Source organism: Parasphingomonas puruogangriensis (genome assembly GCF_036663635.1).
Taxonomy (GTDB): domain Bacteria; phylum Pseudomonadota; class Alphaproteobacteria; order Sphingomonadales; family Sphingomonadaceae; genus Sphingomonas.
This window is the reverse complement of sequence record NZ_JAXOJI010000010.1, coordinates 1-112,737: the sequence shown is the minus strand read 5'-3', so window position 1 is coordinate 112,737 and position 112,737 is coordinate 1. Positions and strand designations below refer to the sequence as shown.

At 64.8% G+C, this 112,737-nt stretch carries 114 protein-coding genes, 1 tRNA gene and 2 pseudogenes; 68 read left to right on the top strand and 49 right to left on the bottom strand.

All coding sequences use genetic code 11. From position 1 onward, the window contains the following. Positions 1-555: 555 nt before the first annotated feature. Positions 556-660, bottom strand: a complete 105-nt coding sequence (locus tag U1739_RS19475; protein WP_332710285.1) for a zinc-binding dehydrogenase — start codon at positions 658-660, stop codon at positions 556-558. A gap of 74 nt (positions 661-734) precedes the next feature. Here U1739_RS19475 and U1739_RS19470 point away from each other — a divergent pair, with 74 nt between their 5' ends. Beyond that, entirely contained in the window at positions 735-917 is a 183-nt protein-coding gene (locus U1739_RS19470) for a hypothetical protein (protein WP_332710260.1), read from the top strand. 25 nt (positions 918-942) lie between these two features. Here U1739_RS19470 and U1739_RS19465 read toward each other — a convergent pair whose 3' ends face one another. The 5 genes from U1739_RS19465 to U1739_RS19445 form a co-directional block, all read right to left on the bottom strand. Then, the gene (locus tag U1739_RS19465; protein WP_332710259.1) at positions 943-1,473 is read right to left on the bottom strand and encodes a TspO/MBR family protein; all 531 of its coding nucleotides are present in this window, start codon (positions 1,471-1,473) and stop codon (positions 943-945) included. Then, the gene (locus tag U1739_RS19460; protein WP_332710258.1) at positions 1,470-1,715 is read right to left on the bottom strand and encodes a glutaredoxin domain-containing protein; all 246 of its coding nucleotides are present in this window, start codon (positions 1,713-1,715) and stop codon (positions 1,470-1,472) included. The genes U1739_RS19465 and U1739_RS19460 overlap by 4 nt, the downstream gene beginning before the upstream one ends. 273 nt (positions 1,716-1,988) lie before the next feature. Next, positions 1,989-2,261 (bottom strand): hypothetical protein, encoded by a 273-nt coding sequence (locus U1739_RS19455; RefSeq protein WP_332710257.1) that lies wholly within the window; start codon positions 2,259-2,261, stop codon positions 1,989-1,991. Positions 2,262-2,360: 99 nt separating this feature from the next. Then, positions 2,361-3,521: a tyrosine-type recombinase/integrase gene (locus tag U1739_RS19450; RefSeq protein ID WP_332710256.1), complete on the bottom strand. Its 1,161-nt coding sequence runs from the start codon at positions 3,519-3,521 to the stop codon at positions 2,361-2,363. 2 nt (positions 3,522-3,523) lie between these two features. Next, positions 3,524-4,591, bottom strand: a complete 1,068-nt coding sequence (locus U1739_RS19445; RefSeq protein ID WP_332710255.1) for a hypothetical protein — start codon at positions 4,589-4,591, stop codon at positions 3,524-3,526. Between the two features lie 74 nt (positions 4,592-4,665). Between U1739_RS19445 and U1739_RS19440 the strand changes: the two genes are divergently transcribed. The 7 genes from U1739_RS19440 to U1739_RS19410 all read left to right on the top strand — a co-directional run bounded on the left by U1739_RS19440 (position 4,666) and on the right by U1739_RS19410 (position 10,437). Further along, positions 4,666-4,911: a helix-turn-helix domain-containing protein gene (locus U1739_RS19440; RefSeq protein ID WP_332710254.1), complete on the top strand. Its 246-nt coding sequence runs from the start codon at positions 4,666-4,668 to the stop codon at positions 4,909-4,911. 2 nt (positions 4,912-4,913) lie between these two features. Then, entirely contained in the window at positions 4,914-5,222 is a 309-nt protein-coding gene (locus tag U1739_RS19435; RefSeq protein WP_332710253.1) for a hypothetical protein, read from the top strand. Next, positions 5,219-5,680, top strand: coding sequence for a hypothetical protein (locus U1739_RS19430; RefSeq protein WP_332710252.1), 462 nt, complete (start codon positions 5,219-5,221; stop codon positions 5,678-5,680). The genes U1739_RS19435 and U1739_RS19430 overlap by 4 nt, the downstream gene beginning before the upstream one ends. Continuing rightward, positions 5,677-8,148, top strand: a complete 2,472-nt coding sequence (locus U1739_RS19425) for a DUF927 domain-containing protein (protein ID WP_332710251.1) — start codon at positions 5,677-5,679, stop codon at positions 8,146-8,148. Before U1739_RS19430 ends, U1739_RS19425 begins: the two co-directional genes overlap by 4 nt. Continuing rightward, the gene (locus U1739_RS19420) at positions 8,138-8,746 is read left to right on the top strand and encodes a hypothetical protein (protein ID WP_332710250.1); all 609 of its coding nucleotides are present in this window, start codon (positions 8,138-8,140) and stop codon (positions 8,744-8,746) included. Before U1739_RS19425 ends, U1739_RS19420 begins: the two co-directional genes overlap by 11 nt. Positions 8,747-8,936: 190 nt before the next feature. Then, positions 8,937-9,137 (top strand): hypothetical protein, encoded by a 201-nt coding sequence (locus U1739_RS19415; protein WP_332710249.1) that lies wholly within the window; start codon positions 8,937-8,939, stop codon positions 9,135-9,137. A 226-nt stretch (positions 9,138-9,363) separates the two neighbouring features. After that, the gene (locus U1739_RS19410) at positions 9,364-10,437 is read left to right on the top strand and encodes a hypothetical protein (protein ID WP_332710248.1); all 1,074 of its coding nucleotides are present in this window, start codon (positions 9,364-9,366) and stop codon (positions 10,435-10,437) included. 7 nt (positions 10,438-10,444) lie between these two features. Here U1739_RS19410 and U1739_RS19405 read toward each other — a convergent pair whose 3' ends face one another. Next, complete coding sequence (locus U1739_RS19405) at positions 10,445-11,116, bottom strand: hypothetical protein (protein WP_332710247.1); 672 nt, start codon at positions 11,114-11,116, stop codon at positions 10,445-10,447. A 139-nt stretch (positions 11,117-11,255) separates the two neighbouring features. After that, positions 11,256-11,459, bottom strand: a complete 204-nt coding sequence (locus U1739_RS19400) for a hypothetical protein (protein ID WP_332710246.1) — start codon at positions 11,457-11,459, stop codon at positions 11,256-11,258. A gap of 79 nt (positions 11,460-11,538) precedes the next feature. Between U1739_RS19400 and U1739_RS21300 the strand changes: the two are divergent. Then, positions 11,539-11,655 (top strand): annotated as a pseudogene (locus tag U1739_RS21300) (IS1 family transposase); the annotation flags it as partial. A gap of 370 nt (positions 11,656-12,025) precedes the next feature. Here U1739_RS21300 and U1739_RS19395 read toward each other — a convergent pair. Next, the gene (locus U1739_RS19395) at positions 12,026-12,880 is read right to left on the bottom strand and encodes a hypothetical protein (RefSeq protein WP_332710245.1); all 855 of its coding nucleotides are present in this window, start codon (positions 12,878-12,880) and stop codon (positions 12,026-12,028) included. Between the two features lie 67 nt (positions 12,881-12,947). Between U1739_RS19395 and U1739_RS19390 the strand changes: the two genes are divergently transcribed. The 16 genes from U1739_RS19390 to U1739_RS19315 all read left to right on the top strand — a co-directional run bounded on the left by U1739_RS19390 (position 12,948) and on the right by U1739_RS19315 (position 23,818). Beyond that, the gene (locus tag U1739_RS19390; RefSeq protein ID WP_332710244.1) at positions 12,948-13,229 is read left to right on the top strand and encodes an HNH endonuclease; all 282 of its coding nucleotides are present in this window, start codon (positions 12,948-12,950) and stop codon (positions 13,227-13,229) included. 253 nt (positions 13,230-13,482) lie between these two features. Further along, positions 13,483-13,989 carry a hypothetical protein gene (locus tag U1739_RS19385; protein ID WP_332710243.1) on the top strand — a complete coding sequence of 169 codons (507 nt, stop codon included), beginning with the start codon at positions 13,483-13,485 and terminating at the stop codon, positions 13,987-13,989. 119 nt (positions 13,990-14,108) lie between these two features. After that, positions 14,109-14,540, top strand: coding sequence for a P27 family phage terminase small subunit (locus U1739_RS19380; protein WP_332710242.1), 432 nt, complete (start codon positions 14,109-14,111; stop codon positions 14,538-14,540). Continuing rightward, complete coding sequence (locus tag U1739_RS19375; RefSeq protein WP_332710241.1) at positions 14,533-16,347, top strand: terminase large subunit; 1,815 nt, start codon at positions 14,533-14,535, stop codon at positions 16,345-16,347. Before U1739_RS19380 ends, U1739_RS19375 begins: the two co-directional genes overlap by 8 nt. Positions 16,348-16,552: 205 nt before the next feature. Next, entirely contained in the window at positions 16,553-17,674 is a 1,122-nt protein-coding gene (locus U1739_RS19370; RefSeq protein ID WP_332710240.1) for a phage portal protein, read from the top strand. Then, on the top strand, positions 17,664-18,536 hold the full coding sequence (locus U1739_RS19365) for a head maturation protease, ClpP-related (RefSeq protein WP_332710239.1): 873 nt from the start codon (positions 17,664-17,666) through the stop codon (positions 18,534-18,536). The genes U1739_RS19370 and U1739_RS19365 overlap by 11 nt, the downstream gene beginning before the upstream one ends. Positions 18,537-18,547: 11 nt before the next feature. Next, the gene (locus U1739_RS19360) at positions 18,548-19,807 is read left to right on the top strand and encodes a phage major capsid protein (protein WP_332710238.1); all 1,260 of its coding nucleotides are present in this window, start codon (positions 18,548-18,550) and stop codon (positions 19,805-19,807) included. A gap of 54 nt (positions 19,808-19,861) precedes the next feature. Continuing rightward, positions 19,862-20,158, top strand: a complete 297-nt coding sequence (locus U1739_RS19355; RefSeq protein ID WP_332710237.1) for a hypothetical protein — start codon at positions 19,862-19,864, stop codon at positions 20,156-20,158. A gap of 66 nt (positions 20,159-20,224) precedes the next feature. Next, complete coding sequence (locus U1739_RS19350; RefSeq protein WP_332710236.1) at positions 20,225-20,755, top strand: head-tail connector protein; 531 nt, start codon at positions 20,225-20,227, stop codon at positions 20,753-20,755. Continuing rightward, positions 20,752-21,120 carry a head-tail adaptor protein gene (locus U1739_RS19345; RefSeq protein WP_332710235.1) on the top strand — a complete coding sequence of 123 codons (369 nt, stop codon included), beginning with the start codon at positions 20,752-20,754 and terminating at the stop codon, positions 21,118-21,120. Before U1739_RS19350 ends, U1739_RS19345 begins: the two co-directional genes overlap by 4 nt. Positions 21,121-21,158: 38 nt before the next feature. Then, positions 21,159-21,650 (top strand): HK97 gp10 family phage protein, encoded by a 492-nt coding sequence (locus U1739_RS19340; protein WP_332710234.1) that lies wholly within the window; start codon positions 21,159-21,161, stop codon positions 21,648-21,650. After that, positions 21,647-22,072 (top strand): hypothetical protein, encoded by a 426-nt coding sequence (locus U1739_RS19335; RefSeq protein ID WP_332710233.1) that lies wholly within the window; start codon positions 21,647-21,649, stop codon positions 22,070-22,072. Before U1739_RS19340 ends, U1739_RS19335 begins: the two co-directional genes overlap by 4 nt. Before the next feature lie 21 nt (positions 22,073-22,093). Further along, positions 22,094-22,339: a hypothetical protein gene (locus U1739_RS19330; protein WP_332710232.1), complete on the top strand. Its 246-nt coding sequence runs from the start codon at positions 22,094-22,096 to the stop codon at positions 22,337-22,339. A gap of 66 nt (positions 22,340-22,405) precedes the next feature. Next, positions 22,406-22,855 carry a hypothetical protein gene (locus tag U1739_RS19325; RefSeq protein ID WP_332710231.1) on the top strand — a complete coding sequence of 150 codons (450 nt, stop codon included), beginning with the start codon at positions 22,406-22,408 and terminating at the stop codon, positions 22,853-22,855. A 103-nt stretch (positions 22,856-22,958) separates the two neighbouring features. Then, positions 22,959-23,387, top strand: coding sequence for a hypothetical protein (locus U1739_RS19320; protein WP_332710230.1), 429 nt, complete (start codon positions 22,959-22,961; stop codon positions 23,385-23,387). Between the two features lie 17 nt (positions 23,388-23,404). Further along, positions 23,405-23,818 (top strand): phage tail assembly chaperone, encoded by a 414-nt coding sequence (locus U1739_RS19315; RefSeq protein ID WP_332710229.1) that lies wholly within the window; start codon positions 23,405-23,407, stop codon positions 23,816-23,818. 3 nt (positions 23,819-23,821) lie between these two features. Here U1739_RS19315 and U1739_RS19310 read toward each other — a convergent pair whose 3' ends face one another. Beyond that, complete coding sequence (locus U1739_RS19310) at positions 23,822-24,364, bottom strand: hypothetical protein (protein ID WP_332710228.1); 543 nt, start codon at positions 24,362-24,364, stop codon at positions 23,822-23,824. 21 nt (positions 24,365-24,385) lie between these two features. Between U1739_RS19310 and U1739_RS19305 the strand changes: the two genes are divergently transcribed. Genes U1739_RS19305 through U1739_RS19290 form a run of 4 tightly spaced genes read left to right on the top strand, consistent with a single transcriptional unit; the run spans position 24,386 to position 34,882 of the window. Next, on the top strand, positions 24,386-29,392 hold the full coding sequence (locus U1739_RS19305) for a coiled-coil domain-containing protein (RefSeq protein ID WP_332710227.1): 5,007 nt from the start codon (positions 24,386-24,388) through the stop codon (positions 29,390-29,392). Further along, positions 29,389-31,833: a hypothetical protein gene (locus U1739_RS19300; protein WP_332710226.1), complete on the top strand. Its 2,445-nt coding sequence runs from the start codon at positions 29,389-29,391 to the stop codon at positions 31,831-31,833. Before U1739_RS19305 ends, U1739_RS19300 begins: the two co-directional genes overlap by 4 nt. 8 nt (positions 31,834-31,841) lie before the next feature. Further along, positions 31,842-33,845 carry a hypothetical protein gene (locus U1739_RS19295; protein WP_332710225.1) on the top strand — a complete coding sequence of 668 codons (2,004 nt, stop codon included), beginning with the start codon at positions 31,842-31,844 and terminating at the stop codon, positions 33,843-33,845. Continuing rightward, complete coding sequence (locus U1739_RS19290; protein WP_332710224.1) at positions 33,845-34,882, top strand: hypothetical protein; 1,038 nt, start codon at positions 33,845-33,847, stop codon at positions 34,880-34,882. The genes U1739_RS19295 and U1739_RS19290 overlap by 1 nt, the downstream gene beginning before the upstream one ends. Positions 34,883-35,192: 310 nt before the next feature. Here U1739_RS19290 and U1739_RS19285 read toward each other — a convergent pair whose 3' ends face one another. Further along, a complete protein-coding gene (locus U1739_RS19285) occupies positions 35,193-36,230 on the bottom strand; it encodes an acyltransferase family protein (RefSeq protein ID WP_332710223.1) in 1,038 nt (345 codons plus the stop codon). 111 nt (positions 36,231-36,341) lie between these two features. Between U1739_RS19285 and U1739_RS19280 the strand changes: the two genes are divergently transcribed. The 7 genes from U1739_RS19280 to U1739_RS19250 all read left to right on the top strand — a co-directional run bounded on the left by U1739_RS19280 (position 36,342) and on the right by U1739_RS19250 (position 40,265). Continuing rightward, a complete protein-coding gene (locus U1739_RS19280) occupies positions 36,342-36,527 on the top strand; it encodes a hypothetical protein (protein ID WP_332710222.1) in 186 nt (61 codons plus the stop codon). A gap of 11 nt (positions 36,528-36,538) precedes the next feature. Then, positions 36,539-36,856 carry a hypothetical protein gene (locus tag U1739_RS19275; RefSeq protein ID WP_332710221.1) on the top strand — a complete coding sequence of 106 codons (318 nt, stop codon included), beginning with the start codon at positions 36,539-36,541 and terminating at the stop codon, positions 36,854-36,856. After that, positions 36,853-37,227: a hypothetical protein gene (locus tag U1739_RS19270; RefSeq protein WP_332710220.1), complete on the top strand. Its 375-nt coding sequence runs from the start codon at positions 36,853-36,855 to the stop codon at positions 37,225-37,227. Before U1739_RS19275 ends, U1739_RS19270 begins: the two co-directional genes overlap by 4 nt. A 130-nt stretch (positions 37,228-37,357) precedes the next feature. Beyond that, complete coding sequence (locus tag U1739_RS19265) at positions 37,358-37,876, top strand: TIGR02594 family protein (protein ID WP_332710219.1); 519 nt, start codon at positions 37,358-37,360, stop codon at positions 37,874-37,876. Further along, entirely contained in the window at positions 37,873-38,304 is a 432-nt protein-coding gene (locus U1739_RS19260) for a hypothetical protein (protein ID WP_332710218.1), read from the top strand. The genes U1739_RS19265 and U1739_RS19260 overlap by 4 nt, the downstream gene beginning before the upstream one ends. Before the next feature lie 714 nt (positions 38,305-39,018). Next, positions 39,019-39,795 (top strand): antA/AntB antirepressor family protein, encoded by a 777-nt coding sequence (locus U1739_RS19255; protein WP_332710217.1) that lies wholly within the window; start codon positions 39,019-39,021, stop codon positions 39,793-39,795. Between the two features lie 212 nt (positions 39,796-40,007). Beyond that, positions 40,008-40,265 carry a DUF6894 family protein gene (locus U1739_RS19250; protein WP_332710216.1) on the top strand — a complete coding sequence of 86 codons (258 nt, stop codon included), beginning with the start codon at positions 40,008-40,010 and terminating at the stop codon, positions 40,263-40,265. A gap of 6 nt (positions 40,266-40,271) precedes the next feature. On the opposite strand, the gene U1739_RS19245 is transcribed toward U1739_RS19250, so the two are convergent. The 9 genes from U1739_RS19245 to U1739_RS19205 form a co-directional block, all read right to left on the bottom strand. Then, the gene (locus tag U1739_RS19245) at positions 40,272-40,502 is read right to left on the bottom strand and encodes a hypothetical protein (RefSeq protein ID WP_332710215.1); all 231 of its coding nucleotides are present in this window, start codon (positions 40,500-40,502) and stop codon (positions 40,272-40,274) included. Between the two features lie 169 nt (positions 40,503-40,671). Continuing rightward, positions 40,672-41,310 carry an SOS response-associated peptidase gene (locus tag U1739_RS19240; RefSeq protein WP_332710284.1) on the bottom strand — a complete coding sequence of 213 codons (639 nt, stop codon included), beginning with the start codon at positions 41,308-41,310 and terminating at the stop codon, positions 40,672-40,674. Then, the gene (locus U1739_RS19235) at positions 41,303-41,590 is read right to left on the bottom strand and encodes a hypothetical protein (RefSeq protein ID WP_332710214.1); all 288 of its coding nucleotides are present in this window, start codon (positions 41,588-41,590) and stop codon (positions 41,303-41,305) included. The genes U1739_RS19240 and U1739_RS19235 overlap by 8 nt, the downstream gene beginning before the upstream one ends. Positions 41,591-41,668: 78 nt before the next feature. Next, positions 41,669-42,487, bottom strand: coding sequence for a hypothetical protein (locus U1739_RS19230; RefSeq protein ID WP_332710213.1), 819 nt, complete (start codon positions 42,485-42,487; stop codon positions 41,669-41,671). A 342-nt stretch (positions 42,488-42,829) separates the two neighbouring features. After that, positions 42,830-43,102 carry a hypothetical protein gene (locus tag U1739_RS19225; RefSeq protein ID WP_332710212.1) on the bottom strand — a complete coding sequence of 91 codons (273 nt, stop codon included), beginning with the start codon at positions 43,100-43,102 and terminating at the stop codon, positions 42,830-42,832. 78 nt (positions 43,103-43,180) lie between these two features. After that, positions 43,181-43,531: a hypothetical protein gene (locus tag U1739_RS19220; RefSeq protein WP_332710211.1), complete on the bottom strand. Its 351-nt coding sequence runs from the start codon at positions 43,529-43,531 to the stop codon at positions 43,181-43,183. After that, positions 43,524-43,862 (bottom strand): hypothetical protein, encoded by a 339-nt coding sequence (locus tag U1739_RS19215; RefSeq protein WP_332710210.1) that lies wholly within the window; start codon positions 43,860-43,862, stop codon positions 43,524-43,526. Before U1739_RS19215 ends, U1739_RS19220 begins: the two co-directional genes overlap by 8 nt. 260 nt (positions 43,863-44,122) lie before the next feature. Beyond that, positions 44,123-44,827 carry a hypothetical protein gene (locus U1739_RS19210; protein ID WP_332710209.1) on the bottom strand — a complete coding sequence of 235 codons (705 nt, stop codon included), beginning with the start codon at positions 44,825-44,827 and terminating at the stop codon, positions 44,123-44,125. Positions 44,828-44,932: 105 nt separating this feature from the next. Further along, complete coding sequence (locus U1739_RS19205) at positions 44,933-45,607, bottom strand: hypothetical protein (protein WP_332710208.1); 675 nt, start codon at positions 45,605-45,607, stop codon at positions 44,933-44,935. A gap of 155 nt (positions 45,608-45,762) precedes the next feature. Between U1739_RS19205 and U1739_RS19200 the strand changes: the two genes are divergently transcribed. The 3 genes from U1739_RS19200 (at position 45,763) to U1739_RS19190 (ending at position 46,837) form a co-directional block, all read left to right on the top strand. Then, positions 45,763-46,017, top strand: coding sequence for a hypothetical protein (locus tag U1739_RS19200; protein ID WP_332710207.1), 255 nt, complete (start codon positions 45,763-45,765; stop codon positions 46,015-46,017). Continuing rightward, a complete protein-coding gene (locus tag U1739_RS19195) occupies positions 46,010-46,561 on the top strand; it encodes a hypothetical protein (RefSeq protein ID WP_332710206.1) in 552 nt (183 codons plus the stop codon). The genes U1739_RS19200 and U1739_RS19195 overlap by 8 nt, the downstream gene beginning before the upstream one ends. A 78-nt stretch (positions 46,562-46,639) precedes the next feature. Beyond that, complete coding sequence (locus U1739_RS19190; protein ID WP_332710205.1) at positions 46,640-46,837, top strand: helix-turn-helix transcriptional regulator; 198 nt, start codon at positions 46,640-46,642, stop codon at positions 46,835-46,837. A 209-nt stretch (positions 46,838-47,046) separates the two neighbouring features. On the opposite strand, the gene U1739_RS19185 is transcribed toward U1739_RS19190, so the two are convergent. Next, a tRNA-Tyr gene (locus tag U1739_RS19185) sits at positions 47,047-47,132 on the bottom strand. A 123-nt stretch (positions 47,133-47,255) separates the two neighbouring features. Here U1739_RS19185 and U1739_RS19180 point away from each other — a divergent pair. Both U1739_RS19180 and rlmB read left to right on the top strand, forming a co-directional pair. Then, positions 47,256-48,881 (top strand): M20/M25/M40 family metallo-hydrolase, encoded by a 1,626-nt coding sequence (locus U1739_RS19180; RefSeq protein ID WP_332710204.1) that lies wholly within the window; start codon positions 47,256-47,258, stop codon positions 48,879-48,881. 107 nt (positions 48,882-48,988) lie between these two features. Beyond that, entirely contained in the window at positions 48,989-49,738 is a 750-nt protein-coding gene (gene rlmB / locus U1739_RS19175; RefSeq protein WP_332710203.1) for a 23S rRNA (guanosine(2251)-2'-O)-methyltransferase RlmB, read from the top strand. A gap of 64 nt (positions 49,739-49,802) precedes the next feature. On the opposite strand, the gene U1739_RS19170 is transcribed toward rlmB, so the two are convergent. Together U1739_RS19170 and U1739_RS19165 are read right to left on the bottom strand one after the other, a co-directional pair. Beyond that, on the bottom strand, positions 49,803-50,162 hold the full coding sequence (locus U1739_RS19170; RefSeq protein WP_332710202.1) for an endonuclease domain-containing protein: 360 nt from the start codon (positions 50,160-50,162) through the stop codon (positions 49,803-49,805). Positions 50,163-50,254: 92 nt separating this feature from the next. After that, positions 50,255-50,572, bottom strand: a complete 318-nt coding sequence (locus tag U1739_RS19165; RefSeq protein ID WP_332710201.1) for a 2Fe-2S iron-sulfur cluster-binding protein — start codon at positions 50,570-50,572, stop codon at positions 50,255-50,257. 65 nt (positions 50,573-50,637) lie between these two features. On the opposite strand from U1739_RS19165, the gene U1739_RS19160 reads away from it, so the two are divergent. Beyond that, the gene (locus U1739_RS19160) at positions 50,638-51,261 is read left to right on the top strand and encodes a DNA-3-methyladenine glycosylase family protein (protein WP_332710200.1); all 624 of its coding nucleotides are present in this window, start codon (positions 50,638-50,640) and stop codon (positions 51,259-51,261) included. 77 nt (positions 51,262-51,338) lie between these two features. After that, positions 51,339-52,682: an Nramp family divalent metal transporter gene (locus tag U1739_RS19155; protein WP_332710199.1), complete on the top strand. Its 1,344-nt coding sequence runs from the start codon at positions 51,339-51,341 to the stop codon at positions 52,680-52,682. A 191-nt stretch (positions 52,683-52,873) separates the two neighbouring features. On the opposite strand, the gene U1739_RS19150 is transcribed toward U1739_RS19155, so the two are convergent. The 4 genes from U1739_RS19150 to U1739_RS19135 form a co-directional block, all read right to left on the bottom strand. Then, positions 52,874-53,701 (bottom strand): HpcH/HpaI aldolase/citrate lyase family protein, encoded by an 828-nt coding sequence (locus U1739_RS19150; RefSeq protein WP_332710198.1) that lies wholly within the window; start codon positions 53,699-53,701, stop codon positions 52,874-52,876. 180 nt (positions 53,702-53,881) lie between these two features. Next, entirely contained in the window at positions 53,882-55,378 is a 1,497-nt protein-coding gene (locus U1739_RS19145) for an efflux transporter outer membrane subunit (protein ID WP_332710197.1), read from the bottom strand. Continuing rightward, positions 55,375-58,590 carry an efflux RND transporter permease subunit gene (locus tag U1739_RS19140; protein ID WP_332710196.1) on the bottom strand — a complete coding sequence of 1,072 codons (3,216 nt, stop codon included), beginning with the start codon at positions 58,588-58,590 and terminating at the stop codon, positions 55,375-55,377. Before U1739_RS19140 ends, U1739_RS19145 begins: the two co-directional genes overlap by 4 nt. Positions 58,591-58,595: 5 nt before the next feature. Further along, positions 58,596-59,813, bottom strand: coding sequence for an efflux RND transporter periplasmic adaptor subunit (locus U1739_RS19135; RefSeq protein ID WP_332710195.1), 1,218 nt, complete (start codon positions 59,811-59,813; stop codon positions 58,596-58,598). Between the two features lie 252 nt (positions 59,814-60,065). Between U1739_RS19135 and U1739_RS19130 the strand changes: the two genes are divergently transcribed. Next, the gene (locus U1739_RS19130) at positions 60,066-61,772 is read left to right on the top strand and encodes an ATP-binding cassette domain-containing protein (RefSeq protein WP_332710194.1); all 1,707 of its coding nucleotides are present in this window, start codon (positions 60,066-60,068) and stop codon (positions 61,770-61,772) included. Here the strand turns inward: U1739_RS19130 and U1739_RS19125 are convergent. The 5 genes from U1739_RS19125 to U1739_RS19105 all read right to left on the bottom strand — a co-directional run bounded on the left by U1739_RS19125 (position 61,731) and on the right by U1739_RS19105 (position 67,460). Beyond that, a complete protein-coding gene (locus tag U1739_RS19125) occupies positions 61,731-62,915 on the bottom strand; it encodes a nucleotidyltransferase family protein (protein ID WP_332710193.1) in 1,185 nt (394 codons plus the stop codon). The genes U1739_RS19130 and U1739_RS19125 overlap by 42 nt on opposite strands. 202 nt (positions 62,916-63,117) lie before the next feature. Beyond that, positions 63,118-64,224, bottom strand: a complete 1,107-nt coding sequence (locus U1739_RS19120; protein WP_332710192.1) for an S-(hydroxymethyl)glutathione dehydrogenase/class III alcohol dehydrogenase — start codon at positions 64,222-64,224, stop codon at positions 63,118-63,120. Positions 64,225-64,315: 91 nt separating this feature from the next. Beyond that, positions 64,316-65,173 (bottom strand): TorF family putative porin, encoded by an 858-nt coding sequence (locus tag U1739_RS19115; RefSeq protein ID WP_332710191.1) that lies wholly within the window; start codon positions 65,171-65,173, stop codon positions 64,316-64,318. A 222-nt stretch (positions 65,174-65,395) separates the two neighbouring features. Further along, positions 65,396-66,724, bottom strand: coding sequence for an ATP-binding protein (locus tag U1739_RS19110; protein ID WP_332710190.1), 1,329 nt, complete (start codon positions 66,722-66,724; stop codon positions 65,396-65,398). A 10-nt stretch (positions 66,725-66,734) separates the two neighbouring features. After that, positions 66,735-67,460, bottom strand: a complete 726-nt coding sequence (locus U1739_RS19105) for a response regulator transcription factor (protein WP_332710189.1) — start codon at positions 67,458-67,460, stop codon at positions 66,735-66,737. A gap of 146 nt (positions 67,461-67,606) precedes the next feature. Here U1739_RS19105 and rpiA point away from each other — a divergent pair, with 146 nt between their 5' ends. The 5 genes from rpiA to U1739_RS19080 all read left to right on the top strand — a co-directional run bounded on the left by rpiA (position 67,607) and on the right by U1739_RS19080 (position 73,592). Next, complete coding sequence (gene rpiA / locus U1739_RS19100; RefSeq protein ID WP_332710188.1) at positions 67,607-68,287, top strand: ribose-5-phosphate isomerase RpiA; 681 nt, start codon at positions 67,607-67,609, stop codon at positions 68,285-68,287. A gap of 67 nt (positions 68,288-68,354) precedes the next feature. Then, entirely contained in the window at positions 68,355-70,436 is a 2,082-nt protein-coding gene (gene tkt / locus U1739_RS19095) for a transketolase (RefSeq protein ID WP_332710187.1), read from the top strand. 122 nt (positions 70,437-70,558) lie between these two features. Beyond that, positions 70,559-71,668, top strand: coding sequence for a transaldolase (gene tal / locus U1739_RS19090; protein ID WP_332710186.1), 1,110 nt, complete (start codon positions 70,559-70,561; stop codon positions 71,666-71,668). Between the two features lie 5 nt (positions 71,669-71,673). Then, positions 71,674-72,789: a phosphogluconate dehydrogenase (NAD(+)-dependent, decarboxylating) gene (gene gnd / locus U1739_RS19085; RefSeq protein ID WP_332710283.1), complete on the top strand. Its 1,116-nt coding sequence runs from the start codon at positions 71,674-71,676 to the stop codon at positions 72,787-72,789. Then, complete coding sequence (locus U1739_RS19080; RefSeq protein ID WP_332710185.1) at positions 72,786-73,592, top strand: Cof-type HAD-IIB family hydrolase; 807 nt, start codon at positions 72,786-72,788, stop codon at positions 73,590-73,592. The genes gnd and U1739_RS19080 overlap by 4 nt, the downstream gene beginning before the upstream one ends. A 219-nt stretch (positions 73,593-73,811) precedes the next feature. Here the strand turns inward: U1739_RS19080 and U1739_RS19075 are convergent, their stop codons facing one another. Genes U1739_RS19075 through U1739_RS19065 form a run of 3 tightly spaced genes read right to left on the bottom strand, consistent with a single transcriptional unit; the run spans position 73,812 to position 76,506 of the window. Further along, complete coding sequence (locus U1739_RS19075; protein ID WP_332710184.1) at positions 73,812-74,558, bottom strand: NTP transferase domain-containing protein; 747 nt, start codon at positions 74,556-74,558, stop codon at positions 73,812-73,814. Continuing rightward, positions 74,555-75,466, bottom strand: coding sequence for a hypothetical protein (locus U1739_RS19070; protein WP_332710183.1), 912 nt, complete (start codon positions 75,464-75,466; stop codon positions 74,555-74,557). The genes U1739_RS19075 and U1739_RS19070 overlap by 4 nt, the downstream gene beginning before the upstream one ends. Further along, positions 75,463-76,506 (bottom strand): diacylglycerol/lipid kinase family protein, encoded by a 1,044-nt coding sequence (locus tag U1739_RS19065; protein WP_332710182.1) that lies wholly within the window; start codon positions 76,504-76,506, stop codon positions 75,463-75,465. Before U1739_RS19065 ends, U1739_RS19070 begins: the two co-directional genes overlap by 4 nt. A 175-nt stretch (positions 76,507-76,681) precedes the next feature. Here U1739_RS19065 and U1739_RS19060 point away from each other — a divergent pair, with 175 nt between their 5' ends. Further along, positions 76,682-78,127, top strand: coding sequence for a glycosyltransferase family protein (locus tag U1739_RS19060; protein WP_332710181.1), 1,446 nt, complete (start codon positions 76,682-76,684; stop codon positions 78,125-78,127). Here the strand turns inward: U1739_RS19060 and U1739_RS19055 are convergent. From U1739_RS19055 to U1739_RS19020, 8 genes are all read right to left on the bottom strand, one after another. Then, positions 78,120-78,938, bottom strand: a complete 819-nt coding sequence (locus tag U1739_RS19055) for a hypothetical protein (protein WP_332710180.1) — start codon at positions 78,936-78,938, stop codon at positions 78,120-78,122. The two genes, U1739_RS19060 and U1739_RS19055, sit on opposite strands and share 8 nt — an antisense overlap. Beyond that, a complete protein-coding gene (locus tag U1739_RS19050) occupies positions 78,935-80,272 on the bottom strand; it encodes a lipopolysaccharide biosynthesis protein (protein ID WP_332710179.1) in 1,338 nt (445 codons plus the stop codon). Before U1739_RS19050 ends, U1739_RS19055 begins: the two co-directional genes overlap by 4 nt. Next, positions 80,269-80,934, bottom strand: coding sequence for a nucleoside/nucleotide kinase family protein (locus tag U1739_RS19045; protein ID WP_332710178.1), 666 nt, complete (start codon positions 80,932-80,934; stop codon positions 80,269-80,271). The genes U1739_RS19050 and U1739_RS19045 overlap by 4 nt, the downstream gene beginning before the upstream one ends. A gap of 34 nt (positions 80,935-80,968) precedes the next feature. After that, positions 80,969-81,643, bottom strand: a complete 675-nt coding sequence (locus U1739_RS19040) for a nucleoside/nucleotide kinase family protein (protein WP_332710177.1) — start codon at positions 81,641-81,643, stop codon at positions 80,969-80,971. Between the two features lie 32 nt (positions 81,644-81,675). Continuing rightward, positions 81,676-82,155, bottom strand: coding sequence for a DUF2141 domain-containing protein (locus tag U1739_RS19035; RefSeq protein ID WP_332710176.1), 480 nt, complete (start codon positions 82,153-82,155; stop codon positions 81,676-81,678). Between the two features lie 37 nt (positions 82,156-82,192). Further along, entirely contained in the window at positions 82,193-82,648 is a 456-nt protein-coding gene (locus tag U1739_RS19030; RefSeq protein ID WP_332710175.1) for a MaoC family dehydratase, read from the bottom strand. 120 nt (positions 82,649-82,768) lie between these two features. Further along, positions 82,769-84,625 (bottom strand): acetyl/propionyl/methylcrotonyl-CoA carboxylase subunit alpha, encoded by a 1,857-nt coding sequence (locus tag U1739_RS19025; RefSeq protein ID WP_332710174.1) that lies wholly within the window; start codon positions 84,623-84,625, stop codon positions 82,769-82,771. A gap of 2 nt (positions 84,626-84,627) precedes the next feature. Then, entirely contained in the window at positions 84,628-85,086 is a 459-nt protein-coding gene (locus tag U1739_RS19020; protein WP_332710173.1) for a nuclear transport factor 2 family protein, read from the bottom strand. A gap of 157 nt (positions 85,087-85,243) precedes the next feature. Between U1739_RS19020 and U1739_RS19015 the strand changes: the two are divergent. After that, positions 85,244-85,573 (top strand): annotated as a pseudogene (locus U1739_RS19015) (GIY-YIG nuclease family protein). A 43-nt stretch (positions 85,574-85,616) separates the two neighbouring features. Here U1739_RS19015 and U1739_RS19010 read toward each other — a convergent pair. Next, the gene (locus tag U1739_RS19010) at positions 85,617-87,233 is read right to left on the bottom strand and encodes a carboxyl transferase domain-containing protein (protein WP_332710172.1); all 1,617 of its coding nucleotides are present in this window, start codon (positions 87,231-87,233) and stop codon (positions 85,617-85,619) included. Between the two features lie 162 nt (positions 87,234-87,395). Beyond that, positions 87,396-88,562 (bottom strand): isovaleryl-CoA dehydrogenase, encoded by a 1,167-nt coding sequence (locus tag U1739_RS19005; RefSeq protein ID WP_332710171.1) that lies wholly within the window; start codon positions 88,560-88,562, stop codon positions 87,396-87,398. 156 nt (positions 88,563-88,718) lie between these two features. Between U1739_RS19005 and U1739_RS19000 the strand changes: the two genes are divergently transcribed. The 7 genes from U1739_RS19000 to U1739_RS18970 all read left to right on the top strand — a co-directional run bounded on the left by U1739_RS19000 (position 88,719) and on the right by U1739_RS18970 (position 96,179). Beyond that, positions 88,719-88,982, top strand: a complete 264-nt coding sequence (locus U1739_RS19000) for a DksA/TraR family C4-type zinc finger protein (protein WP_332710170.1) — start codon at positions 88,719-88,721, stop codon at positions 88,980-88,982. Positions 88,983-89,211: 229 nt separating this feature from the next. Further along, positions 89,212-91,470: a UDP-galactopyranose mutase gene (glf, locus tag U1739_RS18995; protein WP_332710169.1), complete on the top strand. Its 2,259-nt coding sequence runs from the start codon at positions 89,212-89,214 to the stop codon at positions 91,468-91,470. Further along, positions 91,467-93,014 (top strand): hypothetical protein, encoded by a 1,548-nt coding sequence (locus tag U1739_RS18990; protein WP_332710168.1) that lies wholly within the window; start codon positions 91,467-91,469, stop codon positions 93,012-93,014. Before glf ends, U1739_RS18990 begins: the two co-directional genes overlap by 4 nt. Before the next feature lie 93 nt (positions 93,015-93,107). Beyond that, positions 93,108-93,755: a PepSY-associated TM helix domain-containing protein gene (locus U1739_RS18985; RefSeq protein WP_443025613.1), complete on the top strand. Its 648-nt coding sequence runs from the start codon at positions 93,108-93,110 to the stop codon at positions 93,753-93,755. A gap of 11 nt (positions 93,756-93,766) precedes the next feature. Then, complete coding sequence (locus U1739_RS18980) at positions 93,767-94,255, top strand: DUF2271 domain-containing protein (RefSeq protein WP_332710167.1); 489 nt, start codon at positions 93,767-93,769, stop codon at positions 94,253-94,255. Between the two features lie 17 nt (positions 94,256-94,272). Then, positions 94,273-95,211, top strand: coding sequence for a DUF4198 domain-containing protein (locus U1739_RS18975; protein WP_332710166.1), 939 nt, complete (start codon positions 94,273-94,275; stop codon positions 95,209-95,211). A gap of 2 nt (positions 95,212-95,213) precedes the next feature. Next, complete coding sequence (locus tag U1739_RS18970; protein WP_332710165.1) at positions 95,214-96,179, top strand: FAD:protein FMN transferase; 966 nt, start codon at positions 95,214-95,216, stop codon at positions 96,177-96,179. Positions 96,180-96,310: 131 nt separating this feature from the next. Here the strand turns inward: U1739_RS18970 and U1739_RS18965 are convergent, their stop codons facing one another. From U1739_RS18965 to U1739_RS18955, 3 genes are read right to left on the bottom strand one after another with little or no spacing between them, the layout of a single operon-like run. After that, the gene (locus U1739_RS18965) at positions 96,311-97,708 is read right to left on the bottom strand and encodes an efflux transporter outer membrane subunit (protein WP_332710164.1); all 1,398 of its coding nucleotides are present in this window, start codon (positions 97,706-97,708) and stop codon (positions 96,311-96,313) included. Next, positions 97,705-98,859 carry an HlyD family secretion protein gene (locus U1739_RS18960; RefSeq protein ID WP_332710163.1) on the bottom strand — a complete coding sequence of 385 codons (1,155 nt, stop codon included), beginning with the start codon at positions 98,857-98,859 and terminating at the stop codon, positions 97,705-97,707. Before U1739_RS18960 ends, U1739_RS18965 begins: the two co-directional genes overlap by 4 nt. Positions 98,860-98,861: 2 nt before the next feature. Then, positions 98,862-100,508, bottom strand: a complete 1,647-nt coding sequence (locus U1739_RS18955) for an MFS transporter (RefSeq protein ID WP_332710162.1) — start codon at positions 100,506-100,508, stop codon at positions 98,862-98,864. 166 nt (positions 100,509-100,674) lie between these two features. On the opposite strand from U1739_RS18955, the gene U1739_RS18950 reads away from it, so the two are divergent. Together U1739_RS18950 and U1739_RS18945 are read left to right on the top strand one after the other, a co-directional pair. After that, a complete protein-coding gene (locus U1739_RS18950; RefSeq protein ID WP_332710161.1) occupies positions 100,675-101,748 on the top strand; it encodes an SDR family oxidoreductase in 1,074 nt (357 codons plus the stop codon). Beyond that, positions 101,745-102,722, top strand: a complete 978-nt coding sequence (locus tag U1739_RS18945; protein ID WP_332710160.1) for an SDR family oxidoreductase — start codon at positions 101,745-101,747, stop codon at positions 102,720-102,722. The genes U1739_RS18950 and U1739_RS18945 overlap by 4 nt, the downstream gene beginning before the upstream one ends. Before the next feature lie 118 nt (positions 102,723-102,840). Here the strand turns inward: U1739_RS18945 and U1739_RS18940 are convergent, their stop codons facing one another. Further along, the gene (locus U1739_RS18940; protein ID WP_332710159.1) at positions 102,841-104,163 is read right to left on the bottom strand and encodes an MFS transporter; all 1,323 of its coding nucleotides are present in this window, start codon (positions 104,161-104,163) and stop codon (positions 102,841-102,843) included. Between the two features lie 276 nt (positions 104,164-104,439). Between U1739_RS18940 and cyoA the strand changes: the two genes are divergently transcribed. From cyoA to U1739_RS18900, 8 genes are all read left to right on the top strand, one after another. Beyond that, positions 104,440-105,477 (top strand): ubiquinol oxidase subunit II, encoded by a 1,038-nt coding sequence (gene cyoA, locus U1739_RS18935; RefSeq protein WP_332710158.1) that lies wholly within the window; start codon positions 104,440-104,442, stop codon positions 105,475-105,477. A gap of 11 nt (positions 105,478-105,488) precedes the next feature. Then, on the top strand, positions 105,489-107,495 hold the full coding sequence (gene cyoB, locus U1739_RS18930) for a cytochrome o ubiquinol oxidase subunit I (RefSeq protein ID WP_332710157.1): 2,007 nt from the start codon (positions 105,489-105,491) through the stop codon (positions 107,493-107,495). Then, positions 107,492-108,115: a cytochrome o ubiquinol oxidase subunit III gene (gene cyoC / locus U1739_RS18925; protein ID WP_332710156.1), complete on the top strand. Its 624-nt coding sequence runs from the start codon at positions 107,492-107,494 to the stop codon at positions 108,113-108,115. Before cyoB ends, cyoC begins: the two co-directional genes overlap by 4 nt. Then, positions 108,112-108,513 carry a cytochrome o ubiquinol oxidase subunit IV gene (gene cyoD, locus U1739_RS18920; RefSeq protein ID WP_332710155.1) on the top strand — a complete coding sequence of 134 codons (402 nt, stop codon included), beginning with the start codon at positions 108,112-108,114 and terminating at the stop codon, positions 108,511-108,513. The genes cyoC and cyoD overlap by 4 nt, the downstream gene beginning before the upstream one ends. Further along, complete coding sequence (locus U1739_RS18915) at positions 108,513-109,340, top strand: SURF1 family protein (protein WP_332710154.1); 828 nt, start codon at positions 108,513-108,515, stop codon at positions 109,338-109,340. The genes cyoD and U1739_RS18915 overlap by 1 nt, the downstream gene beginning before the upstream one ends. Further along, on the top strand, positions 109,337-110,641 hold the full coding sequence (locus U1739_RS18910; RefSeq protein ID WP_332710153.1) for an ATP-binding protein: 1,305 nt from the start codon (positions 109,337-109,339) through the stop codon (positions 110,639-110,641). Before U1739_RS18915 ends, U1739_RS18910 begins: the two co-directional genes overlap by 4 nt. Further along, positions 110,634-111,164, top strand: a complete 531-nt coding sequence (locus U1739_RS18905) for a response regulator transcription factor (protein WP_332710152.1) — start codon at positions 110,634-110,636, stop codon at positions 111,162-111,164. The genes U1739_RS18910 and U1739_RS18905 overlap by 8 nt, the downstream gene beginning before the upstream one ends. 131 nt (positions 111,165-111,295) lie before the next feature. Next, entirely contained in the window at positions 111,296-112,075 is a 780-nt protein-coding gene (locus tag U1739_RS18900; protein WP_332710151.1) for an SDR family NAD(P)-dependent oxidoreductase, read from the top strand. Positions 112,076-112,737: the final 662 nt, after the last annotated feature.

Here is a 112,737-nt window from a genome sequence, read left to right as displayed (position 1 = left end):
CGCCTGTTGCGGCCCCCGCGCGGATCCTACTTGGACGCCGGATCGAGAGACGCATGCGCGCTAAGCTGCGCCCGTAGCGCAGCCCGAGGTTTGCCTAGCAGCGGACGGCATGGCCATTGCGCCCCACGGCTGTCTATTCCGACCAAAACGCATCCTTGCTGATCCATTTTAGCTGGGCTGGAGAAGCCGATCCGTTATAGCGCGCAAAGCCGTTTGGGGACGGCGTTGGGGGCTCTGAAACATGAACGTCTTATTGTGGCCGATGTGCTTGATCGGCCGGCATCGTCGCGACGTATCGGGCGCATATACGACAAGGTCCGGTGGCTATCGATCGGTCTGCGTTGGGTGCAGCCGACCGATGTGGCGCGACTTGAATGGATGGAGTACGAAGGAGCCCAAAGCGGACGACATCTGGCGAAGCTAGATCGGCCCGTTGCGGCCGCTGCGACCTTTGCCTTCCGCTGCCCGTTCACGCGATGCAACAGCGCCCCTCGCAGGGCACGGTGAACGTGGAGCCTCCCTCCGTTGGCTATGCGGCCCGGCAGTTAGCAACGATCACCATTCGATGCCGATCTTGCCGAAATGGCCGCCGCTTGCCTGCAAACGGAAAGCGTCGGCAAGTTGTTCGAGCCGGAAGCGCCGATCGACCATCGGTTTGATACCGTTGGCATTATCTCTGCGCCATGCATCGCTCTTCCGGCTGATTCGTTGACGCCTGCAAGGAGACGATGATCATGACGATGCACCCCGAGACGGAAGAGCCCGGCTTCGAAGCCGATGTAAACGAAGTGCCCGATGCGACGAATGCGGGCCAGGAGGATACGCTGGAAGACGCGCCCAAGGACCAGCAGGGCGACGCGCTGGAGAAAGCACAGGAAGACGCCGCCGAAGAGCGCAAGGAAGGCGGCTATCAGTGACGCGCCGCTGAACGACGTGGCGCAATCACGCGGCCGACGAGCCCGCGTGATTGCGCACCCAGATTTGCTCCGCCAGCAGCGTGGCAAAGCTCAGCCAGGCAACGAATGGCACCCCCGTGACGGCGGCGGTGCGATCGACCTTGGCGGCGGCCGCGACATAGCCGGCGCCGCTGACGATCATCGCGCCCGACATCGCGGCGCTCGGCCCCAATTGCTTGCGCTGGAAGAACATCTCGGTCCAGCCGCCGATCAGGATCATGTTGAGCAGCCATAGATTGACCGCCAGATCGCGCTCGGCGCTAGCAGGATGGCGCAGCAGTCGATAGCCGCCGACCGCCAGCCCGGTCTCCAGCAGCGGCCAAGCCGCGCCGAACAGGGCATCGGGCGGCGTGTAGGCGGGCTTGTCGAGGCGCTTATACCAGCGGCGAATGCGCGGGTGCGTGGGATCAGGCGCATTGCGACGACCCAGGACCGCGGCGACGCCCAGCGCCGCCGCGACGATCGCGACCGCCGCCGGGCGCGATAACCCGCGCTGTTCAGAGCGCCCCGCGCTCATGCCGCGAGATACCGCTCGAGATCGTCGCTGCCGCCGATCCGCTCGCCATCGATAAAGACCTGCGGTGTAGTGGCGACGCCGTGCTCCGCCTTGAACGCATCCACCTCGCCCCGCGACGAAAGAATCTTGTCGTCCACCTGGAAGCCGTGATCTTCGAGCAGCTGCTTGGCGCGCACGCCGAACGGGCAGGTGTGCTCGGGCAGGATCATACGGTACAAGGTGGCGCTGCGCGTGTCGGTCATCTGCTATCCTAGGCCGGCGAAGCGCCGGGGCGCTGCTATAGCGAACCAGCCGTCGCGCCGTTCCGTGAGAATGCTGCCGAACATCCTCGGCCCGGAGGCCTTGGATATTTCAACGCATTGGATCGGAAAGTTGGTGGACAGGGCTGGATTCGAACCAGCGTACGCTTGCACGGGCAGATTTACAGTCTGCCTTAAGCCCGCACAAATCAGCCGTTTCTTGCCGCCGTGTACCGTTTGTGTACCGTCAACCGGGTAGTCAAAGCGCGCATCTTCCTACTCGGTATCGCGAGCCCGCTCTTCTTCTGCGCCTTTTGCCAACATTTCCATCAGCTTAGAAAGGCGTTCCACACTCTCTTCAAAGGACGCAAATGTCAGGTCAGTGTCGCTACCAAGAGTGCCACCGATCCCCCGCCAGAAGGCCGCCGCTTGCCGGCCTACAACGGCGGGATCTTTGCCCTGGTTTAGGGCCTGCGCGAGCTTTTCGGCGACGACTATCATCTCAAGGGCTGCGATGCGGCCCTTCAGCTTTTCTAGTTCAACGTCCATCTACCGTCTCCGTCTTTAGGGTCTTGCCCAAGGCAATGCATCTGCGCCGCATCGACTGCCACGCAGCGACTAGGTTACGAGCGATGCCGGTTCCCGACGCTATGCCAAGAGTGCGGTTTCAGCGCCACCAGCAAGCGCGGCGTCGGCCTGCGCGTCGGTGATCAGGTGACCATATGTATCGATCGTCAGCTGGATGGTCGCGTGTCCGATCCACACTTGCAGTCGTTTCAGATCGATCCCCTGCTTAATCCAGGCCGATGCCGCTGCATGGCGCAAGGTGTGAAGCCCGTAGCGAGGCTTCCAAATCGTCTCACCCTTCGCATCGACCTGTCCGCTATCAAGCGCTAGCCCGGCCGCGACCTGGACCGCCGTGAACAGCGAGGTGATGCTGTGCTGCGACATCGGCTTGCCCCGGCCATTCGGGAATAGCAGCTTGGTGGGCGATGCCGGGCAACGCAGCTTCCACCGCTTGAGTTCGAGCGCGAGCGTCGGGCCGATCGGGATCGTTCGGTGGCCGGCATCCGACTTCGGGGCGCCGATGTCGTTCCAGCGGTCGGCCCGCTGGGTGACCGACAAGTTCGGTGCGCTCAAATCTACATCCGGCCAGATGAAGCCGCGCAGCTCGCTCGATCGTAGGCCGGCAAACATCGCGACGCGCACGATGACACCGGCGCGAGGGTCGACATTGTCCATTGCATCTGCGGCCTCGATCAGCGCGAGGAGATGCGCGCGAGGCGGGATGACGATCCGCTTCTTGTCGCGGCGTGATCGGCTTACCGTCACGCCGCGCGCAACGTTCTGCGATACGAAGCCGCGGCGCTGCGCCTCGCCAAGGATCATTGAGAGGGCTCGCACTGCCTTGCTCGCCATGGCGATCGAGCGCGTCCCGGTCATCGCATCAGCGAATGTCACGACCTTCGGTGCAGTGAGCCGGGAGAGCTTCTCCTTGCCGAGTAATGGCTTGATATGCAGGTCGGCCATCTCACGGTAGGACTTTAGCGTCCCGCGCTCTCGCCCGTTGTTCTCGGCTGCTGCGATCCATGTGTCGCACGCATCCCCAACCGTAACGCTGGCGCGGTCGGCAGTGTGTATTCCGGCGACGACCTCACCTTCCGCCTTCACTCGGAAAGCATCGGCATCGCGCTTCAGGTCAAATTGACGGGTGCGGGTGTCCCCATGCTGGTCGACGTAGCGGACGCGCCATGCCTCGCGGTGTTCGCCAGTTGCCGTTTGCCAGGCACGCTTCTTTACGGTTGCCATCTTTACTGCTCCTTATTCCAGGCCGCTTCCATCATTCGCGTTCGGAGCAAGGCGTGTAGAGCGGCCTGTCCAAAGCGAGTGAACATTACAGACGATTCTCCATCAAGAAACCGATGGCCGACCATCTCAATGTAAGTGTGCAAATATAGCCGTACGCGGCGATTTTCATTTGGCTCTATTACATGCAATAGCAATCCAGATAGATAAGCTTTTGTAAATATCGATAAATCTTGTAATTCGCCTACGACTTCGTCGGATGCCGTCGGCGTCAAACGATCCTTATCCCAAACTCTGAGGATCCACTGCCGCGTAAATTCTACAAGCGCATTATCAATTTGCTTGAGATATGGATCAAAATCCTCTTTTGATTCCCCTTCAACAGGTCCATCGATTAATAAATAACCGCCCTCGATATCCTGTTTTACAGACTCCGCGATATCGGCCTCAAGAGCTTCCACATTCTTTTCGTACTTAAAGTGCACAAGTATAGTCTTTGCTATTTCTCTTGTAACGTGAAGGCTATCAACAACGATCATCCGAGATGTCGGCATCGTGGGAGACGTCGGAGTAAATTCGAATCCTCCTTGAGGGTCAAACAACGATCCTAGTTCAGAACGGTGAGTTAAGTAAATCAGATTGGGCATACCATATTTTTCAGGGACCATAAGGTCGCTTATTGCCGTGGGGTTGATTGCCCAAAAGTCCGCTTGATAGCCATCACTATACCTTTTTGATGAATACGTTTCGGAAGAGCCTGAGCTAGCAGGCCCGTCGTTAAGATACTTTAGATTATTTTGAATACTCGTCCGGAGATTTCCCCAGTTTCCTTTGACAAGTGCTGCCGCGAGTTGAGGCGGAATGCCCGATTGAATAATTTCCATAGCTGCAGCGATCTGCATCACGTGAGCGAACGTGTAGGTTGCAGCCTTACCGCGCCCACCCCGGTCCATGATCGGCACGCCGTTTTTCTGCAGGTGCTTGAGCCGTGAAGCGAACGCGATCCGCTTATCATCGGCAATACGATGAACGGACCCCAGTACCGCTTCGACCTGTCCAAATGTGAACGCCATTCCCTAGCCTTTTCGCCGTTTGCGGATCGTTCCGCTTTTGTGCCTTGCAATCCACCACCCCAATCAGTAGACCAATGTTAGTCACTAGATTCGGTCGCCATCTTTGGTATAGACCGGTATTAGGCGGGAATGGAACGAACATGCAACCCCTTTCGGAAGACCTTCTCGAGGGCGCGGCTGCTGCCGCTGCTCACATCGGACTGAAGCCCAGAGCCGTTTATCGCATGACTGAGGGCGGCCACCTCCCGGTGATCAGGAAGGGCCGAAAGCTCTTTTACCGAAAGAGCGATCTCGAAGCCGCATTCCAGTCAGCAATCTAACCGTGACTGCCGCCCCGCCCTCCCTGGTTGACCTGGTCTCCGGCATGCCGGACATCGTGAAGCTCACGGTCTCCGGCCTGGCTCTCGATCCGCCGACCTTAGACGTCCGCACCGCGTCCCGGACCATGATCGAGATGCTCGATCATCTTGTGCTTCTTGGAATCGCCGTCGTTGTGATCGCGGGGCTGAAGCGGGCCTATCGTCTGACGCTCTTCGGCGTCGAGGTTTACGAGGAAATCCGAAAGCGATCTCCGTCGGACGCCACGATCGCCGCAAACGATCGCGGCTGCGATCCGGACGACGCTGCATGAGCGCCACCGTCGAGATCCAACCCGATGTCGCAGCGCTCGTCGCGCGGTGCCGCGCTAAGTGCCATATCTATACCCCGCGGGAGGTCGAGTTCCTCGGCTCCCTGCGCGAAAAAACGGCTCTGACGAACGCACAACGCGAGTGGGTTGTGGCGTTGGCGGAACGCGAGCCGATCGATTTCGACGGCATCAACAAGGCCGCTCTGGCGGTGCTCGATGCGATATGCCGGCGTTGGCTTTCCGAAGGTGTCTTATACGGCAAAGAATGGGTCGCGCGGAACCCGACACGCGCCGACGGCAAGCCGGGCTCGTTCCGAATCAACGTACAAACCGGCCGCTGGGCCGACTTCGCCGTCCAAGGCGCGAAGGGCGGCGATGTCATCGGCCTCGCCGCTTACCTGTTCCATGGAGGCGATCGTATCGCCGCGGCGATCGACGTGAAACGGATGGTGGGCCTGTGACACTAGCCACCGACACCGACGCGTTCGAACCGATCACAGCAGAGGAGGCTGTCGCGTCCACGGTTCCGCCGAAGAAGGCGGACCGGGTACCAATCGTCCCGGTGCCCGATGACGCGCCGCCGTGCACCTTCAAGATCCCGAACCTGGGCGGTGCGCCGAAGCGAATGTGGGCATACCGCGATGCCGCGGGCCGTTTGCTTGGGTACGACGCGCGCTTCGAACATCTGGTTGACGGCGATATCCAGAAGGACGTTCTGCCGGTGACCTTTTGCCAAGAAGGCGATAAGCAGCACTGGCGATCGAAGGCGCTGCCATCCCCGCGCCCCCTCTACGGACTTGATCGGCTCGCGCAGCGCGCTGACGCGCCGGTTCTAATAGCCGAGGGCGCGAAGAGCGCTGACGCGGCCGGCGAGTTGCTGCCGGCCTATGTCGCAATGTCATGGTCTGGCGGATCGAACGCCATCAGCCATACCTCCTGGCTGTCGCTCAAGGGACGCGACGTGTTGATCTGGCCGGATCGCGATCGACACACGGAACTAAGCGGACCGGAGAAGCCTTACGATGAGCAGCCGGGGACGATCGCTGCCGAGAATATCATCGGGCGCCTTAAGGGCGTCGCGCGCACGATCCGCGTCTTGGACCTGGCGGACTGGGACTGCGCGGACGGTTGGGATGCTGACGACGCGTTAAAAGAAGGCTGGGATGCCGAGCGTGCTTCCGATTTCATTGAGGCGCGCTCGGTCCTGATCGATACCGACGCTCCCGGCACCATCATGCCGTTCAATTTCGAAAACCGCGAAGACGGCTTGTATCACGTCGAGTCCGACACCCGCAGCCAACGCATCTGCGGTCGGCTGAAGGTGCTGGCGAAAACGCGCGATGGCGCTGGCGGATCCTGGGGACTGCTGCTGGAATGGCGCGACGACGACGGCAAGCTGCACCGTTGGGCCATGCCAAAGGCAACGCTCGCCGGCGACGGAAGCATGGTGCGCGAGGAACTGCTGAGCCGGGGCTTGTTCGTGTCGGCAGACTCCAAGGCGAAGGCGCGGCTGCTCGAATTTTTGACGACAGTCGATACTCCTTCCCGCGCCCAGGCAGTGACGAAAGTGGGTTGGGCAGGGTCCGCATTCGCCCTGCCCCACATGACGATCGGCGACACGGCGACTGACCGCGTGATCTTCCAGAACCCCGACGCAGGCCTGCACCAATACGGGCAGCGTGGCACGCTAGAAGAGTGGCAGCAGAACGTTGCAAGGCTCGCCGTCGGGAATAGCCGCTTAGTGTTGATGCTCTCGGCAGCGTTTGTTGGTCCGTGCCTTGCGCCAACAAACGAGGAAGGAGGCGGGATCAACATCGTCGGCCCGTCGAGCTGCGGAAAGACCACCGGCCTGCGCGGCGCGACCAGTGCGTGGGGTCCGCCATCGTTCATGCGGACATGGAGGGCGACCGGCAACGGGCTCGAGGGCGTCGCGGTCCAGCATTCTGAGACGCTGCTCTGTCTGGATGAGCTGGGCCAGCTTGAGCCTAAGGAAGCGGGCGTCGTCGCTTACATGCTTGGCAATGGGCAGGGAAAGACCCGCTCGACCCGGAGCGGCAGCAGCAAGCCGGCGGCTGCATGGAACATCATGTATCTTTCAACCGGTGAGGTCGGCCTGGCCGATCTGGCGCGCGAGGGGAAAACCGCCCGGAACCCGCAAGCAGGACAAGAAGTCCGCATTCTCGATATGCCCGCTGACGCCGGTAAAGGCATGGGCATCTTCGAAAACATCGGGACCGCCCCCAGCGCTGAGAACTTCTCCCGGCAGATCAAAGATGCCGCCGCGACGTATTACGGCACGGCGGCGCCAGCGTTCGTCGAGGAACTGGCTCCGATCCGCGACACCGTTGGCGACATCATTGCGGCGAGCATCTTGCACTTCGTCGACGAGTTCGTCGCGCCTGGATCGGATGGACAAGTAAGGCGTGCCGCGCGTCGCCTTGGCCTCATCGCTGCCGCAGGCGAGCTCGCGACCGCCTTGGGTATTCTGCCATGGCCCAAGGGCGAGGCGTACGGCGCAGCCGGGGTAATGTTTAAGGCTTGGGTCGCCCGCCGCGGGGGTACGGGCGCAGCGGAGGATCGAAACATCCTCGAGCGGCTCAATTCGTTCGTCGAGGTCCACGGCGATGCGCGGTTCTCGCCAATCATGACTGATGACAGCACGCACCACCGGCCTGCCATCAACCGGGCCGGCTTCTACCGCTCGAAGACGGTCGCCGGAGAGACGGTGCGCGAATACCTGATCCTGCCAGAGCCCTTCAAAGAGATCTTTGCGGGGTTCGACATGACGCGTGTGACGACGATCCTGAAGCAACGAGGCTTCCTGGAGCCGGACAGCAAGGGCAAGTCGGCACAATCGGTCACGTTGCCCGAACTGGGCAAGCGGCGCTGCTACGTCGTCACTGCAGCGGGGCTCGGCGATGCAGAGTGATCCTTTCGCGGCGCTCCGGAAACGCGACACTGGCATTTCCCGGTCGTATTTTGATCATATGGAACACCAGGAACACGTGTGTTCCGCCGGCGTGTTCCCTGAAAACCCGCAGAAATCCGCCGTTGCACACCGAGAACACCCGGAACACCTTAAATTGGTAGTGACGGAGGATCAGGCAGCCAGAGCGACGGCGCCCCCGGTAAATTTTTATCGGGTTCCCGAAGCATGGCGGCCGGGACTGCAGCGCTTAAACGTCATGCCGCGGCCGGATTGGGTGGAGGCTGGGCGATGGCGGCAGATCGTCACAGATGCCTTCAATCTCGCCGGCCAATGGTACGACGACGGACCGGCGATCGCGCGTTGGTCGTGCGGCAGCGTGTTTGGCTTCGATCCAGCTCGTCCGACGCTGCACAGCCTTGTGCTGGATATCCGCGGCGGGGCCGTGGTCGACCTATACAATGATGGTTGCGGCCATGAGGTCGCAACGCTCGCACCGTCGCTGGCGAACCGCCGCAGCGGGCTTCGATATCACCACCAGCAGATGCCTGACGATGCCAGCCCGATTTGGCTGCTCGGCCAGGCTGGAGACGACCGATGAGCAATATGTTTTTGGCCGGGCCATTAAAAAGAGGTGTTCCGGGTGTTCCGGGTGTTCTGTGGCGGAAATGCGTGGGTTTTTGGGAACACCTATATAGGTGTGTGGTGTTCTCATGTGTTCCACACATAAAGAGCGCCCCCTTCCCTTCCGCATGCCCGACAGATCGCCGGGCCGCTTGGAGGGCCGCTCGATGAGCGCACGATCCTCGCTTGCGCCCTACGCCGCCTTCGGTCGCGACCCAGACCCGGCTGCCGCCCGCAAAGCGGCTCGGGCCGCGTGGCACGATCACGGCATCGTCCTGATCAATCCGCAGTGGCTGAACGCCTGGGCTGATCGGAAGCAGGCCGAGATCCTTGCCGAAAAGCTGCATGGACGGAGGAAACAACCATGACCGGAGACCCGAGCCGTCGACCATCGAATGACCGCATCGTGCTTCCGGCGGCGGACATCGTCATCTGGATCGAGTGCAGGACCTGCTTCGGCGACGGCTGGAGTTGGCCCTACCGCGGCAGGCAGACCCGCAAGATCACCTGTTTGACCTGCACAGGGCGCGGGAAACTCCAGGTACTCGCGCTCGAGCGGAGTTCAGACGACCGCATCGTCGCGCCCCCGGCCGGATGGACGGCAAAACTAACGAGCGCCGGGCAACATGCAGCAAGCAAGCCATCGGAGCCACCGCGCACGGGCGGGACGGACGGAGCAACGCAGTGAGTGACAATAACGACACCCGCGCGCAGCGTATCGCCCGCGCTCGCCAGGCGCTGGCCGATCGCGCCGCCACTAACCCGGGTGAGGTGGACCGGGTCAACCTTCGCCTGAGCCGCATCGACGCCGCACGCAAGCGCGAGCGCCAGCGTTTCGAGACGCTGGTGCTTGGCCACCTGCCGACCCCGCCGGTGTTCAAGAAGCCGAAGGGCATGAAGGCGAGCGTATGGCGGAAGGAGGAGGCCCGGCTGATCGCCGAAGCGCAGGCGGCGGAATCGATCGCCGCGCGGTGGTCGCACAAGCAGGGCACGCCCGAGACGCTGGAGCACGCCGCCCGGACGCACGAGGGGGCGCTCGCTCAGCTTCACGCTAACGGCACGATCGACGCCGAGCAGCTCGAATGGGCGGCGCAGATCGCGAACGTGCATCGGAGCATCGAGGCGGACGTCGCCGTCAAGGTGGCCAGCTTCGAGGCGCGTGTTGATCAATCGACGCGCGGCGGCGCAGTCGGCGAGCGGATCCACCGCGTCCGCATGCACCACGCTTACGGGATCTGGCGCGAGATGTTGCTGGCACCCAAAGCGCTGGTGCTCGACATGGTCGTTGGGGATGCGATCGGCTACACGGTCGCCGCCGTCCGGCACCGAGTCCATAACCGCAAGGCTAAGCGGTTACTGCTCGAGGCAATCCGTCGCTGGCCGATGTGCGTTGCAGCCGCGTTCTCTGCGATCGACCAGGGTATGGTGGACGCGATGAATGAGGCCGTTGCGCCGGACATAGTGATGCGTCACCCCGCCGACGTTGCACCTCCGCAGACCTACCAGCAGGCGCGCCGGCGAGAGCCTCATGCCGAAGCGACCAACGAGCCCTATCTGCTGCCGGCGATTGACCCCGAGTTTCTCGACGATCGAGGATATCTCCGCCCTTGGGGGGATATCGCGCGGATCGTGCGGGAGAAGGTGGCGGCGGCTGATATGGTCAGCTAGAATATACTCAGCTCATGCTAACTATTGCCCGAGGGTTAAGCATAAGGGCTGGGTCGACCTTCATTGTCTCCACCTCTAATCCCGGCCGGACAAACAGCATCTCGCCGGGAAATCCTATCGCATGTGGGTTTGAGCAACGTTCCTCCTCGATCAATTCTCTTGCCCAATCCCATGCATTTAGCAGTAACCGATCGGACTCTTTCCGGATTAGCGTTTCAGCAAGTTCGTGGGCGCGCGCGCTAGTTGTCTGCCGCATCCCGAAAGCTATAACCTTTCCATGACCTTCGACGTCACATCTTTGTTGATCTGCTAATTGGATGCCGTGTAGCGAAGGTCGGTCATCGGTAAGTCCGCTGACGATGAAGCTCAAACCTGGATCGGGATGTCCTGCCTCCTTGCTCGCGGCAGAGCAAATCGCCAACGTTTTAGCCCCCTCAGATACGACAATATCCGCAACGTCTCCGGCGTCTAAATCCTCTCCATTTATCCGCCTTCGGATGGCATCCCATACAGGGTCTGCGGATGGACCATAGCCAGATTTGGCAACCACCGCCCGCTTTCCAAAAGAGCGCACTTTTGAGGCGCTCCCTACACTCTTATTATTGAGGGCGTTATGGCGAAGCGTATCCGCGCCGACTAGGGCTCCGGTAAGAAAGGTTAGCCCGAAAATTACGGTCATCGTCTCATCTACCTAATTACCAATCGCACAGCCTGTGGGGCTATTGTGCGCTTACGATGCGTTATGCTGGTTATCGCTTCCAAGATATTATCCGACTCGATTTTTTTGCGTCGAGACGCTTCTCTCTTCGTCGTAGCATCTAAGCATATGGGGTTTCTGCTTCTTTATAGGCGCGCCGGCTTAGCTCAAAGCCATCAATTTCCGCCCCCTCTGGTGATTGCACTACCACTTGGCGGAACAAATTTTGCGCTGCGCGATAATGCGTCATCGCCTCAAGAGCCGTGGCCGGCGTCGCTACTATTACGCGCTTCTCGTTACGCTCAATGCCTATGATCTGGTACATGTGCCCTCCGGGTTTTCGCAAACATATAGGACGGCGGCGAATGCCACCAGCCGATCGCCAGATTTTGGCTGAGACACTACCGATGGCGGCTGGCGTAACGGATCGGCTGTGGTCGCTAGAGGACGTGCTGGCACGGATTGACGCGGATGCACCCGCACCTAAGGTTCGCGGACCTTACAAGAAGCGGGCAGTGTGACGTGGGATTCCTATTTGACCTCGTTTATGACTGGATCATCCACGTTGTGCCGAATTGGCTTTGGTGGGTTTTGATGGCCCCGCTGTTTGCGTTCCTCGCCCTTATCGCTTTGGCGTATTTCTCGCCGGGCCTATTTTCAAACTGAGACACTACCATTGGCTTGCAAGTGGCCACGAAAAGTGCCAAGAACGCCTTGGAACAATTGCGTCCAACGCAGATCGAAGCCCGCCCTCACCCGGCGGGCTTTCGCGTTTCTGGGGGTGCGGCGATGCCAGATGCTACAATTGCTGATTGCCTGGACTTGCGCGAGGAACAACCGCTCGGTTCTGGATCGTTACTCGATGCAGGTTGGCCGACCGCGCCAACCTTGTCAGGTGCCGTAACGCGCTAGCAGTCTCGCTCGAGCGGCATGGAGTTGATTGTATGTCGCACTTACCTCAGGGTTAAAATCCCGACTGAACGCAAAACCTGCCGGCGCCCGCCAGCCGGTTTCGGGGGACCAACTTGATCCTGGGAAGCGCTGAATTTCAGCGTCGCTTTCGTTGAGCAATCTATTGTTCGCGCGGTACGCCGCGTGCGCTTCATCCACGTCAGCATCCTCGACCAGAGGAAGGTAAAGGTTCTCTTTTTTCACGGGCCATCTCAGATCAACTGGATACCGGTCGTCAGGAACAAACGTGGTTGACCCACTCGCGGTGCGGCCATTCATCGGGGGGGTTACGTCAACCCGAAAATTGCCGCGTTTGAGAACACCGTGATGTGTCGCCAGAACGTATACGCCCGGATACCACTCGAGCATCCACCCTAGCTCGAGCCGCCCCCCGTTGCGCGCAGCTGACCTTTCGGCATTCCAATAACACATACCCGATCGCCCTTGCGGCATACGCGGGACGCTGAAGACCTTTGTTCTACCAATGACCGCGAGCATCCGGGCCATCGCCGGGTGACCCATAGGAAAATCGACGATTGGCAGCGCTACGGCCTGCATTGATGTCTTCCCCGTCATCAGCCGACAATTGCCGAAAAGCTCTTGAGAGTCGAGAATACGGATGGTCACGGAGCAAGTCCGATGCCGGAGCCCCCGCACATCGCCAAGGCTCGACGCATCGAGCAGCTTGCCATCGCCCTGCATAGGTTGGCCTTCGAAGTTGCCGAGCCATCGCGCCGTATCGCCCGATCTGATCAACTGACCGCCGAGGGCGAGCGAATCGCCACTGCGGTGCATGCCGAGTTCCGTGGCAGCCGTTGAGCGCCTGCGCGGGCGCGCTGGCCAAGCCCAGCGCAAACGGCGCATGGCCCGCACGCATGGCCTGTGTGAACGATGCGCCGGGCTGGGCCGATGGGAAGGCCAAGGATTGGGGCGCTCCACCCTTGCCGACCGAGTGAACCACATCATCCCGCTCGACCACGATGGCAGCGATGAGGACGAGAACACCGAGAACCTATGCCGGCCTTGTGACCTGATCGTCACGGCCGAGCAGTTCAACTTCGCCAAGCCCATCGAGGGCAAGGGCATAGGGCGAGATGGTCGGCCGACTAGCGCGGACCATCCTTGGAATAGGACGAACGCCTGACTCGACTTCGCGAACCTACTGTGATCCTCTCCCGCGGCTAACAGGAGAGCATGCATGGCCGACGATACGAGCAGCCCACCACCACCGCCACCGCCACCGCCACCGCCACCACCGCCGCCGCCGCCACCGCCGCCGCCGCCGCCGCCACCGCCGTCGCGTGACCAAGGCTTCTCGCAATTCGACAATAGAAGTCGTCCAAACACTGTCTCGTTCGACCGGCCTGTTCCGCCGTCCAAACCCAAGGACTGACTCTATGACAACGCGCGCCGACATGCTGTTCATCGCAGAGATGTCGGTGCGCTATCATCGTCGCCGTGCCACCTTCTTAGATCGAACGAGCGCGGGCATGTCGGTTATTATTCTGGCCGGAGGGGCCAGCGCATTCGGTAGCTTGTTTGGAACGTCGACTGTCTTCGCCCAAGTCGTCACGCTTATCCTGGCCGTAGTCGGTTTGATCCAAGTGATATTTCAAGTTGATCGAGCCGCCGCGGATCATCGTCGGTGGCTCAAGGAATGGCTCAGCCTGGTCCAGCAGATTAAGAGCAACGACGATCCAGCAGAGGGACGCATCCGCGAGTGGCAGAAGCGCCAATATGAGATCGAGGCCGAATGTGTCGGCGAACTGCGCGCCCTGCAAGTTGATTGCTTCAATCGCACGGTAGCCGCACTGGACCTTGATGCGGACCAGACGGCAATGAGGTGGTGGCACCGAGCCTTCATTCAGGTGATCTCTTTCGAGAGTTCGTTCGCGAAGGTCTGAGCCCCCCCGCCCCAAAGTCCGAGGGGTCGGCGACCCGGACACCGACCACGCCATGCGTGCGCGCCGAGATCAGTTTTTGAGGGGGGAGGGTTTCGGCCCGGTCGCCCGGGAGGCCCTTCATGGCCGACGTCATTGCAATCGACGGCGGCGACGGCGTCCCGCCTGAGCCGAACTGGCGCACGATCTTCGGTCGCGCCGCCGATCGCACGGCCGCCGCCGAATACTGGCGGGCGACAATCAGCGAGATGCGCGCGGCGGAAAAGCTGGCTGTCGCGAACGCCCATTCGATCAAGCGCCTGGTCGTCGCCTATGTCACCTTCGACATATCGGCGCGCGAGGTTCTGAAGAGCGGCCCGGTCATGCTGGCGAAGCGGACCAAGGTGCCGACCTACAATCCTTGGTGGACCACGATGTCGAACGCGGCATCGCAGGCCGCGGCGCTGGAAAAGGAGCTATGCATCTCGCCGCGCGAACGCGGCGCCGGGGCCAAGGTCCAGAAGAAGCAAGCGCGGGTCACCGGCTCCGCTCGGTACATCAAGCCGCGTGGCTAACCGGTTCCTCGCCGACCTCGATCCGACAACGGCATGGGCCAAGGCGGCCATCGAGGGGAAACTGTTCACCGCCGGCGAGCTGGTGAAGCACGCAGCCGAGCGACATCTGCGCGATATCCGCGACGGCGAAAAGCGCGGGATCTTCTGGCGGCCAGACGCCGCGGCGCACGCGCTCGAGTTCTTGCCGTCCGTTTTTCAGGTGACCGACGGGCCGTCGGCCGGCCAGCCATTCTATCCGCTGGAGTGGCACACCTTCGTCGTAGGATCGCTGTTCGGCTGGCGGACCGACACTGACCGTTGGCGGTTTCGATCTGGCTGGCTGGAAACCGGCAAGGGACAGGCCAAATCGCCGTTGATGGGCGCGATCGGCGTCTACATTATGGGCTGGTGCGATATCCAGCGCGCCCAATGCTACGCGATCGGCGAGGACAAGAAGACCGCGAACGTCCTGTTTCGTGATGCTGCAGCCATGTGCCGCGCCACGATCCCCGGGCACGACGAAGGCGAAAGCCTCGAATCGCTCGAAGAGGTCGTGATCCGCGGCGAGTTGGAGAACGCTTGGAAGATCGAACATCCCGACAGCGGATCGTTCTTCCAGCCGATCGCCAGCGGAGAGAGCCTTTCCGGCCCGCGACCGAACTATGTCGCCGGCGACGAGATCCACGAGCTGACCGACGAGAACGTGCTGCAGACGTGGAAGCGCGGCATCGACAAGGTCGCCGGCAACGCCCTGATGCTGATGGGCACGAACACGCCAGCCACGACGCAACATGTCGGCACCTCCTACTCGGACATGTATCAGCAGATCGCGAAGGGCGAGGCTCGCGACGACACCGCGTTCGCCTTCGTGGCCCGGGTCGACAAGGCGGACCGTGAGACCGTGTTCGAGAACGAGAAATGCTGGCAGAAGTCGCTGCCGGCGCTCGGCGAAACCTTCCCGATCACGAACATTCGGGAGACCGTGGCGTCCGCGCTGCTTCGGCCGTCGACCAAATCGAGCGTTAAGCGTCTGTATTTCGGGATCGACACCGCCTCCGCTGACTTCTGGATCAGCGAAGAGAAGTGGTCGGCAGTCCAAGGCCCGGTCGATTCCCGCCAGATGCGCAAGCGGCGGTGCTGGCTCAGCATGGATCTGTCGAAGAAAAACGATCTGACCGCGGTCAGCGCCGCGTGGGAAGCAACCGAGACAGAACCGCTGGCGGTGAAGTCCTGGTACTGGACGACAAAGGACGGGTTGAAGGATCGTGCCGAGGCCGACCATGCCCCCTATGTCGAGTGGGTGGAGGACGGCTACCTGGTCGCCACGCCCGGCGCGACGATCGATTACACCTTCGTCGCGATGCAGGTGAAGGAGCTCGACGCCGAGCAGATGGTCGAAGAGCTGGTCGTCGACCCGGCGTTCATCTCCGATTTCATCGCAGCATGTGAGCAGGTCGGGCTTCCCGTCTGGCGATATGAGGGGCCGGGCAAGCCGGAAGGCCGCGGGCTCAAGATCGTATCGCACGCCCAGGGCAAGCGCGTCATGTTCGAAGACCGGCAGCTTTGCATGCCACATTCGATCACCCGAACCGAAGACCGTATCCTTGAAGAACGGGTCATCATCGACGCATCACCGGTCACGTACAGCTGCGCCGCCAATGCGGCGATCGACTTCGACGGCCAAGGCAACCGCGCCTTCGACAAGACCCGCTCCCGTGGTCGCATCGACGGCATGGTGACGACTGCGATGGCGATCGGCGCAGCGACCGCGAACGAAAAGCCGAAAAAGAAGTCGGTGTACGAGAGCCGCGGCATTCGCCGCGTCTGATGGAGGGCGATGAATGGTAATGTCGCCCACTGATTACCAGCGCGCGGCCGGCTTCCGCCGGTCATCGGCCTCGGGTCCGGTCGTAGAGCAGCGAAAGGTTTACGCCTACGCCGTGCACGACCTGCAGAATGGCGACGATCCGGTGCTGGGGGCTTTCCTGCGCGGCGGGCGTGAGAATCTGACCGGTGTCGCCGTGAGCGACAAGATGGCGATGCGCAATTCGGTGTTCTACCGCGGCACCTCGCTGATCGCCGGCTCGATCGGCATGCTGCCGCTGTCGCTTATTCGGAGAAAGGCTGACGGCACCACCGAAAAAGCGCTCGATCACCCGCTCTATTCGGTGCTGAAGCTCGATCCGCTCGGCAATGGCGCGATGACCCCGAGCGAGTTCAAGAGCTACATGCAGCTCGCCGCCCTGTTGGACGGCAATGTCTATGCCCGGGTGATCCGCCTCAATGGTGCGATTCAGGCCATCGTCCCTTTCCCCCGCAAGACCGTCACCAAGGAATGGAGCGGCGGCGCCCTTCGCTTCAAGTTTCAGCCGAAAAGCGGCCGGGCGGAGTATTTTACGTCGGCAGACGTCTTCCACTTCCGCGCGCCGGTGTCGCTCGATGGTCTGAATGGTCTGGGTTTGCTCGACGTCGCGGCCGACACGATCGGCCTGGCGCACCTTGCCGAAAAGGCCATGGCCAACCTGCTGACTAAGGGCGTGATGGCCGGCGGCGCGCTGACCGTGAAGGAGACGCTCAGCCAGGAGGCGTACGACCGCCTGAAGCAGAGCCTCCGCGACGATTATGCCGGCGCCGAGGCGACGGGCGAATACATGCTTCTCGAAGAGGGCATGGAGATGAAGCCCTTCTCCGGGTCGGCCAAGGACGAACAGCTCGTCGAGTTGCGCAAGCAGGAAGCGGAACAGGGATCGCGCTTTACCGGCGTGCCGCGCCCGCTGCTGATGTTCGACGAGACAGCCTGGGGCAGCGGCATCGAGCAGCTCGGGCTCTACTTCGTCGTCTATTGCCTGCTGCCGTGGTTCGTCATCTGGGAAGAGGCGATCTGGCGCTTGCTCAGTCGGCAGGAAAAACAGGCCCGTGACGGGACCATCCTTTACGCCAAGTTCAACGAACGCGCTCTCCTGCGCGGCTCCATGAAAGATCAGTCCGAGTTCCTGGCGCGCGCGCTCGGCTCCGGCGGCGGCAAGCCGTTCATGGAACCGAATGAAGCCCGCGAGGCGCTCGACATGAACCCGCATCCCCAAGGCTTCGGCCTTGAACCCCGCGCCGGCACCGGTGCCGCCGCACTCGCCGAGGATCAGCAAGATGCGAAATAGCCTTCGCGCCGTCGCCGCGGCGCAGCGCCCACCTGAAATCACCGGCATCGGTTCCGGCGCGAACTGGAAGTTCGAGACGACGGCGCTTGCCGCCGACTTCCGCCACTTCGAGGTCCGCGCGGCTGCCAATGGCGGCAATCCCACTATCTCGATCTTCGATTACATCGGCGATGATGGAGAGGGCGGCGGCGTCAGCGACAAGCGTATCGCCGGCGCGCTGCGCTCGATCGGCAACCAGGATGTCGACGTCGAGATCAACTCGCCGGGCGGCAACTACTTCATGGGCGTCGCCATCTACAATCTGCTTCGCCGCCACCCCAAGGCGGTCAACGTGCAGATCCTCGGCATCGCGGCATCTGCGGCGTCCGTCATTGCCATGGCCGGCGACACGATCGCGATCGCGCACAATGCCGAGATCATGATCCACGAGGCGTCCGGCGTATTCATCGGCACCAAGTCGGAGATGGCCGAGGCGGTGACCACGCTGCAGCACATCGACGATAGTATGGTGTCGACCTACGCCGCGCGCTCCGGCCGCCCAGCGGAAGAGTTCTCGGCGATGATCGCCGGCAAGGACGTCTATTTCCGCGGCCAGGAGGCGATCGACGCCGGCCTGGCCGACACGCTGATGGAGCGCGACGCCGAGATGCCGGTATACGCCTCCACCGAGTTTCCGAGCGACAAAGCGTCGCTCGATCGCTTTCTCGCGAAACAGAACATGCCGCGCAGCGCGCGCCGTGACCTGTTCCGCGCGATTGGGGACAGCACGCGCACCGCTGCCGATCCCGACCCTGCCACGCTGCGCGCTGGCGATGAACCGGAGGCGGATTTCGCCCGCCTCTTCGAAGCCCTCCGCGTCTGAAAGGACCGACAATGAACATGATGACCACCCTGCGCGGCTCCGCCGCGACGGGCCGGGGCCTCATCGCCGTGCGCGCAGAAGCCCAGCCCAAGAAGCCCGACAGCATCGAAGCGCTCGCTACGCTCTTCGAAGCGTTCAAGAAGACCCACACGGACTCGCTCGACGAGATCAAGGCGGGTAAGACCGACGTCGTGACGGCCGACAAGCTCGGCAAGATCGAGGCCGAACTGGACAAGGTCCAGGCGGCGGTCGAGAGCATCAATCTCGCCGCGGCGCTCGGCGGCGGCCACGACAGCGAGAAGCCGCGCGACCCGGAATACACCAACGAGTTCCAGGCGTATTTCAAGGGCGGCGCACCGACCGCCAAGCTCGAGGAATTGCGCGCCGCGGCGACCAAGACCGACGGTGAAGGCGGCTATCTGGCCCCGATCGAGTGGGATCGTTCGATCAGCAAGCGGCAGAAGGTCATTTCGCCGATGCGCCAGAACAGCTCGGTCATCACGATCAGCGGCGCGGGCTTCAAGAAGGTCTATTCCGACGGCATCGTCGGCAGCGGCTGGGTCGGTGAAACCGCCGCCCGCCCGCAGACCACCACGCCCGGCCTGACCTCGCTTGGCTTCACGATCGGTGAGCTTTATGCGAACCCGGCCGCGTCGCAGGGCCTGCTCGACGATGCCGAGATCGACGTCGAGGCATGGCTCGCCGACGAAGTGTCGCTCGAGTTCGACAAGCAGGAGGGTGTGGCCTTCCTGTCGGGCGACGGTGTCAACAAGCCGGACGGCGTGCTCACCTACGTCACCGGCGGCACGAACGCGGCGAAGCACCCGTACGGCGCCATCATCGCGCTCAACTCGGGCGCCGCGGCCACCGTGACGGGCGATGCGCTGTTCGACCTGCAGGCGGACCTGCCGGCGGAGTTCCTGCCGAACGCCAAGTTCTACATGAACCGGGCATCGCAGGCGTCGTTCCGCAAGCTGAAGTCGGCCGAGGGCGCGTACCTGTGGCAGCCCAGCCTTGCGCTTGGTGTGCCGCCGACGCTGGCCGGCGAGCCGGTCGTTGACATGCCCGGCATGCAGAACGTCGCGGCGGGCAACATCGCGGCGCTCTACGGCGACATGGTGGAAACCTACCAGGTCGTGGATCGCACCGGCGTCCGCGTGCTGCGCGACCCGTACACCGCCAAGCCCTTCGTCCTATTCTACACGACGAAGCGGGTCGGCGGGGGCGTCAAGAACCCGACCGCCATGCGCGCGCTGAAAATCGCGGCGTGATGATCCGCGGGGCTGGCATCTGCCGGCCCCGCATCCCTCCTGTGGAGCAGAGACATGAGCAGCACGAAAAGCACGGTCGACACGACCGATATCAAGCCCTCCGACGTCCTCGGCGTGTCCGACACCGCCGGGATGACCGAGGACACCCTGACCCCAGCGACCGATGTCGCCGCGAGCGGCGCGTTCATCGAGCCTGAGATCGTCGCGCGCATCGACGTCGATCACCCGGCCGTCGACAACAACCCGCGCAAGGGCCAGCCGGCGATCGCTAATCAGATCGACTTCAACGACCCGCATCTCGATACCGAGACGGCCGTCGAACAGAACCTGAAGGATCGGGCGAAAGCCTGAACGCCGTTCGGGGCTGGCGTGCCCCCTTCGCCAGTCCCGACACCCTTCCAGCGAGCGAGGTGACCGATGGCCATTCCCTTCTCGCTGGAAGATGCTCGCCGCCAGATCCATCTGGCCGAGGATGACGAATCCCAAGATAGCGACCTGCGCGACTTCATCGTCGACGCAGCAGCCTGGGTGGAGCGGTATACCGGCCACATCCTGGTCGCGCGCGACGTCACCCAGTCGTTTCGCGGCTTCGGTCCGGTTGAGCTGCGCGCGTGGCCCATCGCGCCCACCGCTGCCGTCGGCGTCGCGTACAATGATGCCGCAGGTCAGCCTATCGCGCTGACCGGCGCCCGCCTCGATGTGAGCAGTCGTCCCGCGCGCGTGCTGCCGGCGGGGTGTTTCTGGCCGTTCCACACGACCGACCAGCTTTTCACCGTCACGATCCGCGCCGGCTACGAGCCGGACGACGTCGTGCCGGGCAATATCCGCCGCGCCATGCTGATCCTGATCAGTGCCTATGATTCCGACCGGGAAGGTGGCGCGATCTTTCAGCAGGCCGAGGTATCGGCGCGCAGCCTGTGCCGCGATTACCGATTGCTCCGCGTGTGACCGTCGGGCGCGGCAAGGCCAGCCGCTACAATCGCATGATCCAGATCGAGCGGCCGACCGCCGACAATAGCCTCGAAGGGGCAGGTTCTGGCTCTTGGCTGCCTGTCGGTAAGCCGATCTGGGCCAGCGTGGTCGACGCATTGCCCAGCCGCGGCGAGCGCCTGGCGGACGGCATCAACGTCGCGACCCGCCCGGCTCGCGTTCGCATGCGGTTCCGGACCGATGTCACGCCCAACATGCGCTTCGTGATGGAAAAGCCGTTCCGGCGCATCATGCAGATCGTCGCCGGCCCCGCGGAGCTAGGTGTCCGCGACGAGCTCGAGTTCATGGTCGAGGATTACAGCTCGGCCGGAAACGCGGCCTGATGCCGACCGTAAAGGGCAAGTCGGACGTCAATCGCTTCATGGCCGGCATCCCCAGCCAGATGAAGAAGGTGCTTCGTGGGGCCGGCCGCGCCGGCGCGAAGGTTGTCGAGGACGAGATGAAGGTCCGATCGATATCGCAGGATGTCGACGAGGCGATCGTCACCAAGACGAAAGGCGATGACACCCGCATTGTGGTGAAGATCACGATCAAGCCCGGTTGGGCGCGATCAGTCGCGACCTGGCTGGAATACGGTACGGACCCGCACTTCATCAGCGTCGATGACAGCCAGCGCGACGGCATGACCGTCAAGCGCGTCAACGAGCAGACCAAGACCGGCTCGCTGGTGATCGGGGGCAAGTTCGTCGGCGCCACGGTCTTCCACCCGGGCGCGCGGGCGCATCCGTTCATGCGCGTCTCGCTGGATGTGAAGGAGGCCGAGGCGGTCGCCGCGGCGCGGAGCTACATCAATGCGCGGGTGACCCGGTCGGGCATCGTCCCGACGGCAGAGCCGGAAGGTGATGAGGCATGAGCGGTGTGACCATCATCGGCGAGCTGCTGCGCGCCAACGCCCCGATCGCTGCATTCTTGGCCGATCGCGATCCGCCAGTGCTGGCGGCGGACCAGATCAAGGCGGGGCGCCTGCCCGATGGCGTGGCGCTGCCGGCGTTTCTCATCCGCACGGTCAGCGTGGTCGAGCGCCAGTTCCTGAAGCGGACCGGGATGGTTCACACGGTCGAGCGCGTGTCCGTCGCCGTGCGAGCCGCCAGCTACCGCGATCAGCGCAAGGCTATCCGGCTCAGCCGCCCGGCGTGCGCAGGCAAGGTCGGCGCGATCGCCGGCTTTACCAACGTCTCGATCCTGACCGCCGGCACCGGCCCCGACGTCACCGGCCCCGGCGACAGTTACGAGCAGACGCAGGATTTTCGCGTGTCGTTCGACGCGCCCGCCTGATTTTTCACGAAGGAGACGACCATGACCGCCAAGAAAGACGACAGCGCCACGGCGCAGACGAACGACGCCGCCACGGCGAACGACACCCCGCAGGTCGAGCCGAGCAAGACCTATTACGCGACCCGCGATTTTGGCGATGCCGGCACCGAACGGCAGTTCACCAAGGGCGAGAAGCTGACCGACGTCGAGCACGGCTCGCTGGTCAATTACGCCGCCGCCGGCCTGGCGTCGACCGAGAAGCCGAAGGCTGCCGAGCAGCCCGCATAACCTTCGTCCGCATCCGCGAGCGATCCCCCCGCCGGCTAGCCCGGCACGCCCACCAGGAGAATGATTATGGGTTCCCAGACTGCGGCGGGCTCGACGCTCGCCATCTCGGCCGCAACGCCGGCCACCCTCGACGCCGCCGGCTATGCCGCCCTTACCTTCACCGATGTCGGCCAGGTCGAAAAGCTTGGTTCGATCGGCGCGAGCTTCGCGAAGGTGGAGTTCCAGCCCCTCAAGGGCGCGAAGCAGAAGTATAAGGGCTCGGCCGATTACGGCGCGCTGCAGCCGTCGATCGCATTCGACGCCGCGGACGCCGGCCAAACCCTGATGCAGACCGCCGCGGACGACGAGAGCCAGAAGCTCTATTCGTTCAAGGTCACCTATCAGGACGGCGCCAAGCGCTATTTCCAGGGCCGCAACTTCGGCGCTCCGGAAACGGCGGATGGTGCCGACAGCATGCTGATGCAGACGCCGACGATCGAGATCTGCACCAAGATCGTGAAGGTCGCAGCGGCCTAACCAACCTCTTCCGGCCCGATCGGGTCGGATCACGCGCATCGCCCGCCCCGCTCTTCGCGGGTGTCTGGGCGGGCGGTGCACCACACCCGCGAAAGGTATTCCCATGAAGATCAAAGCTCTCGCCGTCGCCGCCACGGCATTCCTCCACCTCAAGGGGCCGGACGGCACCTATCTCTACGACGAGGCGACCAAGGAGCCCGTCGGCATCGACCTGTTCGGCCCCGGCTCGCGTGAATCGGGCGAAGTTGAAAGTCGCCAGTCCGCGCGCGCCATCAAGCGCATGCAGGACAACGACAACAAGATCAGCTTCCCGCCGATCGAGCTGCAGCGCAGCGAGGCGGCCGAGGATCTCGCGTCGCTGACCGCCGGCTTCCGCCATATCGAACACGATGGCCCCGACGGGGAACCGCTTTCCGGCCGCGCGTTGTTCCATGGCGTTTATTCCGAGCCCACGCTGGGCTGGATCAAGGCGCAGGTCGTCAAGTTCCAGGCTGACTGGGGAAAGTTCACGCCCGGGTCGAATCCGGGCTGACCATCTATGTGCGGCAAATGGCGTGGCTGAATGCCACGCCGAAGCCGCCGCCGGGGTCGAAGCGCGCCGAGACCGCGGATAAAACGCCCTCGATCAGCCGGATCGATAAAATGAAGCGGGACAAGATCGTTCCGCCGATGCCGCCGAACCCGATGCCGCACATGATCACCCGGCTTGTCGAGATCGGCCTGTCGGAATCGAACGGCATGGGCGCGTCGCCGCTAAGCTGGCGCGAGATCAACGAGTGGCAGCAGGCCGCCGGTGTTGATCTGGCGCCCTGGGAAGCGCGACTGATGCGGACCCTTTCGCTTGCCTATCTAGCCGAAAGCCGGAAAGCCGAAAGCGAGACGTGCCCACCGCCTTGGCATGCGCCAGTTACCCAGCGCGAAATCGAAACGGAGCAGGCTCGGCTTCAGATGGTGCTGGGGTAGAGGTTACGGGGCGTCGCGAGTGGCCGCTTCCAACGCGACGCCCCGCTCGCCCAGCTCTTTCAGGCACAGGGCCGCGTTAGGGCGCACCTCGGCTCGAAACGTCATGCCGTGCCGAAAGCTGTTGCGGCTACCGTCGACCAGGGAGCGCCCAAGCTCTGTCTCCAAAAGCTCGGCCTCGTTAGGAAATGTCCGCATCCGCTCGGCAGCATCTGCCGGGACATACTGCGAGCAATACCCAAGCGAAAACTGTGCCTGCGCCCACTCGTAATACCGCCAGGCGAGTTCCTTCGGAGGCATTGGTTCGGCAGGGCTTTTGATCTGCTCTGACCAAAATTCCTCAAACTCTTTGCGGTCCTGATCGACGACGGTTTGCGAAGCTAGCAGCAGCAGCACGGCGAACATCTTGACCTCCAGAATCGCTGTCTCGCCGCCGTCATAGCACGGCAGCGCCATCCGCCATCGCCGACGTTCGGACAATTGATCAAGGGAGGCTCGCAAATGGACGAAGGCTCCCCAGCACTCGAGGTTGGTTTTGTAATCGACCACGGCGGTTCGTTCGAATCGCTCGTGCAACTCCAGAACATGATGGACACGACCGAGGGCCGGATCGTCGCGGACGCTGCGCGCATCGAGCGCGCGACCGGTGGGATGGTCAAAACCACCGCCGCGATCGCCAGCATTCAGTCCTATGCAAACGCTGCCACCCGCGCCGAGCGGGACGTGCAGCGGGAGAAGGCGACGACCGAGAAGTCGATCGAGGGGCTGATCAGGCAGATTGATCGCGAGACTGCTGCCGTCGGTCGCACTCGCGACGAGCAGCGCGCCGCGCGGATCGAAGAACTAGCCGTTACGGCGGCGCGTCAGGGCAACACCGACGCCGCCGATCGACTCCTGGCAAGCACGCGGCAACTGCGCGCGGCGCAGGAGAGCTTGGCGCAGGACCGGTTCGCCGCCGAGGCGCGAGCCGCGGCTGAAGCCGTGCGTGAACGCGAACGGGCGGAAATTGCGGTGATTGAGCAGATGCGGGAGCGTTCGCGCCTCGAGGAAGCTCTTGCGCGCACCAATGGGACCGACCGGCCCCGCGCGACCAGCGCTGGCGCCACCTATAGCGCACTGGCCGCTCGGGCGGCCGAAGACGAGGCCCGCGCGAATAACGCGGCGGCGGCAAGCGCCGATCGTCTCGCGCGCGAGCATGCCGAACTGGTCGCCATGGTTCGCGGCTCCCAGGCGGCAATGGAAGCTGACGCGGCTGCAGCCGAGCGGCTGCGCATGGCCACCGACCCGCTATATGCCGCGACGAGCCGCCTCAATGCCGAGATCGCCGAGAGTACCCGGCTGTATCTGAATGGCGCGACCGCGCCGGCGGAATATGCTCGCCAGCAGGACGTTCTGACTGGGCGCTTGCGCGCCGTGGTGCAGCAGCAGGATACGGTGAACCGCTCCACCGGTTCACTCGCTCCCCCGGCGCGGCTGGCCGGGCATCACATGCAGAACCTGGCGTTCCAGTTTCAGGATCTTACTGTTCAGATGGTCGCCGCGGCTGGCAGTTCCGCCCCGTTCAAAATGGCGATGATGGCCATGATGCAGCAGGGCATGCAGATCCAGGGCATCATGTCTCAGGCAGGTATCGGTATCCGCGGCGTCGGCGCTGCGTTCGGCACCATGTCCAAGGCGATTTTGCTGGCGACCGTCACCAATCCTATCCTGATGGGCATCGCCGCGGCGATCACCGTCGTCGCAGGCGCGATCAAACTCCTTCAGGTCGCCGCCAACGATGGCGATCCGATGAAGAAGTACGTCGCGTCGCTTGGTCTCACGAAGGCGGAAATCCGCAATCTCGACAATGTCACCGTGACCTATGGCGACACCGCGAAGGCAGTGTTCCAAGTCGCCGGCGCCGCCATCTGGAGCGTGATCGGCAAATCCGTGACCGACGTCTGGAAGGTGATGAAGGACTGGGCTGCGTGGATCGGTAGCGGCGCGAAGGACGCCATCAACCTGCTGATCGCGGCGCACGTCGCGGGATACAACGTGATCCGCCTGTCGTGGGCGCAGTTTCCCGCCATCATGGGTGACGCATTCTATAGCGCGGTGAATGCCAGCATCGGCGCGATCAACGCTCTGGTAAAAAAGTCCGTTGAGGGGCTTAACTACTTTGCCGCGCAGGCGAACAAGATCCTTCCTGCCGGCTTGCAGATCCCGACCCTGAGCGCGCCGCAGATCGCGGCCGTAAACAACAAGTATGCAGGGGAAGCTGCCAAGCTGGGCAAGACGTTCAAAGGGGAGTTCGAGAAAGCCGCCAAGGTCGATTACGTGGCCAAGGGTGGATCGGCGATCGCGGATCAGGCGGAGAAGAATGCCCGCGAGCGGCTGAGGAAGCAGGCCGAGGAAAAGGGCTATCTCGACCCCGAAAAGGCCAAGACGGACAAGCACGCCGAGTCACTGGCGCGCGAGGCGGCGGCGATCGAGGCGCAAATCCGTAACCTCTATGCCCTTGCCGACGCCTATGGTGTGTCCGGCGCTGCCGCACTGATCGCAGAGGCGCGTGTCAAAGCCGAGAGCGCCGCGATCAAAAAGCGCGCCGATATCGAAGAGATGGTCGCGCGTCAGGTGCGCCTGTCGATCGCGGAGCGGGTCAAAGCCGCCGCGCAGGGCTCTGCCGCCATGCGCGACCAGGCGGCTATGCAGGAGCGGGTAAACGCCGAAGTTGCAGCCGGCACCGTGCCGGCCGAGCGCGCGGCCGAGCTTATCCGTGATCGTATGGCCGACCTGCCGCTGCTCGCCGCGATCGAGGCCGCCCGCATCGTCAAGGACGTGAAAGGCGGCGAGGCGGCAGAAGCCGCGCTCGATGGGCAGCGCGCCGCGCGTGACCGGCTAACCGACGCCGAGCGCGCCGGGCAACTGCAAGCGGCCCAGCAGCAGGGCACGAACCGCCTTGCAGAGCTCCAGGAAGAGCTTCGGCTGGTTGGGGCCACCAATGTTGAGCGCGCCCGTGCGCTGGCCATCCTGCAGGCAACGCAGCAAGCGGAAGGCAGCAACTGGTCCGGTCCGGACGCCAGCGCATGGATTGCACAGCAGGGAGAGATCGCAGCGACGGCTGAGATCCTCTCGACCGCTCAGCGCAATTACAATGACGCGCTGAGCTTCACGGCCGACAAGTGGGACCTGATCGCGCGCAACGTACAGAACGCTGCCGGCGGGATGGCAGATGCGTTCGGCGTGACCGGGCGCGCGATCGGCGACATGGCGGCGATCTACGCCAATTATCAGGCCGACCGTGCGAAGCTCGATCTCGAGCATAAGCAGCAGGTCAAGGCGGCCGGCAAAGACCAAGCGGCGATCGATCGCGCCAACGTCAAGTTTGCACTGGCATCCGCAAATTCGCAGGTCGGGGCATTCGGCGACATGGCCAGCGCCGCGAAGGGCTTCTTTAACGAGAAGAGCAAGGGCTACCAGGCGATGCTGGCGGCTGAGCAGGTATTCCGCGCGTTCGAGTTTGCCATGTCCGTCCGCTCGATGGCGCAGGATATCATCGAGACCGTCTCGTCGGTCGCGAACAGCGGCGCGCGTGCGACGGCGGCCGGCGCCGAGGGCGTGGCCACGCAGTCGAAGCTTCCGTTCCCGTACAATATAGCGGCGATGGCGGCGACGGCGGCGGCGCTGATCGCGGCCGGCATCGCCGTGATGGGCGGCGGCGGTGGGGGCAAGAACACCTTGCCGCAGTCCAACCAGGGCACCGGCACGGTGCTGGGCGACAGCTCGGCGAAGAGCGACAGCATCAAGAATGCAATCGACGCGCTGGCGGACGTCGACACGCTGACCAACACCTATGCCCGCAACATGGCGGCATCGCTGCGCTCGATCGACAATCAGATCGGCGGCCTCGCCTCGCTCGTCGTTCGCGCCGGCAACATCAACGCCTCGTCTGGCGTGACCGAGGGGTTCAAGATGAACGGGATCGGGTCCGTGCTCAGCAAGATCCCGCTTATCGGCGGCATCCTCGGCGGTCTTTTCGGTTCCAAAACGACGGTGATCGGCAGCGGGCTCTATGGCGGCCCGCAGAGCGTCGGCAGCATCGTCAACGGGGGCTTCGACGCGTCCTATTACTCGGACATCGAGAAGAAGAAGAAGTTCCTCGGCATCACGACAGGCACGAAATACTCGACGCAATATACCAACGCCGACGCCGGGCTGGAAAACCAGTTCACGCTGATCCTGCGCCAGTTCAACGATGCTATCTTGGCCGCCGCCGGCCCGCTCGGCTTGGCGACCGGCGAGGTGCAGACGCGACTGAACAACTTCATCGTCGATATTGGCAAGATTGATCTGCAGGGCCTGTCGGGCACTGAGATCCAGGAGAAGCTAACGGCGATATTCGGCGCCGCAGCCGACGGCATGGCCAGCGCCGCATTCCCCGGCATTGAGCGCTTCCAGAAGGTCGGCGAGGGGCTATTCGAGACGCTGGTACGCGTCGCTTCCACGGTCGAAGCCGTCGGCGCGTCGCTCGACCTGCTCGGCAACAGCGCGCAGGGCATGAGCATCGACGTGAAGATGGGGCTTGCCGACCAGTTCGACAGCGTCGCCGACCTGACCAGCGCCGCCGAGGCCTATTTCCAGGCCTATTATTCGGCCGGCGAGCAGGCGGCGGCCAAGACTGCCCAGATGGCCAAGGTGTTTGATAGCCTCGGCTTTGCCATGCCGACGACGCTCGAAGCGTTCCGCCATCTGGTCGAAGCGCAGGATCTGACGACCGCGTCCGGCCAGGCAGCCTATGCTACGCTGCTGCAACTCGCCCCGGCCTTCGCCGATCTCACGGAATCGATGCTCGGCGCCAAGAGCGCAGCGGATATTCTCAGCGAGCGCGAGGATTTGAACCGCCAGCTGCTCGAGCTTCAGGGCAACACCGCCGCGATCCGCGCGCTCGACCTCGCCCAGCTAGACGAAAGCAACCGCGCGCTGCAAGAGCAGATCTGGGCATTGCAGGACGCGCAGGCCGCGGCGAATGCGGCGAAGGAACTGGCAGCCGCCTGGGGCTCGGTCGGCGATTCGATCACCGCCGAGATCAATCGCATTCGCGGCTTGAGCGGCACCGACACCGGCGACAATTTCGCGTCGTTGATGGGGCAGTTCAACGCGGCGACTGCGGCGGCGCAGGCGGGCGATATGGATGCGGCTAAGAGCCTGCCCGGCCTGTCGCAGGCATTGCTCGCTGCGGCGGCACTGGCGGCCACCAGCCAGCAGGAACTCGACCGCATCAAGGCGCTGACGCTGGCCAGTTTGGAAGCGACCAACGCGGCTGTCGCCGAACTGGCGGGGGCAGGCGTCGCCAGCACGGCGGCGATGCTTGATGCAGCCGCCGCAGCTTCTGCGGCTGCCAACCCCCCGCCGGCCGCGAACGACGATACCACGGCAAGCGAGCTCAAGACTTTGCGGGAAGAACTCGCGGCGATGCGCGCCGAGAACTATGCCGGCCACGCCGCAACCGCCAGCGCCGCCGGCCGCACGGCACGCGTGCTTGAAGACGTCACCTTCGAGAGCGGTGGGCAGGCAATCACGGTGTCGAGCGCCGCATGAGGGTCGAGACCGACGCCGGCGAAGTGATCGAGCTGGGTGACACCGACGCGTCGCCGACGATCGGGATCATCGACTATAGCCGACGCGTCACCGATGATTTCGGCGTCACGACCGTTGTCGAGCGCGGCTTTGCACGGCGCGTGTCGGTCCGGCTTGGCGTGCCGTTCGACGATGGGGATATCCTCCAGCGCCGCCTGGCAGCCTTGCGCGCAACGCCGGCCTTGTGGGTCGCGGATGATCGATATGCCAGCCTGAAGGTCCGGGGGCTCTACAAGGATTTCACGCTCGATCTGGCGGCGCCGCCGCTCAGCTATTGCACGCTGACCGTGGAGGGGTTCCCCGAAACCGCACCTTTCGTCGATCCCGGTGGCGACCCCGCGCCGGAAGGCCAGATATCGACGCTCCGGCTATTGCAGCCGGTGGCGATCCCGGATGCCGCCCTAGTGTCCACCAACGTCGCAGAGGATGACGCGCCGGAATGGGCGCCGGCGACGAGCTACGCGATCGGCGCGCGGGTCATCCGGTCGCCGACGCATCGGATTTACGAAAGTGTCGTCGCGGACAATGTCGGGACCGACCCGGCGGGCCTCACGAGCAAATGGCTTGATGTCGGCCCGAAGAACCGCTGGGCGATGTTCGACCAAGCGCTTGGCAGCTCGACCAATCACCTGGGGTCGATCACGGTCACGCTGAACCCCGGAGCCGTCAACGCGGTCGCTTTACTCGACGTCGTTGGGACAACGGTACGGGTTCAGGCCGATGGCTACGACTACACAGCGACCGTGAGCGGCGGCGCCGTCACGTTCCTTGATCTGCCAGCTGGGTCGGGACAGATCACGGTGGCCATCGCTGGACCGGGCACGGTGTCTGTCGGCACGATCCTCGTCGGCAACCTGCGCGCTCTGGGGCTGACCGAGGCGGCGCCTACGGCCGGGATCACCGATTATAGCCGCAAGGTGATCGACGATTTTGGACAGGTCACGATCGTGCAGCGCGGCTGGTCGAAACGCATGACCGCCCGGGCGCTGATCCGGACGGATGCTCTCGACACCGTCGTTGGTCGAATCGCTGCGGTGCGGGCGCTGCCTTCGCTATGGATCGGCCAAACCGGCATCGACAGCCTGACAGTCTATGGCTTCTTCAAGGATTTCTCGATCGAGGTCGGCCCGGACGTTAGCAAGCTATCACTGGCGATCGAGGGTTTCAGCGCGGCGGCGAAGGTCCAGCCGCTCCGGGTCGATTGGCCGAACGTCGGCGATCCAGACGGCACGAAGCCGGACGATAATGCTACCAATTCGGGCGATCCGTCTTCCCCGCTCGGCCCGGACGGCACGGTTGGCGGAAATCTAGCCGAGCAGAAGGCCAAGGCGCTCGCTCTGCTGCGCTCGCTGGCGGATCGGGAGATTGCACGGATCCGCGATCGGGCGATGAACTTTCCCGGCGCGGACGGGGCGAGCGTGGCGACGCTGCTGGCGCGCGAGGTGACCGGTCGGATCACGGCCGACAGCGCGTTCGCGGAGATATTCGAGCTGCTCGGCGCGGTGACGCCGGATGGGCAGGCGTTCGTGATCGGCGACAAAGCCGTGTTCGCCACACCGAATGGCGCGGGCGGCACGGACTATGAGGGTGTGGCGGTTGCCTTCGCCGAGCAGCGCGGCTCGATCGAGGAAGTGCGCGAGGTTCTAGCGACCGACGTGGCCACGTTCGCCCGCGCTATCCTGCAGCTCGACGTCAACGGCCGCGTGGTCGGCATGACGACGACGAACACCGGCGATACCAGCTCGATGGTGTTCGTGATCGACCAGTTCACGCTGGAGACGCCGGACGGGGTGAAGCTGCTCTACGCAGATGCGACGGACGGCGGCCGGGTGAAGATGCCTAACGTCGTCGTCGATACGCTCAAGATCGACACGGTGACCGGGCGGGAGATGGCGCAGGGCGCGGTGATGAAGACGGCCTGGGGAAGCCTCTCCACCAACGTCGCTGTTGCGCAGGGCGCTACGGTCGAAGTGTTCCACGCCACGTTCGTCAAGGAAGACAACGATAGCGTCTTAAAGGTGCAGACGTTTCTCAACCTGCAGAGTGGCGACGATTTGCAGTGCGACGTCTCGATCCAGTGCGACGGGATGGTGATGTCTCAAGCGCAGCGGATCAACCTGATCCTCGATAACACCAACTCGCAGGCGCAGGCGCCGCTGACCCCGTTCGTCCACATCAGCGGTATCTTGGCGGGTACGCGGACGATCACGGTCAAGGTCTACAATCGTGAGGTCGACAACATCCCTGTCTCGGTCGTGGCCGGCTCGGCGATCGAGATCACCGAAATGCGCAAGGCCGGGATCGGATCGATCACCGGCAGCGGCGGGCCGTTGCCGCCTCAGGGATCGGGCGGGTCCGGCACGGCCGGCGGCGGCGGGTACAACGGCGCGGCTCACAACTAGGAGCATTTATGACTGAACTCGCCGAAGCGACTGATGCAATCACTGCACTGGTCGCCGCTTATGGGCTAACGCGTGACGAGATCGCTGATCTCCTGGGCGGCACTGTCGATGGCGGTCCTACCGGAAACGGCGACTATCCGATCACGTTGCCAAACGGGGCGGTGATGCTAGCGCCTTGCCCTCGCAAGATTGCGCTGCTGAGCGGTGATGTGACGGAAGCAACGGCCGCCCTTGCCCCGATTGTGGCGGCTGCAGGGGCGGCCCGTGACGCTGCGGCCGGCAGCGCAGCGCTGGCGCAGCTGGAGAAAGCAGCCGCAGAAGCCGCGCGCGACGCGGTCCTGCCGATCATCGACAACCTGGCCGACCCCAATAGCTCGCTGGAGGCAGTTGGCGATAGCCTCGACGAGATCGGGGCGGTTGTGGACGCACTGCCAGCGCTGGCCGCAATTCCGGGGCAGGTTACGGCGGCGCAGACGGCCCAAGTCGGTGCAGAAGCCGCGCGAGACATTGCGGTAGGCGCGACGCAGTACAATTATCGGCCCATTATCGCGACGCCCGGCAGCTACGATGTGGATGCCAATTATTATGTGGGCCAGTATCAGGACTCGGAAGGCCTACACGGCCTGGGGCTGGGCGACTTTAACAGCATTCGGGTTAAAGATTATCCGAAGTCAAACCTCGCCACGCCGCTGATCACGCACTGGCCGTTCGCTATCGTGGACAGCAACTTTAATGCAATTGCTGGCAATCGCGCGGGCACATGGGTCGGCCTCGGATTTGAGGGGTTGGGCGGCGTTCCGATCTCCGGCGGCACAAGCCTGCATGCTATTGCCATCGCCGATTTTAATATGTTCCTTCATCAAAGTCAGTCAAACGGCACCGGACAGCCGGATGTGACTGCGCCCGGCCTGACGACCATCGCGCTCGATTGCCTGTCAGTCAACGACAACACAGGCTACACGGGGAACGCTGATTCGGCGCACCCGGCGCCGACCTCGCTGGTTCCTATGTCATCGAACGAGTTCGGCTACGAATGGCCGGGGCTCATGGCGACCAAGTTCTGCCGTCAGCTGATGCTCGACGAAGCCAACCTGACGGTGGCCCAAGATGCTCATGTGCTGATCGGCACGCGACCAGGCGCGACGGGCATTTCGCTCGAAACGATCATGGCCACTGCAGGCGCGCCGTACATCCGGACGAGGGACGCCATCCGGCTTGGGTATGCCACTGCAACTCTCGCGGGCAAGCGGTTCCAGGTGCCGGGCGTTACGCTCATTCAAGGCGAGAACAACCAGTCGTCGGGCAGCACTTTCGACCAGTATCTGGCGTTGCTGCTGGCCTACTACGACCAAGTCAACGGCCTCGCCAAAACTGACGGCCATCAGACCCGCAACATTAAGTTGTTCACCTGGCAGCTCGACTGGAACGCCACCGGCAAGGGCGTGGGCTATGCGCAAACCTACGCCGCGCATATCCACCCCGATATCGTCTGCGTGATGCCAAAATACGCTGGCGTCTATCAGGGCAACGACTTCAGTCTGCACTGGAACAACGTCGGCGCGGTCTTGGGCGGCGCGTATTTCGGGCGCGCGATGAAGCGGCATTGCTTCGACGGCATCGACTACAAGCCGATGGAGGTGACGGGCTTCGCGCGCGGGGCAGACGGTCAGTCGGCGCGGCTGACCTGCACCCGCTATGCGATCATCGACACGTCTGGTCGGATGGGCACGCAGACGCATTGCGGCTTCTATGCCTCGGACGGCAGCGGGGCGCTGACCGTCATCAGCGTCACGACGACCAACAATGGCCGCATTGTTGTCAACTTCAACCGCGCGATCTCGGGGGCGCTCACGCTCAGCTACGGCGCCGACATGATCGGCCGCGTCGATGGCTATTCGTCAGGCAAGGGCGGCCGCATCCGCGACAACGAGGGGCAGGACATGCGGATCACAATCGCTGGCACCGAATACCGGCTCGATAACTGGTTACTCAATTTCGAGGAGACTTTCTGATGACCGTCCAGCAGGGCAACGTCCGCATCACGCCCGGTGCAAATTACGCACCGTACGGTTACAACGTCGCGTTCTATAAGTACGAGCGCCTGGTTAAGGCGGTACTCGCGCCTGGCACTGATATCCCGGCGCTGAGCATCCCGAAAAAGGCGCGCATGTCCGGCGTAGTTCTTGGCGGAACGCCCGTCGATGGCTCGCTTTCGCGGCGGTATGTCGCCGGCGGCAACTATCAGGCGACTGGCCTCATCCCGCAGGCAGGCGCCGGCACGATCATGGCGATCATGGCGACGACTGCTGCAAACACCGCAGCGACCACTGCCACGTGGCTCGGTAATTCATCGGGCGCCACGCCGATGGCGGGGCTCAACGCTGCCGGCGAAATCCAACTCACGATGTCGCGCGCCGTCTCGCCAGGCCTCACCACCTCGATCAGCGCCAGCATGCTTGTCGGCGGCTCTGTGCGCACGATCGCCGCAACGCTGACGGGCAATCAGGATCTGCCTATCGCGGTGGCGGTGGCGACGGATACCAGCGTCTCCGTATTTACCGGCACGCTCGCGACCGATGGCACGCTGAACGTCACCACGGCACCCGTGACGGTGACTGGTGCAGCCTCGGCGATCGTTGCTGGGCAGCAGGTCAGCGGATCGCTCAGCACCGCATACGTTCCCGACAATCGTACGATCATGCCCTTCAACACTAACGGCACGACGGGCACCGGCGGCACCGGCACATACATGCTGAGCGGGACCGCCCCGTTGGCGATTGGTTCGACGACCTTCAACGCTGGCGCTGGTCCGGGGCGGCGTCTGACGCTCTTCGGTGCTGGCGGCAAAACCGCGACCCAGATCGGCGCGATCAGCACCGCGCCCACGGCTCGTGAGCTTTATGTCGGGGTGCAGCCGGGCGTCACCGGGATCAACGAAGTCGTCACCTACAGCACCGCGGCTTGGGACTACGCCATGACGGCGGCGGAAGTGCAGGCCGCTTACCAGTGGCAGCAGCAGTTCTATGCTGCTGACGGCCTGACGATCTGATGGGTTACGCAGTCATTTAGTCGCCCACCAAGAGGCGCAATTGTCGCACATATGCTCGTGCGTGCAACCTGGGCCGCCGCACGTCTGAAAGCCTCGTGCTGGGTCGAAAAGCCACCCGATCAGCGATCGTAATTTCTGAGGCATCATGCCGGTCCCAACTGTTACTTGGCCACCGGCTATCGCACGTCATTGAATTGGCTTATTAATCTACATTAATTTCGCTCAATCTCTGACACTATGGAGGGGAGGCTGATGGGCCTAGCCGCAGCAGCGGCAAACGTGGCGGTCAAGACTGCCTCGGGCGGATCGGTCAACGCGGGGAAAGTTCGAACAGCCGCGAAGCTGGAACAGCGTTAGCTTTGGCAGCACGCCGCTTCTTCAAATGATCTTGGAGCTTGTCGTCGAACGTTCCTAGTATCCACGAGCCGAGCAGGAAGGCCGCGCCGAGTACGAGGCCGCTCCACACTGCGTACTCGCTAAGGTTGATGCCGACATGTTCCGCAGCGTTATCGATCAACGAAGTCAGCGGCTTGTGCACCGCGTACAGGGCGTAGGATGCAAGCCCAAGCCCGCTGGCGAGCCAAACGCCAGACCGGATCTGGTTCTTTGCCGCCAGCAAAAGAAGGATCGGAAAGGCGATCATCACGAGCGCCAAGTCGTACAACGGTCCAAAGCTGCGGAGCATTAACGGATACGGAAGCAGGACGAGTATCCAGGCGGGGAACGGTATGTGGCGCAGCCGCGGGAGAAGTCGGTACAGCAGCACCCCCAGCGAGAAGGAGAAGGTGACCCGCGCCAACCCGGTGTCGAGCGTGGCAAGGGCGAAGCCGCCTTCGAGATTACCGTCCCTCAATGCCACGAGGACCAGGACCACCGCAGAGAGGCCGATCACGATCAATAGATTGCGGACCGTCGCCGAGCGCCACACCAGCACGAACACCAGATTAGCCAGCAATTCGAGCCCGAGTGACCAGGCAACTTTGTTCAGCGGGTAGAGATGCGTGGCGCCGGATGGCAAGAACAGCGTGGCGCCGGCCGCTTGGGGTGCAAGCCACCAGGAAGGGGTCGCGATTACTGCGACGAACAAGCCGATCAGCGTACCCAACATGTAGAGCGGCCAAAACCGCACGGCGCGCTGCCAGATGAAGGCGCGGGCAGTGAGCCCGGCGGCGAAACGCGGCTCGTAGACGTCAGCGATGATGAAGCCGGAAAGCGCGAAAAACAGGTCGACGGCCAGATAACCGCCGCTCGCCTTGAGCGGCCCGAACCAACCAGACCCGTGGAGCATGACGACACAGAACGCCGCGACGCCGCGAATTGCGTCGAGCGTGTGGTATCTCTGTTTCAATTCTAAGCCCCCCCGGGTTTTTCGAGCACGCGCCGTCGCTTGATAGAGCAAGATTTTAATCAGGCAACTGGCTGCTTCTCCTCTCGATATGCGACCAGGAAGGATCAGCCCATGACAGTGCCAGCGGCGCCGCGGGCCAGATGGCTCGATTTCATTCCCGCGATCTCACTCGCCGTGGTGCTGGCTGGAATCGTCTGGGCAGGCGGCGGCTACATCGGCCAGCTCAAAGAGAACCTGTGCTGTATCGACCATCTGGGGGTGGTCGTGCTGGCACCGCCAGCCAAGAACTGCAGTTAGGATTACATCACATGGGTGACGCGCTCCTCTACCTCTTCGGCGCGGCCGGTGCGCTGATCTACGGATTTCCGGTGTACCTCGCCGCAATCCAGACCGATCCGCCTACGCGTTTCGCGTCAGCCGTGCTGACCTTCTCGGTGTTCACCGGCGCCATCATCGCGCCGATGATCGTGCCGATGCTCGGCCATCGTTGGCCCTTCCTGGTCAACCCGGAACCCTACCCGTTGGCCGTCGCCATGGGGCTGGCGGCGAACCCGCTGGTCCCGATCTTTGTCCGCAAGATGACCGGGTGGGCGGACGCCTTTCAACTCGGAGGCAAAAAGCCATGAATCCGCTGACCAACTCGTTCTGGGCAGGAAGCCTTTACCTGCTCGCCGGCCTTTGCGGGCTGGTGAGGCACTTCCTACTCGAGCCGAATGTGCCGAACTATCCGCAGGCGCCGCGCTGGCTGCTGAACGTGTATTTCATGTTCGCCGCGGTGCTAATCTTCGCTGGCCTGCGCTTTCTGACGGTATGGCTGAGCGGCGAGGCTGCGACGATCCCGCCCGGCGCGACCGGGATGGGCGTGCTGCTGGCGCTGGCGACGTTCACGTACAAGGGTTCGATGCTCTTCAACGTCGCGCGTCAGCGATACCCGGTCGAGACATGGGCGCGGCTCAATCGGATCTCGGAACTGGCACGCTGCTCGCGGCGAAAATAGTTCGAAAGCGGCCCGCCTGACGGGGGGAGTGTCAGGCGGGCCGTGGCACGCGGCAAACGCTAGGGTCGGGAAAGCGTCTGCCAGTGCTCGTACGCACGGGCTCTTCCCTTTGTTCACACGGAGAAATAATATGACGGCGTCACCAGAGCCGGCGTGGCTTCGACATGCCCGGACGCTTCTCGGCACCCGCGAGGCGGCGGGGGCGGCGAGCAATGTGACGATCCTTGGTTGGGCGAAGCTGCTCGGCATCAAGGTGCTGGGCATCGCCTACAATGCCGACAGCGTACCGTGGTGTGGCCTGTTCGTTGCCAACTCCCTGCGCGCGGCTGGGATCAACCTCGGCGCGATGAAGGTGGGCGTCCGCGCCAAGGCGTGGGCCGACTGGGGCAGTAAACTGCGGGCATCGACACTGGCACCCGGCGCCATCATGGTTTTCGATCGCGAGGGCGGCGGGCACGTTGCCTTCTATGTCGGCGAGGACCGCACGCACTATCATGTGCTGGGCGGCAACCAGGGCGATCGCGTCAGCATCATGCGGCTGGAAAAATCGCGGTGCATCGCCCGGCGCTGGCCTAAGGGCGTGCCGGTGATTGGCAAGCCGGTGCAACTCAACGCCGCTGGCGCCCCGGTGTCGAAGAACGAAGCGTGACTTGGGCGGCAGGCCTGGCGCTACTGAAGCGCTACTGGTGGGTCGGGCTAGTCGTGGTGTTGCTGTTCATGCGGGAACAGTTGGCGGACGCCCGGGCTGATCTGCGCATCGAGCGCGCCGCGCGCGCGACCGACAAAGCAATCGGCGAGCGAGACGTTGCCAAAGCCGAGGCCGGGTTCAAGGGCCAGCTGGCGATAGCGGCCGATAACTATGCAGGCCGGCTTGCCGATCGCGAGCCGATCATCCTTCGCTCAACCGATACCGTGAGGACCTATGCTGAAACACCTGCTGGCCGCGTGCTGTGCCTTGCTCCTGACCGCGTGTCTGGGATCGACGCCTTCGATCGTGAGCTCTTTGCCGCAAATCCCGCCCCCGCCGGCGGCAGCGCTGGAACCGTGCCTGCCGACGCCGGCGCGCCGCCAGGCTGACGGATCGGCCAACAGCGCCGATAGCGAGGGCACGATCCGCGATGGGCGGGCGGATCTGAAAGCCTGTGACGATAAGCGTCAGCTGGCGATCGAGGCATGGCCGATCGCATAGCTTCATGCGGCTTGGGCGTGTTTTGAGCCACTTGCCATACCCTAAGAATTCTGTACTCTTCCCATGTTGAGTTCGGGACCGCACCCTGGGGCAGCATTGCTGTCGGGGGGTGTATTAATCATCACTGCTGATCTTCGCCCCACAGGGCGGCTCCGCCATCGAGCGTTGGGCCGTGATCATGATCGATTCCGCAGCATCAACAAATCCCAAATTGCTGGCACGCCATTTGACGGCGGTAACCGGCTCATTCGGACATGTTGTACTCGGTTCACCGCAAGCGGATGTAGTGCGACTCAACTCGGCACTATACCCTTGCAGGAGCGACTTATTGTACCCGGTTCGCGCGGCTTGACAGCTGAGGTGCCGGCGGCATGAGTCGATCAGCTTTCCGCCGCGCTCACTGGGCGATGGTAATCGGTGCGGGGATCTCCAGCGCCGTGGACGGCCGGAAGGGAATAGCTTGTCTAGGGCACCCTTCCGGCCGCTCGTCCCCAGCGTAGGGCGGCGGCTGGTTCGAACTGCCGCCCACAATACCGTGGAAAGGCATCTTACTCATGCCCGAGCTATCCCATACCCCCAACAGCGGGGCACTTCAAATACAGATGGTGACCGATCTCGTGCTGGAGAAGCGCAAGATCGGCGCAACGCCGGTTGAGACGATAGACGCGCGTCGGCTCCACACCTTCCTTGGTGTCGGAACGGATTTCAAAGATTGGATCGCTCGGCGCATCGCCGATTATGCGTTTCAGGACGGCGCGGACTTTTGCTCATATTTGAGCGAAAGCACAGGAGGCCGCCGCGCGAAGGAATACGCACTCACCCTGGACATGGCCAAAGAACTGTCGATGGTTGAGCGCAACGCGAAGGGGAAGGAAGCGCGCCGCTATTTCATCGAGTGCGAGCGGCGCGCTAAGATGCCGGGCATTTCAACCGGACCGAGGATCGACGTTGCGCGCGAGAGCAGATTGCAGATGGCGCATTATCTCCGGCTTGCTCGGCTGATGGGCCTGAACGGCAACCAGGCAACACTGTCGGCGAACCGGGCGACAGCGATGCTTACAGGCGTCGACATGCTTGGCCTTATGGGGCAGACGCACCTCACCGCGCCCCAGAACGAGGCGCTGCTATCGCCAACTGACATCGCGCGGCGATTTGGCTTGGGCACGCCGCAGGCTGTTAACCTCAAGCTCTGCCTACTTGGGCTTCAGGCGTCGTTCCGAGATGGCAAGGGCCACGTCTATTACGAGCCTACCGAGGCCGGCAAAGCTGCCGGCGGCGTCATGCAGGATACGGGAAAGAAGCACGGTAGCGGGACGCCTGTGCGTCAATTGCGTTGGGCGAGTTCGGTGATCAGTCATCTCGAAGAAGCCGACGGATAACTCGAAGGGCGGCCTTCGGGCCGCCCGTACGATCTCCACTGCCTTCGCGATCGTCGCCAGTTCGGACACGGCGCCATTCACCCTGCAAGCCTGACTGATCGAAATCTAGTACGACCTCGCGGATGAAGGCTAAGCAGCTCCATCGTTACCATCGTGTTGGGCTTTGACGACTGAGAGTGTGCTTGCTCCCGCCCGCCGACGGAAGTCTCTCTATGCCCCGCTATTTTTTCCACGTTCAAACTGACTCGCGCGACACAGACGACATCGGTGTTGAGCTAGACGGTCCGCAAGAAGCGCGTGCGCAGGCGATCAAAACCTGCGGTCAATTGCTGAATGACGACCCGAAGAACTTTTGGGGTAGCAAGCCCTGGAGCGTGGTCGTCACAGATGCCGCCGGGCTTATCCTCTGGGATCTGTCGACGCACGGCTTTGCATCCCCCGCAGGGGACGCCCTGGACCGAAAGGGTTAGCGCGGACTATCCTGATACATAGGGGTGGGCCGTCCGGACTACCTCGGCCGCCTTGGCGATCGTCGCCATCTCGCTTGGAGTGCCGGCGGGATGGATCGCCCAGTTCGACTTGATGTTGAACGCGAACGATAGCTTCTCCACCTCGCCAACGGCCTCGCGCCACCGATCGTCGTCGCCACCTGCGGCGCCGACAAGGAACTGTACCAGCGTGTCGCGCAGATCAGCAAACGTGGGCACGCTCAACGCGGAGCGACCTTGATCTGCCTGGCAAGCGCGCGAGAGCGGATAGCGGCTTGAGAGCGCTCCAGCGTTCGTGCGATCTTGGGCACGCCCACGCCGTCTTGCGCCATGCTAAGCAGCAGGGCGTTGTCTTCGTCGTTCCAGGCCTCGCCACGCCGTGCTGCCATCAGATCAGTTTCGGCTGCCGCGTCGGGAACACTGGCCCCCGCACTGTCATCTGGGCGGCCGGGTAGGGACGCTGTAGCGCGACCACGTCATCATAACTGCCGGTCAACCAGCGTTCGTGATCGTCGGGATGCAGGACGGTGATCATCGCCTTGGGATGGATCGGGGCGACAAGTTCGTTCGGATCGCACGTCACCATCGTAAAGCCGCTGCCGTCCTTGGTGTGCTGCCAGAAACCGGCAACGGCGAAGATTGGCTGGTCGGTAACCTGAAACCACATCTCACCCCTGAGCGGCTTCTTACCATCGCCAAGATCGTGCACGTCCGGCGTCCATTCGCAGAACTCAGTCAGCGGCACGAGGCATCGCTGCTCTGGCTTCGATGCCAGCGCCTTCCATTGCGACAGCGCCAGATTACGCACGTTCGTCATGGGCCATGGCGCAGCGCCGCCAAGCACGTCCCAGGCCATGGCATCAAGCCCCCGCCTGCCTTCGTGCTGGCGAATGACATAGGCCCGCGCCTTAGGTCGCAGCTCTACGGGGTTGAACCGGTTGTCCATCGGCTTACCGGTAATCCAGCCGGCCTTGAAATGCTCGATGATCGTTTCGGGCTCACCGAGCATCCGCGCCCGGTTACACATCGAGCCCGCGCCGATGGATTTCGGTGCTAAGTGCATCTGCGACCGGCTCGCCTGGCTTGCCCTCAGTTGCAGCATAATGCGCTAGCAGCTCTCGATCGGGCAGCAGGATCGCGCGCATGCGATCGCACTGTTTCATTGCGTCGTCAGCGTCCGCGTCGCGGCCCTCCGCACGCATTCCCGCCGCAAAGCTGCAAATCGTCTCGATGTAGGAGGGGCCGTGCTCGTCGAGCAGCGCGCGATCGAGCTCGTATAGCTGATCTTCTGTAGGTCGGTCGGTCATGCGCGCATCGTGCGCGCGGTCGGGGCGATTCGCAACGTCGCCGCCGACTTCGTCCTAACACGTAGGGCGGTCAGGGCTTTATTCTTCGCCATCGTCAGAAAACAGCTCGGATATCTCGCGGCGGATCGCCTCAGCAGCGAAAGCAGCCCGCGCTATCGCTAGATGGGCGGTTGTCCATTCCACGAACCGGGCGACGGTCACGTCCGACGCGCCGCCAAGCCCCGCGATAGTTGCTAGCATCCGTTCGATCCGAACGCTTTCGTCGTGCTGTAGGAGCTTCTGATCGAGATATGCCTTACGCTTCATTTCAAGCTTGGCTCGCTCGGCCGCGGCAACGCGGTCGATCGCCGCCAAGCGCGCGTCCTCGGAAGCGACCTTCTGTTGCTCTCGACGAGTTTTAAGCGAGCCGGCGTGAGCCTCAAACACGTTCGCGATATCGTCGATCCGTTCCTCCAGTCGTCGCTGTCGGGTATCTCGAATCCGATGTGCCGGACCCAATCGGCGGTCACCCCCGATTTCGACAACCATCTCGGGGCCAGGCTCGTAATCCCATTGCGGAATCCCTGACCCGCCTAGCAACATTACCACCCGCCAACCGAGTTCGGCCTGTCGCTTTTGCTCATTAGCCCGTTCTTCCGGTGTCGAGACATGCGGCCGTCGTCGCATTGGGTGGACGATGCAGAATGCGATCGCTTCGCTATCGACAATGAACACCAAGCCCTGTTCGCCAGAGCGAGCCTCGTGGCCTCTCTTGATCATCGCCTCGGCGATGAAATTGAGCAGCTGTTCTACTCTGTCAAAGCTGGCTGGCGGCGTCCGCAGTGCAAACGCGTTGGGGTCCTCGATCCGAACGCAGCCCCACTCGTTCACGGCTGAAAAGGACCGTGCGATGGCCATCGTTCGTCCCACGGCGCGGCGCATTTTCTCCAGCACTGCTGATGAAACTGGCTGCCGTGGCCCGGGCGCACGTAGCACCCCGGGCTTCCCGACGATCACATCCCCGCCCCTATCGGCGGACGGCTCGCCGAGAGGGGGCCTATCTGGATGTTGACCGTGTCGCCGCCGGCCCCAATAGGAGAGGCCCGGCAACGGTATCTCGGCGGTGGCGCACGCTTTTCGCAACCAATAGTCGGATACCCCTAGATCCAGCGCCAGCTTCGAAATCGGGACATCCCAAACCATTTCGTACAGACGCTCACGGGAGAGAGTTCGCATTGGTTGGGCTCGCGGCTGGCCAAGTTATTCGGGGTCGGAGGAGTCGGAGGTCTTTCGCCGCGAAGGGTAATCGTGAAGCTCGGCCAAAAACCCGATGTCCCCGCCCCGCTCCTCAATACGCTTTTTGGATTCCTCAAAGGCCTGTTTCGCGACAGCCTCCAGCAGGCGAGCGTAGGCGCCTGAGACGATTAGCCAATCGAGTTCATCGCGGGTCATCTGGATCGAACGCTGTTTTTCGATCGCGCGGGTCACGCGGTCGTAAAGTGACACGAGCGGCGAGCTGCCGAGTTTAATCATCAGGTATTACAGTGCAGAAGATCGCTACACCCTTAACGAGGCCTTCAACGGTTTCGCCGGTTTCGATCATTCGGTCGCTCACTGCTCGAATTCCGCAAACTCGTCTTGCCACTCTTCCACCCAGCGCGACATAGATCGCCGGTATTCTGGAATAACTGCTAACCCCTCGTGCACGGCCCGGGGCGACAAACCGTCTCTCACGGTCATCATCTGGACGTATCGCATCAGCTCAAGCATCCGCTCGTCTGCGGTAAATCTTTTCCACATCAAGCAGGCACCCACCTTGACCCGATGCTTGCTGTATAACGTCGTCTCGGCGGACTCGCTGCGATGTTCAACAGCGAGGGTACCGCGCAAGGCGGGGAATCGCCCTGTCGCATTGGCCGGCGTCCAAAGAATATTGGCGTCGATAAGCGGAATATCAGTCACGATCTTCTCCCTGCCGCTTCGCCGTGCGGCGAGCATATTCCTGCTTCATAAACTCGAGCGCATCAAAGCACCCGGTCTTGGCCGCCTCGATGGTGTCGAATCGACGTTGACCCCACAAATGTCTTTGGTCGATTGGCGACTTAGCCCCGACCTGATATCTACCGTCTGCCTTTTTTGCGATGATGAGGTGGTAGCCCTCAGTGTTTAAATAGGGGGTTCCGAGCGCTTGGCTGACGCGCCATCCTTTCCGGGTCGCGAATTTCGCCCTCCTCTGCGCGCGCGAACGCATCCGCTTATCGCGAGTATCGGCCGCAACGCGATCGTTGGCCATGTGCGCTGAGCACACGCAGCCGCAGTGCAGCCGATCTGGCCAGCTCTCGTGCTCCATGACGTGCACGAATCGGCATTCTGTAGTCTCGCACATTTGGCAGGTGATCATGTCGTCACCGCTATCCTCGCACGCGTCGTACTCTTCTACGCAAACCCAGCCTGAATGTGGAACGCCAGGCTGCGACCATTTGCCCCACCGTCGAGTAACTGCCGTCCTCTCGTCATCCATCGCGCTGTTGCCTAGACTGGTTGATCCCGGGGTCAGTTCAACGGCTCGCTTGCTGAACGCGTCTCCACGCCCATGCGCTTCGCCAATGCAGCAGCCTGTGCCGGCGTCAGCCAACTAGGTGGGATGAACACTCCCGGCGTGTCCCGACATGCGCGCACCATGCGTTTGAGGTCAGGAAGGTAGTCTGGCTGGCGGACCATCTTGGGGTTCATGATTGAGCGCGCTGCCCAAAATTCGGAAGCCGCTAGCAAATCGACAGGCACATCGGAGACATACCAATCATCGGGGCTGTCACCCGCGTCCCGCGCGCTCTCGTTCAGATCAACGCCTTCAGTCGTCGCGTAGCCCGGATGATCCTTCCAAGGCAGAACAGGGATATCGGCGATCGGAAAGCCGATAGCCACGCGCTGGAGCGCGACAGCATTAGGCAGTCTGGGATCGACGGGTAGATCGCGCGGCTCGCCGGTAGTCTTGTCGTAAAACTGGATCCCCGCCTTCAAGATGCAGTTCGGTACGCTAACTTGAGTCGTGAACCACGCCAGCGGAGGGAAATCGTTCATCCTTCGGCGCAGGTTGGCGTTGAGCTCAATCTTGCCGAAATTTGGGTGTAGCGCGGCGCCGCCTTTGCCCTCCACCTCGATAACACCAGACATCCACAGCAGGTTAGTGCGCAAAGTGCTGGTGTGGTGGTAGACCGTCGGCACCGCATCGAGCCTACGCTGCTTTGCTTCCCCCATCGGTGTCCTCCTTGAGATTCTGGCACCGCACCGGGACCGCAAATTGCTGCATGTTCGGACGAAAATAGCCGGCGGGGCTGCGGGGGACGCTGATCGACGCAGGGATCACTTAGCGACCTTGCGCGCCGCCGCGGGGCTAATTCGGCCGGCTGCGACCAGCTCAGCATAAGACGGCTCGCGATAAACGCTGCCCTCTCCTTGAGGGCGGCAGCCAAGCGCTTGGAACAGGTCAGGCCCGTCGTCCCGCAACGGTTTCGCGGAGAGCATGTCGCGTTGAATTGCTATGCAGCGCCGGTCATTCGCGCCGGACGACGCCGTCCAGTCACTCGCCCACCAAACGGCAATGCCAACAGCCGCGTACCCAACGATTTGGATCGACAGCACCAAGCCCAATTGGCCGCGTGCCTTTTCCTGCGCCAGATTCATCGTCAATACGATGGCGATCACGATGGCCGCGATCCAGATCTGTACCGGGTCGGCGAAACGGAGAAGAGGTGACAGGCCGAAGACAAGAACAGACCCACCTACCGCCAAAATTGGGACTGCAGTTCGAAATGGCAAAGTTTTTTCGGGGCCCATTTGCACACCGTACACGCCACACGCGCGAAAGCGATCCCCTTGGCGGAGGATGGCTTGCGCTTGATTCTGGATGAGGGCATGTTGCCCGTTGGGTGTCAGAGCCCGGATCAGTGATAGGTGGTGAGGCCCTTTGGCGAGGGTCCAACCGCCGAACCGGATAGCCTTGGCGGGCAATCCGATCGAGCGTGGATTGGCGTCCACAGCTCACCGACCTTCTATGTCGGGAGCGGGGCGCCATGCAAGAGCCTTCGGGTAAAATCGCTCCACCTGTCTCACTGGCAGGCTCTGACTCTCCCGGCTCCAGGTCCGTCACCTGAAATTAGGCTGTCAGAGGCCGAAACCAGTGAGTACGAAACATGCAAACATACAGGAGCAATCCGCCCTCCAGGCAGATTTCGCCACGCGCCATCATGCTGCCATCGGGCGGCACGCGGCTTGATCGGATCGAGCGGTTAATTCGCGCGTCCGGCGTTTCACCAAGCGCGATAGGCCGTCTGATCGCCAACGATTCCCGCCTGATATTCGACCTGCGCAACGGGCGGCAACCGCAACCCAAGACGGTGCGCAAGATTGATCTGTGGATCGTGCGGCGGGAGGCAGGCAATGCTTGAACTTCGCATAATCACAGCGGGCACGCAGATGCCCATATTCGATCTGCCGGCGGCGCTGGGCCACCGCAGCGCTTATCGTGAGATCGGTGACACGATCGAGGGCCTGATCGCTTTCATGGACGCTCTGCAGGGCGATATCGACCTTGAGGACGGCGGCGATGACGAGCCCGACGCCGACGCTATGGGTGACGTGTCCTATACGGAGTGGCACACCCGGGGGCGTCACAAGACCACGCGCGGCGCCGAGCAGTCGCTGATGCGTCCTGACGGCCTACAGGCGCTGGAGGATGATGAGGACGACGACCCCGACACCAGCGTGGAGGACAACCCCGCCGGCTTCGATCCCGAGGAAGACTTCGGGGCTGAAGAACGGGGCGAAGCTGAGGAGGGCCATGAAGACGATGTGCCGGAAGCTCGCCTCCCGCACCGTGATCGCATCCGGCGCACGCGCTGCGTTCATCGGCGCGTCGGCATCCTCCCTAACGGCTGGTACGAGTATACGCTGCGCGAAGGCTCCCGCCTTGGCGGCGTAGTGATCGGCTAACGCTGCACCCGGCTCGTCGAAAGGCGGGCCGGTTTCAGGCATGGAAGGGCAAAAAGAATTATGATCGGAGAGCGGGCAATGAAAGACCGGCGGACGGACACCCTGTTGCGCATTGCCGACGTGCGCCAGCGTACCGGCATGTCAACGGCAACGGTCTATCGTCGCGAAGCAGCGGGCACGTTTCCGCCGCGCCGACAGATCGGTCCCAAGATGGTCGCTTGGTATGAAAGCGATATCGGCGATTTCGTCGCTGACCCGATGGGCTACCGCGCTTGAGAGTACGGCTCCCTACCCTTGGGGCTTAATAGCTTGCGATCGCTTCGAGCATGTACCGGCGTGTACGCGGCATGTACCGCGGACGTGCCGGTACTAGCCGGTAAAGCCCAGAAAACCGTGCGATTCGTGAGTAGGGAACCGAATTTGCGCCAACGGCGGTTCCGAGAACCGAGGGTAACAAAAAACGGCGGAAAACCGCCGTTTAGAGTTGGTGGACAGGGCTGGATTCGAACCAGCGTACGCTTGCACGGGCAGATTTACAGTCTGCTGCCTTTAACCACTCGGCCACCTGTCCAGATGGGCGCTGAAAAGCGAGGCGGTCCCCTGCCAAGCGCAGCCCCCCCTGTCAACGCTTGCGCGCCCCTTGGGTGACGAATAGCGTGGGTAATATTGTTGCAGACGAAAAATAAGGGGTCTCATGCGCTTATCCTTGCTCGCCGCCAGTGTCGCCGTTTCAATGATCATGCCGGCCGCGGCGCAGACGGTGGATCGCAATCAAGTGTCGCGGATCATCGACGAGGGCACGACGCGCAGCGAGGTGATGCTGACTGCCGAACATCTCGCTGACGTGATCGGCCCGCGACTGACCAATTCGCCGTCGATGCGCGTGGCAGAGGAGTGGACGCAGCGTAAATTCGGCGAATGGGGACTGAAGAACGTCCACAAGGAAGGGTTCGAGTTCGGCCGCGGCTGGTCGATCGTGTCGTCGCGCGTGCGCATGGTGACGCCGCGTGCGATCGAGCTGACCGCAATCCCGATCGCCTGGACGCCCTCGACGATGAACGGGGGCACCGAGGGCACGATCAGCGCCCCCGTGGTCGTCGCGCCGATGAAGCGCGAGCGCGATTTCGACAAATATCGTGGGCAGTTGAAGGGCAAGATCGTGCTGATCACTTTGCCCGGCACCGGCAGTGAGCCGAAGGAAGTGCCATTCCAACGCTATTCCGCCGAGGACCTGGCCAAGCTCGATCGCTACGAGCAGCCCAGCTATGACCCGGTGGCGATCGAGCGGCAGCTCAAGCGCGTCGATTATACCAAGAAGCTCGGCGCGTTTCTCAAGAGCGAAGGCGCGTTGGCCTATGCCACGATGTCGTATCGCGACGGCAAGCTGGTGCACGGCGAGGGCTATCTGTTCGGCGTGGGCGAGACGATGCCGCTGCCTGGCGTACAGATCGCCGCGGAGGATTATCGCCGGCTCACCCGGCTGGCCAAGATCGGCCCCGCGCCGGTGCTGGAGATCGACAGCCAGGTCGCCTTCGACGACCGCGACACCAAGGCCTACAACATCATCGCCGACATTCCCGGCAGCGATCCCAAGGCAGGCTATGTCATGGCTGGCGCGCACCTCGATTCCTGGGTCGCGGGCGACGGCGCGGCCGACAATGGCGCCGGCACCGCGATGATCATGGAAGCGGCGCGCATCCTGAAAGCGAGCGGCATCCGCCCGAAGCGCACGATCCGCTTCGCTTTATGGGCCGGCGAGGAGCAGGGCATCCTCGGCAGCCTCGCCTATATCGAGCAGCATCTCGTCTCGCGCGGCTCCCCCGGCGATCCGGTGCAGACCGGCATGGCGCGCTATTATGGCTGGGGTAATCGCTGGCCGATTACGCCCAAGCCCGGTTACGGCGATCTCGCGGCCTATTTCAATCTCGACAATGGCTCAGGCAAGGTGCGCGGCATCTATGTCGAGAACAACCAGGCGCTCATCCCGACCTTCCGCGAGTGGCTCGCGCCGTTCGCGTCGATGGGCGCCACCGACGTGGTGGTGCAGAAGACCGACGGCACCGACCATGTGTTCATGCAGGCGGTCGGCGTACAGGGGTTCCAGTTCATCCAGGATCCGCTCGATTACGACAGCCGCGTGCATCATTCGAATGTCGACACGTTCGATCATTTGAAGGGCGACGATATGCGCCAGGGATCGATCATCCTCGCCTCGTTCCTGGCCAATGCCGCCAATATGGACAAGCCGCTCGCGCGGCCCCCGCTGCCGACCAAGCCGGTAGTGACCGACCCGTTCGCCTATAGCGTCGACGACGATTGAGCCTGTGACCGTCATGCCAGCGAAAGCTGGCATCTCGGCGAGGCGCGCGCTAGGCCCGCGGCACAGAGACCCCAGCCTGCGCTGGGGTGACGAGAATGAGAACACCCATGGCCCGTCGCGGACAACGCCCCTCCCAGGCCCCTGCCGGCCGCCCACGCTTCTGGGGCCGCCATGCGGTCAGCGCCGCGCTGGAGAATCCCGAGCGTGTCGTGCGCAAAGTGTGGGCGACGCGCGAGGCGCTGGCCGGGTTCGTCATCCCCTCGACCATCCCGGTCGTGTTTGCCGAGGTTACCGATCTGGCGCGACTGGTGCCGGGCGATGCGCCGCACCAGGGGCTGGTGATCGAAGTCGATCCGCTCGAGGATATCTGGCTCGGCGATCTGCTGCAGCAGGGCGAGGGCGACCAGCGCCCGTTGGTGATCCTCGACCAGGTCACCGATCCGCATAATGTCGGCGCGATCCTGCGCTCCGCAGCAGCATTCAACGCGCTCGGCATCATCACGCCGGATCGCCATGCACCGCCCGAATCGGGCACGATCGCACGCGCCGCCTCGGGCGCGCTGGAAGTCGTGCCATGGGTCCGCGTGGTCAATCTCGCCCGCGCGCTGGAGGAGATCGCCGAGGCGGGGTTTTGGCGCGTGGGCATGACCGGCGAGGCGACGCAGACGCTGAGCGAAGCGATGGGGCAGCAGCGTGTCGCGCTGGTGCTGGGCGCAGAGGGCGAAGGCATGCGGCAGAATACGGCGGCGCATTGCGACGAACTGGCCAAGCTGCCGATCTCGGAGAAGGTCGAGAGTTTGAACGTATCGAACGCGGCGGCGATCGCGCTGTATGCGATTGCCACCCGGACCGGCTGAACGGCTTTCACGCTTCTTCTAAGCCCTCTCCCGCTTGCGGGAGAGGGTGGGGGAGGGTCTTCTTCTACTTATCCTTAGCCAAGCGCCGTAATAGCGCTGCGTGTACGACCTGAGCCACCCCTTCCAAATTCTCGATCACGTCGCTGTTCCAGAAGCGCAGCACCTCGAATCCGGCGCGTTCGAGATAGGCCGTTCGTCTTGCATCCGCCTCTGCGGAATGCTGACCACCGTCCAATTCGACGATCAGCATCGCCTCCAGGCACGCAAAGTCGGCCACGAACGGACCGATCGAATGCTGGAACCTGAACTTGAACCCATCGAGCTGTCGGTTCCGCACCGCTTGCCAGAAGCGATCCTCCACCTCGGTCCGCTCGCGGCGAAGCCGGGCAGCGTGGCGGCTGATCTGGCGGCGCACTGGCGGCATGGCGCGCGCAAGATAGAAGAAAGAAGACCCTCACCCAACCCTCTCCCGCGAAGAGCGGGAGAGGGCTTAGAAGAAGCAGGTGCGAGCGAAGCTCAATCCTCTGCGGCGATCGTGACGCGCAGGCCGTCGAGCGCGTCGGTCATGTCGATCTGGCACGACAGACGGGAATTTTCGTCGCGCTCGCTCGACGATTCGAGCAGATCATTCTCGTCCTCGCTCATTGCCGGCAGTTTGGCGGCAAATTCCGGGTCGACATGGATGTGGCAGGTGGCGCAACTGCAGCAACCGCCGCACAGCGCCAGGATCTCGTCGATCCCGGCATCCCGAATCACTTCCATCACCGACAGGCCCGCCTCGCCAGCGATCTCGCGTTCTTCCCCTGCGCGCGTCACGACGATAAGCTTGGGCATCATATTCTCCTTCGGTGCTCGCGCCGCCATGCCGCGCCGCGCCGCCCGTATCAAGAGTAACCCGCATGGGCCTGAGCGCCGACCAACTTCGCACATCGATCGAAGCGCTGAGCGCGATCGAACCCGCCTTCGCCGCGGCGGTCACGCGCGTCGGCTATCCCGCGCCGCGGATCAATCCACGCGGCCATGCCACCTTGCTGCGCACGATCATCGGCCAGCAGGTCAGCACGCAGAGCGCGCAGGCGGTGTGGCTCAAGCTGGAAGCCATGGTCGGCGATCTCGGCGATCCCGGCACCATCGCCCGCGCCAGCGACGCGCAATTGCGCGCCGCGGGCCTGTCGCGGCAGAAATCGAGCTATGCGCGCAGCCTGGCCGAGCAGGTCACGAGCGGGCAGTTGGATCTCGCCAACCTGCCGGACGACGACGAAGCGGCGATCGCCGCCCTGGTCGCGGTCAAAGGCATCGGGCGCTGGTCGGCGGAAGTCTATCTGCTGTTTGCGGAAGGACGCGGCGATATCTGGCCGGCCGGCGACCTGGCGGTGCAGATCGAGATCGGCCGCATCCTTGGCCATGAGACGCGCCCGTCGGAGAAACTGACGCGTGAACTGGCCGAGGCGTGGCGCCCGCATCGCGGCGCCGCGGCGATCTTCACCTGGCACCATTATGGCAGCGACATGAAAGTGATATGATCCGCCGCTAGGCCGGAACACCTCGTACAAGCACTAGTTTGGTTGACCTCACCGTGATCCTGCGGAAAGGACGATGCATGCCGCCGCCGCCCTCCTCCGCCGTCACCGGTGCGATGCCAGAAGAGCGCCGCCCCTCGCTGGTGGAAAGCTACCGCACGGTGAAGGTGCCGATCGGCAAGGGGCGATTCTGGGGCAAGATCGGCGCGTTTGCCGGCCCCGGCTACATGGTCGCGGTCGGCTATATGGATCCGGGCAATTGGGCGACCGACCTCGCCGGCGGATCGGCCTTCGGTTACACCCTGCTATCGGTCATCCTGATTTCGAACATCATGGCGATGGTGCTGCAATCCTTGTCGGCCAAGCTTGGCATCGTCACCGGGCTCGATCTCGCCCAGGCATGCCGCGCCAATTACGGGCGCCGGGTGAACTTCGCGCTGTGGGTATTGTGCGAACTGGCGATCATCGCCTGCGACTTGGCCGAAGTGCTGGGCACGGCGATCGCGCTGCAATTGCTCTTCGGCATGCCGCTGGTGGCCGGCGTGTGCCTCACCGCGTTCGACGTGATGCTGATTCTCGCGCTGCAACGTTTCGGCTTCCGTAAGCTGGAGGCATTCATCGTCGCGCTGCTGGTGGTGATCGCCGGCTGTTTCGCGTTCGAGCTCGCGATCGCGCAGCCGAGCATCGCGGCGATCGCCGGGGGCCTCATCCCCCGCGCGGAAGTGATCACCAATCCGGCGATGCTGTATATCGCGATCGGCATCCTCGGCGCGACGGTGATGCCGCATAACCTGTATCTGCACAGCTCGATCGTGCAGACCCGCGCGTTCGACCAGGACGAGGCGGGCAAGCGCGACGCGGTGCGCCATGCGACGATCGACAGCACCATCGCCTTGTTCCTCGCGTTGTTCATCAACGCCTCGATCCTGATCCTCGCCGCTGCCGCCTTCCATGTGAACGGGCGCACCGATGTGGCGGATATCGACCAAGCCTATCAGCTGTTGACGCCGACCCTGGGGGCAGGCGCGGCGAGCGTGGTGTTTGCCGTGGCGCTGCTGGCCTCAGGGCAGAATTCCACCATTACGGGGACGCTGGCAGGGCAGATCGTGGCCGAGGGCTTTCTCAACCTGCGCCTGCCCTTGTGGTTGCGACGCATGGTGACCCGGCTGCTGGCGATCATCCCGGCGGTGATCGTGGTGGGCATCAACGGCGGCGAAGGCGCAACGCAATTGCTCGTGCTGAGCCAGGTCGTGCTGAGCCTGCAATTGCCGTTCGCCATCGTGCCGCTGGTACGCTTCACCGGCGATACCGCACAGATGGGCGTGTTCGCCAATCCGTTATGGCTGAAGCTTGCGGCGTGGGGCATCGCGGCGGTGGTGATCGTGCTCAACGTGAAATTGCTGGTGGGCTTCTTTTTCGGCTGAGTGGTTTGGCGCTCGAACGCGCCAAGCTTTGTCCCGTCACCGCTGCGTAAGCGGGACCTTAAGATAACCATTCGTCACCCCGGACTCGTTCCGGGGTCCACCGTGCAGCATCCTCATAAGCCGTTGATTTCACGGCGCCGTGGACCCCGGAACAAGTCCGGGGTGATGGGTCAGGGGAATCTCATCATGCTCTAGCCGAGCAATCGCTCGGCCTCGGCAAGGTGCAGCCGCTCGATCATCTCGCCATCGACCCGGATTGCGCCCTTGTCGGCATTTTCCGGCAGCGCGAAAGCGGCAACGACCGCACGGGCCCAGTCGCGCTGCTGCTCGCTTGCGCCGAACGCGCGGTTGGCCGCGGCGATCTGGGCGGGGTGGATCAAGCTCTTGCCATCGAAGCCGAACATCGCGCCCTGCGCGCACTCGGCGGCGAGCAGCGGGCCATCCTCTAGCACGTTGCACACGGCATCGAGCGCGGTGATGCCGGCGGCGCGGGCGGCGGTGACGATCAGCGCCAGCGCCGGGAGCAGCGGCGTGCGCGCGGCGTCGGGGCGGCAGCGCATTTCCTTGGCGAGATCGTTGGTGCCGGCGATCAGGCAAGTCAGGCCGTGCGCGCCCGCAGCGGCGGACAGCGCGCCGAGGTTGAGGATTGCAGCGCAAGTTTCGATCATCGCCCACAGCGGCACATCGCTGCCGACCGCAGCGCGAGCGGCGGCGAGATCGGCGGGGGTGGAAATTTTGGGCAGCAGGATGGCGTCGGGGCGGGCCGTAGCGAGCGCGGCGCGGTCCGCCGCGCCCCAGGGGGTGTCGAGGCCGTTGACGCGGACGACCAGTTCGCGGGCGCCGAAGCCGCCCTGTCCTATTGCCGCTACGGCAGCATCGCGGGCGGCCGATTTGAGGTCCGGCGCGACGGCGTCTTCGAGATCGAGGATGACGACGTCGCAGTCGAGCGACCGCGCTTTTTCAATCGCGCGGGCGTTGGAGGCGGGCATGTAGAGCGCGCTGCGGCGGGGTCTGGTCATCGTCGGCTCCTGCGGCCGTCGCCCATCCCTGCCTGTTACCGGGCTTGGTTCGGCAGCCGTCTCAGTCGCCCTGTAGCCGCTCGTGTTCCCCTGCGAAAGCAGGGGCCCAGGATCACGAGCGCCGCGTTCGGAACCCTGGGATCCTGCTTTCGCAGGAGTACGGTGACGGCAGCGCGGCCCTCAGAGCGCCGTCGCCACCCCGGCCGGGTCGCGCCGCGTCGGCACAGGCGCGTCTTCCCAGCCGCCGCCCAATGCCTTGAACAGGCTGATTTGCGCATCCGCCACCGCCGCATCCGATTGCGCCAGCGCGGCGCGCGCACTGGCGCGGTCGCGTTCGGCGTCGATCAGCAGCAGGAAACTGTCCGCGCCGTAATCGAAGCGCAGCTTAGACAATTTCGCCGCCGAGCTGCTCGATCGTTCGGCGCGCACCAGCGCTGCGTTACGATCCAGCGCACCGGCATAGCGCGCCAGCGCCTGCTCCACTTCGCGCAGCGCGGTCAGCACGACGCCATCGAACCGCGCCAAGCTTGCGTCCGACCCCGCCTCGGCCTGGCGCACACGGGCGCGCGCGGCGGTCATGTTGGGGAAGTTCCACGAGATCAGCGGGCCGAGCGAATAGGAGAAGCCCTTCGACGACAGCGCGTCGCCCGGCGAGGTGCCCCCGAAGCTGACGCCGCCGAGCAAGCGGATCGAGGGATACAGATCGGCCGTGGCCACGCCGACGCGCGCCGTATCCGCCGCCAACGTGCGCTCCGCCGCGCGCACGTCCGGGCGACGGGCGAGCAAGGCCGCGCCATCGCCGGTCGGGATGATCGTGCGGACGCGCGGCGGCGCCTTGCACAGATCGGCCTGGGCATCGATCTCCGCCGGCGCACGGCCGGTCATCGTCGCCAGCGCATAGAGCGAGGCGCGGCGTTCGGCTTCGAAGCCGGGGATCGTCGCCTGGGTCTGCGCGAGCAGCACGTCCGCCCGCTCGACATCGCGACGCGTGCCGCGGCCGGCGTCAAACAGGGTGGTGGTCAGTTGCAGCGTGCGCTGCTGCAGGCCGACCGTCTCGATCGCCACCGCGCGTTGCGCGGCATTGCTGCACGCAGTCGCATAGGCCCGCGCGGTTTCCGCGGCGACCGAGACGCGCGCGGCATCGAGCTGCGCAGCAGCGGCGGCGGTATCGCCGCGCGCGGCCTGGATCGCGCGGGTGATACCACCGAACAAATCGACCTCGTACCCGGCGTCGAAACCGAGCGAATAGAAGTCACTGGTCACTGCATCCACGCCCGACGCCCCAGCCGCGCCCGAATTCGCCGCGCCAAGCGAGCCCAAGCCGGTACGGCCATAGGTGCCCTGCGCGCTGAGATCCGTGGTCGGCAGCCGCGCGCTGCGCTGTTCGGACAACACAGCCCGCGCCCGGGCGAGATTGGCGGCAGCGACACGAATGTCCGTATTATGGGCCAGCGCCTCAGTCACCAGCCGGTCGAGCACCGGATCCTGGTACAGCCGCCACCAATTGGCCGGCAGCGCCGAGGCGCTGACCGCATTGGTCCTGGCCGCCTCGGCGAACGCCGCCGTGTCCGGCGTGCTCGCCGGGGTGGACGGCTTCACATAATTCGGCCCGACGACGCAGGCCGACAGCGCGAGCGCCGAGGCGAGGGTCGGGATCAGGGAGGGGAGCTTGTTCATACCGGTACTACCTGATGATCGGACGCGATCGGGGGCGGCGCATTGGGATCGACGGGGGCATCATTAGACCTCTTCCGGCGCAGCTTGCTGGCCGTCCAGTCGCCGAAGCGGCGGCTGATGATGTAGAAGCTCGGCGTGAACAGCAGGCCGAAGGTGGTGACGCCGATCATGCCGAAGAACACGGCGACGCCAAGCGCCTTGCGCATTTCCGAGCCCGGCCCGGCGCCGATCACCAGCGGCAACACGCCGAGGATGAAGGCGATCGAGGTCATCACGATCGGGCGCAGGCGCTGTTCGGCGGCATGTTCCGCCGCCTTGTACATGTCCATGCCGTTGAGTTCGTTCTGGCGGGCGAACTCGACGATCAGGATCGCGTTCTTGGCCGCCAAGGCGATCAGCACGATCAACCCGATCTGCGTCAGGATGTTGTTGTCCATGCCCATCAGGTTCACGCCAAGGATGGCCGCGAGCAGACACATCGGCACGATCAGGATCACCGCCAGCGGCAGCACCAGGCTTTCATAGTTGGCCGCCAGCAGCAGGAAGACGAACAGCACCGCCAGCGCAAAGGCCACTGCCGCGGTATTGCCCGCCTGCTCCTGCTGGAACGCCAGCTCGGTCCATTCGAAACTCATGCCCTTGGGCAACACCTTGGTGGCCAAAGCCGCCATGGTCTGCAGGCTCTGCCCGGTCGAGAAGCCGGGCAGCGTATCGCCCTGCAATTCGGCCGAGGGATAGAGGTTGTAGCGCACCACGCGGTACGGCCCGCTATCGTCCTTCAAGGTCATCACGGCATCGAGCGGCACCATCGCGCCCGAGGCCGAGCGCGTGCGCAGATGGCCGATATCGCTTGGCTGATCGCGATACGGCGCATCGGCCTGCGCCGTCACGCGGTAGGTCCGTCCGAGGAAGTTGAAGTCGTTGATATAGGACGAGCCGAGATAGGTGCCGAGCGTGGCGAACACATTCGAGACGGGCACGCCGAGCTGTTCGGCGCGTTCGCGATCGATATCGGCATAGAGCCGCGGCGTGCGCGTGTTGAAGGTGGTGAACACGCTGGTCAGGCCCGGCGCTTGATTGGCCTGCATCATCATGGCGAACGCCGCGCCTTCGAGCGCCTTGTAGCCGAGATTCTGCCGATCCTCGATCATCATCTTGAACCCGCCGCCGGTGCCGATGCCGGCCACCGGGGGTGGCGGGATGACGAGCAGGTTACCGCCCGGCAGCGAAGCGAACTTCTCGCGCAATTGCTGGGCGATTTCGACGTCGGTGCCACGCGTGCCATGCGGTTTCAGCGTCACGAACATCGCCGCGGCGTTGGGCGCGGTGGAGAAGGTCGCGCCGTCGAGCCCGGCGAAGGCAACCGTATTGAGCACGCCGTCCATCGGCAGCACCTTCTTGGTCGCTTCCTGCATCAACTCGGTCGTGCGCTGCAGCGACGAGCCGGGCGGCAATTGCGCGACGACGATCAGATAGCCCTGATCCTGCGCCGGGATGAAGCCTCTGGGGGTCTCGTTGAAGCGCCAGCCGGCCAGCGCGATCAAGGCGACATAAGCGATGCCGACGATCGCCAGCATGCGCATCGCCCGGGCGGTGAACTTGCCGTAGCGATTGCCAACCCGTTCGAACCCGCGGTTGAAGCCACGTGCGAAGCGCGTCGGCCAGCCGCGCACGCCGCGCCGTGGTTCGACATCGCCATGCTTGGGCTTGAGGATCATCGCCGACAGCGCCGGCGACAGGGTGAGCGACACGAAGGCCGAGATCGCCGAGGCGGCGACGATGGTCAGCGCGAACTGCTTGTAGAACTGGCCGGAAATGCCCGGGATGAACGCGGTCGGGATGAACACGCCGCACAGCACCAGGGCGATCGCGATCAGCGCGCCGGACACTTCGTCCATCGTCTCATGCGCCGCATCGCGGGGACTGAGGCCCTTTTCCTCCATCAAGCGCTCGATATTCTCGACCACGACGATCGCGTCATCAACGACGATACCCACCGCCAGCACTAGGCCAAACAACGACAAATTGTTGAGCGAGAAGCCGAACGCGGCGAGGAACGCCATGCTGCCGATCAGCGCCACCGGGATGGCGACGATCGGGATCAACGCCGCACGCCAGCTCTGGATGAACAGCAGCACGACGAGCGCGACGAGGATGATCGCCTCAACCAAGGTATGCTCGACCGCCGAGATCGAGGCATCGATATATTCCGTTGGGTTGTACGGAATCTCGTACTTCATGCCCGCGGGGAAGCTCTTCGAGGCCTGGGCGATTTCCTTGCTGATCGCTTCCGCCGTGCTGAGCGCGTTGGAGCCGGGCAACTGGGTGATGCCGAGCATGGTCGCCGGCCTGCCGTGCAGCCGCGCATTGATGCTGTAATCCTGCGCGCCAAGCTCGATCCGCGCGACATCGCGCAGGCGCGTGAGGCGCCCTTGATCGTCCCGCTTGATGATGATCTCACCAAACTCGTCGGGATTGGTCAGGCGGCCCTGCGTCTGCACGCCAAGCTGGAACGCACTGCCGCCGGTGTTGAACGGCGGTTGCCCGACCGAACCGGCAGCGACCTGCGCGTTTTGCGCACGGATCGCGGCGGTGATCTCGTCGACCGTCAGGTTGCGCGACGCGGCGAGATCGGGATCGATCCACACGCGCATATTATAGTCACGCCCGCCAAACGAGCGCACGCCACCGACGCCGGGGATACGCGCGAGCCGATCGATGACCTGCGTCGTCGCATAGTTGGAGACATATTGCTCGCTGAGCGAGCCATCCGGCGAGGTCAAGGCGATGACCAGCAGGATGTCGGGCGAGTTCTTGAGCACGGTGACGCCGATCTGGCGCGTCTGATCGGGCAGGCGCGGCTCGGCCTGGGCGACACGGTTTTGCACCAGCACCTGCGCTTGATCGACATCGACGCCCTGGCGGAACGTGACGGTGATCGACAGCGAACCGTCACCGGTGGCCGAGGAGGACATGTAGATCATGTCCTCGACGCCGTTGATGGCGGATTCGAGCGGCGCAGCGACAGTTTCCGACAGCGTCTCGGCGGTCGCGCCGGGATAGCTGGCGGTAACCACCACGGTGGGCGGCGCGATCTCGGGATATTGCGCCACCGGCAGGGTTGGATAGGCGACGATCCCGAACACCACGATCAGGATCGACAGGACCGCCGCGAATATCGGGCGCTCGATGAAGAAATGGGGGAATTTCATCGCTGTTAACGCACCGTTGCTTCGGAGGAGGGCGGCGCACTATCCGGCTGCGCGCTGGGCGCGACGGCATCGGGGCGGGCGGCGATACGGGTCAGCTTCGGCGTGACGGGCGCACCTGGCTGCAAATTGGTGATGCCGGCAATGATCACGCGCTCGTTGGGCTTCACCCCCGATTTGATCACGCGCAGGCCATCCACGAGCGGGCCGGTCTCGACCGGGCGCGGGGTGGCCTTGTTGTCCTTGCCGACGACATAAACGAGCTTGCGGGTCTGATCCGTCGTGATCGCTTCGTCGGGCACCAGCATCGCGCGGTACGTGCCCGAACCGAGCAGACGCGCGCGGCCGAACATGCCGGGGGTGAGGAAGCCGTTGGGGTTGGGGATCAGGGCATGGGCGCGGATCGTGCCCGAATTCTGGTCGATCGCGTTATCGAGGAAGTCCATCTTGCCGCGCCAGCGATAGGTCGGCTCGTCGGCCAGCTTGACCTCGACCGGATTGGCCGTGCCGCGCGAGGAACCGCGCTCGCCGGTGCTGTCCTGCCGCAGATACTTGAGATAGAAGCTTTCCGCGCCTTCGAAGGTGAACCAGATCGGATCGGTCGAGACGACGCGGGTCAGCACCGTCGTGCCCTCGGTGGCGAAATTGCCCTTCGAGACGCGACGGTTGGAGACGCGACCGGCGACCGGCGCGCGCACCGTGGTGAAGCTGAGGTTGAGCTGCGCGGTGTTCACCGCGGCGCGACCGGCCGCGACATCGGCCAAGGCGGTGCCGACGGCGGCGGTCTTCTGCTCCGATTCCTCCCGCGAGATTGCCTGCGCCTCAAGCAATTTGCCGGCGCGGGCGCTTTCGCTGCGGGCATTGACCAACGTCGCCTGGGCCTTGGCCTGCGTCGCCTGCGCCTGCATCAAGGCAGCGCGATACGGCCGCGGATCGATCACGAACAAGGGCTGGCCGCTGCGCACATACTGCCCGTCGGTAAACAATACCTGATCGATCGTGCCCGACACACGCGGGCGGATCTCGGCATCCTGCAACGCCTCGAACCGGCCGACATATTCGTCCCAGTCATTCACCTCGCGCTGCAACGGCAGCGCCACGGACACGCCGGGCGGCGGCGGTGGCGGCGGCGCTTCCTTGGCGCAGGCGGCAAGCGCCAAAAGTGCGGCGCTCGTACCCATGGTACGCAACCAACCAGCCTGTTCGATCATCAGAAAAGTCCCCACGGCGATATTCCGGCTTGTCCCGGCCACCCTCCACACGCTATCCGGACCGTCCGGCAGGTGCTGAGCGCCACCAAGTGTTGATCACCAACCGCTACTTCAAGTGGCGGCGATCAATTAATGTACCGCCCGGTAGCATATTATATTGCTGCATTGCAACAGGGCTCGTCATTTTGCCGTTGGCGCATGTCGCGATATGCTGCTCCGGTGGGGCCGATCGATCCTATCAGCAATGCCGCGCGACAGCGAGGCAGCATGCGACGCGCGGCGGCGGATTTCGTCCGCGCCTTTGCCGATCATGCCGGCTGGCGCGGGCTGCGCGCGGTGGCGTTGGTCGCTGCCGGTGCGCTGCTCGAGGGCGTCAGCGTCATCCTTTTAATCCCGATTTTGGGTGTCGTCGTGCCCGGCGGGGCCGAGGGCTGGCGCGGCTGGCTGAACGAACCGCTGCGCGCGATCGGGGCGGTCACAGCGCTGCAGCAATTGGCGGTGCTGCTCGGCGCGTTCCTGCTGGTCGCGATACTGCGCGCGGCGTTGCTTTACGCGCGTGATGTCAGGTTGGCAGAGCTGCAGAGCGGATTCGTCGAGGCGTTGCGCAATCGCGCGCTCGGTACGCTGGCCGCAGCGCCGTGGAGCCGCATCGTCGCACTGCGCCATGCCCGCCTGACCAATCTGCTCGGCAGCGAGATGCAACGCGTCGCCGGCAGCGCGCAGTTCCTCATCCAAGGCAGCGTCGCGGCGGTGTTACTGGCGGTGCAGGGCGCGCTGGCGCTGAGCCTGGCGCCGGGCTTCGCCTTGCCGGTGCTGCTGGTGCTCGCGCTGGGCGCGTTCCTGGTGTTCCGCGGCCACCGGCGATCGCATGATCTGGGCAAGGATGTGCTGCGCGAAGCCCAAGAGATGATGGCCAGCGCGAGCGGCCTGCTCGGTGGGCTGAAGGCGGCGGCGGCGCAGAACGGCCAGGGCCATTTCCTGCGCGAATTCGCCATGATCCAGACGCAGTTGCGCCGCCACGGCCTGGCCTTTCAGCGCAGGCAGGCGCGGGCGCGCGGTGCCTTCGGGCTGGGATCGGCGATGGCCGGGGCGGCGCTGGTGTTCGGTGGGGTGGCGTACGGCATTGCCGCGCCGGTGCTGATCGCGCTGATCCTGATCTTCGCGCGGATGAGCGGCCCCGCGCAGCAGATCCAGACCGCGACCCAGCAATTCTTCTTCGGCCTGCCGAGCTTCGAGGGCATCCGGCAACTCGAGGCCGATCTGGCTGACGGCACACCCGCCGTTACGCCGATCGCCCCCCTGCCCGGCCCGATCGAGCTGCGCGACGCACGGTATCTGCATCCCGGCGGCGGCGGCGTCGCGCAGGCTAGTCTGGCCATCGCGCCTGGCAGCTTTGTCGGGATCAGCGGCCCGTCCGGGGCGGGCAAGACGACTTTGGTCGACTTGCTGATCGGGCTGATCGCGCCGCAAGCCGGCGAGATGCGCGTTGGCGGCGTGGCGCTTGACGCGCAACGGCGCGCCGGCTGGCGCGACGGCGTGGCCTATGTGCCGCAGGACGGTTTCCTGTTTCACGATAGCGTGCGGCGCAATCTGTGCTGGGACGGTGCAGCGGATGACGCCGCTTTGGCCCGCGCCGTCGCGCTCGCCGGCGCCGGGCCGCTGATCGAGCGGCTCGACCATGGGTTGGAGACGGTGGTCGGCGAGCGTGGCGCCTTGCTGTCCGGCGGCGAGCGCCAGCGCATCGCGCTGGCCCGCGCGCTGGTTCGCCCGTGCCGGCTGCTGGTGCTCGACGAGGCCGCCAATGCGATCGACGCCGCGGGCGAAGCGGCACTGCTGGCGCGGCTAGCGGCGCTTGATCCGCGACCGACGATCCTGATGGTCTCCCACCGCGCCGACAGCATGGCATTGTGCGACCACGTCATCCGGGTCGAGTCAGGTGTGGTGACGTGCGCGCAGTCGCCGCGCCAGCCATAGCGGCCCGCGCAGCAGGACGAAGAGCAGTTCGAGCTGTCGCGGCAGCGGCAGCGCCAACACGTCTTCCAGAGCGATCGCGTGAGCGCGGAAATAAGCCCAGAGATCGGCGCGGTCGCGCGACAGCATGAGCCGCGCGCGGATCAGCTTGGCCTGCCCCGCCCGCCGCTCAGCGATCTCCGCCTCTGCCCCCGGCCCGGCCAGCAGGTCCAGCGCGGCCGCGACCAGCCGGCCGACCTTGGCGTTGCGCTCCAGCGTGTCGCGCAGGGTCTGCGGCAGGGGCATGGCGAGCAGGCGATGCGCCAGCAACAACGCCTGCCCGGCAATGTCGCCGACCTCGCGTTGCTGCGCAGCGTGATAGAGCCGTTCGATCTCGGCGGGTGGGTGATGCGACAACCAGGCGGCGATGTCGGCGAGCCATTTGAGCCGGATCCAGCCGTGCGCCGCGCCGTGCACGCAGAGATAGGCGAACAGATCGTCGTGCGGCAGCGTGCGCAATGCGCGATCGCCGTCCGCCCAGCGGACGGTCTCGGTCGCGCCCCCGGGATCGAGATCGGGCAGGACGCGGGGATTGTGCGTCAGCCGCCAATGCAATTCGAGCTGCACGCCGGTGGCGGCATGGACCATGGTCAGCTCGCGGCCATAGCGCAGCACCTTGGCCATGTCGTGCGGCGACAGGCGCGCGCGGGGGAGCTGCAAGCGATACCCGGCGTGTTCGGCGACGCCGCGCGCCGCCGCGAGATCGGTGTGCCGGACGAGGAGGTCGATGTCCTTGGCATGCTTGATCGCCTGCGTGCCATAGGCCTGTTCGGCCAGCGCGGCGCCCTTGACCAGCACGGAGGCGATGCCCTGCGCATCGAACAATGCCTGCAGCCGCACGCTTTCCGCCCCTAGGAGGCGATTGCGCAGCACCAGCCGGGCGGCGTCGCGCGCGAGGTGATCGGCCAGTGCCGGCGGCAGCATTACCCCGGCGGCGGCGAGCGCGGCGCGGGCCTGGGCCTGTACGCGGTGCCGCCGCATCAGCGTGGCGACCAGGGGCCAGGCCACATCCTCCGCCGCCGCGCGAACCGCTTCATCGCGCGCCGGGGATGGCGGCCAACGGCAGCATGACGCGACCAGCGCCATCTCGCGGCTGAGCGTGGTCATGGCAGCGGTGGCCTCGGCATGCGGCGAGGCTATCGCGCGGCGGGGCGGAAGGCCAGTGGGGGTTGTTAAACCCTTCCTTGCTTCCCCGGCGGAGGCCGGGGCCCAGTGGCGGAGCAGTAGATAACTGCCGCTGCGCTACTTTACATCCGCCATCGCGACTGGGCCCCGGCCTTCGCCGGGGAAGCGCTAGAAGATTACTTTCTCAGTACAGCACCACCGTGCGGATGCTTTCGCCGGCATGCATCAGCTCGAAACCCTTGTTGATATCCTCCAGCGGCAGCACGTGGGTGATCATCGGGTCGATCTCGATCTTGCCGTTCATGTACCAGTCGACGATCTTGGGCACATCGGTACGGCCCTTGGCGCCGCCGAACGCGGTGCCGCGCCAGTTGCGGCCGGTAACCAGCTGGAACGGCCGCGTGGCGATTTCCTTGCCCGCTTCGGCCACGCCGATGATGATGCTGGTACCCCAGCCGCGATGGCAGGCCTCGAGCGCGGTGCGCATGACATCGGTGTTGCCGGTGCAATCGAAGGTGTAATCCGCGCCGCCGTCGGTCAGCGCCACGAGATGCGCGACGAGATCGCCGACCTGCTTCGGGTTGACGAAATGAGTCATGCCGAACTTGCGGCCCCATTCCTCGCGATCGGGATTGAGATCGACGCCGACGATCATGCCAGCGCCGGCCATGCGCGCGCCCTGCAGCACGTTGAGCCCGATGCCGCCCAGACCAAACACGATCACCGTATCGCCGACCTGCACCTTGGCGGTGTTGACCACGGCGCCGACCCCGGTGGTGACGCCGCAACCGATATAGCAGCTCGTCTTGAACGGCGCGTCGTCGCGGATCTTGGCGACGGCGATCTCGGGCAGCACGGTGAAGTTGGAGAAGGTCGAGCAGCCCATATAATGGAAGATCGGCTGGCCATTATACGAGAAGCGCGTGGTGCCGTCCGGCATCAGCCCCTTGCCCTGCGTGGCGCGGATCGCGGTGCACAGGTTGGTCTTGCCGCTGAGGCACGATTTACACTGGCGGCATTCGGGCGTGTAAAGCGGGATGACGTGATCCCCGGGCGCCACACTGGTCACCCCGGCGCCGACCTCGCGCACGATCCCGGCACCCTCATGGCCGAGCACGCTGGGGAAGATGCCCTCCGAATCGAGCCCGTCGAGCGTATAGGCATCGGTGTGGCAGATGCCGGTGGCCATGATCTCGACCAGCACTTCGCCGGCCTTGGGCCCTTCCAGATCGAGTTCGACGATCTCGAGCGGCTGCTTGGCTTCGAACGCGACGGCGGCGCGGGTCTTCATGGCGGCGATCTCCTTGTGCGCGGCCCGCTTACTGCGGTTGCCCTGCCCGCGACAAGGTCGCGCGCGCCCGGAGACGCGCGCGACGCGAGGATCAGAAAGCGGCGCTGACCGAGAACACGACTTGCGCGTCGGCGATCGACTTGCCTTCCGCCGACGAGAAGTTCGGCAGCAGATAGGCGGACTGGCGCTTGCTGATGTCGGTGTCGACATAAGCGGCGCCAACCGTCAGCGGCGTGCCCTTGATGGCGAAATCGGCGCCGAGCATCCAATCCCAATATTTGCCGGTCGGCGCGACGCTGGTGCCGTTGGGCCCAAGGCCGGGATTGCCATCCGAATAGCCGATATGACCCTTCACGGTCAGCGGCGTATTGGGCACGCCGGCGCTGGCGTCACCCCATAGATACAGATTGTCTTCTTTGTCACCGGCATCGTCATAGGCGCCGCCGGCCAGCACGTCCTGCGCGTTGGTACCGGTGAACGACCAATTGCCCAGCGCCTGCTGCTTGGGCGCATAGGCCACGCCGGCGAGCAACGTGACCGGGCCGACCGTGCCGCTCAATTTGACATAAGGCTCGGCGAAATCGGTTTTGTCCGACCCGCCCGGATACATGTACCAGGTGAGGCCGATATCGACCGCGCCACCGCCGACCGGCACCTTATAGCCGGCAATGAGATCGAGTTCGGTGTTCGAGCCACCGAACGTGCCCCAGCCGGCCAGGTTCGATGCCCAGGTGCCGACATACACGCCGCTGCTGTGCGTAATCGTCAGGCCGCCCTGAACGGCAAGTTCCTCGTCCGACTGCGAAACGCCGCGAAAGCGATAATCGGATACCAAGGCGACCGAACCAGTAACGGTGATCTCTTTGGGCGGGGCGGTCTCGTCCTGCGCGAAGGCAGGTTGAGCGGCGAGAAGCATGGCCGCGCCAGCGAGCTTAAGCGACAATTTCATGGAAACCTCCAAAAGAATAACTGTGAGGTTCCAGCCCGCGTGCCCAATCCGTCGCGCCTCTTCCCCCAAACGAGGGAGGGTGACGATCGCTCTGGGCGTTACCGAGGTATCGTGGATTACTTGCCGCCTTGTCAATTATGCGGCGGCGCCGGGTCGCCGGATTCCGGCAAGGTGCGACATGTAGGATACACTCAGCGAAATGCGTTGCCCTGTGCCTTGGCGTCAGGCGGGGACCGGGGGCGCCGCCAGAGTGATCGTCGCGCAAAGCCCACCGCCATCGCGCGTCGATAGCGCCAGCGTGCCGCCCTGCGCCTCCACCGTGCGCGCGACGATCGCCAGACCCAGGCCGAAACCGACCACGTCGCGCTGCCGCGCATCGTCGAGCCGCACGAACGGCTCAAGCACGCGGGCGAAATCCGCCTCGGGGATGCCCGGGCCGTCATCCTCGACCACGATCTTCACCCGATCCTCGACGCGCGACAGCCGCAGCCAGACGTGATCGCCATAGCGCGCGGCATTGTCCGCCAAATTGTTGATCGCGCGCCGGAGCGCCATCGGGCGCAGTACCAGATCGAGATGATCGGGGCCGACATATTCCGCATCATGGCCGGCATCGGCGAGATTATCGACGATTGTCGCGCACAGGATAGCGAGATCGCTGCGCACCGGCTTTTCCGGTTCATCGTCGCCGCCAAGAAAGGCGAGCAACGAGGCGATCATCGCTTCCATCTCGGCGACGTCCTGCTCGACCGAGCGGCGCAATTCGGCATCGGGAATCGCGTCGGAGCGCAATTTCAGCCGCGCCAGCGGCGTGCGCATGTCATGCCCGACCGCGGCCAGCGCCTGCGCTTGTTCGGCAATCAGCCGAGTGATGCGATCCTGCATGCGATTGAAGGCGCCGGTCATGCGGCGCACCTCGCGCGGCCCGGATTCGGGCACGGCTCCGCCGACGCCGCTATGGCCGAAATCGTCCGCCGCGGCGGCGAGCCGGCGCAGCGGGAACAGCATGCGCCGCACCAGCAAGATGCCCAATGCGAGCAGCGCGATGGCCGGGATCAGCGTCAACGCGATGCGTTCGATCGTCAGGTTGACGGTCACCAGCGGCTCGATCGTGCGGAAATACAGCCAGCTGCCATCCGGCAGCCGAAGCCCGCCGGTGACGAAGGGATTGCGCCCTGGCGAGGTCAATTGCAGCCGCAGATCGGCTGCGGCAAGCGACGGTTCCCAGGCGACCACCTGCTCGCGCATCTCATCCAAAGTCGGCGCGATCGGCGGCGGCGGGGGCAATGCCTGTTGCCAGCGCAACGCGTAGCGATCGGTGGTCAGCTCCGCGGCCATTTCGGCGCGCTCGGCCGGCGGCTGTTCGGCGACGAGCTTGCGGCTGATGACGAGATGCTCGGCGAGCCGGTGGGCCTCGTCCTCGCGCACGGCGAACTGGCTGGCGCGTTCGTACAGCAAGGTGCTGACGCCAAATTCCAGCGCCAGGGTGAGCAGCAGGATGGCAATGACGCGGCCGACGATGCCGATCGAGGGCGCGACCAGGCGTTTCATGCGTGGGCGATCAACTGCGCGTCACGCTCGCCGTCATCATATAGCCAACGCCGCGTACCGTGACGATCGGGGCGGGCTTGTCGTCATGGCTGAGCTTGCGGCGCAGCCGGCTGACCAGCACGTCGACGCTGCGATCGGAACTGTCGCCAAGGCGGCTGCGCGACAATTCGATCAGCCGATCGCGCGCGATGACCCGGCCGGCATGGTCAATCAGGCTGACCAACAGATCGAATTCGGCGCCGGTGAGATCGACCAAGGAGCCCGATGGCGACAGCAATTCGCGCCGCGACAGATTGGCTTGCCAGCCGTCGAAGGTCAGCAAGCCCTGTTCGGGCCGACCGTGGCGGCGATCGAGCGCACCGCGGCGCAGCACCGCGCGCACCCGCGCGACGAGCTCGGACGTGCCGAACGGCTTGGCGATATAATCGTCGGCGCCGAGCTCCAGCCCGACGACGCGATCGGTCTCGCTGCCCTTGGCGCTGATGAAGATGATCGGCACGTCGCTTTTCTGGCGCAGCGCACGACACAGATCGATGCCGCTGGTGCCCGGCAACATCACGTCGAGCAGCACCAGATCGACCGGCCCCGCCTCCAGCGCGCGCCACATTTCCGGTGCGGAGCCGGCCGGGCGGACGATATAGCCGTTCTGCTGCAGCGCGCGCGTGGTGAGCGTGCGGATCGCGGGATCATCCTCGACCAGCACGATCGCCTGGGCGGGGGATAGCGTTTCTGTCATGCTCATTGTTGCTAAGAAATAGGCGTCGTGGGGGTCGCGGTCAACGCGGAGGCCAATTCAGTGCCGTTTCGGAAACGTTTTGACACATGCTTGGCATGGCAGCGTAGGCGGCTACGTGCAGCCCGGTTACCCTGAAGGACGAAACGATGGCGCAAGACGACGACAAGCGTGCAGCGGCCGACGCGGCGGCGGCAGAGATAGCTGATGGCATGGTCGTCGGGCTGGGCACCGGATCGACCGCCGCGTTTCTCATCGCACGCTTGGCCGCGCGGGTGCGGGGCGGCCTGCGCATCACCGCGGTGGCGACATCGCTGGCGACCGAACGGGCGGCCACCGAGGCTGGCATCACCATCATTCCGTTCGACAATCTCGCCGCGATCGATCTGGCGATCGACGGGGTAGACGAGATCGATGGCGCGTTGCGCGCGATCAAGGGTGCGGGCGGCGCGATGCTGCGCGAAAAGATCGTCGCCAGCGCGGCGCGGCGGATGATCGCGATCGGCGATGGCTCGAAAAGGGTCGATATACTCGGGGCCGCTCCGGTGCCGATCGAGGTGCTGCCGCTGGCCCTCGCATTCGTGGCGGCACAGGTGGAAGCGCTGGGCGGCGACACGACTCAGCGGATGCGCGACGGGCGATCCTATCGCACTGATCAGAACAATGCCGTGCTCGACGGCGTTTTTCCGATCGGCTTCGATTCCACGACGCTGGCGACGCAACTCTCTGCAATTCCCGGCGTTCTTGGCCACGGACTGTTTCTCACCGAGATCGATTCTGCGTATATCTCGGCTGCCGGGGTTGTAACCCGGCTTGACCGGGCCAGTTAAGCACGCAGAAGCAACCGCGCCGCGCCCCTCGCGTTGAGGGAGCCTAAAGCCTCAAGGAAGTTTGATCATGAGCGACGCCCCAGCGACCGACACCCCAGCCGGCCTGCATGAGGATGGGTCGCTCGATCGGCTGACCATCGACACGATCCGCACGCTCTCGATGGACGCGGTGGCCAAGGCCAAATCGGGCCATATCGGCACGCCGATGGCGCTGGCCCCGGTCGGGCATACGCTCTGGTCGCAATTCCTGCGCACCGATCCCGATCGCCCGGATTGGGCCAATCGCGATCGTTTCGTGCTGTCGGTGGGCCATGCCTCGATGCTGCTCTATTCGCTGATCCACCTCGCCGGGATCAAGGAGATCGACAAGGACGGCAAGCCGAGCGGCTCGCCCGCAGTGAGCCTGGAGGATATCCGCCAGTTCCGGCAGCTGTCGTCGCGCACCCCAGGCCATCCCGAATATCGCCATACCACCGGCGTAGAGACGACCACCGGGCCGCTGGGGGCGGGTTGCGGCAATTCGGTCGGCATGGCGATCGCCGAGCGCTGGCTGGCGGCGCGCTACAACAAGCCGGGCTACACGCTGTTCGACCACAATATCTACACGCTGGCCGGCGACGGCGACATGATGGAAGGCGTGGCCAGCGAGGCGGCCAGCCTGGCCGGGCATCTCAAGCTCTCCAACCTGTGCTGGATCTACGATTCGAACAAGGTATCGATCGAGGGCAGCACCGACCTGGCGTTCGACGAGGATTGCGGCAAGCGCTTCGAGGCGTATGGCTGGAACGTGATCCATGTCGACGATGCCAACGACACCAAGGCGGTGGCCGCGGCGCTGGAAACGTTCCTTGCCACCGACGACAAGCCGACCTTCATCGTGGTGAAAAGCATCATCGGTTACGGCAGCTCGATCCAGGGCACGGCCAAGGCGCATGGCGAGGCGATGACCGCCGACGACATTCGCGGCACCAAAAAGGCCTATGGCTGGCCCGAAGACGCGCAGTTCCTGGTGCCCGAGGGCGTCGCCGACGCGTTTAACAAGGCGATCGCCGATCGCGGGACCAAGCTGCGCGTGGAATGGGAAGCGACGCTGGAACGCTACCGTGCCGCCGAGCCGGACCTTGCCAAGGAACTCGACGCCATCCTGTCCGATCAGCTTCCTGAAGGCTGGGATGCCGACATTCCGGTATTCGACGCGGATGAGAAGGGCATGGCCTCGCGCGATGCCGGCGGCAAAGTGCTCAACGCGATCGCACCCAAGCTGCCATGGCTGCTCGGCGGTTCGGCGGATCTGGGGCCATCGACCAAGACCACGATCGACCATGGCGGCTCGTTCCAGGCGGCGAGCTATGACGGACGCAACCTGCATTTCGGCGTGCGCGAACATGGCATGGGCGCGGTGGTCAACGGCATGGCGCTGTCACACTTGCGGGCGTACGGCGCGACCTTCCTGGTGTTCTCGGACTACATGCGTCCGCCGGTGCGACTGGCGGCGATCATGGAACTCGGCGCGATCTTCGTGTTCACGCACGATTCGATCGGCGTGGGCGAGGACGGCCCGACCCACCAGCCGATCGAGCATCTCGCCACGCTGCGTGCGATCCCGGGGCTCGATACGATCCGGCCGTGCGATGCCAATGAGACGGCCTGGGCATGGAAGGCCGCGCTGACCGAGAATAACCGCCCGGCGGCGCTAATCTTCTCGCGCCAGGCGCTGCCGACGCTGGATCGCACCAAATACGCTTCGGCCGAAGGGCTGATGAAGGGTGGCTATGTGCTGGCCGACAGCGAAAGCCCGGAAGTGATCCTGATCGCGACGGGCAGCGAAGTGTCGCTGGCGGTGAAGGCGTACGAGCAGCTCAAGGCCGAGGGTATTCAGGCCCGTGTCGTCTCGCTGCCGAGCTGGGCACGCTACGAGCTGCAGGATGCGGCGTACAAGGAATCGGTGCTACCCAAGGCGGTGACCGCGCGGCTCGCGATCGAGCAGGGCGGCGAGATCGGCTGGGATCGCTATGTCGGGCTGGACGGCCGGACGATCACCATGTCGACTTTCGGGGCCTCGGCACCGATCGCCAAGCTGCAGGACAAGTTCGGCTTCACCGTGGAGAATGCGGTGAAAGTGGCCAAGGAATTGCTGGGTAAGGCGTAACGGTCACCCTCACCCTTCCGGCGCTGCGCGCCTCCCTCCCTCTCCGATCGGGAGAGGGAAAGGAGCCGGCGAAGCCGGCGGGAAGGGTGAGGGCGACGTCACATTAGTAGAAGGAAAAGATCATGGGCCGTCTCAACGATCTCGCCGGCGCGGGCCAAGCTGTCTGGCTCGACTTTGTCGATCGCAAGTTCCTCGCCGCGGGCGGCCTGCAGAAGATGGTCGATGAAGACGGGCTGACCGGGGTCACCTCCAATCCGTCGATCTTCGAAAAGGCGATGGGGCATGGCGACGCCTATGACGCAGAGCTTGCCGCCTATGACAAGAACCATCCCGGCGCGGCGACGATCGATCGCTACGAGCATCTCGCCATCCTCGACATCCAGGCGGCGGCGGACACGCTGCGCCCGGTGTACGACCGGCTCGATGCGAAGGACGGCTATGTCAGCCTGGAAGTCTCGCCCTATCTCGCCAACGATACCGATGCGACCATCGCCGAGGCGAAGAAATTATGGGGCGCGGTAAACCGGCCCAATCTAATGATCAAGATTCCGGGGACGCCGGCCGGCGTCCCCGCGATCGCCGCGACGATCGCCGAAGGCATCAACGTCAACGTGACGTTGTTATTCTCGATCGAGGCCTACAAGTCGGTCGCCGAAGCCTATGTCACCGGGCTCGAGGAGCGCGTGCGGCAGGGCCAGCCGATCGACCGCATTGCCAGCGTGGCGAGCTTCTTCGTCAGCCGAATCGATGCCAAGATCGATGACAAGATCGATGCCGGTATCGGCGGCGACGAGGCCAAGGCGCTGAAGGGCAAGGTAGCGATCGCCAATGCCAAAATGGCCTATGCCTGGTATGAAGAGTTCATCGCTACGGAACGGTGGCAGAAACTGGCCGCCAAGGGCGCGCAGGTGCAGCGGCTGCTCTGGGCCTCGACCGGCACGAAGAACCCGGACTATTCCGACACGCTGTATCTCGACACGCTGATCGGCAAGGACACGGTCAATACCGTGCCGCCCAAGACGATGGATGCGTTCCGCGAGCGCGGCACGGTGGGGCAGACGCTGGCGGCGGATGTCGATGCGGCGCGCGACGTGATTGCGGCGCAGCAGCGGCTGGGGCTGGATCTGGACGGGGTGACGGATACCTTGGTCGAGGAGGCCGTGGCGAGCTTCTCCAAGGCGTTCGACGATCTGCTCGGCGCGATCGCGGCGAAGCATCCGGCGGAAGCCTGAGATAAATCGCCCTCACCTTTCCGCGCTGCGCGCTCCCTCCCTCTCCCGTCGGGAGAGGGAAAAGACGGCGAAGCCGGCGAAGGGTGAGGGCGACGCCTTTTCAATCCGACGAAATTCCTAAAGGACACAGCCACATGAAGATCGGGATCATCGGCCTCGGCCGGATGGGCGGAAACATTGCGCGGCGGCTGATGCTGGCGGGCCACGAGGCGGTGGTGTTCGATCGCAATCAGCCGGCGATCGATGCGCTGACCGCGGATGGCGGGATTGCCGCATCCTCGCTCGAGGACATGAAGAGCAAGCTCGATCACCCCGCCATCTTCTGGGTGATGCTGCCGGCAGGCGCGCCGACCGAGCAGACCGTGACCAGCATCGCCGCTTTGTGCGGCGAGGGCGACATCATCATCGATGGCGGCAACAGCTTCTACAAGGACGACGTGCGCCGCGCGCAGACGCTGGCCGAGAAGGGCATCCGCTACGTCGATGTCGGTACGTCGGGCGGCGTCTGGGGTTTGGAACGCGGCTATTGCATGATGATCGGTGGCGCCAAGGAGGCGGTCGATCATATCGATCCGATGCTCGCCGCGCTGGCGCCGGGCCTGGGCACGATCCCGCGCACGCCGGGGCGCATGGCCAATGACGGCGAGGACGAACGCGCCGAGCAGGGCTATATCCATGCCGGCCCGCCGGGCGCCGGCCACTTCGTCAAGATGGTGCATAACGGCATCGAATATGGCCTGATGCAGGCCTATGCCGAGGGTTTCGACATCCTCAAGGGCAAGTCGTCCGAGCATCTGGCCGAGGATCAGCGCTTCGATCTCAACCTGACCGATATCGCCGAAGTGTGGCGGCGCGGCAGCGTGATCTCGTCCTGGCTGCTCGATCTCTCGGCGATCGCGCTGGCCAAGGACATGGACCTCAAGGACTTTACCGGCAGCGTCGCGGATTCGGGCGAAGGCCAGTGGACGATCGATGCGGCGATGGAGGAGAAGGTGCCCGCCAACGTGCTCACCGCCGCCTTGTTCGCGCGCTATCGCAGCCGTGTGGATCACACGTTCGGCGACAAATTGCTCTCGGCGATGCGCTACGGCTTTGGCGGACATGTCGAGATGCCACAGTGAACGACGCGATCCGCCTGGTGGTGTCGGATGTCGACGGGACGCTGGTCGACAAGCAGAAGCAGGTGACGGACAGCACGGCCGCAGCGGTTGGACGGCTGACCGACGCGGGCCTGGGCTTCACGATCATCAGCGCGCGGCCCCGTTCGGGCATGATGCCGATCGCCGACAAGCTGAGCATCGACGCGCCGATGGGCGCGTTCAACGGCGGCACCGTGTTCAAGCGCGATGGCACGATCCTGTGCCAGCACCGCGTCGATCCGGAGGTTGTGCGGACGATGCTCGAGCTGGCCGAGGGGGTCGCGGCGGACATCTGGGTGTTCGCCGATGACCTCTGGTATGCCAGCACCGATCGGGGCGGACATATCGGCAGCGAGCGCAAGGCATCGAACCAAGAGCCGGTGATCACGCAGGATTTTGCTCGGTTCGTCGAGCGGACCGACAAGATGACGTTCGTCAGCGACGATCCGGCAGTGTTGCAGGGCCTGCACGCGCGCGCGGCGCACCTCAGCGACCGCGCGACGATCATGCAAAGCCAGACCTATTATCTCGACGTTACCGCCCTGCCCGCCAATAAGGGTGACGGCATCGCGCTGCTGGCGGAAGCGATGGGCACCCCATTGTCGGCGGTGGCCGCGATCGGCGATCAGGCCAACGATCTGCCCATGTTCGCGCGCGCCGGCCTGTCGATCGCAATGGGCCAGGGGCCGGCAGAGGTGCGGGCCAAGGCCGATCTGGTGACCGGCGGGAATGATGACGATGGTGTGGCGCAGGCGATCGACGGGATGATTTTAGGGCAGATCTAAAGCGTCCTTAGCACCCCAGCGAAGGCGGGAGCTTTGCATTGTCTCAAGAGAAGCCGTCATGCTGAACTTGTTTCAGCATCCATGCGCGGTCATCCGCCTCACGGACGTCGCCGGTTGGGCGACTGGCCGCGCATGGATGCTGAAACGAGTTCAGGATGACGGATAACATAGAGTCCCAAGTCTAACGCGTGAGATCCCAGCTTTCGCTGGGATGACGGATCAGCCTTCGATCAGCCCGCGGACCAGATCCAGGTCGCTTGGTTTGTCGACGTCTACCGCGGCCAGGCCGAACGGGCTTGCCACCATGCGCGCGGTCACACCGGCGAGCTTGCCGACATGGCCGAGCCCATCCGCCAATGTCAGCCGCCCGGCCAGATAGCGCAGCAGCAAGCGTGGCCCCAATCGACCGACGATGCGCCATGGCCGCTTGCGATCGGCCTCGACGCGCTGCCACAGATCAATCGCCGCCGCGGCCTTAGGCGTGGCGAGATAGAACAGGTTGCAGCCCGACCACGCGCCGTCGGCGAAGCGCAGGTACGTGCGCTTCGTCTCAGGCACCGCGCGTTCGATCACGTCGCGCCGCGCAAGCAGCACGGCAACATCGGCGTCGGCGGGAACATCGGCCAAAAACCGCGTGATCCATGCCGGCTCCAGCAGTGCATGATCCGCGGTCGTCACCAGCAACGGCGCGCCGAGTTCGGCGAAACCGCGCGCGGCGCTGGCGCTCGGGCCGGCCGCGGCGGCAATGACCTCGGCGCCGAGCTGTTCCGCAGCCGCGCGGACCGTGTCCGACGAGACCACCACCGCGATCCGCCCTGCCCCCGCCTCACGCAGCGCGGCGATGACACGCGCCAGCATGGTTCGCCCGCCAATCTCGATCATCGCTTTGTCGGTGACGCCGGCGTAATCGGCCAAGGGATCCACGCCGCCGCGCGAGCCCGCCAGCACCAAGGCGTTGAAGCTCACGAGGCGCGCGCGCGCATCACTCGCCACAGCACCGCCGGCGCGGCGAGCACCGGATGCGCCTCGCGCCACGGCGTCAGCTCGACGTCGATACCGGTATGGCGCTGCACTTTCCACAGCCCGTAGCGCGCCGCGCCGTCGAACGTGAAGGCGGCCTTGATCAGCCGCGCGATGTTGAGCGCCTTGCCGGCACGGACGCGGACCAGCCATGCCTGGGTCAGTGTGCGACAGGTTTCGAACGGCAGGCGCGGGGCGAGACGGCCGTCCTGCTCGGCATAGGCGACGTCGCCGGCCGCCCATGCGATCGGCAGCAACCTTTCATAGCGCGCCGGATCGTAGACCAGGATCTGCTGCTCGCGGCCGGGCGCTTCGACGCGCATCTCCGCACGGTAGGTTTCGCGGAACAGCGCCAGCCAATAGTCCCGCGGCGTGGCCTGCTCGGGTCCGAGCACCGCGGCGAAGCGCGCGGCGGTAATCGCCGCATCGCCGATCGCCCGCACCACGCGGCGCGCCACGACATCGTCGGCCCGCCACACCAAGGCCGAGGGCTGCACGAACCGCGTCCAGATCGTCGTGTCGATGAAGGAGCCGCGCGTCGCTTGCTCGAACGTGGCGAGCGGCATCGTCGCGACTTTGGCGCGCAGCGTGAGGCCATCGACGACGATCTCGTGAAAACTGACGTCCGGCCACAACCAGCGCATCCCGGCGCGACGCAACAGCGACCCGCGCGCACGGTCCGTCAACACATAGAAATCGAGCACGCCGTCCATGTCGCCGGTGCGCAGCGCCGAGCCATAGAACAACACCGCGCGACCGTTCAATTGTGCGGCCAATTGCGCCGCCATGCCGGCAATGCGGGCCGCGACCGGCGTTGCCAGTTCGTGTTCGACGAACTGGACCAGCGTATTCATGGCACGACGAACCGCATGGGCTTGCCCTGGCGCAGCGTCATCGTCCCGCCAGGGAAGGTCTCGCCGTCCAGGATGAATTCGCCGGCGAGCGTCAGCTCGACCTGCTTGGCATCGACGCGGTGATAGCCGCGCTCCGGCAGGAAAGCGGCTTCGTCGCCGGCGAGCAAGGCCGGCAGCGCCGACAGGATCCGCCGCGGCTGTGCTTCGATGCGCAGCAGCTTGAGCCCGCCACGCGTGCGGCCGAACGGCTTGATGCGCAGCGGCATCCGCGTCAGCGTCGAGCCGAGCAGCATATATTGCGGCGCATCGATCACCGTATTCCCGGTCGCGACGCGCATCCACTCGCCCTGCCGCCATGAATTGTCCCGCCCGCCGAACACGGTCTGCGCTACCGCGCCAAAGATCGACAGGCCGACCGCCAAGCCGTTGAACGCGCCGAAGCGATGCGTGGTCTGGGCCAGTTCGGTCGCGCGGACGAAGGCGCCGGCACCGAAGATGAAGCCGCGCAGGCTCGTTTCGACATCGCCCTCGCGCCACACTTCGAGCGGCGCGCGCTCCTTGATCCCGCCAAGCCGAATCGCCTCGACCGCATCGGCCACCGTCCAGTTGAGCGGCAGGCCAAGATCGACCGCCAGCGCATTGGTCTTGCCCGAGGGGATGATCGCGACCCGCGGAAACACGCGGGCAAAGTGCCGCAAGGCAGCCGACATCACGTCGCGAATCGTCCCGTCGCCACCATCGATGACCAGCGCGTTGACGCCGTTGGCGGCAAACGTCTCGAGCGCCTGATCGAGCTCGCGGTGCGAGCCGGGCATTGCATGGTCGCAGCCGGCGATTACCGCCGGGGGCTGACGCGATGCGTTATGCCGCGCACGCATATTGTGGATGATGCCGATGCGCACCTCGGCATCGGCCGGCGTCGCGATTCGCAGCGGCAGCGGGCGCTGCCGCGACACCTTGGCTGGCGCGGCCGGCGCGTCGGCCGGACGAGAGAAAGTGCCGGCCAGGCCTAATGCCTCGAACGGCAAACTGCTCTTCATCAATATTGCCCTTCCCGGCGATCACGACGCGTAACGAACGCACTCGCTGTTCGTTGCAAAAAGCAACGTTTCTGTCCTGCGTCTACTCGATGAACCTTATGCGACACCTTCGTGTCAGTATTTGGGCAGTCGATCAGGCTTCCGCAAGCGGTGAAAATGTCGCTAAGGCCAATCAATGTCTTCGAGATTTCCCGACCACGCCGGCATGATCGGAGCGACCGATCGCCGCGACACGCGCCTCCTGCTGCTGGGCGTCTTGCTGATCGTGGCGCTGATCCTCGGCCGTTTATGGTGGCTGCCGGCCCCGGCGCCGCTGAGCGTCAACGAAGGCTGGAATGCCGGACATGTGGTCCGCACGTTCGGCGCCGCGGCGCTCTATCCCGATCCCGAATCGCTCATCGCGAACAATTATCCGCCACTGTCTTTCCTGCTGGTCGGCTGGCTCGCGGCCCTCACCGGCGACGCCATCATCGCCGGACGGCTGCTAGCGGTGCTCGCGCAACTCGCCAGCGGCCTGGCGGTGTTGGCGATCGTCGGACGGCTGGCGCCGGGGCGGCGCTGGCAGATCGCCGGGCTGCTGTTGTTCGGGGCCTATTCGGTCACGCTGTTGCGCACCTATGTGGCGATCAACGATCCGCAATGGCTGGGCGATGCGGCGATGGTGTGGGGCGTGTTCTTCCTCGTGCCACGCCGCAGCGGACAGCCGCCGAGCCTGCGGAGCATCGCGATCGCCGCCGCGCTGATGGTCGCCGGCGAGCTGATCAAGCACAATCTGGTGGCCTTTCCGATCGCGGTGACCTTGTGGCTGGCGCTGTTCGAGCGCCGCGCCTTGCTAGCCTGGATCGCGTTCGGCGCGGTGTTCGCGGCGATCGCCTGCGCCGGCGTGTACACTATCTGGGGGGCAATGGCGTTCATCGACGTACTCGCCCCCGCGCGCAGCTACTCGCTGGTGCGCATGCTGGCCAAGGGCGGGCCGCTGTTACTGGCGATGCTGCCGGTGGTGATCGCCTGCCGCCCGTTGCTGGCACACTGGCGGGCCGACCGCCGGCTGGCGCTGCCGATCGTGCTGCTGGCAGTGGCGATCCCGCTCGGCATCGTGCAGCGCGCGGGCAGCGGGGTGGACGTCAACGCCTTCTTCGAAACGGTGATCGCGCTGGCCATTGCGGTGCCGGTAGCAACTGCGTTGCGGCCGCGCCCGTCCCTTGCCTGGATCGGAATCAGCGTGGTCCCGGCCTTGTGCCTGGTGCCGCTTGCCGCCACCGCCAATTTGCGCGAGCTCCGCGACCGCGACATGGCGGTGCGCAACGCGGCCCCGATGATCGCCGCGATCCGTAGCGCCGCCGGGCCGGTGGCGTGCGACGATCAGGCCTATTGCTATTGGGCCGGGCGCGAGAGCGGAATCGACTTTTTCTCGGTTAAACAGCGATTGCTGCACGGCAAAGCCGCCGCGCTGGCGCCCGCCCTGGCCGAAGGGCGGTTTGCGATGATCCAGATGCGCGGGCACAATCCGGGCTGGCAGGAGAACCTGCTGATCCCGGCCATCCGGTCGCATTATCGGACCGTCTACGCCAAGGATGGGATCGAGCTGTTGGTGCCCAAGCGGCAAGAGCAATTTAGGTAGGGTAGCGATCGACCAATGCAGTCAATCGCGCCCGGATATCTGGCGGGAAGGCGAAGGTCTCGCGCGCATAATCGAGCTCGCCGCTGACTTTGCGCAGCACCAGACCGTCATGATATTGCCCCATCAGCCCGTTGATCGCGCTGAGATAGCGCGACATGGCCAAATGTTCGTCGGCGGCATGGATCGAGCGCATATCGTCGTGAAACGACACCTGGCGGCTGACGATCTTCCGCGCGACATGGAATTTGTGGCCGGTGATCGTGTCCGTCGCCAGCATGCCGCGCAATTCCGCGATCTGGGCCAGCGTAAAGCGCCGGAAGTCGGCACTGTCGCTCGGCTTCATCCGAGCGATCTCTCGCTTGAGCACGACCAACGGCACGCGCGCTAGCAACAGCCGCAGCACTGCCGCTTGCCGGGCCACCGCGCCGCGCCGACCACCCCGGAACGCATCCTGCAAATGCCCCATCGACGTGGTGACCGCCTTGAACGTCGCCGGGCAGCGATGCTCGGCGCCGTACAAGACGAAGGCGAAGCGCAGATGCTTGAACTTGGCGCGGATGTGCTTGAACCACAGCTGCTCGATGGCGTCGATCGCGCCGTCGCGACCGAGCCGAGTCGCCAGGGCGATCAGCGCCTCGCGGTCGAAGCCCGTCTCCCATAATTGCCGGGAAAGCGCGAAACCATCGGCCAGATGGCCGGTGGGATAATCGACGCGGATCGTCGCCGGCAGCTCGACCGCCGCATCAACCACGTCGTTGACCAGGATCGCCGCGAATAGCGCGTCGAGCTGTGCTGGCGAGAAGCCGCTCATGCCGGCTCGACCTTGACCGGGGGCCAGGGCAATTTTGCGCGCTGGCGATAGGCCATCAGCGTCGGCACCAGCATGCACAAGGCGACCGCGACGCTGCCGAGCAGATAGGCCAACCCTGCCCCGTTTAGCCCGAACCGCTGCGTGAGGATCGCGAGCAAGGTGAGATAGGCGGCGACCGCGGCGACCTGCGCGACCAGCGCCGCGCCCTGCCGGCCGGCCATGTACAGCAGCGATTCGAGCGGGAAGGTTGCCATCTGGATCGCCAACGAGAAGACCATCAGCTTGAGCAAATCATAGGCCGGCAGATATTTCTGCCCGAAGGCGAAGGCGATCAGCGGCTTCCCGCCGAGCAGGACCACCGCGACCACGACCAGCCCCAAGCCGCCAGCGAGCAGGCCCGTGCGCACGCCCAACAGCCATGGGCGCGACTCGCGCGGATCGAGCCGCATGATCTCGGGATAATAGCCTTTGCGCAGCAGATCGGCAGGCTTGGTCGCCGAATCGAGCAAGGTGCTGGCGATCTTGTACAGGCCGGCGGCGACCGGCCCGAGGATCGTGGCGACGACGAGATTGCTGAGTGGGCCCCAGGCGGCATAGACCGAATGCGCGGCATTGGTGGTCCACACGAACTTCCACGCCTCGGGCAGGCGCCGGACGACGCCGAACATGCCGGGGCGAAGCGCGCCGAGCATCCCGCGCCGCTTCAATTCGCGGACCGCAAAGCCCCAAAGTGCTAGATCACCGAGCAGATCGGCGACGTACCAAGCGAGGACGAACCCCGGCAGGCCGAAGCCGCCGAAATAGGCGATCGCCGCGCCACCGCCGCGCAGGAACGGGGTCACCACCTGTTGCTGCGCGATGAGATCAAACCGGTCGAGCACGCGGAGCGATCCGGTGGCAGTGGCCTCGGTCATCGTCGGGATTAGGGTGCAATAAGCGATGGCGATCCACAGATAGTCGCCGCCGATGCCGAAATAGCCGGCCAGGAGCGGCAGCAGCGCCATCGCCCCGATCATGCCGACAAGGCCACTGGCGAGATCGAGCCCGAAGGCGAAGCGGATCACGTCGCGCGCTTGCTTGTCGTCGCCATGGTGCAAAGCGGGCGTGGCGTAGCGCACGATATATTGCCAGGTCTGGAACTTGACCAAGCCGCCCGCGCCGCTGGCATAGGTGTGGATGATCATCAGTACGCCGAATTGCGTCAGCGACAGGCCGCGCCCGGCACAGGCCAGCGCTACCAGCCCGAGCAAGGCGCCGACCAATTTGCCCGACGCGAGATAGCCGGCGTTGCGCAGCACCGTGCGGAAAACGCCGTCGGCAAACCAATGCTTCACCAGCCGAGCGTTTCGCTGATCGCCGCCTTGGCCTGTTCGATGACCAGTTCCAGCGGTTGCGTGGAATCAAGATCGACGATTTTGGCGCCGTTGAAGGTCAGGCGCGGGACGTCGGCGATCTTGGTGGCGAGCGACGAGGGGCGGTGGTCCGGTTTGCGAGCGAGCGCCGTGGGCAGGTCGACATTGAGACGGATGACCAGATCGGGGCGATACTGCTCCATCCACTCGTAATGCGCGCGTTCGCGCCTGGCCAGGCGGCCGGGCAGGCCGGCGCCCGCCTTGGCCAGGCCGAGCCCGTCCATCGGGCCGGGGACGGCGGTCTGCGGGAAGCGATCGGCAAGGATCGCGACGCCGCGCGCCCGTGCCGCGAGCATCTTCTTGAAGCGGCGCACGCGGCGCATCGAGAAGGCGTAGATGATCGTGGCGGTGAACGCGGTCGGGCCGCCACCCTTCTTCGCCCCGCCGGATTGCTTGACGATGGTCTTGTCCAGCTTTCCGCCGATCAGCGGCCAGCGGGCGATCGTGCGACCGATATTGCCGGTCTGCTTGCCGAGATGGTGCAATTCGGTCGGCTGGCGCTGGTTCATCCAGGCGAGCAAGGCTTCGCCGACGGTCGACTTGCCCGATCCGTCCGAGCCCACGATCGCGATGAGCGGCGCCATGCTTGTTCTTCCGTAGCGCGGGCGGGTCCGCGGGTCAGCCAATGACGGCGCGAATTTCATCCAGCGCGCGCTGCCGGACCTGCGCATAGGGCGCGCGCGAGTCGAGATCAACGATCGGTGCGTCGTTGAAGCGCAGCAATGGCGTGACGGCAACCTTCTGGCGCAGCAGGTCGATATCATGCTCGGGTTTGCGCGCGTGCGCGGTTTCGGCATCGATGTTGAGCCGCAGGACGAGCGTGGGCCGGTGGCTGGCCATCCACTCGTAGAGCCGGCGTTCGCGGGCGGCGAGCCAGGCGACGGGCGCGCTGTTGGCGGCGGCGGCGGAGAGGCCGGGGCCGTCGTAGAAACCAGGCACGTCGATCTGCGGATAGCGATCGGTGATCACCGTGACGCCCTGCCGGCGCAGCGCCAGGACCTGTAGGAACCGGCGACGGCGCAGCAGCGAGAAATTGTAGATTACCAAAGCGGTGGCGAGACCGGGGATGCGCTCGCCCTTGGTGCGCGTCTGCTTGCCCTTGCGCGCGAGGCGAGTTTCGAGCGCCGGGCCGATCAGCGGCCAGCGTTTGATACGCTCGCCGATCGCGCCGGAGCCGAGACCGAGATAGCGCGTGGCGACGGGGCGTTCGGCGGCCAGCGTCGCGACTATATCGGCGGCCAGCGTGGATTTGCCCGAGCCGTCACAGCCGATGATCGCGATCAGTGGCGCCATGCCCCCTGCCCTGTCGCCGCCGCGCACGATCGTCAATCGGCAGCGACCGGCTTGAACGATCCGCCCTGCAGGTATTTGAGCTGGATCGCGACGGCCGTGGGGCCGTTGCCGACGCGGATCTGGGTGATCGCCGGGCTCGGCTTGCGTTTAAAGATCACGTCCATCAGCCCGATATCGGGATTGCCAGACGTGCCGCCGCCATCGGCACGGTCGGTCTTGCCGTTGCCGTTGACGTCGTGGCGGACATCCACCGCATAGACGCCGGGCCGCGGCGCCGCGACGCAGATCGTTACCGCGCCGCCGCGCGGCGTGGCGATTTCGGTGCGGACCAAGACCTGCTTCTTGTCGAAATAGGTCGCCGTGGACCCGCCGAACAAGCGTACCCGCACCTGCCCGGTGCGATTCTTGAAGCCGGTGATCTTGACCAGCACGGGGTGTTGCGTGCCCGGGGCACATTGCGCCGCGGCGGGGCCGGATTGGACGGCAAGCAGCGCCAGCATTGGTAAAATCATCATGCGGCTCCTTGCCCGATCGCAGCTTGCGCCAGCCTTAACCGACGGGCGCGCGCAACAACAGCGCGCTGCGCAGGCACTGGCAGACGATCTGATCGCGCTGGTTGATCAGCCGGTGGGTGAAAGTGACGATGCCGGCATTGGGGCGCGATTTGCTGTCCTTCAGATCGGTTACCTCGGTTTCGGCGCGCATCGTATCCCCGATGAACACCGGGCTCGGGTGGACCAGCTTGTCATAGCCGAGATTGGCGACGAGCGTGCCGAGCGTGGTGTCCCCGACAGACAGGCCGACCATCAGCGCGAAGGTGAAGGTGCCGTTGACGAGGATCTGGCCGAACTCGCTTTTCGCTGCCGCTTCGGCGTCGAGATGCAGCGGTTGCGGGTTGTGCGTCATGGTGGAGAACAGGAGATTGTCGGTTTCGGTGACGGTGCGGCGGATTTCGTGCGTGATTTGGTCGCCGATGGTCCATTCGTCGTAATATCTACCAGCCATCGGCCATTCCTTTCATCCTGTCCTCACCCTTCCCACGGCCAAGTGGCGGCGGGCCCCTTCCCTCTCCCGTCGGGAGAGGGAAAAGACGCCGAAGGCGGCGAAGGGTGAGGACATGGGTCGTTACTCCGCGGTCGCGATCTTCACCAGAACCGCGCCTTCGGACACCTGCCCGCCGATCACCGCCGCCAGCGTCTCGACCGTGCCGTCGAACGGGGCGACGAGGCTATGCTCCATCTTCATCGCCTCCAAAGTAACGAGCTTCTGGCCCTTGGTGACGGCATCGCCGGCGGCGACATCGACCGCAATGATGCGCCCGGGCATGGGCGAGAGGATCGCGCCGTCCCCGGCGGTGCCGGCAGCCGTGCCGCGCGGTTGAGCGAGGCGATACCCGCGGCCTTCGCCAAGGAAGAAGCTGATCACCTCATCCTGCGGCGGGCCGTCGTCGATCATCAGATCGGTGACGACATGCACTTGGCCGGCATCGTCGACGATGCGCGCCTCGGCGCGCGGCGCGGCATTGAGGCGCAAGCCGATCGCGCCCTCCCACACGCCGCGCACCGGGCGGGCGGCAAGCGCTGCCGCCGCCTCGCGCAGATGGCTCTCCTCTGGCGGCGGCGGGATGGTCAGCGCCTCGCCGCGACGCTCGATCAGCCCGGTATCGAGCGCGCCGCTGCGGAAGTCCTGGTCGAGGCAAAGACGCGCGAGGAAGCCGGCATTGGTGCGTACGGGCCATACTTCGACATCGCTGATCGCCTCCCACAATTCATCGATCGCGGCGGACCGACTGGGCTCGTGGACGATGATCTTGGCAATCATCGGATCGTAGAACGGGGAGACCTCCCCGCCCTCCTCGACGGCGCTTTCGAGCCGCGCGAAGCTTGGCAGCAGAAGATGCTCGAGCACGCCGGTCGAGGGCAGAAAGCCAGTGGCAGGGTTTTCGGCGTACAACCGCGCTTCCATCGCCCAGCCATCGATCGCCAGCTCGTCCTGCCGCTTTGGTAGCACCTCCCCACTGGCCACGCGCAGCTGCCATTCGACCAGATCCTGCCCGGTAATCTCCTCGGTCACCGGATGCTCGACCTGCAGCCGTGTGTTCATTTCCATGAACCAGATGCGATCGGCGCGCAGGCCGTCGCTCGCGTCGGCAATGAATTCGATCGTGCCCGCGCCGACATAGTCTACCGCCTTGGCCGCCTTGACCGCGGCGTCGCAGATCGCCGCGCGCGTAGCCTTGTCCATGCCGGGCGCGGGGGCTTCCTCGATCACTTTCTGGTGGCGGCGCTGCAGGCTGCAGTCGCGCTCGAACAGGTGGACGACGTTGCCGTGGGTGTCGCCGAACACCTGGACTTCGATGTGACGCGGCGAGAGAATGTATTTCTCGATCAGCACGTCCGTATTGCCGAAGCTGGAGGCGGCCTCGCGCTGGCACGAAACGAGCGCGTCGGCGAAATCGGCTGCATCATCGACGCGGCGCATGCCCTTGCCGCCGCCGCCAGCGACCGCCTTGATCAGCACGGGGTAGCCGATCTTGGCCGCTTCCGCTTCCAGCCGTTCGGGCGACTGGTCGGCGCCGAGATAGCCGGGGGTGACGGGAACGCCGGCGGCGATCATACGCTCCTTCGCCGCGTCCTTGAGCCCCATGGCGCGGATGCTGTCGGGGTTGGGGCCGACCCAGATTAGGCCGGCGTCGAGCACCGCCTGTGCGAAATCGGCATTCTCGCTGAGAAAACCGTAGCCGGGATGGATCGCTTCCGCGCCGGTCGCGCGCGCGGCGGCGATGATCTTGTCGCCGACCAGATAGCTCTCGCGCGCCGGGCTGGGGCCGATATGCACCGCTTCGTCGGCTTGCCGCACATGCAATGCCTTGGCATCGGCATCGGAATAGACCGCGATCGTGCGGATGCCCATCGCCTGCGCGGTGCGGATGATGCGGCAGGCGATCTCGCCGCGATTGGCGATGAGCAGCGACGCGATCATGCTTAGCCCTCGCAGCCGGTGCGCGCGGAATAGGTGATGTTGGCGATCTTCCAGCGACCGCCGTCGCGGACCAGATCGACATGATCATAGCCGCAATGCACGATCTTGCCGTCGACGCGGAAATCGTAGCGCCCCCAGACCATGGCGACATCGCCATCGATCTCGATCGCGGGATCGTACAGCCGTTCCTCGTATCGTTGGGGGCCGGGCGTGATCGACGCGGCCCAGGCGGGCCAGGCGCGGCGGGTGATCTTGGTGCCGTCGGCGGCGATGACGCCACCATCGGGCAGGACGTGGGGCAGCACGGCCTGCCCGTCACGCGCGGCGATCGCGGCGAAGAGCGCGTTGACCGGGGCCATGACGGCGGCCTCCTCCGCGCCGGGGGGCGGCAGGCCAGTGCCTTTGGGCATCGGCTGGATCGGCGTGGTCTGGGCGAGGAGGAGCGCGAGGATCAGGGGCATGGGTTACTTCCTAATGCCTCCCCCAAGGGGGAGGGGGGACCGTTTGCCTGTTCCGGCAAAGGGTGGAGGGGCAGCGATTGGATCATGCCATCTTACCGTCATGCTGAACTTGTTTCAGCATCCACCGCGCGGCATGTTCAGACTGGGAGAGTGCGCGATGCCCAAGCAGCCCTGCGTCTACATGCTCGCCAACGGCCGAAACGGTGCGATCTATATCGGGGTGACGTCGCACCTGCTGGCGCGACTGTATCAACATCGTTCGGGTCAGATTGCCGGCTTTACCGCACGCTACGGCATATGCCGGCTGGTCTGGTTCGAAATGTTTGCCGACATGCCCACGGCGATCGCACGAGAGAAGCAGCTGAAGCGGTGGCATCGCGACTGAAAGATGAACCTTATCGAGCGCGACAATCCCGATTGGGACGATCTCGCGGTGGGTCTGGGACTGGAACCGATGCGTTCGCCCTCGCTGCGCGGTGGATCCTGAAACGAGTTCAGGATGACGAGCATGGTGGGGCATCCTCATCGCATCACATCCGGAACACGCCGAACGCGGGGCGTTCGGGGATCGGGGCGTTTAACGTGGCGGCGAAGGCCAGGCCGAGCACATCTCTCGTTTGCGCGGGGTCGATGATGCCGTCGTCCCATAGCCGCGCGGTGGCGTACCAGGGATTGCCTTCGTCTTCGTATTTCTGGCGCACCGGGGCCTTGAACGCTTCGGCGTCCGCCGCGCTCCAGTTTTCCGCATCGCGGTGGACGGTGGCGAGGACGGACGCGGCCTGTTCGCCGCCCATCACGCTGATGCGCGAGTTGGGCCAGCTGAACAGGAAGCGCGGCGAATAGGCCCGCCCGCACATGCCGTAATTGCCCGCGCCGAAGCTGCCGCCGATCAGCACGGTGATCTTGGGCACGGTGGCGGTGGCGACCGCGGTGACGAGTTTGGCGCCGTGCTTGGCGATGCCCTCCGCCTCGTATTTGCCGCCGACCATGAAGCCGGAAATATTCTGCAGGAACAGCAAAGGGATACGCCGCTGGCAGGCAAGCTCGATGAAGTGCGCGCCCTTTTGCGCACTCTCGCTGAACAAGACGCCGTTATTGGCCAGGATCGCGACGGGGATGCCCCAGATATGCGCGAAGCCGCACACCAGGCTGGTGCCGTACAGCGCTTTGAATTCGTGGAATTCGCTGCCGTCGACCAGCCGCGCGATGATCTCGTGCACGTCGTACGGCGCGCGGACGTCGTTCGGCACGATGCCGTACAGCTCCTCGGCATCGAATTTCGGCGGGCGCGGCGCCTGCAGGTTGACGTTGCCACCCACTTGCGGTTGCAGCGTCGAGACGATGTCGCGGACGATGGTCAGCGCGTGTTCGTCATTTTCGGCGACGTGATCGACCACGCCCGAGCGCCGCCCGTGCGTGTCGGCGCCGCCCAGTTCCTCGGCCGAGATCACTTCGCCGGTCGCGGCCTTCACCAGCGGCGGGCCGGCGAGGAAAATCGTGCCCTGGCCGCGCACGATGATCGTCTCGTCGGACATGGCGGGGACATACGCGCCGCCGGCGGTGCAGCTGCCCATCACGCAGGCGATCTGCGGGATGCCCTTCGCGCTCATATTGGCCTGGTTGAAGAAGATGCGGCCGAAATGATCGCGGTCGGGGAACACTTCGGCCTGGTGCGGCAGGTTCGCGCCGCCCGAATCGACCAGGTAGATGCAGGGCAGCATGTTCTGCTCGGCGATCTCCTGTGCGCGGAGGTGTTTTTTGACGGTCAGCGGATAATAGGTGCCACCCTTCACCGTCGCGTCGTTGCACAGGATCATGACCTGGCGACCGGATACGCGGCCGATCCCGGCGATCACGCCAGCGCCGGGGACCCCCTCTCCAGTATTTGGGTCGTCGTACAGGCCGTTCGCCGCGAGTTGGCCGATTTCGAGGAAGGGCGAGCCGGGATCGAGCAGGCGTTCGACGCGGTCACGCGGAAGCAATTTGCCGCGCGCCGTGTGGCGCTCGCGGGATTTTTCGGTGCCGCCGAGCGCCGCCTGGGCGACGTCGGCGTGGAGGCGCGCGGCGAGCGCGCGGTTGTGCTGGGCGTTGGCCTGGAACTGCTCGCTGTCGGGGGAGAGGGTGGTGGTGAGGACGGGGGCGGTCATCTTAATTCCTCCCCCCAAAGGGGGAGGGGGACCGCCCGGCTTCTTCAGCCGGGTGGTGGAGGGGTAGCCACGGAAGGTACCGCTGCTGGGCTACCCCTCCACCATTTGCTGAAGAAGCAAATGGTCCCCCTCCCCCGGTGGGGGAGGAATGAAGAATCGGCATCACTGCGCCACCTTCTCGCTCGCGCCGATCAGCTCGCGGCCGATCAGCATGCGGCGGATTTCGTTGGTGCCGGCGCCGATATCGAGCAGCTTGGCATCGCGGAAATAGCGCTCCACCGGCCAATCCTTGGTATAGCCAGCCCCGCCCAGCGCCTGGATCGCTTCGCCCGCCACCTTTACCGCATTCTCGCTCGCCAGCAGGATCGCGCCGGCCGCATCGAAGCGCGTCGTCCGCCCGGCATCACAGCTCTTGGCCACGGCATAGACATAGGCGCGAGCGGAGTTCAGCGCGACATACATGTCGGCGATCTTGCCCTGCATCAGCTGGAAACCGCCGATCGGTTGCCCGAACTGCTTGCGCTCGCGCACATAGGGCACGACCACGTCGAGGCACGCCTGCATGATGCCGAGCTGGATGCCCGCCAGCACGGTGCGCTCGTAATCGAGACCGCTCATCAGCACGCCGACGCCGCCGTTGATCGGGCCCATGACGTTCTCGTCCGGCACGTCGCAATCATTGAACACCAGTTCGGCGGTGGGCGAGCCGCGCATGCCCATCTTGTCGATCTTCTGGCCGATCGAGAAACCGGGCATGTCCTTGTCGATCAGGAAGGTGGTGATGCCGCGGCTGCCCTCCCCAGTCTTGGCATAGACGACCAGCGTGTCGGCATAGGCCGCATTGGTGATCCAGAATTTGGTGCCGTTGAGCACATATCCCGTATCGGTCTTGTCCGCGCGCAGCCGCATCGAGACGACGTCGGAACCGGCGCCCGCCTCGGACATGGCGAGGCTGCCGACATGTTCGCCCGAGATCAGCTTGGGGAGATATTTGGCCTTCTGCTCGGGATTGGCCCAGCGCGCGATCTGATTGACGCACAGGTTGCTGTGCGCACCGTAGCTGAGGCCGATCGAAGCCGAGGCGCGGCTTACTTCCTCGCAGGCGATGACATGTTCGAGATAGCCGAGGCCGAGGCCGCCATCTTCCTCCGCTACAGTGATGCCATGCAGGCCGAGCGCGCCCATCGCCGGCCACAGCTCGCGCGGGAACCAGTCCTCGGCGTCGATGCGGGCGGCGAGCGGCATGATCTGCTCGGCGGCGAAGCGCTGCGTGGTCTCGCGAATCATGTCCGCATGCTCGCCCAGCGCGAAATCGAAATCGGGGGTCATTACCTCTCCAGCCGCCTCTTGGATCGTGCGGTGGCGTAGCACTAATGCGGCCGGCGGGGAAAATGAAGTGGTTGCGGACGTTACCGTTCCACCGCGCGGAACCGATCGGTTCGCGGCATGGTTATGTCAGTCTCCTTACAATGACGGAAACAAGCCATGGCCGGCGGTTGGGCCCCCGACGGGGCGGTGCAGGATCAGATCGACGATACGATCGCTGACGCCGTGATGAGCGCGCGCGCGCGATTGCCCGCTGGCGAGAGCGAGACGCATTGCGAGGAATGCGGCGACCCGATCCCCGAGCGGCGGCGCGAAGCGGTGCCCGGGGTGCGCACCTGCGTCGCCTGCCAGTCGGCGCGTGACGCCAAGCCGGTCAATGCGGCGATCAACCGACGCGGCAGCAAAGACAGTCAGTTGCGGTGACCTTTTATCCTCCCCGGCGCGGGGAGGGGACCACGAACGGGCGGGGGGTACCGCCCGCCGTTTAATTTTTGGCGGTGATCGAGATCAATGGACGATCCGTAACAGCCCGGTATCGCGGGTCCGGGGCGGGAGAACATAACGGGAGCATCGCGTGCACCATACGACCCTATCGACCCTGTCTTCCGATGCTGCACCCTTGATCTGCTTTTCCCATTTACGCTGGGATTTCGTGATCCAGCGCCCGCAGCATCTGATGCGGCGCTTCGCGCGGGATCGCCGCGTCTATGTGTGGGAGGAACCGATCGGCTGCGATCATCCGCTGCCGTATCTCGAATATCATCCCTTCCCGCAGGACGACGTGATCGCGTTGCGCCCGCGCCTGCCGCATTGGTGGAGTGCGGCGGAACGCGAGACGGGTCTTGCCGCGTTGCTCGACATGTTCGTCGCGAGCAGCCTCACCACGCCGCCGATCCTGTGGTTCTACACGCCGATGATGTTCGGCTTCGCGCAGCACGTGACGGCGGCGGCGGTGGTCTATGATTGCATGGACGAACTGTCGGCATTCAAGTTCGCCGATCCCGCGCTGATCGCGCAGGAAAGCGCGCTGATTGCCCGCGCCGACGTGATGTTCACCGGCGGGCAGAGCTTGTTCGAGGCGAAGAAAGCGCGCCACAACAATATCCGCGCGTTTCCGTCGGCGGTGGATGTAGCGCATTTCGCGACGGCGCGGGGCGCGATTGCCGTGCCGGCCGATCAGGCGACGATCACCGGCCCGATTCTCGGTTTCTACGGCGTGATCGACGAGCGGATCGATCTGGCGCTGATCGACGCGGTGGCCAAGGCGCGGCCGGATTGGTCGCTGGTGCTGATCGGCCCCGTGGCCAAGATCGCGGCGGAAGATCTGCCGCGGCGCGCGAACATCCATTGGCTCGGCGGGCGCGAGTATGACGAGTTGCCGGCGTATCTGGCGGGCTGGGACGCGGCGCTGATGCCGTTTGCCATCAACGCCGCGACGCGCTTCATCAGCCCGACCAAGACACCGGAATATCTGGGGGCCGGTGTGCCGGTCGTGTCGACGCCGATCGTCGATGTCGTGGCGCAATATGGCGATTTGGACGGTGTCGGCATCGCGGCCAACGCGGATGCCTTCGTCGCCGAGTGCGCCCGCGTGCTGGCGCTGCCGGTGCAAGGAGCATGGCGCGACGCCGCCGATGCGGTGATCGCGGACATGTCGTGGGACAAGACCTTTGCCGAAATGAGCGAGATGGTTTCGAGCGCGATCGACAGAAAGCGCCAGCGCGTGGTGCCGGCCAACGACGTGGTGACGGCGCCGGCGATCCGCGCGTCTGACGCACGGCGGGATTACGACGTGCTCGTGGTCGGCGCGGGCTTTGCCGGCGCGACTCTGGCGGAGCGCCTGGCCTCGCAATCGGGCAAGCGCGTGCTGCTGATCGACCGGCGCAAACATGTCGGCGGCAATGCCTATGACGAGCACGACGCGGCGGGGATCCTGATCCATCGCTACGGGCCGCACATCTTCCACACCAATAGCGACGAGATCGTCCAATATCTGTCGAAGTTCACCAAATGGCGCCCGTACGAGCACCGCGTGCTCGCCGCAGTGCGTGACAAATTGCTGCCCATCCCGATCAACCGAACGACGATCAACGGGCTGTATGGGCTGGATCTGCAGGATGACGCGCAGGCCGCCGCGTTCCTGGCGGCGCGCGCCGAACCGCGCGACATCCGCACCTCCGAGGACGTGGTGATCGCCGCGGTCGGGCAGGAACTCTACGAAACCTTCTTCCGCGGCTATACGCGCAAGCAATGGGGGCTGGATCCGAGCGAACTCGACAAATCGGTCACCGCGCGCGTGCCGACGCGGACCTCGATCGACGATCGCTATTTCCTCGATAGCTTCCAGGCGATGCCGCTGGATGGCTATACGCGGATGTTCGGGAATATGGTCGATCACGATCTGATCGATGTCGAACTGGGTGTCGATTTCCGCGATGTGGCGGACCGGGTGACCGTGGGGCATACGATCTTCACCGGGCCGGTCGACGAATATTTCGATCACCGCTTCGGCGCGCTGCCCTATCGTTGCCTCGATTTCCATCACGAGACGCACGACATGGAACAGTTCCAGCCGGTTGCAGTGGTCAATTATCCATCGGAGGATACGCCGTACACGCGCATTACAGAATATAAGCAACTGACCGGGCAAGTGCACAAGCAGACCAGCATCAGCTACGAATATTCCAGCGCCACCGGCAATCCCTATTACCCGATCCCGCGGGCGGACAACCAGGCGGTGTACAAACAGTATGAGGCGCTGGCCGATGCCTTGCCGAACGTAAGCTTCGTTGGGCGGCTGGCGACGTACAAATATTACAATATGGACCAAGTGGTGGGACAGGCGCTGGCGACCTATCGCCGGCTGGCGCCGCGGCTCGGCGTCAATACCGCCGCCGCCGTATCGGTGTGATCGATCCATCGGGGCAGGACGCAGTGCGCGTCCTGTTCGTGCTCGGCCAGTTAGGCGGGACGGCAGAGGTGGAGGTGCGGCGGCTGGCGGCGGCGCTCGATCGATCGCGCTACCGCATCGACGTGCTAGTCTGTTTCCTGCCACCGGGCATGGCGGCGCGGTCGGCCGCGCTGCTCACCGCGACGGGCGTGGCGGTGGACACCACGCCCTATCACCTGTCGTTCGAGGATACCGTGGCCTATCTGGCCAGCACCCTGCCCGGCTATCATGCCGTGGTGGCCCAGCCGGATGTGCCCGATGTCGCGCCCGCGCTGGCGCGGCTGCACCTGCGCCCGACGCTGATCGAGCCTGTCATCGGCCGTACCGTACCGCAATGGACCGCGCTGTTCGACGCTGCCCGGCGCCCGCCCGCCCCTGCCCCCGCGCCCCTTTTCCGGAGCTTCTTCCAGGGCGGGTTCGAATGTTCGACGCATCGCCGCGGGCGCGATCGGGAGCGGGTCGATGTGATCGCCGCAACGGCGCATGACCGACGGGCGCAATCCGATTACGCCCGCTTGCAGGACCATGGCCTGCTGACGGTGCGCGACGGGTTGCGCTGGCATCTGATCGAAACGGCGCCCGGGCGTTACGATTGGTCGAGCCTCGAGCGACAATTGGCCGGTGCGGCGGCGACGGGCACGCAGGTGATCTGGGACCTGCTCCATTATGGCTGGCCGGACGATCTCGACATCTGGACGCCCGATTTCGTCACGCGCTTCGCCGCTTTTGCTGCCGCGGCAGCGCAGCTGATGGGCGCGCGGACGGAGGGCATTTGCTTTTATGCGCCGGTCAACGAAATCTCCTTCCTGTCCTGGGGCGGCGGCGATGTCGGCTATATGAACCCGTTCGGCACCGGCCGCGGGTTCGAACTGAAGGTGCAACTCGCGCGCGCGGCGGTCGCGGCGATGGAGGCGATCCGCCGCAGCGATCCGGCCGCGCGGTTCGTACATGCCGATCCGGTGATCAACATCGCGATCGATCCCGCGCGCCCGCGGGATGCGGCAGCGGCGGAGGGCAATCGGCTGGCACAGTTCCAAGGCTGGGACCTGATCGCCGGCGCGATGTGGCCGCAGATCGGCGGGCGGGCCGATCTGCTGGATATTGTCGGGGTGAATTTCTATCACAACAATCAGTGGATCCATGGCGGCCCGCCGATCGCGCGCGGACATGCGCAGTACAAGCCGTTCCACATGATGTTGGCCGAGACCTATGCCCGCTATGGCCGCCCGATCTTCGTCGCCGAGACGGGGATCGAGGGCGAGGCGCGGCCCGAATGGCTGGCTTATGTCGCCGACGAGGTGGCCAAGGCGATCGCCCTGGGCGTGCCGATGGCCGGGATCTGCCTGTATCCGGTGCTGGATCATCCCGGCTGGGATGATGATCGCTATTGCCCCAACGGCCTGCTGCACCATCACCCGGAAGACGATTCGCGCGACGTCTATGCGCCGCTGGCTGCCGAATTGGCCCGCCAACGGGCGCGTTTTGCCGATCTGGAGGAACAATAAGGGCGGCGGCAGCGGGATGATGCCATTGTTAGTTGACAATGCCTCGCAATAGCGGCTCAAGCGCAGGATCGATCACTCGTCCGGTGAACCGTCATTTCCCAGCCTGCCGCCCCTGCCCTGAAGCCCAAGCCGAAACGCAAATGGCGTAGTTGGTATCTTAAGCAACTGCACACTTGGCATTGGGTGAGTGCGGCGGTGTCGTTGACCGCGATGCTGCTGTTCTCGGTCACCGGCATCACGCTCAACCATGCCGCATCGATCGGCGCGACGCCGGTGGTGGCCAATAAGGAAGCCGTGCTGCCGGCGCCGCTGCTGGCCAGCCTGCCCAAGACACCTGCGGCCAATGCGCCAATGCCCGCGCCGGTCGCCGCGGCGATCAATAAGGCGGTGGGCGTCGATCCGGCCGCCCATGCCGGCGAATGGTCGGACGGCGAAGTCTATGTCGCGTTGCCGCGTCCCGGTGGCGATGCCTGGGTGAGCATCGACCGGACCAGCGGCAAGATCACTGCCGAGACAACCGATCGCGGCTGGATTTCCTATCTCAACGACCTGCACAAGGGCCGCAATGCCGGCACCGCCTGGTTCTGGTTCATCGACCTGTTCGCCGCCGCCTGCATCCTCTTCACGCTGACCGGGCTGCTGCTGCTGCATTTGCATGCGCGGCACCGGCCATCGACCTGGCCGGTTGTCGCGCTGGGCCTGGCCTTGCCCGTGCTGATCGCCATTATCTTCATTCACTAAGGAGCCTGCTGATGCGCCCGATACTGCTGACGTCTTCGATGCTGCTGGCCGGCACGATCGCCGCGCCTGCCCTGGCCGGCACCGTCACCGTGACCATTCCGCGGCTCAGCGTGGCCGAATATCACCGCCCCTATGTCGCGGTGTGGATCGAGCCGGCCGGCGGCGGCGCGGCGCGCACGCTGGCCGTGTGGTACGAGGTCAAGAAAGGCGGCAACGAGCCGGGCACGAAATGGCTGTCCGATCTGCGCGCCTGGTGGCGCAAGGGCGGCCGCAGCCTGACCTTGCCGGCCGATGGCGTGAGCGGCGCGACGCGCGCGCCCGGCCAGTACAGCATCCCCTTGCCCGCCGATCTCAAGCCCGGCGCCTATGTGCTCAACGTCGAGGCGGCGCGCGAGACGGGCGGGCGCGAGCTCGTCTCCGTGCCGCTCAACGTGCCCCGGATCGGCGGCAGCGCCGCCGGCAAGGGCGAGCTCGGTACCGTCACGCTTTCCGCCCGCTGATACAGGAGATCCAGATCATGACTCCCTTCACTCGCCATCTGCTCACCGCCGCCGCTCTGCTGTCGATCCCCGCCGGTCTCTCGGCGCACCGCATGTGGCTATTGCCCTCGGGCACGACCTTTTCCGGGACGACCAGCTGGGTAACGGTGGACGCCGCCATCTCCAACGATCTGTTCTTCCTCGATCACCAGCCCGGTCGGCTGGAAGGGATCAAGGTGTGGCAGCCCGACGGCAGCCCGGGCGAGCTGAAGAACGGCGCCACCGGCCGCTATCGCTCGACGTTCGATGTGCAGCTCGACAAGCCCGGCACGTGGAAGATCGGATCGGAAATGTCCGGCGTGTCGGGCAGCTTCAAGATCGGCGGCGTCGAGAAGCGCGTCGGCGGCCGGCGCGGTCCGCCCCCCGGCGCGGGCGGCCCCGGCGCGGGTGGCGGTGCGGGTCAGTTTGTGGGCGGCCCCGGCGGTGGGCGTCCAGCGCCCGGCGCGGCGGGTGGCCAGCCCGGCGCGATGCGCGAGCCGCCGCTGACCGTCGCCGATATCCCGGCAGGAGCGACCGACGTGAAGCTGACCGAGTTGCTCAGCCGTAACGAGATTTATGTCACCGCCGGTGAACCGACGACGATGGTGTTCAAGCCGACCAACAAGGGGCTGGAGTTCGCACCCGTCACCCACCCGAGCGAACTGGTCTCAGGCGAAGCGGCGAAATTTCGCTTCCTGATCGACGGCAAGCCCGCCGCCGGCCTGAAGGTCAGCGTGATTCCCGGCGGCAAGCGCTACCGCGACGCGGAAGGCGGCATGGAGCTGACTACCGGTGCCGACGGGCTGCTCACCGTCACTTGGCCGACCGCCGGCATGTACTGGCTCAACGCCAACGCCACCGACAGCAAGACCAGCACGCCGCGCGCGACCGAACGGCGCATGGCCTATTCGACCACGCTCGAAGTGATGGCGCCCTGACCATGCGGATTGCGCTGCCGCCGGCGATCGACGGCAGCGCCTTTGCGGAGCACGACCCGACTGCGCCGATCGTCACGCTGGAGGGGCTGACGATGGGGACGACGTGGCGCGTGCTGCTGGTCGGGGGGCGACGGTTCGACGCGGCGGCGGTGCGCGCGGCGATCGTCGCGCGGCTGGGCGCGATCGTCGCCGAGATGAGCCATTGGGAAACGAGCTCGCTGCTGTCGCGATTCAACCGCGCGGCGGCGGGCAGCTGGACGGTGCTACCGCCCGATTTCGCGCAGGTCATGGCCGCGGGGCTGCGCATCGCGGCAGTGACCGGTGGGGCGTTCGATCCGGCGGTGGGGCGGCTGGTCGATCTGTGGGGTTTTGGGCCGCCGGGACCGATGCCGCCGCCCGACGCGGCGGCGATCGAGGCTGCGCGTGCGGCATCCGGCTGGCAGAAGCTCGCGTTCGATCCTGCGGCGCGCCGGTTGCGTCAGCCGGGTGGGGTAGCGCTCGATCTGTCGGGCATCGCCAAGGGCTTTGCCGTCGATGCGGTGGCGCAGCTGTTGCGCGACGGCGGCATGCGCCATGGCTTGGTCGAGATTGGCGGGGAGCTGGCCGGGTTCGGCATTCGCCCGGATGGCGAGCCGTGGTGGGTCGATCTCGAGACGCCACCGGGGATGGATGTGGCGCCGTTGCGGGTCGCGCTGCATGGCTTGGCGGTGGCGACGTCGGGAGATTATCGGCGCGGGGCGCATAACCTCGATCCGCGGTCCGGACGGCCGGCGGATCTGGGGGTGGTGTCGGTCAGTGTGGTACATAACAATGCCATGGAGGCGGATGCCTGGGCAACGGCGCTGACCGTGCTGGGCCCGGATGCTGGAATTGCGGCGGCGGAGGCGGCGGGGATTGCCGCGCGGATCGTGGGTGGTGGCGGGGAAGAGCGGCTTTCCGTAGCGCTGAGGGCGATGATCGAGGAGTGAGCAACGGTAAACCCACCGTTCTCCTGCGAAAGCAGGAGCCCAGGGTACCGCACGCAGCGCTCGTGGCCCTGGGCCCCTGCTTTCGCAGGGGAACGTGAAGTTACCGGTGCCAAGCTAGTCCAGGGTGGCGGTTAGGGAATTGCCCGCACCGCCCCAACCACATCCTCCGCCGACCAACCACCCCCCATCGACTGGTACAGCGCCACATAATTGGTCAGCCGATCGGTCCGCGTCTGGACCAGCGACAGTTCCGCGGTGAGCAAGCTACGCTGCGCATCGAGCTGCTCGAGATAGCCCGAATAGCCCGCACGATAGCGGTTCGACGCATTCTGCAGCGCGCCGCGCGCCGCTTCGGTCTGCTGCGCGAGATCGACGGCCTGTTCGCCGGTGCGGCGCACCCCGGCCAGCGCATCGTCGACTTCGCGGAAGGCGGTGAGCGCGGTGCGGCGATAGGCGAAGGCGGCCTGATCGCGCCGCGCCGTCGCGCCCTGCTCTTGCGCGCGCAGGCGACCACCATCGAAGACCGGCGCGAGGATGCTGGCACCAAGCGAGAACAGGCCGACCGGGTTGGCCAAGGCCGTGGACAAGACCACGCCGACCGATCCGGTCAGCGACAGGTTGGGCAGCATCGCCGCGCGCTGGCTGTCGAGCGACCGATCGGCGGCGACCAAAGTCTGCTCGGCCTGGAAGATGTCGGGGCGGCGGCGCAGCAGGTCGCTGGGCAGGCCATCAGGGATCGGCGGCGGGGTCAGCCGGTCGAGCGGCAGGCCGCGCGCGATCGCGCCGGGCACGGTGCCGGTGAGCAGCGACAGCGCATTCTCCTGCCGGCTGATCGCCAATTCGGCGGCGGGGACGAGCTGGGCGGTGGCGCTATATTCGGCCTGCGCCTGGCGATATTCGAGCCGCGACGAATAGCCGGTTTCGTAGCGCCGCCGCGCGATGCGCTGCGCATCGGCGCGCGACGCAAGCGTCGCCCGGGCGATCGACAGGCGCTGATCCAGCGCACGCAGCGTGATGTAGCCGCTGGCCGCGCTGGCCGCAGTGGCGAGCCGCACCGTGTCGCGCGCGCCCTCACCGGCGAGCAATTGCGCGCGCGCCGCGCGGGAGGCGAGGCGCAGGCGGCCGAACAGATCGAGATCGTAGCTCGCGCTGAGCGACGGCTGTGTGCCGATCGCGCGGCTTGGCAGGCCGAAGGGGCTGAGCGTCTGGCCCTGCGTCTCAGGCAAGGTGCCGCCGACCTGCGGCGATAGCTGCGCCCGTGCGAGTGCCTCCGCCGCGCGCGCTTCCTCGACCCGGCCGGCGGCGATCTGGATGTCGATATTGTTGGCCAGCGCGCGCTCGACCAGGGCGGTGAGCGCAGGGTCGCCGAAGCCCTGCCACCAATCCGCCCGCACCGGTCGACCGCCAGGCAATTGCGTGCGCCATCCGGCCGGCGGCGCGACCGCCGCCGCCACGGGCGCATCGGCGCGCTTGCCTGGCAAGGTGCAGCCGGGCAGCGCCACGGCAAGCAGGAAGGCGGCGCGCTTCACCGGATTGCCGGCGACGAGGAAGCATCGACTCGCGCCTGGACCGACATGCCCGGGCGCAACCGGGCGGCCAATTTCTGGCCCGGCGTGATGCGGATGCGCACCGCGATGCGCTGCGGCACTTTGGTGAAATTGCCCGTCGCATTGTCCGATTTGAGCACCGCGAACTCGCTGCCGGTGGCGGGCGAGATGCGCTCGATCCGCCCCTGGATCCGCGCATTGCCGAGCGCATCGACGGTAAAGCTGGCCGGCTGGCCGACCTCGATGCGCGCGGTCTGCGCTTCCTTGAAATTGGCGATCACCCACACGTCGGCGGGGACGAGGAACATCAGTTGCGAACCGGCCGTGACATATTGCCCGGCGCGCACGCCGATCTCGCTCAGCCGCCCGGCTTCGGGCGCACGCACTACCGTGTTGGCGAGATCGATCTGGGCGAGCTTGAGCGCCGCGTCCGCGCCGGACACGCCAGCCTGCTGTCCGCCGCGCCCGACCTGGACGGTGCGGATATCCTGCCGCGCAATCTCGCGCGCGGCCCTGGCCTGGGCCACGCCGGCCTGCGCCTGGCGCAGCGCCGCCAGCGTCTGATCACGCTCCCGCAAGCTGACCGAGCCATCGGTGACGAGATCGTTGACGCGGTTGATATCGGCCTGCGCGCGCATCAGCTGCGCTTGGGCGTTCTGCACCGCGGCGTCCTGCGCCTGCAGGCTGGCGGCGCGGCTGGCGGCCAGCTGACGGCTGTTGGCGAGCGTCGCCGCCTGCGCCGACAGCGCCGCCTGCGCCTGTTCGACGCGCTGCGCATAGATGCGCTGGTCGATGACGATCAGCGGCTGGCCCGGCCGTACCGTCTCGAAATCACGCACCAAGACGCGCGTGACATAGCCCGACACCTGCGGCGCGATCACCGTCACGCGGCCGCGGACATAGGCATTGTCGGTCGATTCACTGGCCGAAGTGAACGGCCATAGCCGCCACGACGCCAGCACGGCGAGGATCCCGGCCAGGGCGAGCAGCACGATGACCACCGCCCCCGCCGTCGACAAGGCGGGGGGTGCCCAACCGGATCCGGCCGGTGCGGCTGGGGCGCCCGCCTGCTGCTCGGCCAGCTTCTCGTCGCTCATCGGGGTGGCGGAAACGGGGGTACGCGCATCGGTCATGATCAAGCCTCTCGCCGCGCACGGAGCGTGCGGCGTATCAGAAGGAAGGCGAGATAGGCGAAGGTGAGCGCTGCCAGCAAGGCGACAAGGCGAAACACATCGTTATACGCCAGCACATTGGCCTCGCGCGCCACCGTCTGCGACAGCAACGCGCCGCCCTCCGCCGTGCGCAGCGCGGGATCGCCAATTACGCGCGCCACGCCCCCGGCCCCGGCCTGCAAGCGCGCCTGGACCTGCGGGTCGGTCGGGTTGATCGCCTGGACCAGCGCCGCGCTATTGGCCTTCTCGCGCACCACTTGATAGGTGCCGAGCAAGGCCGATCCGGCCAGCCCGCCGATCGAATTGACGATGCCGAACAAGGCCAGGAAGCTGATGATATGCCCGCTGCCCTGCTGCAGCGCGCGGGTCAGCCCGAACAGCAAGGCCGGCCCGAGAAAGAAGGCGGCGGAAAAGGCGATCACCGCCTGCGTGGCATAAAGTTCGGGCGCACGGGTGAGACTGGTGGCATGTGAATCGGCGTAAGCCGCGATGGCCACCAGGCCGATCGCCAGCATCACCGAATGCGTCAGCTTCTCGACATTGATCGTCGCCGCACTGGCGGCGATGCCGGCCACGGTGGCGGCGAAGATGATCAGGAAGAAGGTGATCAGCTGATCGTTATTCTGCCCCAGCACGGTAAGCAGTCCGACCGCGCCGAACGTTTGCTCCGACAGCACGATCCGCGCCATCACCGTCACCACCGCGAAGCGCAGGATGTCGGCGCTGGCCAGCCAGCGCGTGTTGAGCAACGGATTGGCGCGGCCATGTTCGATCAGCAGCGCGCCGGCGAGCATCGGGATCGCGGCGAGCAACGCCCAGCCGATCCACGCGCTTTCCGTCCACCACACGATCCGCCCCAACCCGAGCACCGCGGCGAACAAGGCCATCGATGCGGCGAACAACAGGAAGGTGACGAAATCGAGCGCCTCAAAGGCCTTTTTCCGTATCGTCGGCGGCAGGCGGAAGGCAAGCACCGCGGCGAGGCTCAGCGTCGCCAGCCCGAGCTCAAATAGATACAATGTGCGCCATTGGCTCATGGCGAGCAATTCGGGCGAGAAGAGCCGCGCCAGCGGCGTCGCCGAAGCGGGGATGCCGATCCCCACCACCACCGCGCGCAGCCGCCATTCCGGCTTGAACGACTGCATCAGGTAATACAGCGCCAGGCTGCTGAGCGGCGCGCCGGCCATGCCGCTGGCCGCGCGCACCAGCACCGCCGACCAGAAATCCTGCACGAACAGATGCGCGAAGGTGAACAGCACGTAGAGCGTCAGGAAGATGATCGCGAACGGGCGCAGCCCGAATTGCTGGCGGAACTTGATCAGCAGCAGATTGATGCTGACATTGGTCATCACATAAACGGTCGGCAACCACGCGATCTGCGCCGGATCGAGCCCCAGCGCACCGCCGAGCGAGGTCGTGTTGGCGGCGATCAGCGCGTTGCCGAACCCGCCGGTCAGCCCGACCAGCACGCCGATCAGCGCATAAGCGATTCTCCGTCGCCCGGGATGCGCCGGGGCGCCCGGCGACCCCGGCATGGCGGGCGCTTCATGCGGCGCGAACGCCCATTCTTCTTCCGCCAGGAATTTGCGCAGCCGCGCGACGATCGCCATGCGCGATCCTTAGGCCGATATCGGCGCGCCGTCATGCCCGGTAATCGGCTTCCTCCGCAATCGGCCACGGCACTGTGCGGCACAGCGAAATCAACACCTTACTACCCCCGTAATGACTATATTCGGCGCGCTGCGGCGACATTTCGGGCGGCGGCGCGTTTGGCCCGTGAACATCCCGACAGGACCAGCCGATGCCGATACCGATAGCATTTCCGCGCCGCGCCGCCTGATGGCCGTGACACTGAAGCCATTGGCCGATCAGGTCATGCTGATCACCGGCGCTAGTTCCGGCATCGGCCTGGTCACGGCGCGCGCCGCGGCGCGCCAGGGCGCCAGCGTGATGCTCGTTGCGCGGGGCGAGACCGCGCTGCGCGCGGCAGCCGAGCAACTGACCAGCGAAGGGCTGAAGGCCGGCTTCGCGGTTGCCGACGTGCGCTCGACCGAGGATCTGCGTGCCGCCGCCGCGGCGACGGTGACGCAGTTCGGGCGGATCGACAGCTGGGTCAATTGTGCCGGCGTCGCGCTGTACGCCAAGTTGGTCGACACGCCCGAGGACGAGCACCAGCAACTGTTCCAGACCAATTATTTCGGCGTGGTCCACGGTTCGCTCGTCGCGCTCGAGCATCTGCGGGAGCAGGGCGGCGCGCTGATCACGGTCGGCTCGATCGTCGGCGACATCCCTGCGCCGATCATGGGCGCTTATGCGGCATCGAAGCACGCGGTGAAGGGCTTTATCGAGTCGCTCCGTATCGAGATCAACGCCGATCGGCTACCGATTGCCGTCACGTTGATCAAGCCGGCGGGAATCGACACGCCGATCGCCGCCCACGCCGCCAACCATCAGGAAGGCGCGGCGTTGCTGCCACCGCCGCTCTACGCCCCCGATCTGGTCGCCGACGCGATCCTCGAGGCGGCGGTCACGCCGCGACTGTCGATCACGGTCGGCGGGATCGGCCGCGCGCAGGTGCTGTTCGGCACGCATTTTCCCGGTCTGCTGGCCAAGTTCGGCGGGCTGATGATGCCGCTCCTGTCCGATCCCAAGCAGGCCAAGACGCCGGGGCACAATCTCGATCACCCGATTGCCGGCGGCCGCGAACGGTCGGCCGATCAGCACGGCCGCACCGTCAGCCTCTACGCCCTCGCCCGCCAGCCGGCCGCACAGATCGCCTTGGCCGCCGCGCTCGGCCTCGGCGCCGCCGCCGTGGTGCGCCGCCACCAGACCAAAGGAGACCCCAGATGACCGACCATAGCAGCCGCCGCGATGTCCTGAAGGGCAGCGCGCTGGCCGGCGCCGCGCTCGCCGCAGCCCCCGTTCTTGCTCAGGGAGCCCGTCCGACGATGACCGATCCGCAATCCAAATATCCCACCGAACCATTCAAGGAGCAGCCGCAGAAATGGCCGGCGCTGCAGCGCGAGATGAAACCGGTGCCCGATTCGGGCGAGGCGAGCTATCGCGGATCGGGCAAGTTGCAGGGCATGAAGGCGCTGGTCACCGGCGGTGATTCAGGCATTGGCCGCGCCGCGGTGATCGCCTTTTCGCGCGAGGGCGCGGATGTGGCGATCAACTATTATCCCACCGAAGAGCCCGATGCGCAGGACGTCGCCAAGTTGCTGCGCGGCGAGGGCCGCAAGGTCGTGCTCATCCCCGGCGATCTCACGGACGAAAAGTTCTGCGAAAAGCTCATCGCGCGCGCCAACAAGGAATTGGGCAGGCTCGATATCCTCGTCAACAACGCCGCCTACCAGCAATCCAAGGCGTCGATCGCCGAGATCACCTCCGAACAGTTCGATCGCACGATGAAGACCAACGTCTATGCCACCTTCTGGCTGAGCAAGGCGGCCGCACCGCTGATGAAACCGGGATCGTCGATCATCAACACCGCCTCGGTCAACTCGTTCAACCCGGGCGAGGAACTGCTCGATTACGCCACCACCAAGGGCGCCATCGAGATCTTCACCAAGGGGCTGGCCAAGCAGCTCGCCAAACAGGGTATCCGCGTCAACGCGGTGGCACCCGGCCCGGTATGGACGCCATTGCAGGTCGCCGGCGGGCAGCTGCCGGGCAAGCTCGGGGAATTCGGACAGGATACCCCGCTGGGCCGCGCCGGGCAGCCGGCGGAGTTGGCCTCGCTCTACGTGACGCTGGCCGATCCGGGCACGAGCTTCACCACCGGCAGCGTGTTTGGCGCGAATGGCGGGACCGGCTCCGTTTGATTGCCAACCGTTCCCCTGCGAAAGCAGGGGCCCAGAGTACCAAGCGCAACGCTCGTGACCCTGGGCTCCTGCTTCCGCAGGAGCACTGCCGGAAGGCGCACCTCCCAGCAGCCATCCGTTACGAAATGCGCTTGCCCAATTCCTTGTTCACGCCGAGCGCGATCAGCGTGCCCAGGGCGCCGGACAGCAGATAGGCGCCCGCAGCGAGCAGCCCGAACTCGCTCGCCAGCACCAACGCCACGAGCGGCGCGAAGCCCGCGCCGACCAGCCACGCCAGATCCGAAGTCAGCGCCGCGCCGGTATAGCGCCGCGCGCTGGCGAAATTGGCCGCCACGGCACCCGACGACTGGCCGAACGCCAGCCCGAGCAGGATGAAGCCGGTGACCATGAACACGACCTCGCCGAGATCGCCGCCGTTGAGCATCTGCGGCGCAAAGCCGCTGAACACGGCGATGCCCGCGGCCGAGGCGCCGAGCAGGAAGCGCCGCCCGACCCGGTCGGCGATCAGCCCGGAGGCGATCACCGCGACCGTGCCGACGATCCCGCCGATGATCTCGATCACCAGGAAGCGTGCCGCATCTTCCTTGGTGAAAAGCACCACCCAGGATAGCGGGAACACCGTGACCATGTGGAACAAGGCGAAGCTCGCCAGCGGGGCGAACGCGCCGATCACGATGTTGCGCCAATCGCTGCGCAGCGTGTCCATCACGCGCGACGGCTCGAGCTCCTTGCTCTCGAACAAGGCGGTATAGTCCGGCGTCGTCACCATCCGCAGCCGCGCGAACAACGCCACGACGTTGATCGCAAAGGCAACGAAGAAGGGATAGCGCCAGCCCCAATCAAGGAAATCGGCGGTCGACAGCGACGAGACGAAGAAAGCGAACAAGGCGCTCGCTACGATCAGCCCGAGCGGCGCGCCCAATTGCGGGATCATGGCATACCAGCCGCGCTTGTTTTCCGGCGCGTTGAGCGCAAGCAGCGAGGCGAGACCATCCCATTGCCCGCCGAGCGCCACGCCCTGGCCGATGCGGAACAGCGCCAGCAGGATCGCCGACCAGGCGCCGATCGTCTCGTAGCCGGGTAGGAACGCCACCGCCACGGTGGAGATGCCGAGCAGGAACAAGGCGATGGTCAGCTTGGTGCCGCGGCCGAGCAGTTCATCGATGCGCAGGAAGATGAGCGAGCCGATTGGCCGCGCGACGAACGCCAGCGCGAAGATCGCGAACGAATAGAAGGTGCCGGTGAGCCGGTCGACATAGGGAAAGACCAGGGCCGGGAACACCAGCACCGAGGCGATGGCATAGACGAAGAAATCGAAGAATTCCGACGTGCGGCCGATGATCACGCCGATCGCGATCTCGCTCGGCGCAACATCGCCATGCCGTGCGTTGATCGCGCGGGCGTCGCGTTCGGCGCCATGGGAGGCAGTGTGGGCGGTCATCATACGTTTCCTGGGCGCGGGTCGGTCATGGTCCCTGCTATGCCCTACCATGCCTGCGGCGGGGATTGGACAAAATGTCCAATGTCGCAGTGCAGCATTAAAGGCTAGGTCGCGATCATGCCTGGCACCCGACTCACCCCCGATCGTCCCACACTGGATCGTCACCCCGGACTTGTTCCGGGGACCACGGCGCCGCACGCCCTGCGCGCTGAGCAGGACACGCGTCGAAAGCCGCAGGGTGGACCCCGGAACAAGTCCGGGGTGACGGGTTTCGTTATGGGGCTCGCTCCCCTCGCTTTGCTCGCCGGCTGCAACACCGTGGTGCTCAACCCGGCCGGGGATGTCGCGTTGCAGCAGGGCAATTTGGTGATCTTCGCCACCGTGCTGATGCTGGTGATCGTGGTGCCGGTGATCTTTCTCGTCTGCCTGTTCGCGTGGCGCTACCGCGCTAGCAACGAGGAAGCGACCTATTCGCCCGACTGGGACCATTCGACGCAGCTCGAGCTGCTGATCTGGGCGGCGCCGCTGCTGATCATCATCTGCCTCGGCGCAGTGACCTGGACCGCGACGCATCTGCTCGATCCGTATCGCCCGATCGGGCGCATCGCCAAGGGCCGTCCGGTTCCCGCCAACACCAAGCCGCTCGACGTGCAGGTCGTGGCACTCGATTGGAAATGGCTGTTCATCTATCCCGAATACGGCATCGCCACGGTCAACGAACTGGCCGCGCCGGTCGATCGCCCGATCCGCTTTAGCATCACCGCCTCGTCGGTGATGAACGCCTTCTACGTGCCCGATCTGGCGGGGATGATCTATGCCATGCCGTCGATGGAGACCAAGCTCCACGCGGTGATCAACAAGCCGGGCAATTATGCCGGCTTCTCGTCCAACTATAGCGGCGCGGGCTTCTCGGGCATGCGCTTCCGCTTCCATGCGCTCGACAATGCCGGCTTCGCCGCCTGGGTGGCGCGGAACAAGGCGGCCAGCCTGCCCCTGTCGCGCAACAATTACCTCAAGCTCGAAAAGCCCAGCGAGAACACGCCGGTGATCCGCTTCGCTGCGGTCGCGCCGGGCCTGTTCGATGCCGTGGTCAACCAGTGCGTGCGTCCGGGTACGACCTGCATGTCTGCTATGATGCAGCACGACAAGGGCGATAGCGCGGCGATGAAGCATCTGCCGGGCAAGGGCAGCCCCGCCACCGCCAAGCCGGAGGAAGCGCTGACCGGGGGCGACGCCGGCGAAGCACCGACCAAGAATCCGAAGGACGTGCAGCAGCGCAGCAATGCCTCACCGTCCAACCCGACCACGCTGTGAACGGCCAGATCATGCAGACCACCACCCACCCCGCCATCAGCCCGATCCTGGGCCGCTTCACGCTCGAATCGCTGCCGCTGCACGAACCGATCGTGGTCGGCACGTTTGTCGTCGTCGCCTTGGGCGGCCTCGCGCTGCTGGCGGCGCTGACCTATTTCAAGCTGTGGAGCTATCTCTGGAAGGAGTGGTTCACCACGGTCGACCACAAGCGCATCGGCATCATGTACATGATCCTGGGCATCGTCATGCTGCTGCGGGGCTTTTCCGACGCGATCATGATGCGCGCGCAGCAGGCCATGGCGTTCGGCAACGAAGGCTATCTCAACGCACACCATTACGACCAGGTGTTCACCGCGCACGGCGTGATCATGATCTTCTTCGTCGCCATGCCGATCGTCACCGGGCTGATGAACTATGTCGTGCCGCTGCAGATCGGCGCGCGCGACGTGTCCTTTCCGTTCCTCAACAATTTCAGCTTCTGGATGACCGCCAGCGGCGCCGTCACCGTGATGATGAGCCTGTTCGTCGGCGAATTCGCGCAGACCGGCTGGCTGGCCATGCCGCCGCTCTCGGGCATCGGCTTCAGCCCGGGGGTGGGCGTGGATTATTACATCTGGTCGCTGCAGATCGCCGGCGTCGGCACCTTGCTGTCGGGCGTCAATCTGATCTGCACGATCGTCAAGATGCGCGCGCCTGGCATGAGCATGATGAAGATGCCGATCTTCTGCTGGACCGCTTTGTGCACCAACATCCTGATCGTCGCCGCCTTCCCGGTGCTGACCGCCGTGCTCGCACTGCTCAGCCTCGATCGCTACGCCGACACCGCGTTCTTCACGAACACGCTCGGCGGCAACCCGATGATGTACGTCAACCTGATCTGGATCTGGGGTCACCCGGAGGTCTACATCCTGATCCTGCCGATGTTCGGCGTGTTCAGCGAAGTGACTTCGACCTTCTCGGGCAAGCGCCTGTTCGGCTATACCTCGATGGTCTACGCGACCTGCGTCATCACGTTGCTCGCCTATCTCGTCTGGCTGCACCACTTCTTCACCATGGGCTCGGGCGCGAGCGTCAATTCGTTCTTCGGCATCACCACGATGATCATCTCGATCCCGACCGGCGCCAAGATCTTCAACTGGCTGTTCACCATGTATCGCGGCCGCATCCGCTTCGAGCTGCCGATGATGTGGACGATCGCGTTCATGATCACCTTCACGCTGGGCGGGATGACCGGCGTGCTGCTCGCCGTGCCGCCGGCCGATTTCGTGCTGCACAATTCGCTGTTCCTGGTGGCCCATTTCCACAATGTGATCATCGGTGGCGTGCTGTTCGGTGCCTTCGCGGCGATCAATTATTGGTGGCCCAAGGCGTTCGGCTTCACGCTCAACCAGTTCTGGGGCAAGGTGTCGTTCTGGCTGTGGGTCAGCGGCTTCTATTTCGCCTTCGTGCCGCTCTACGTGCTCGGCCTGATGGGCGTGACGCGGCGGCTGCGCACGTTCGACGATCCGTCCTACCAGATCTGGTTCATCATCGCCGCGTTCGGCGCCTTCCTGGTCGCGCTCGGCATCGCCGCCATGCTGATCCAGTTCGCGGTCAGCATCCGCGATCGCAAGAAGCTGGTCGATGTGACCGGCGATCCGTGGAACGGCCGCACGCTGGAATGGGCGACCTCGTCGCCGCCGCCGGATTACAACTTCGCCTTCACGCCGATCGTGCATGACGGCGATGCCTGGGCGGACATGAAGGCGCGCGGCTATCTGCGCCCGACCACCGGCTTCAAGGACATCCACATGCCGAGCAACACCGGCACCGGCGTGATCCTCGGCGCGCTGAGCACCGCCTTCTCGGTTGGCATGATCTGGTACGTGTGGTGGCTGGCTGGCCTGAGCTTTATCGGCATCCTCGCCGTCGCGATCGGCCACACCTTCAACTATAAGCGCGATTACCATATTCCGGCGGCGGAGGTGATCGAGCAGGAAGACGCGCGCACCGCCGCGCTGGCAGGAGCGGCAGCATGAGCGCCCAGATAGCCGAATACGATCGCGACCTGTTCCACCCGGACGAGGAACCGCATCACGCCGAGGGGTCGAGCACGATGCTCGGCTTCTGGATCTACCTGATGAGCGATTGCCTGATCTTCGCGATGCTGTTCGCGACGTACGGCGTGCTCGGCACGAGCTATGCCGGCGGCCCGGGGCCGAAGGAATTGTTCGAACTGCCGCTGGTCGCGCTCAACACCTCGATGCTGCTCTTCTCGTCTATCACTTATGGCTTCGCCATGCTCAACATGACCGAGGGCAAGCAGCGCGGTACGCTGGTCTGGCTGGCGATCACCGGGCTGTTCGGCGCGGCGTTCCTGGGCATCGAACTGTACGAATTCTCGACGCTGATCCATGAAGGCGCGACGCCGCAGCGCAGCGCGTTCCTGTCGTCCTTCTTCACGCTGGTCGGCACGCACGGGCTGCACGTCACGTTCGGCATTATCTGGCTGGTTACGTTGATGGTGCAGGTGATGCGCAAGGGTCTCATTCCTGCCAATCGCCGCCGCTTGATGTGCCTCAGCCTGTTCTGGCACTTTCTCGACGTGATCTGGATCGGCGTCTTCACCTTCGTTTATCTGATGGGAATGCTGCGATGAGCGCTGTGAGCCATGGTTACGATCATCCTGAACATGCGCATCAGGATCTCACCAACGACGACGAGGAAGCGCACGGTTCGCGCAAGGGCTATTGGATCGGCTTCGTGCTGGCCGCCGTGCTCACCGCCATCCCGTTCTGGCTGGTGATGACCAATCCGTTGTCGAACCAGGCGACGGCGCTGATCATCATGGCCTTCGCCGCGGTGCAGATCGTCGTGCACATGATCTTCTTCCTGCACATGAACCGCCGCGCCGAGGGTGGCTGGTCGATGATGGCCTTGCTATTCACGATCGTCATCGTGGGCATCTCGCTCGCCGGGTCGCTGTGGGTGATGTACCATATGAACGCCAACATGATGCCGGCGCAGAACATGCAGGATATGGGCGGCATGGGGTGATGCGCGCCGCCGCCCGTGCTGCACTGGGGGTGTTGTGGATCGCGGCGATCGCCGGGCTGCTGGCGCTTGGCACGTGGCAAATTCAGCGGCGGGCATGGAAGCTCGATCTGATCGCGCGGGTGGATGCGGGGCTGAAGGCGGCCCCAGTAAGTGCGCCGGCAACGGCCGGGCCGGCAGATGCCTATCGCCGCGTCACCGCCAGTGGCACCTTCCTCTCCGGCCAGGATAGCTTCGTCCAGGCCTCCACCGTGCAGGGCCCGGGCTGGTGGGTGATGACGCCGTTGCGGGTGGATGCTGCCCTCCCTCCTGGCCGGTTCCCCGGCGAAGGCCGGGGCCCAGCAGCGAAGACGGATGTAACGAAGCGCAGCGCCAACCCATCATCGTCTCCCGACTGGGCCCCGGCGTCCGCCGGGGAAGCGATTACGGAAGGGAAGCGCTTCCGAACCATCCTGATCAACCGCGGCTACGTCGCCGAACGTCGCGCACCACCGCCCCCCTCCACACCCGTCACCATCACCGGCCTGCTGCGCCTCACCGAACCCGGCGGCGGCTTCCTGCGCAGCAACGACCCCCAAGCCGATCACTGGTATTCGCGCGACGTCGCCGCCATCGCCAAGCGCCAGCGCCTGACCAACGTCGCCCCCTATTTCATCGACGCCGACGCCACGCGCAACGCGCCCGGCCAGCCCGTCGGCGGGCTCACCATCGTCCGCTTTTCCAACACCCATCTGGTCTATGCCGTCACCTGGTTCGCGCTCGCGCTGATGACCGCCGCCGGCTTCTATTACTGGATCACGCTGCTCCGTCGTCGCGGCCGCCCGGCATGATCCGCGCGCTGCCGGGACGTGGCGGGGAGACGGGCGCCGCCGGCCACGACAATATGGCCCAGCTCGTCCAGTTGCGCTGGCTGGCGGTGGCCGGGCAGCTCGCCACCATCCTGCTGACCCATTTCGTGTTCGACATCCGCCTGCCGCTGCTCCCGATGCTGGGCGTGCTCGCCGCCTTGGTGGTGCTCAACATCGCCAGTATCGGGCTGCTCAAGCGCGCCCGGCCGATCACCAATGCCGAGCTGTTTATCGGCCTGCTGCTCGATGTCCTCGCCCTGTCAGCACAACTCTATTTCAGCGGCGGCGCGACCAATCCCTTCGTCTCGCTCTTCCTGCTCCAGGTGGTGCTCGGATCGGTGCTGCTCGATCGCTGGTCGAGCTGGACGATCGTCGCCGCGACCAGCCTGACCTTCGCTTTGCTCACCGCCTTTTACCACCCGATCGTGCTGCCCCCCGGTTTTGGCGACACCTTGTTCGCGCTGCACGTCCAGGGTCTGTTTGCCTGTTTCGCGCTGGTCGCGGTGCTGCTGGTGATGTTCGTCACGCGCATCAACGGCAATCTGCGCGCGCAGGACGCCAATCTCGCCGAAATCCGCCGCCAGGCGGTGGAGGAGGAGCATATCGTGCGCATCGGCATGCTGGCCTCGGGCGCGGCGCACGAACTGGGCACGCCGCTCTCCTCGCTATCGGTAATCCTGGGCGATTGGCGCCGCAACAAGGTGGTCGCGCGCCATCCCGAACTGGTCCGCGACGTCGAGGACATGCAGGCCGAGATCCAGCGCTGCAAGGCGATCGTCACCTCGATCCTGCTCTCGTCGGGCGATGCGCGCGGCGAGGAATCGGCCGCGACGACGGTGCGCACCCTGCTCGACCGGGTGATCGCCGATTGGTGCGCGGCGCGCGATTTCGGCAATGCCGTCTATGCCGACCAGTTCGGCCGCGACGTGCCGATCGCGTCCGACGTCGTGCTGCAGCAAGCCGTGTTCAACCTGCTCGACAATGCCGCCGAAGTCTCGCCCGGCGCGATCCATATCGGCCTCGCGCGCGGCGATGACGCGCTGGTGCTGACCGTGCGCGACGAAGGCCCCGGCTTCGCCGAAGAGCAGCTCGCCAATCTGGGCAAGCCGTATAACAGCAGCAAGCCGGAGCTTGGCCGCGGGCTCGGCCTGTTCCTGGTCGGCAATGTCGCGCGCACGCTCGGCGGCACGCTCGCCGTGCGCAATCTGCACAAGGGCGCGGAAGTCACGCTGCGTTTGCCGCTCGCGCCGCTGCGGCTCGCCGAGGAGGAAGAGGATGGCTAAGCCGCTGCTGCTGATCGTCGAGGACGACGCCACGTTCGCGCGCACGCTGCAGCGCTCGTTCGAGCGGCGCGACTATGAGGTGATCCTCGCCGACGGCCCGGCCGAGCTCCCGGCGTTGCTGGCCCGGCGCACCCCGGATTATGCCGTGGTCGATCTCAAGCTCGCGCAAGCCTCCGGCCTGACCTGTGTCGAGGCGCTGCACGCGCACGATGCCAAGACGATCATCATCGTGCTGACCGGCTATGCCAGCATCGCCACCGCGGTGCAGTCGATCAAATTGGGCGCGACCTCCTATCTCGCCAAGCCCGCCAATACCGACGATATCGAACGCGCCTTCGGCATGACCGTGGGCGATACCGACGTGCCGATCGGCGCGCGGCCGACCTCGATCAAGACGATCGAATGGGAACGCATCAACGAGATGCTGGCGGAAACCGGGTTCAACGTATCGGAAACCGCGCGGCGCCTCGGCATGCACCGCCGCACGCTGGCGCGGAAGCTGGAAAAAAAGCCCATCGTCTGACCGCCGTCCAGGGACTGCCGGCCGCCCGTTTGGCGGCGACAGATCGCGGGCTTGGCAATGCGCGATAATTGCCATAACTAATGTTCTGTAGCGAGATCGAACGATCCGCCGGGACAACGAACGGAGAGAGAATGGATATCGCAACTAGCGCCGCTGTCGTCACGGGCGGCGCATCGGGCCTCGGCGCGGCGACCGCGCGTTTGCTGGCATCCAAGGGCGCCAAGGTCGCGATCTTCGATCTGCAGGAGGAAAAGGGCGCGGCGCTGGCCGCCGAGATCGGCGGCATCTTCTGCACGGTCGATGTCACGTCCGACGACAGCGTCGATGCCGGCTTCGCCAAGGCGCGCGCGGCGCATGGCCAGGAACGCATCCTGGTCAATTGCGCCGGCACCGGCACTGCCGTGAAGACCGCCAGCCGCTCGAAGCAGGACGGCTCGATCAAGCATTTCCCGCTCGAGGCGTTCAACTGGCTCATCCAGATCAACCTGGTCGGCACGTTCCGCTGCATCGCCAAATCGGCCGCCGGCATGTTGACGCTCGAGCCCGACGCGGAGGGCGAGCGCGGCGCGATCGTCAACACCGCCAGCGCCGCGGCGGAGGACGGGCAGATCGGCCAGGCGGCCTATTCCGCCTCCAAGGCCGGGGTGGTCGGCATGACCCTGCCGATCGCGCGCGACCTGATGGGCGAGGGCATTCGCGTCAACACGATCCTGCCGGGCATTTTCGACACGCCGTTGCTGGCCGCCGCGCCGCAGCCGGTGCGCGACGCGCTCGCCGCCTCGGTGCCGTTCCCCAAGCGGCTCGGCCGGCCGAACGAATTCGCGCAGCTTGCCCTCACCATGATCGAGTGCGGCTATTTCAACGGCGAGGACGTGCGTCTCGACGGTGCGATCCGGATGGCGCCGCGCTGAGCGATACGCTCGCGCGAAGCGCCTGGCGGGACGGTGGCTGGGGGGCGCCGTCCCGTCGAACTATGGTGAGCTTGCGCTGAAAAATGAGGCGCGCAGGGGGCTCCGCACTTAAGCCCCTCCCCTTCAGGGGAGGGGCTTATACTCGTGCTTGACTCATGCGGCGAATGACCGCTGTCGCCCAGTTGCGGACATTCGCGCCATCTGGGATGCTGACGCTGATGACGGCTACGGACCACGAATGGAGTTTATGCAATCCGGGGCCGGACACGCTTCGTGTATGGCTTGAGCCGTGGTGTGACGAGTTCGCGGTCCCCGTCAGATCGGCCATTACTCTGACGACGTCAGGCAATGCCGAACCTCGCGGAATAGGCGAGATTGAGTGGAGTCCGGGCTATCTCATAGTGTGGGCAAGCGGGCCTACGGTGGCCGTATCCATTGATGATGTTGTCCAAAAATCCGGCTCGGCGATAATCCCAATCCCGGACGGCTTGAACAAGCATATGCTCAATGTCGTCTTTGCCGATCAGCCTGCCGCACGCCTCGGCGGCGGGCCTTCACACGGTGTCGGCACGACGTCTATTTGGCAGCGCGTAAAGGGCCTGTTCGGACGGTGACTTCACATTTTTGCGGACGAAGCAGGCCCATCTCCAGAGCTTCGCCAA

What these genes read in the sequence shown, in the direction of transcription:
- U1739_RS19470 (WP_332710260.1), top strand. Translation starts at nt 735, where the DNA reads ATGACGATGCACCCCGAGACGGAAGAGCCCGGCTTCGAAGCCGATGTA.
- U1739_RS19465 (WP_332710259.1), bottom strand. Translation starts at nt 1,473, where the DNA reads ATGAGCGCGGGGCGCTCTGAACAGCGCGGGTTATCGCGCCCGGCGGCG.
- U1739_RS19460 (WP_332710258.1), bottom strand. Translation starts at nt 1,715, where the DNA reads ATGACCGACACGCGCAGCGCCACCTTGTACCGTATGATCCTGCCCGAG.
- U1739_RS19455 (WP_332710257.1), bottom strand. Translation starts at nt 2,261, where the DNA reads ATGGACGTTGAACTAGAAAAGCTGAAGGGCCGCATCGCAGCCCTTGAG.
- U1739_RS19450 (WP_332710256.1), bottom strand. Translation starts at nt 3,521, where the DNA reads ATGGCAACCGTAAAGAAGCGTGCCTGGCAAACGGCAACTGGCGAACAC.
- U1739_RS19445 (WP_332710255.1), bottom strand. Translation starts at nt 4,591, where the DNA reads ATGGCGTTCACATTTGGACAGGTCGAAGCGGTACTGGGGTCCGTTCAT.
- U1739_RS19440 (WP_332710254.1), top strand. Translation starts at nt 4,666, where the DNA reads ATGTTAGTCACTAGATTCGGTCGCCATCTTTGGTATAGACCGGTATTA.
- U1739_RS19430 (WP_332710252.1), top strand. Translation starts at nt 5,219, where the DNA reads ATGAGCGCCACCGTCGAGATCCAACCCGATGTCGCAGCGCTCGTCGCG.
- U1739_RS19420 (WP_332710250.1), top strand. Translation starts at nt 8,138, where the DNA reads ATGCAGAGTGATCCTTTCGCGGCGCTCCGGAAACGCGACACTGGCATT.
- U1739_RS19415 (WP_332710249.1), top strand. Translation starts at nt 8,937, where the DNA reads ATGAGCGCACGATCCTCGCTTGCGCCCTACGCCGCCTTCGGTCGCGAC.
- U1739_RS19410 (WP_332710248.1), top strand. Translation starts at nt 9,364, where the DNA reads ATGGACGGCAAAACTAACGAGCGCCGGGCAACATGCAGCAAGCAAGCC.
- U1739_RS19405 (WP_332710247.1), bottom strand. Translation starts at nt 11,116, where the DNA reads ATGACCGTAATTTTCGGGCTAACCTTTCTTACCGGAGCCCTAGTCGGC.
- U1739_RS19400 (WP_332710246.1), bottom strand. Translation starts at nt 11,459, where the DNA reads ATGTACCAGATCATAGGCATTGAGCGTAACGAGAAGCGCGTAATAGTA.
- U1739_RS19395 (WP_332710245.1), bottom strand. Translation starts at nt 12,880, where the DNA reads ATGCACCGCAGTGGCGATTCGCTCGCCCTCGGCGGTCAGTTGATCAGA.
- U1739_RS19390 (WP_332710244.1), top strand. Translation starts at nt 12,948, where the DNA reads ATGGCCCGCACGCATGGCCTGTGTGAACGATGCGCCGGGCTGGGCCGA.
- U1739_RS19385 (WP_332710243.1), top strand. Translation starts at nt 13,483, where the DNA reads ATGACAACGCGCGCCGACATGCTGTTCATCGCAGAGATGTCGGTGCGC.
- U1739_RS19380 (WP_332710242.1), top strand. Translation starts at nt 14,109, where the DNA reads ATGGCCGACGTCATTGCAATCGACGGCGGCGACGGCGTCCCGCCTGAG.
- U1739_RS19370 (WP_332710240.1), top strand. Translation starts at nt 16,553, where the DNA reads ATGGCGATGCGCAATTCGGTGTTCTACCGCGGCACCTCGCTGATCGCC.
- U1739_RS19365 (WP_332710239.1), top strand. Translation starts at nt 17,664, where the DNA reads ATGCGAAATAGCCTTCGCGCCGTCGCCGCGGCGCAGCGCCCACCTGAA.
- U1739_RS19360 (WP_332710238.1), top strand. Translation starts at nt 18,548, where the DNA reads ATGAACATGATGACCACCCTGCGCGGCTCCGCCGCGACGGGCCGGGGC.
- U1739_RS19355 (WP_332710237.1), top strand. Translation starts at nt 19,862, where the DNA reads ATGAGCAGCACGAAAAGCACGGTCGACACGACCGATATCAAGCCCTCC.
- U1739_RS19350 (WP_332710236.1), top strand. Translation starts at nt 20,225, where the DNA reads ATGGCCATTCCCTTCTCGCTGGAAGATGCTCGCCGCCAGATCCATCTG.
- U1739_RS19340 (WP_332710234.1), top strand. Translation starts at nt 21,159, where the DNA reads ATGGCCGGCATCCCCAGCCAGATGAAGAAGGTGCTTCGTGGGGCCGGC.
- U1739_RS19335 (WP_332710233.1), top strand. Translation starts at nt 21,647, where the DNA reads ATGAGCGGTGTGACCATCATCGGCGAGCTGCTGCGCGCCAACGCCCCG.
- U1739_RS19330 (WP_332710232.1), top strand. Translation starts at nt 22,094, where the DNA reads ATGACCGCCAAGAAAGACGACAGCGCCACGGCGCAGACGAACGACGCC.
- U1739_RS19325 (WP_332710231.1), top strand. Translation starts at nt 22,406, where the DNA reads ATGGGTTCCCAGACTGCGGCGGGCTCGACGCTCGCCATCTCGGCCGCA.
- U1739_RS19320 (WP_332710230.1), top strand. Translation starts at nt 22,959, where the DNA reads ATGAAGATCAAAGCTCTCGCCGTCGCCGCCACGGCATTCCTCCACCTC.
- U1739_RS19315 (WP_332710229.1), top strand. Translation starts at nt 23,405, where the DNA reads ATGGCGTGGCTGAATGCCACGCCGAAGCCGCCGCCGGGGTCGAAGCGC.
- U1739_RS19300 (WP_332710226.1), top strand. Translation starts at nt 29,389, where the DNA reads ATGAGGGTCGAGACCGACGCCGGCGAAGTGATCGAGCTGGGTGACACC.
- U1739_RS19295 (WP_332710225.1), top strand. Translation starts at nt 31,842, where the DNA reads ATGACTGAACTCGCCGAAGCGACTGATGCAATCACTGCACTGGTCGCC.
- U1739_RS19290 (WP_332710224.1), top strand. Translation starts at nt 33,845, where the DNA reads ATGACCGTCCAGCAGGGCAACGTCCGCATCACGCCCGGTGCAAATTAC.
- U1739_RS19280 (WP_332710222.1), top strand. Translation starts at nt 36,342, where the DNA reads ATGACAGTGCCAGCGGCGCCGCGGGCCAGATGGCTCGATTTCATTCCC.
- U1739_RS19275 (WP_332710221.1), top strand. Translation starts at nt 36,539, where the DNA reads ATGGGTGACGCGCTCCTCTACCTCTTCGGCGCGGCCGGTGCGCTGATC.
- U1739_RS19270 (WP_332710220.1), top strand. Translation starts at nt 36,853, where the DNA reads ATGAATCCGCTGACCAACTCGTTCTGGGCAGGAAGCCTTTACCTGCTC.
- U1739_RS19265 (WP_332710219.1), top strand. Translation starts at nt 37,358, where the DNA reads ATGACGGCGTCACCAGAGCCGGCGTGGCTTCGACATGCCCGGACGCTT.
- U1739_RS19255 (WP_332710217.1), top strand. Translation starts at nt 39,019, where the DNA reads ATGGTGACCGATCTCGTGCTGGAGAAGCGCAAGATCGGCGCAACGCCG.
- U1739_RS19250 (WP_332710216.1), top strand. Translation starts at nt 40,008, where the DNA reads ATGCCCCGCTATTTTTTCCACGTTCAAACTGACTCGCGCGACACAGAC.
- U1739_RS19240 (WP_332710284.1), bottom strand. Translation starts at nt 41,310, where the DNA reads ATGTGTAACCGGGCGCGGATGCTCGGTGAGCCCGAAACGATCATCGAG.
- U1739_RS19235 (WP_332710214.1), bottom strand. Translation starts at nt 41,590, where the DNA reads ATGACCGACCGACCTACAGAAGATCAGCTATACGAGCTCGATCGCGCG.
- U1739_RS19230 (WP_332710213.1), bottom strand. Translation starts at nt 42,487, where the DNA reads ATGGCCATCGCACGGTCCTTTTCAGCCGTGAACGAGTGGGGCTGCGTT.
- U1739_RS19225 (WP_332710212.1), bottom strand. Translation starts at nt 43,102, where the DNA reads ATGATTAAACTCGGCAGCTCGCCGCTCGTGTCACTTTACGACCGCGTG.
- U1739_RS19215 (WP_332710210.1), bottom strand. Translation starts at nt 43,862, where the DNA reads ATGGCCAACGATCGCGTTGCGGCCGATACTCGCGATAAGCGGATGCGT.
- U1739_RS19210 (WP_332710209.1), bottom strand. Translation starts at nt 44,827, where the DNA reads ATGGGGGAAGCAAAGCAGCGTAGGCTCGATGCGGTGCCGACGGTCTAC.
- U1739_RS19200 (WP_332710207.1), top strand. Translation starts at nt 45,763, where the DNA reads ATGCAAACATACAGGAGCAATCCGCCCTCCAGGCAGATTTCGCCACGC.
- U1739_RS19195 (WP_332710206.1), top strand. Translation starts at nt 46,010, where the DNA reads ATGCTTGAACTTCGCATAATCACAGCGGGCACGCAGATGCCCATATTC.
- U1739_RS19190 (WP_332710205.1), top strand. Translation starts at nt 46,640, where the DNA reads ATGAAAGACCGGCGGACGGACACCCTGTTGCGCATTGCCGACGTGCGC.
- U1739_RS19180 (WP_332710204.1), top strand. Translation starts at nt 47,256, where the DNA reads ATGCGCTTATCCTTGCTCGCCGCCAGTGTCGCCGTTTCAATGATCATG.
- rlmB (WP_332710203.1), top strand. Translation starts at nt 48,989, where the DNA reads ATGGCCCGTCGCGGACAACGCCCCTCCCAGGCCCCTGCCGGCCGCCCA.
- U1739_RS19170 (WP_332710202.1), bottom strand. Translation starts at nt 50,162, where the DNA reads ATGCCGCCAGTGCGCCGCCAGATCAGCCGCCACGCTGCCCGGCTTCGC.
- U1739_RS19165 (WP_332710201.1), bottom strand. Translation starts at nt 50,572, where the DNA reads ATGCCCAAGCTTATCGTCGTGACGCGCGCAGGGGAAGAACGCGAGATC.
- U1739_RS19160 (WP_332710200.1), top strand. Translation starts at nt 50,638, where the DNA reads ATGGGCCTGAGCGCCGACCAACTTCGCACATCGATCGAAGCGCTGAGC.
- U1739_RS19155 (WP_332710199.1), top strand. Translation starts at nt 51,339, where the DNA reads ATGCCGCCGCCGCCCTCCTCCGCCGTCACCGGTGCGATGCCAGAAGAG.
- U1739_RS19150 (WP_332710198.1), bottom strand. Translation starts at nt 53,701, where the DNA reads ATGACCAGACCCCGCCGCAGCGCGCTCTACATGCCCGCCTCCAACGCC.
- U1739_RS19145 (WP_332710197.1), bottom strand. Translation starts at nt 55,378, where the DNA reads ATGAACAAGCTCCCCTCCCTGATCCCGACCCTCGCCTCGGCGCTCGCG.
- U1739_RS19140 (WP_332710196.1), bottom strand. Translation starts at nt 58,590, where the DNA reads ATGAAATTCCCCCATTTCTTCATCGAGCGCCCGATATTCGCGGCGGTC.
- U1739_RS19130 (WP_332710194.1), top strand. Translation starts at nt 60,066, where the DNA reads ATGCGACGCGCGGCGGCGGATTTCGTCCGCGCCTTTGCCGATCATGCC.
- U1739_RS19125 (WP_332710193.1), bottom strand. Translation starts at nt 62,915, where the DNA reads ATGACCACGCTCAGCCGCGAGATGGCGCTGGTCGCGTCATGCTGCCGT.
- U1739_RS19120 (WP_332710192.1), bottom strand. Translation starts at nt 64,224, where the DNA reads ATGAAGACCCGCGCCGCCGTCGCGTTCGAAGCCAAGCAGCCGCTCGAG.
- U1739_RS19115 (WP_332710191.1), bottom strand. Translation starts at nt 65,173, where the DNA reads ATGAAATTGTCGCTTAAGCTCGCTGGCGCGGCCATGCTTCTCGCCGCT.
- U1739_RS19110 (WP_332710190.1), bottom strand. Translation starts at nt 66,724, where the DNA reads ATGAAACGCCTGGTCGCGCCCTCGATCGGCATCGTCGGCCGCGTCATT.
- U1739_RS19105 (WP_332710189.1), bottom strand. Translation starts at nt 67,460, where the DNA reads ATGACAGAAACGCTATCCCCCGCCCAGGCGATCGTGCTGGTCGAGGAT.
- rpiA (WP_332710188.1), top strand. Translation starts at nt 67,607, where the DNA reads ATGGCGCAAGACGACGACAAGCGTGCAGCGGCCGACGCGGCGGCGGCA.
- tkt (WP_332710187.1), top strand. Translation starts at nt 68,355, where the DNA reads ATGAGCGACGCCCCAGCGACCGACACCCCAGCCGGCCTGCATGAGGAT.
- tal (WP_332710186.1), top strand. Translation starts at nt 70,559, where the DNA reads ATGGGCCGTCTCAACGATCTCGCCGGCGCGGGCCAAGCTGTCTGGCTC.
- U1739_RS19070 (WP_332710183.1), bottom strand. Translation starts at nt 75,466, where the DNA reads ATGAATACGCTGGTCCAGTTCGTCGAACACGAACTGGCAACGCCGGTC.
- U1739_RS19065 (WP_332710182.1), bottom strand. Translation starts at nt 76,506, where the DNA reads ATGAAGAGCAGTTTGCCGTTCGAGGCATTAGGCCTGGCCGGCACTTTC.
- U1739_RS19060 (WP_332710181.1), top strand. Translation starts at nt 76,682, where the DNA reads ATGTCTTCGAGATTTCCCGACCACGCCGGCATGATCGGAGCGACCGAT.
- U1739_RS19055 (WP_332710180.1), bottom strand. Translation starts at nt 78,938, where the DNA reads ATGAGCGGCTTCTCGCCAGCACAGCTCGACGCGCTATTCGCGGCGATC.
- U1739_RS19045 (WP_332710178.1), bottom strand. Translation starts at nt 80,934, where the DNA reads ATGGCGCCGCTCATCGCGATCGTGGGCTCGGACGGATCGGGCAAGTCG.
- U1739_RS19040 (WP_332710177.1), bottom strand. Translation starts at nt 81,643, where the DNA reads ATGGCGCCACTGATCGCGATCATCGGCTGTGACGGCTCGGGCAAATCC.
- U1739_RS19035 (WP_332710176.1), bottom strand. Translation starts at nt 82,155, where the DNA reads ATGATTTTACCAATGCTGGCGCTGCTTGCCGTCCAATCCGGCCCCGCC.
- U1739_RS19030 (WP_332710175.1), bottom strand. Translation starts at nt 82,648, where the DNA reads ATGGCTGGTAGATATTACGACGAATGGACCATCGGCGACCAAATCACG.
- U1739_RS19025 (WP_332710174.1), bottom strand. Translation starts at nt 84,625, where the DNA reads ATGATCGCGTCGCTGCTCATCGCCAATCGCGGCGAGATCGCCTGCCGC.
- U1739_RS19020 (WP_332710173.1), bottom strand. Translation starts at nt 85,086, where the DNA reads ATGCCCCTGATCCTCGCGCTCCTCCTCGCCCAGACCACGCCGATCCAG.
- U1739_RS19010 (WP_332710172.1), bottom strand. Translation starts at nt 87,233, where the DNA reads ATGACCGCCCCCGTCCTCACCACCACCCTCTCCCCCGACAGCGAGCAG.
- U1739_RS19005 (WP_332710171.1), bottom strand. Translation starts at nt 88,562, where the DNA reads ATGACCCCCGATTTCGATTTCGCGCTGGGCGAGCATGCGGACATGATT.
- U1739_RS19000 (WP_332710170.1), top strand. Translation starts at nt 88,719, where the DNA reads ATGGCCGGCGGTTGGGCCCCCGACGGGGCGGTGCAGGATCAGATCGAC.
- U1739_RS18980 (WP_332710167.1), top strand. Translation starts at nt 93,767, where the DNA reads ATGCGCCCGATACTGCTGACGTCTTCGATGCTGCTGGCCGGCACGATC.
- U1739_RS18975 (WP_332710166.1), top strand. Translation starts at nt 94,273, where the DNA reads ATGACTCCCTTCACTCGCCATCTGCTCACCGCCGCCGCTCTGCTGTCG.
- U1739_RS18970 (WP_332710165.1), top strand. Translation starts at nt 95,214, where the DNA reads ATGCGGATTGCGCTGCCGCCGGCGATCGACGGCAGCGCCTTTGCGGAG.
- U1739_RS18960 (WP_332710163.1), bottom strand. Translation starts at nt 98,859, where the DNA reads ATGACCGATGCGCGTACCCCCGTTTCCGCCACCCCGATGAGCGACGAG.
- U1739_RS18955 (WP_332710162.1), bottom strand. Translation starts at nt 100,508, where the DNA reads ATGGCGATCGTCGCGCGGCTGCGCAAATTCCTGGCGGAAGAAGAATGG.
- U1739_RS18945 (WP_332710160.1), top strand. Translation starts at nt 101,745, where the DNA reads ATGACCGACCATAGCAGCCGCCGCGATGTCCTGAAGGGCAGCGCGCTG.
- U1739_RS18940 (WP_332710159.1), bottom strand. Translation starts at nt 104,163, where the DNA reads ATGACCGCCCACACTGCCTCCCATGGCGCCGAACGCGACGCCCGCGCG.
- cyoA (WP_332710158.1), top strand. Translation starts at nt 104,440, where the DNA reads ATGGGGCTCGCTCCCCTCGCTTTGCTCGCCGGCTGCAACACCGTGGTG.
- cyoB (WP_332710157.1), top strand. Translation starts at nt 105,489, where the DNA reads ATGCAGACCACCACCCACCCCGCCATCAGCCCGATCCTGGGCCGCTTC.
- cyoC (WP_332710156.1), top strand. Translation starts at nt 107,492, where the DNA reads ATGAGCGCCCAGATAGCCGAATACGATCGCGACCTGTTCCACCCGGAC.
- cyoD (WP_332710155.1), top strand. Translation starts at nt 108,112, where the DNA reads ATGAGCGCTGTGAGCCATGGTTACGATCATCCTGAACATGCGCATCAG.
- U1739_RS18915 (WP_332710154.1), top strand. Translation starts at nt 108,513, where the DNA reads ATGCGCGCCGCCGCCCGTGCTGCACTGGGGGTGTTGTGGATCGCGGCG.
- U1739_RS18910 (WP_332710153.1), top strand. Translation starts at nt 109,337, where the DNA reads ATGATCCGCGCGCTGCCGGGACGTGGCGGGGAGACGGGCGCCGCCGGC.
- U1739_RS18905 (WP_332710152.1), top strand. Translation starts at nt 110,634, where the DNA reads ATGGCTAAGCCGCTGCTGCTGATCGTCGAGGACGACGCCACGTTCGCG.
- U1739_RS18900 (WP_332710151.1), top strand. Translation starts at nt 111,296, where the DNA reads ATGGATATCGCAACTAGCGCCGCTGTCGTCACGGGCGGCGCATCGGGC.